Source organism: Pseudomonas sp. LBUM1664 (genome assembly GCF_059695895.1).
This window is the reverse complement of sequence record NZ_CP166791.1, coordinates 1,315,093-1,428,893: the sequence shown is the minus strand read 5'-3', so window position 1 is coordinate 1,428,893 and position 113,801 is coordinate 1,315,093. Positions and strand designations below refer to the sequence as shown.

Annotated in this window: 113 protein-coding genes and 1 pseudogene (2 of these 114 only partly in view); 34 read left to right on the top strand and 80 right to left on the bottom strand. The window is 60.1% G+C overall.

Annotated features, from left to right (window positions below):
- A protein-coding gene (locus tag ACA047_RS06735; RefSeq protein ID WP_497357812.1) for a virulence factor family protein crosses the window boundary here: on the top strand, positions 1–512 show its 3' portion. 778 nt of this gene lie to the left of the window's left edge; 512 of the gene's 1,290 nt are visible here — the last part of the coding sequence; its start codon lies beyond the left edge, outside the window; the stop codon is at positions 510–512.
- 202 nt (positions 513–714) lie between these two features.
- Here the strand turns inward: ACA047_RS06735 and ACA047_RS06730 are convergent, their stop codons facing one another.
- Positions 715–2,562: a potassium transporter Kup gene (locus ACA047_RS06730; protein WP_497360248.1), complete on the bottom strand. Its 1,848-nt coding sequence runs from the start codon at positions 2,560–2,562 to the stop codon at positions 715–717.
- Between the two features lie 327 nt (positions 2,563–2,889).
- Between ACA047_RS06730 and rimO the strand changes: the two genes are divergently transcribed.
- The 5 genes from rimO to tsaA all read left to right on the top strand — a co-directional run bounded on the left by rimO (position 2,890) and on the right by tsaA (position 6,949).
- Positions 2,890–4,230, top strand: a complete 1,341-nt coding sequence (gene rimO / locus ACA047_RS06725; RefSeq protein ID WP_497357810.1) for a 30S ribosomal protein S12 methylthiotransferase RimO — start codon at positions 2,890–2,892, stop codon at positions 4,228–4,230.
- 157 nt (positions 4,231–4,387) lie between these two features.
- The gene (locus tag ACA047_RS06720; protein ID WP_497357808.1) at positions 4,388–4,861 is read left to right on the top strand and encodes a GNAT family N-acetyltransferase; all 474 of its coding nucleotides are present in this window, start codon (positions 4,388–4,390) and stop codon (positions 4,859–4,861) included.
- Positions 4,862–4,934: 73 nt separating this feature from the next.
- The gene (locus ACA047_RS06715) at positions 4,935–5,645 is read left to right on the top strand and encodes an rRNA pseudouridine synthase (protein WP_497357806.1); all 711 of its coding nucleotides are present in this window, start codon (positions 4,935–4,937) and stop codon (positions 5,643–5,645) included.
- A 72-nt stretch (positions 5,646–5,717) separates the two neighbouring features.
- On the top strand, positions 5,718–6,179 hold the full coding sequence (locus ACA047_RS06710; protein WP_497357804.1) for a YehS family protein: 462 nt from the start codon (positions 5,718–5,720) through the stop codon (positions 6,177–6,179).
- A gap of 71 nt (positions 6,180–6,250) precedes the next feature.
- Positions 6,251–6,949 (top strand): tRNA (N6-threonylcarbamoyladenosine(37)-N6)-methyltransferase TrmO, encoded by a 699-nt coding sequence (gene tsaA, locus ACA047_RS06705; protein ID WP_497357802.1) that lies wholly within the window; start codon positions 6,251–6,253, stop codon positions 6,947–6,949.
- 210 nt (positions 6,950–7,159) lie between these two features.
- On the opposite strand, the gene fpr is transcribed toward tsaA, so the two are convergent.
- The gene (gene fpr, locus ACA047_RS06700) at positions 7,160–7,939 is read right to left on the bottom strand and encodes a ferredoxin-NADP reductase (RefSeq protein ID WP_003184787.1); all 780 of its coding nucleotides are present in this window, start codon (positions 7,937–7,939) and stop codon (positions 7,160–7,162) included.
- Positions 7,940–8,060: 121 nt separating this feature from the next.
- Here fpr and ACA047_RS06695 point away from each other — a divergent pair, with 121 nt between their 5' ends.
- Positions 8,061–8,987, top strand: coding sequence for a LysR family transcriptional regulator (locus tag ACA047_RS06695; RefSeq protein ID WP_497357800.1), 927 nt, complete (start codon positions 8,061–8,063; stop codon positions 8,985–8,987).
- A 4-nt stretch (positions 8,988–8,991) separates the two neighbouring features.
- Here ACA047_RS06695 and ACA047_RS06690 read toward each other — a convergent pair whose 3' ends face one another.
- From ACA047_RS06690 to ACA047_RS06680, 3 genes are all read right to left on the bottom strand, one after another.
- On the bottom strand, positions 8,992–9,354 hold the full coding sequence (locus ACA047_RS06690; RefSeq protein WP_497357798.1) for a diacylglycerol kinase: 363 nt from the start codon (positions 9,352–9,354) through the stop codon (positions 8,992–8,994).
- A 71-nt stretch (positions 9,355–9,425) separates the two neighbouring features.
- Positions 9,426–10,079 (bottom strand): response regulator transcription factor ErdR, encoded by a 654-nt coding sequence (erdR, locus tag ACA047_RS06685; protein WP_497357796.1) that lies wholly within the window; start codon positions 10,077–10,079, stop codon positions 9,426–9,428.
- 216 nt (positions 10,080–10,295) lie between these two features.
- Positions 10,296–11,039 carry a tRNA-uridine aminocarboxypropyltransferase gene (locus tag ACA047_RS06680; protein WP_497357794.1) on the bottom strand — a complete coding sequence of 248 codons (744 nt, stop codon included), beginning with the start codon at positions 11,037–11,039 and terminating at the stop codon, positions 10,296–10,298.
- A 184-nt stretch (positions 11,040–11,223) separates the two neighbouring features.
- On the opposite strand from ACA047_RS06680, the gene ACA047_RS06675 reads away from it, so the two are divergent.
- Positions 11,224–11,646 (top strand): quorum-sensing-regulated virulence factor family protein, encoded by a 423-nt coding sequence (locus ACA047_RS06675; RefSeq protein WP_497357792.1) that lies wholly within the window; start codon positions 11,224–11,226, stop codon positions 11,644–11,646.
- Here ACA047_RS06675 and ACA047_RS06670 read toward each other — a convergent pair whose 3' ends face one another.
- Positions 11,647–11,841 carry a hypothetical protein gene (locus ACA047_RS06670; RefSeq protein ID WP_497357790.1) on the bottom strand — a complete coding sequence of 65 codons (195 nt, stop codon included), beginning with the start codon at positions 11,839–11,841 and terminating at the stop codon, positions 11,647–11,649. It abuts the gene before it with no gap.
- A gap of 453 nt (positions 11,842–12,294) precedes the next feature.
- Between ACA047_RS06670 and ACA047_RS06665 the strand changes: the two genes are divergently transcribed.
- Complete coding sequence (locus ACA047_RS06665) at positions 12,295–13,413, top strand: LOG family protein (RefSeq protein WP_497357788.1); 1,119 nt, start codon at positions 12,295–12,297, stop codon at positions 13,411–13,413.
- 43 nt (positions 13,414–13,456) lie between these two features.
- Here the strand turns inward: ACA047_RS06665 and recX are convergent, their stop codons facing one another.
- The 5 genes from recX to ACA047_RS06640 form a co-directional block, all read right to left on the bottom strand.
- Positions 13,457–13,924 carry a recombination regulator RecX gene (recX, locus tag ACA047_RS06660; RefSeq protein ID WP_497357786.1) on the bottom strand — a complete coding sequence of 156 codons (468 nt, stop codon included), beginning with the start codon at positions 13,922–13,924 and terminating at the stop codon, positions 13,457–13,459.
- 8 nt (positions 13,925–13,932) lie between these two features.
- Positions 13,933–14,985: a recombinase RecA gene (recA, locus tag ACA047_RS06655; protein WP_497357784.1), complete on the bottom strand. Its 1,053-nt coding sequence runs from the start codon at positions 14,983–14,985 to the stop codon at positions 13,933–13,935.
- An 83-nt stretch (positions 14,986–15,068) separates the two neighbouring features.
- On the bottom strand, positions 15,069–15,569 hold the full coding sequence (locus tag ACA047_RS06650) for a CinA family protein (protein WP_497357782.1): 501 nt from the start codon (positions 15,567–15,569) through the stop codon (positions 15,069–15,071).
- Between the two features lie 72 nt (positions 15,570–15,641).
- Entirely contained in the window at positions 15,642–16,157 is a 516-nt protein-coding gene (locus ACA047_RS06645) for a lysis system i-spanin subunit Rz (protein WP_497357780.1), read from the bottom strand.
- Entirely contained in the window at positions 16,154–16,699 is a 546-nt protein-coding gene (locus ACA047_RS06640; protein WP_497357778.1) for a glycoside hydrolase family 19 protein, read from the bottom strand. The genes ACA047_RS06645 and ACA047_RS06640 overlap by 4 nt, the downstream gene beginning before the upstream one ends.
- A gap of 130 nt (positions 16,700–16,829) precedes the next feature.
- On the opposite strand from ACA047_RS06640, the gene ACA047_RS06635 reads away from it, so the two are divergent.
- The gene (locus tag ACA047_RS06635; protein WP_497357776.1) at positions 16,830–17,678 is read left to right on the top strand and encodes a WaaZ-like lipopolysaccharide core biosynthesis protein; all 849 of its coding nucleotides are present in this window, start codon (positions 16,830–16,832) and stop codon (positions 17,676–17,678) included.
- Between the two features lie 246 nt (positions 17,679–17,924).
- Here the strand turns inward: ACA047_RS06635 and ACA047_RS06630 are convergent, their stop codons facing one another.
- The 17 genes from ACA047_RS06630 to ACA047_RS06550 form a co-directional block, all read right to left on the bottom strand.
- Complete coding sequence (locus ACA047_RS06630) at positions 17,925–19,505, bottom strand: hypothetical protein (protein WP_497357774.1); 1,581 nt, start codon at positions 19,503–19,505, stop codon at positions 17,925–17,927.
- Positions 19,506–19,516: 11 nt separating this feature from the next.
- A complete protein-coding gene (locus ACA047_RS06625) occupies positions 19,517–20,116 on the bottom strand; it encodes a YmfQ family protein (protein ID WP_497357772.1) in 600 nt (199 codons plus the stop codon).
- Positions 20,104–21,144, bottom strand: a complete 1,041-nt coding sequence (locus ACA047_RS06620; protein ID WP_497357770.1) for a baseplate J/gp47 family protein — start codon at positions 21,142–21,144, stop codon at positions 20,104–20,106. The genes ACA047_RS06625 and ACA047_RS06620 overlap by 13 nt, the downstream gene beginning before the upstream one ends.
- The gene (locus ACA047_RS06615; RefSeq protein ID WP_497360246.1) at positions 21,134–21,532 is read right to left on the bottom strand and encodes a phage GP46 family protein; all 399 of its coding nucleotides are present in this window, start codon (positions 21,530–21,532) and stop codon (positions 21,134–21,136) included. The genes ACA047_RS06620 and ACA047_RS06615 overlap by 11 nt, the downstream gene beginning before the upstream one ends.
- Entirely contained in the window at positions 21,532–22,041 is a 510-nt protein-coding gene (locus ACA047_RS06610; protein WP_497357768.1) for a phage baseplate assembly protein V, read from the bottom strand. The genes ACA047_RS06615 and ACA047_RS06610 overlap by 1 nt, the downstream gene beginning before the upstream one ends.
- Before the next feature lie 101 nt (positions 22,042–22,142).
- Entirely contained in the window at positions 22,143–23,183 is a 1,041-nt protein-coding gene (locus tag ACA047_RS06605; protein ID WP_497357766.1) for a phage baseplate assembly protein, read from the bottom strand.
- 3 nt (positions 23,184–23,186) lie between these two features.
- Positions 23,187–24,425 (bottom strand): DNA circularization protein, encoded by a 1,239-nt coding sequence (locus ACA047_RS06600; RefSeq protein ID WP_497357764.1) that lies wholly within the window; start codon positions 24,423–24,425, stop codon positions 23,187–23,189.
- Complete coding sequence (locus ACA047_RS06595; protein ID WP_497357762.1) at positions 24,412–25,980, bottom strand: phage tail protein; 1,569 nt, start codon at positions 25,978–25,980, stop codon at positions 24,412–24,414. Before ACA047_RS06595 ends, ACA047_RS06600 begins: the two co-directional genes overlap by 14 nt.
- A 130-nt stretch (positions 25,981–26,110) precedes the next feature.
- Entirely contained in the window at positions 26,111–26,407 is a 297-nt protein-coding gene (locus ACA047_RS06590) for a phage tail assembly protein (protein WP_497357760.1), read from the bottom strand.
- On the bottom strand, positions 26,404–26,751 hold the full coding sequence (locus ACA047_RS06585) for a phage tail tube protein (protein WP_497357758.1): 348 nt from the start codon (positions 26,749–26,751) through the stop codon (positions 26,404–26,406). The genes ACA047_RS06590 and ACA047_RS06585 overlap by 4 nt, the downstream gene beginning before the upstream one ends.
- Before the next feature lie 67 nt (positions 26,752–26,818).
- Positions 26,819–28,315, bottom strand: coding sequence for a phage tail sheath subtilisin-like domain-containing protein (locus tag ACA047_RS06580; protein ID WP_497357756.1), 1,497 nt, complete (start codon positions 28,313–28,315; stop codon positions 26,819–26,821).
- A complete protein-coding gene (locus ACA047_RS06575; RefSeq protein WP_497357754.1) occupies positions 28,315–28,497 on the bottom strand; it encodes a DUF2635 domain-containing protein in 183 nt (60 codons plus the stop codon). The genes ACA047_RS06580 and ACA047_RS06575 overlap by 1 nt, the downstream gene beginning before the upstream one ends.
- Positions 28,494–29,078 carry a phage tail terminator protein gene (locus tag ACA047_RS06570; protein ID WP_497357752.1) on the bottom strand — a complete coding sequence of 195 codons (585 nt, stop codon included), beginning with the start codon at positions 29,076–29,078 and terminating at the stop codon, positions 28,494–28,496. The genes ACA047_RS06575 and ACA047_RS06570 overlap by 4 nt, the downstream gene beginning before the upstream one ends.
- A gap of 146 nt (positions 29,079–29,224) precedes the next feature.
- Positions 29,225–29,572 carry a phage holin family protein gene (locus ACA047_RS06565; protein ID WP_497357750.1) on the bottom strand — a complete coding sequence of 116 codons (348 nt, stop codon included), beginning with the start codon at positions 29,570–29,572 and terminating at the stop codon, positions 29,225–29,227.
- Between the two features lie 49 nt (positions 29,573–29,621).
- Positions 29,622–30,266: a hypothetical protein gene (locus ACA047_RS06560; protein ID WP_497357748.1), complete on the bottom strand. Its 645-nt coding sequence runs from the start codon at positions 30,264–30,266 to the stop codon at positions 29,622–29,624.
- 19 nt (positions 30,267–30,285) lie between these two features.
- Positions 30,286–30,468: a Com family DNA-binding transcriptional regulator gene (locus ACA047_RS06555; RefSeq protein WP_497360244.1), complete on the bottom strand. Its 183-nt coding sequence runs from the start codon at positions 30,466–30,468 to the stop codon at positions 30,286–30,288.
- Between the two features lie 467 nt (positions 30,469–30,935).
- On the bottom strand, positions 30,936–31,670 hold the full coding sequence (locus ACA047_RS06550) for an XRE family transcriptional regulator (RefSeq protein WP_497360242.1): 735 nt from the start codon (positions 31,668–31,670) through the stop codon (positions 30,936–30,938).
- Positions 31,671–32,226: 556 nt separating this feature from the next.
- Here ACA047_RS06550 and mutS point away from each other — a divergent pair.
- A complete protein-coding gene (gene mutS, locus ACA047_RS06545; protein WP_497357746.1) occupies positions 32,227–34,794 on the top strand; it encodes a DNA mismatch repair protein MutS in 2,568 nt (855 codons plus the stop codon).
- A 142-nt stretch (positions 34,795–34,936) separates the two neighbouring features.
- The gene (gene fdxA, locus ACA047_RS06540; protein WP_030139464.1) at positions 34,937–35,260 is read left to right on the top strand and encodes a ferredoxin FdxA; all 324 of its coding nucleotides are present in this window, start codon (positions 34,937–34,939) and stop codon (positions 35,258–35,260) included.
- 479 nt (positions 35,261–35,739) lie between these two features.
- Here fdxA and rpoS read toward each other — a convergent pair whose 3' ends face one another.
- The 8 genes from rpoS to ACA047_RS06500 form a co-directional block, all read right to left on the bottom strand.
- A complete protein-coding gene (gene rpoS, locus ACA047_RS06535; protein ID WP_058542184.1) occupies positions 35,740–36,747 on the bottom strand; it encodes an RNA polymerase sigma factor RpoS in 1,008 nt (335 codons plus the stop codon).
- 105 nt (positions 36,748–36,852) lie between these two features.
- Positions 36,853–37,698 (bottom strand): peptidoglycan DD-metalloendopeptidase family protein, encoded by an 846-nt coding sequence (locus tag ACA047_RS06530; protein WP_497357744.1) that lies wholly within the window; start codon positions 37,696–37,698, stop codon positions 36,853–36,855.
- A gap of 226 nt (positions 37,699–37,924) precedes the next feature.
- On the bottom strand, positions 37,925–38,560 hold the full coding sequence (locus ACA047_RS06525; protein WP_161796107.1) for a protein-L-isoaspartate(D-aspartate) O-methyltransferase: 636 nt from the start codon (positions 38,558–38,560) through the stop codon (positions 37,925–37,927).
- 41 nt (positions 38,561–38,601) lie between these two features.
- Positions 38,602–39,351 carry a 5'/3'-nucleotidase SurE gene (surE, locus tag ACA047_RS06520; protein WP_497357742.1) on the bottom strand — a complete coding sequence of 250 codons (750 nt, stop codon included), beginning with the start codon at positions 39,349–39,351 and terminating at the stop codon, positions 38,602–38,604.
- Entirely contained in the window at positions 39,339–40,397 is a 1,059-nt protein-coding gene (truD, locus tag ACA047_RS06515) for a tRNA pseudouridine(13) synthase TruD (protein WP_497357740.1), read from the bottom strand. The genes surE and truD overlap by 13 nt, the downstream gene beginning before the upstream one ends.
- Positions 40,394–40,867, bottom strand: a complete 474-nt coding sequence (gene ispF / locus ACA047_RS06510) for a 2-C-methyl-D-erythritol 2,4-cyclodiphosphate synthase (protein ID WP_497357738.1) — start codon at positions 40,865–40,867, stop codon at positions 40,394–40,396. The genes truD and ispF overlap by 4 nt, the downstream gene beginning before the upstream one ends.
- A gap of 43 nt (positions 40,868–40,910) precedes the next feature.
- A complete protein-coding gene (fghA, locus tag ACA047_RS06505) occupies positions 40,911–41,756 on the bottom strand; it encodes an S-formylglutathione hydrolase (protein WP_497357736.1) in 846 nt (281 codons plus the stop codon).
- A gap of 89 nt (positions 41,757–41,845) precedes the next feature.
- Complete coding sequence (locus ACA047_RS06500) at positions 41,846–42,958, bottom strand: S-(hydroxymethyl)glutathione dehydrogenase/class III alcohol dehydrogenase (protein ID WP_497357734.1); 1,113 nt, start codon at positions 42,956–42,958, stop codon at positions 41,846–41,848.
- A 107-nt stretch (positions 42,959–43,065) separates the two neighbouring features.
- Here ACA047_RS06500 and ACA047_RS06495 point away from each other — a divergent pair, with 107 nt between their 5' ends.
- Positions 43,066–43,962 (top strand): LysR substrate-binding domain-containing protein, encoded by an 897-nt coding sequence (locus ACA047_RS06495; RefSeq protein WP_497357732.1) that lies wholly within the window; start codon positions 43,066–43,068, stop codon positions 43,960–43,962.
- A 118-nt stretch (positions 43,963–44,080) separates the two neighbouring features.
- On the opposite strand, the gene ispD is transcribed toward ACA047_RS06495, so the two are convergent.
- From ispD to rpsB, 23 genes are all read right to left on the bottom strand, one after another.
- The gene (ispD, locus tag ACA047_RS06490) at positions 44,081–44,788 is read right to left on the bottom strand and encodes a 2-C-methyl-D-erythritol 4-phosphate cytidylyltransferase (protein ID WP_497357730.1); all 708 of its coding nucleotides are present in this window, start codon (positions 44,786–44,788) and stop codon (positions 44,081–44,083) included.
- Positions 44,785–45,063: a cell division protein FtsB gene (gene ftsB, locus ACA047_RS06485; protein ID WP_024779031.1), complete on the bottom strand. Its 279-nt coding sequence runs from the start codon at positions 45,061–45,063 to the stop codon at positions 44,785–44,787. Before ftsB ends, ispD begins: the two co-directional genes overlap by 4 nt.
- Positions 45,064–45,234: 171 nt before the next feature.
- On the bottom strand, positions 45,235–46,524 hold the full coding sequence (eno, locus tag ACA047_RS06480; RefSeq protein ID WP_497357728.1) for a phosphopyruvate hydratase: 1,290 nt from the start codon (positions 46,522–46,524) through the stop codon (positions 45,235–45,237).
- 161 nt (positions 46,525–46,685) lie between these two features.
- Positions 46,686–47,531: a 3-deoxy-8-phosphooctulonate synthase gene (kdsA, locus tag ACA047_RS06475; RefSeq protein ID WP_497357726.1), complete on the bottom strand. Its 846-nt coding sequence runs from the start codon at positions 47,529–47,531 to the stop codon at positions 46,686–46,688.
- Between the two features lie 4 nt (positions 47,532–47,535).
- Entirely contained in the window at positions 47,536–49,167 is a 1,632-nt protein-coding gene (gene pyrG / locus ACA047_RS06470) for a CTP synthase (RefSeq protein ID WP_497357724.1), read from the bottom strand.
- Positions 49,168–49,441: 274 nt separating this feature from the next.
- Positions 49,442–50,770: a tRNA lysidine(34) synthetase TilS gene (tilS, locus tag ACA047_RS06465; RefSeq protein WP_497357722.1), complete on the bottom strand. Its 1,329-nt coding sequence runs from the start codon at positions 50,768–50,770 to the stop codon at positions 49,442–49,444.
- A 133-nt stretch (positions 50,771–50,903) separates the two neighbouring features.
- Positions 50,904–51,851, bottom strand: a complete 948-nt coding sequence (locus ACA047_RS06460) for an acetyl-CoA carboxylase carboxyltransferase subunit alpha (protein ID WP_497357720.1) — start codon at positions 51,849–51,851, stop codon at positions 50,904–50,906.
- Between the two features lie 151 nt (positions 51,852–52,002).
- The gene (dnaE, locus tag ACA047_RS06455) at positions 52,003–55,524 is read right to left on the bottom strand and encodes a DNA polymerase III subunit alpha (RefSeq protein WP_497357718.1); all 3,522 of its coding nucleotides are present in this window, start codon (positions 55,522–55,524) and stop codon (positions 52,003–52,005) included.
- A 105-nt stretch (positions 55,525–55,629) separates the two neighbouring features.
- Complete coding sequence (gene rnhB / locus ACA047_RS06450; protein WP_497357716.1) at positions 55,630–56,289, bottom strand: ribonuclease HII; 660 nt, start codon at positions 56,287–56,289, stop codon at positions 55,630–55,632.
- Entirely contained in the window at positions 56,286–57,416 is a 1,131-nt protein-coding gene (gene lpxB / locus ACA047_RS06445; RefSeq protein WP_497357714.1) for a lipid-A-disaccharide synthase, read from the bottom strand. Before lpxB ends, rnhB begins: the two co-directional genes overlap by 4 nt.
- Positions 57,417–57,418: 2 nt before the next feature.
- Entirely contained in the window at positions 57,419–58,195 is a 777-nt protein-coding gene (gene lpxA / locus ACA047_RS06440; protein WP_497357712.1) for an acyl-ACP--UDP-N-acetylglucosamine O-acyltransferase, read from the bottom strand.
- Positions 58,192–58,632, bottom strand: a complete 441-nt coding sequence (gene fabZ / locus ACA047_RS06435; protein ID WP_003184897.1) for a 3-hydroxyacyl-ACP dehydratase FabZ — start codon at positions 58,630–58,632, stop codon at positions 58,192–58,194. The genes lpxA and fabZ overlap by 4 nt, the downstream gene beginning before the upstream one ends.
- Before the next feature lie 106 nt (positions 58,633–58,738).
- Positions 58,739–59,794, bottom strand: a complete 1,056-nt coding sequence (lpxD, locus tag ACA047_RS06430; RefSeq protein ID WP_497357710.1) for a UDP-3-O-(3-hydroxymyristoyl)glucosamine N-acyltransferase — start codon at positions 59,792–59,794, stop codon at positions 58,739–58,741.
- Between the two features lie 3 nt (positions 59,795–59,797).
- Positions 59,798–60,301 carry an OmpH/Skp family outer membrane protein gene (locus ACA047_RS06425; RefSeq protein WP_497357708.1) on the bottom strand — a complete coding sequence of 168 codons (504 nt, stop codon included), beginning with the start codon at positions 60,299–60,301 and terminating at the stop codon, positions 59,798–59,800.
- Positions 60,302–60,346: 45 nt separating this feature from the next.
- Positions 60,347–62,722 carry an outer membrane protein assembly factor BamA gene (gene bamA, locus ACA047_RS06420; protein ID WP_497357706.1) on the bottom strand — a complete coding sequence of 792 codons (2,376 nt, stop codon included), beginning with the start codon at positions 62,720–62,722 and terminating at the stop codon, positions 60,347–60,349.
- 73 nt (positions 62,723–62,795) lie between these two features.
- The gene (gene rseP, locus ACA047_RS06415) at positions 62,796–64,148 is read right to left on the bottom strand and encodes a sigma E protease regulator RseP (RefSeq protein ID WP_497357704.1); all 1,353 of its coding nucleotides are present in this window, start codon (positions 64,146–64,148) and stop codon (positions 62,796–62,798) included.
- 52 nt (positions 64,149–64,200) lie between these two features.
- On the bottom strand, positions 64,201–65,391 hold the full coding sequence (ispC, locus tag ACA047_RS06410) for a 1-deoxy-D-xylulose-5-phosphate reductoisomerase (protein ID WP_497357702.1): 1,191 nt from the start codon (positions 65,389–65,391) through the stop codon (positions 64,201–64,203).
- Positions 65,388–66,194, bottom strand: coding sequence for a phosphatidate cytidylyltransferase (locus tag ACA047_RS06405; RefSeq protein WP_497357700.1), 807 nt, complete (start codon positions 66,192–66,194; stop codon positions 65,388–65,390). The genes ispC and ACA047_RS06405 overlap by 4 nt, the downstream gene beginning before the upstream one ends.
- Positions 66,194–66,949 carry a polyprenyl diphosphate synthase gene (gene uppS, locus ACA047_RS06400; protein ID WP_497357698.1) on the bottom strand — a complete coding sequence of 252 codons (756 nt, stop codon included), beginning with the start codon at positions 66,947–66,949 and terminating at the stop codon, positions 66,194–66,196. The genes ACA047_RS06405 and uppS overlap by 1 nt, the downstream gene beginning before the upstream one ends.
- Before the next feature lie 13 nt (positions 66,950–66,962).
- Positions 66,963–67,520 (bottom strand): ribosome recycling factor, encoded by a 558-nt coding sequence (frr, locus tag ACA047_RS06395; RefSeq protein ID WP_497357696.1) that lies wholly within the window; start codon positions 67,518–67,520, stop codon positions 66,963–66,965.
- A complete protein-coding gene (pyrH, locus tag ACA047_RS06390; protein ID WP_497357694.1) occupies positions 67,520–68,260 on the bottom strand; it encodes a UMP kinase in 741 nt (246 codons plus the stop codon). The genes frr and pyrH overlap by 1 nt, the downstream gene beginning before the upstream one ends.
- Before the next feature lie 255 nt (positions 68,261–68,515).
- Complete coding sequence (gene tsf, locus ACA047_RS06385; RefSeq protein ID WP_497357692.1) at positions 68,516–69,379, bottom strand: translation elongation factor Ts; 864 nt, start codon at positions 69,377–69,379, stop codon at positions 68,516–68,518.
- A gap of 191 nt (positions 69,380–69,570) precedes the next feature.
- Entirely contained in the window at positions 69,571–70,308 is a 738-nt protein-coding gene (gene rpsB / locus ACA047_RS06380) for a 30S ribosomal protein S2 (protein WP_497357690.1), read from the bottom strand.
- 446 nt (positions 70,309–70,754) lie between these two features.
- Here rpsB and map point away from each other — a divergent pair, with 446 nt between their 5' ends.
- The 5 genes and pseudogenes from map to ACA047_RS06355 all read left to right on the top strand — a co-directional run bounded on the left by map (position 70,755) and on the right by ACA047_RS06355 (position 76,446).
- The gene (map, locus tag ACA047_RS06375; protein WP_497357688.1) at positions 70,755–71,537 is read left to right on the top strand and encodes a type I methionyl aminopeptidase; all 783 of its coding nucleotides are present in this window, start codon (positions 70,755–70,757) and stop codon (positions 71,535–71,537) included.
- A gap of 44 nt (positions 71,538–71,581) precedes the next feature.
- On the top strand, positions 71,582–74,284 hold the full coding sequence (locus ACA047_RS06370; RefSeq protein WP_497357686.1) for a [protein-PII] uridylyltransferase: 2,703 nt from the start codon (positions 71,582–71,584) through the stop codon (positions 74,282–74,284).
- 138 nt (positions 74,285–74,422) lie between these two features.
- A complete protein-coding gene (gene dapC / locus ACA047_RS06365) occupies positions 74,423–75,622 on the top strand; it encodes a succinyldiaminopimelate transaminase (RefSeq protein ID WP_497357684.1) in 1,200 nt (399 codons plus the stop codon).
- A gap of 142 nt (positions 75,623–75,764) precedes the next feature.
- Positions 75,765–76,133, top strand: a pseudogene (locus ACA047_RS06360) (type II toxin-antitoxin system RelE/ParE family toxin).
- Positions 76,134–76,143: 10 nt separating this feature from the next.
- The gene (locus ACA047_RS06355; RefSeq protein ID WP_497357682.1) at positions 76,144–76,446 is read left to right on the top strand and encodes a Fis family transcriptional regulator; all 303 of its coding nucleotides are present in this window, start codon (positions 76,144–76,146) and stop codon (positions 76,444–76,446) included.
- Positions 76,447–76,672: 226 nt separating this feature from the next.
- Here ACA047_RS06355 and ACA047_RS06350 read toward each other — a convergent pair whose 3' ends face one another.
- Together ACA047_RS06350 and ACA047_RS06345 are read right to left on the bottom strand one after the other, a co-directional pair.
- Positions 76,673–77,032, bottom strand: a complete 360-nt coding sequence (locus ACA047_RS06350; RefSeq protein WP_497357680.1) for a DUF6124 family protein — start codon at positions 77,030–77,032, stop codon at positions 76,673–76,675.
- Between the two features lie 219 nt (positions 77,033–77,251).
- Positions 77,252–78,898, bottom strand: a complete 1,647-nt coding sequence (locus ACA047_RS06345; protein WP_497357678.1) for a Na+/H+ antiporter — start codon at positions 78,896–78,898, stop codon at positions 77,252–77,254.
- Positions 78,899–79,108: 210 nt separating this feature from the next.
- Here ACA047_RS06345 and ACA047_RS06340 point away from each other — a divergent pair, with 210 nt between their 5' ends.
- The 4 genes from ACA047_RS06340 to ACA047_RS06325 all read left to right on the top strand — a co-directional run bounded on the left by ACA047_RS06340 (position 79,109) and on the right by ACA047_RS06325 (position 82,215).
- Entirely contained in the window at positions 79,109–79,471 is a 363-nt protein-coding gene (locus ACA047_RS06340) for an ArsC family reductase (protein ID WP_135843912.1), read from the top strand.
- Positions 79,472–79,503: 32 nt separating this feature from the next.
- A complete protein-coding gene (dapD, locus tag ACA047_RS06335) occupies positions 79,504–80,538 on the top strand; it encodes a 2,3,4,5-tetrahydropyridine-2,6-dicarboxylate N-succinyltransferase (protein WP_497357676.1) in 1,035 nt (344 codons plus the stop codon).
- Positions 80,539–80,608: 70 nt separating this feature from the next.
- Positions 80,609–81,814, top strand: a complete 1,206-nt coding sequence (locus ACA047_RS06330) for a cysteine desulfurase (protein ID WP_497357674.1) — start codon at positions 80,609–80,611, stop codon at positions 81,812–81,814.
- On the top strand, positions 81,811–82,215 hold the full coding sequence (locus ACA047_RS06325) for a SufE family protein (RefSeq protein ID WP_497357672.1): 405 nt from the start codon (positions 81,811–81,813) through the stop codon (positions 82,213–82,215). The genes ACA047_RS06330 and ACA047_RS06325 overlap by 4 nt, the downstream gene beginning before the upstream one ends.
- Before the next feature lie 117 nt (positions 82,216–82,332).
- Here the strand turns inward: ACA047_RS06325 and tcdA are convergent, their stop codons facing one another.
- Positions 82,333–83,151: a tRNA cyclic N6-threonylcarbamoyladenosine(37) synthase TcdA gene (gene tcdA, locus ACA047_RS06320; RefSeq protein ID WP_030139502.1), complete on the bottom strand. Its 819-nt coding sequence runs from the start codon at positions 83,149–83,151 to the stop codon at positions 82,333–82,335.
- A 319-nt stretch (positions 83,152–83,470) separates the two neighbouring features.
- Between tcdA and dapE the strand changes: the two genes are divergently transcribed.
- The 3 genes from dapE to ACA047_RS06305 all read left to right on the top strand — a co-directional run bounded on the left by dapE (position 83,471) and on the right by ACA047_RS06305 (position 85,893).
- A complete protein-coding gene (dapE, locus tag ACA047_RS06315) occupies positions 83,471–84,622 on the top strand; it encodes a succinyl-diaminopimelate desuccinylase (protein WP_497357670.1) in 1,152 nt (383 codons plus the stop codon).
- Positions 84,622–85,431: a putative RNA methyltransferase gene (locus ACA047_RS06310; protein ID WP_497357668.1), complete on the top strand. Its 810-nt coding sequence runs from the start codon at positions 84,622–84,624 to the stop codon at positions 85,429–85,431. Before dapE ends, ACA047_RS06310 begins: the two co-directional genes overlap by 1 nt.
- An 84-nt stretch (positions 85,432–85,515) precedes the next feature.
- Positions 85,516–85,893: a hypothetical protein gene (locus tag ACA047_RS06305; protein WP_497357666.1), complete on the top strand. Its 378-nt coding sequence runs from the start codon at positions 85,516–85,518 to the stop codon at positions 85,891–85,893.
- A 101-nt stretch (positions 85,894–85,994) separates the two neighbouring features.
- Here ACA047_RS06305 and ACA047_RS06300 read toward each other — a convergent pair whose 3' ends face one another.
- A complete protein-coding gene (locus ACA047_RS06300) occupies positions 85,995–86,204 on the bottom strand; it encodes a cold shock domain-containing protein (protein ID WP_497357665.1) in 210 nt (69 codons plus the stop codon).
- 235 nt (positions 86,205–86,439) lie between these two features.
- Between ACA047_RS06300 and plsB the strand changes: the two genes are divergently transcribed.
- The 4 genes from plsB to ACA047_RS06280 all read left to right on the top strand — a co-directional run bounded on the left by plsB (position 86,440) and on the right by ACA047_RS06280 (position 90,951).
- A complete protein-coding gene (plsB, locus tag ACA047_RS06295; protein ID WP_497357664.1) occupies positions 86,440–88,938 on the top strand; it encodes a glycerol-3-phosphate 1-O-acyltransferase PlsB in 2,499 nt (832 codons plus the stop codon).
- A 99-nt stretch (positions 88,939–89,037) separates the two neighbouring features.
- The gene (locus ACA047_RS06290; RefSeq protein WP_497357663.1) at positions 89,038–89,631 is read left to right on the top strand and encodes a hypothetical protein; all 594 of its coding nucleotides are present in this window, start codon (positions 89,038–89,040) and stop codon (positions 89,629–89,631) included.
- A gap of 200 nt (positions 89,632–89,831) precedes the next feature.
- Complete coding sequence (locus ACA047_RS06285; RefSeq protein ID WP_497357661.1) at positions 89,832–90,230, top strand: YbaY family lipoprotein; 399 nt, start codon at positions 89,832–89,834, stop codon at positions 90,228–90,230.
- A gap of 31 nt (positions 90,231–90,261) precedes the next feature.
- Positions 90,262–90,951, top strand: a complete 690-nt coding sequence (locus ACA047_RS06280; protein WP_497357659.1) for a DUF4197 domain-containing protein — start codon at positions 90,262–90,264, stop codon at positions 90,949–90,951.
- A gap of 76 nt (positions 90,952–91,027) precedes the next feature.
- On the opposite strand, the gene ACA047_RS06275 is transcribed toward ACA047_RS06280, so the two are convergent.
- Positions 91,028–94,093 carry an efflux RND transporter permease subunit gene (locus ACA047_RS06275; protein ID WP_497357657.1) on the bottom strand — a complete coding sequence of 1,022 codons (3,066 nt, stop codon included), beginning with the start codon at positions 94,091–94,093 and terminating at the stop codon, positions 91,028–91,030.
- A gap of 6 nt (positions 94,094–94,099) precedes the next feature.
- Complete coding sequence (locus ACA047_RS06270; RefSeq protein WP_497357656.1) at positions 94,100–95,200, bottom strand: efflux RND transporter periplasmic adaptor subunit; 1,101 nt, start codon at positions 95,198–95,200, stop codon at positions 94,100–94,102.
- Between the two features lie 94 nt (positions 95,201–95,294).
- Here ACA047_RS06270 and ACA047_RS06265 point away from each other — a divergent pair, with 94 nt between their 5' ends.
- Entirely contained in the window at positions 95,295–95,930 is a 636-nt protein-coding gene (locus ACA047_RS06265; RefSeq protein WP_497357655.1) for a TetR/AcrR family transcriptional regulator, read from the top strand.
- A gap of 60 nt (positions 95,931–95,990) precedes the next feature.
- Here ACA047_RS06265 and ACA047_RS06260 read toward each other — a convergent pair whose 3' ends face one another.
- Positions 95,991–96,773 carry a class I SAM-dependent methyltransferase gene (locus ACA047_RS06260; RefSeq protein ID WP_497357654.1) on the bottom strand — a complete coding sequence of 261 codons (783 nt, stop codon included), beginning with the start codon at positions 96,771–96,773 and terminating at the stop codon, positions 95,991–95,993.
- 92 nt (positions 96,774–96,865) lie between these two features.
- Between ACA047_RS06260 and ACA047_RS06255 the strand changes: the two genes are divergently transcribed.
- The gene (locus ACA047_RS06255; RefSeq protein WP_497357652.1) at positions 96,866–97,486 is read left to right on the top strand and encodes an energy transducer TonB; all 621 of its coding nucleotides are present in this window, start codon (positions 96,866–96,868) and stop codon (positions 97,484–97,486) included.
- A gap of 3 nt (positions 97,487–97,489) precedes the next feature.
- Here ACA047_RS06255 and ACA047_RS06250 read toward each other — a convergent pair whose 3' ends face one another.
- From ACA047_RS06250 to ppc, 7 genes are all read right to left on the bottom strand, one after another.
- Complete coding sequence (locus tag ACA047_RS06250; RefSeq protein ID WP_497357650.1) at positions 97,490–98,194, bottom strand: extensin-like domain-containing protein; 705 nt, start codon at positions 98,192–98,194, stop codon at positions 97,490–97,492.
- A 10-nt stretch (positions 98,195–98,204) separates the two neighbouring features.
- A complete protein-coding gene (locus ACA047_RS06245) occupies positions 98,205–99,026 on the bottom strand; it encodes an isocitrate lyase/PEP mutase family protein (RefSeq protein ID WP_497357648.1) in 822 nt (273 codons plus the stop codon).
- Positions 99,027–99,059: 33 nt separating this feature from the next.
- Positions 99,060–99,920: a DUF72 domain-containing protein gene (locus ACA047_RS06240; RefSeq protein ID WP_497357646.1), complete on the bottom strand. Its 861-nt coding sequence runs from the start codon at positions 99,918–99,920 to the stop codon at positions 99,060–99,062.
- Complete coding sequence (locus ACA047_RS06235; RefSeq protein ID WP_497357644.1) at positions 99,920–100,228, bottom strand: hypothetical protein; 309 nt, start codon at positions 100,226–100,228, stop codon at positions 99,920–99,922. Before ACA047_RS06235 ends, ACA047_RS06240 begins: the two co-directional genes overlap by 1 nt.
- Positions 100,229–100,394: 166 nt before the next feature.
- The gene (tsaB, locus tag ACA047_RS06230) at positions 100,395–101,072 is read right to left on the bottom strand and encodes a tRNA (adenosine(37)-N6)-threonylcarbamoyltransferase complex dimerization subunit type 1 TsaB (RefSeq protein WP_497357642.1); all 678 of its coding nucleotides are present in this window, start codon (positions 101,070–101,072) and stop codon (positions 100,395–100,397) included.
- Positions 101,073–101,165: 93 nt separating this feature from the next.
- On the bottom strand, positions 101,166–101,813 hold the full coding sequence (adk, locus tag ACA047_RS06225) for an adenylate kinase (RefSeq protein WP_497357640.1): 648 nt from the start codon (positions 101,811–101,813) through the stop codon (positions 101,166–101,168).
- A 289-nt stretch (positions 101,814–102,102) separates the two neighbouring features.
- Positions 102,103–104,733 (bottom strand): phosphoenolpyruvate carboxylase, encoded by a 2,631-nt coding sequence (gene ppc, locus ACA047_RS06220; RefSeq protein ID WP_497357638.1) that lies wholly within the window; start codon positions 104,731–104,733, stop codon positions 102,103–102,105.
- Between the two features lie 206 nt (positions 104,734–104,939).
- Between ppc and ACA047_RS06215 the strand changes: the two genes are divergently transcribed.
- The 3 genes from ACA047_RS06215 to lptF all read left to right on the top strand — a co-directional run bounded on the left by ACA047_RS06215 (position 104,940) and on the right by lptF (position 106,901).
- Entirely contained in the window at positions 104,940–105,284 is a 345-nt protein-coding gene (locus tag ACA047_RS06215; protein ID WP_497357636.1) for a pilin assembly protein, read from the top strand.
- 363 nt (positions 105,285–105,647) lie between these two features.
- Positions 105,648–106,061, top strand: a complete 414-nt coding sequence (locus tag ACA047_RS06210) for a DUF4398 domain-containing protein (RefSeq protein WP_497357634.1) — start codon at positions 105,648–105,650, stop codon at positions 106,059–106,061.
- 51 nt (positions 106,062–106,112) lie between these two features.
- Positions 106,113–106,901: a lipotoxin F family OmpA-related lipoprotein LptF gene (gene lptF, locus ACA047_RS06205; protein ID WP_497360240.1), complete on the top strand. Its 789-nt coding sequence runs from the start codon at positions 106,113–106,115 to the stop codon at positions 106,899–106,901.
- A 76-nt stretch (positions 106,902–106,977) separates the two neighbouring features.
- On the opposite strand, the gene ACA047_RS06200 is transcribed toward lptF, so the two are convergent.
- The 7 genes from ACA047_RS06200 to prfB form a co-directional block, all read right to left on the bottom strand.
- Positions 106,978–107,307, bottom strand: a complete 330-nt coding sequence (locus ACA047_RS06200; protein WP_497357632.1) for a PA3694 family proteiin — start codon at positions 107,305–107,307, stop codon at positions 106,978–106,980.
- Positions 107,304–108,206 (bottom strand): alpha/beta hydrolase, encoded by a 903-nt coding sequence (locus ACA047_RS06195; protein WP_497357630.1) that lies wholly within the window; start codon positions 108,204–108,206, stop codon positions 107,304–107,306. Before ACA047_RS06195 ends, ACA047_RS06200 begins: the two co-directional genes overlap by 4 nt.
- Before the next feature lie 69 nt (positions 108,207–108,275).
- Complete coding sequence (locus ACA047_RS06190; RefSeq protein ID WP_497357628.1) at positions 108,276–109,553, bottom strand: flavohemoglobin expression-modulating QEGLA motif protein; 1,278 nt, start codon at positions 109,551–109,553, stop codon at positions 108,276–108,278.
- Between the two features lie 35 nt (positions 109,554–109,588).
- The gene (locus ACA047_RS06185; RefSeq protein ID WP_497357626.1) at positions 109,589–110,143 is read right to left on the bottom strand and encodes a hypothetical protein; all 555 of its coding nucleotides are present in this window, start codon (positions 110,141–110,143) and stop codon (positions 109,589–109,591) included.
- A 150-nt stretch (positions 110,144–110,293) separates the two neighbouring features.
- Positions 110,294–111,010, bottom strand: a complete 717-nt coding sequence (locus ACA047_RS06180) for a TetR/AcrR family transcriptional regulator (RefSeq protein ID WP_497357624.1) — start codon at positions 111,008–111,010, stop codon at positions 110,294–110,296.
- A gap of 100 nt (positions 111,011–111,110) precedes the next feature.
- Positions 111,111–112,613, bottom strand: coding sequence for a lysine--tRNA ligase (gene lysS / locus ACA047_RS06175; RefSeq protein WP_497357622.1), 1,503 nt, complete (start codon positions 112,611–112,613; stop codon positions 111,111–111,113).
- 104 nt (positions 112,614–112,717) lie between these two features.
- Positions 112,718–113,801, bottom strand: a protein-coding gene (gene prfB / locus ACA047_RS06170; protein ID WP_497357620.1) for a peptide chain release factor 2 whose coding sequence is annotated in 2 segments (ribosomal slippage) — positions 112,718–113,740 and positions 113,742–113,801 — 1,095 coding nt in all (it continues 12 nt past the right edge of the window). Because the reading frame shifts where the segments join, the coding sequence is not laid out codon by codon here.

The following is a 113,801-nucleotide window of genomic DNA, read 5'->3' as shown; positions in this document are numbered from 1 at the left end:
TCGGCTACCCAGTGGTCGGCATCGACACCCTGCGCTACTACTGGCAGCACAAGAGCCCGGAACAAAGTGCACTGGACCTGGCCGAACTGATGCAGCATTACCGCCAGATCTGGGGCACCAAGCACTTCATCCTGACCGGTTACTCCTTCGGAGCCGACGTACTGCCGGCCATCTACAACCGCTTGCCAGCCACCGAACAGCAGCGGATCGATGCAATCATCCTGCTGGCCTTCGCTCGCACCGGCAGTTTCGAGATCGAAGTCGAAGGCTGGCTCGGCAACGCCGGCACCGAAGCCGCCACCGGCCCGGAAATGGCCAAGCTGCCGGCCGATAAAGTGGTGTGCATTTACGGCGCAGAAGAAGCCGATGAAAGCGGCTGCACCGACAAGACCGCTGTGGGCGAAGCCGTCAAGCTGCCTGGTGGCCACCACTTCGACGAAAACTACCCGGCGCTGGCCAAGCGCCTGGTGGACGAGATCAACGAGCGCCAGAACAAGGTAGCCGAGCAGTGATCTGATGCTCGCATGACAAAAAGCCCCTGCAACCTCACGATTGCAGGGGCTTTTTTGTGAACGCTGCGAACCCATTGTGGCGAGGGGATTTATCCCTGCTCGAGTGCCAAGCACTCGCACAGCTCATGACCCCAGGAAAATCCAGAGGGTTGCTTCGCAACCCAACGGGGATAAATCCCCTCGCCACAAGTTTTGTCGTGGCTTACATCTCGACCTGCGTTCCCAACTCAATCACCCGGTTCAGCGGCAGATTGAAGAAGCGCAAATTGCCGTTGGCGTTCTTCAGCATGAAGGCGAACAACAATTCGCGCCAGCGGGCCATGCCTTCGAGCTTCGAGGCGATGACCGTTTCGCGGCTGAGGAAGTAGGTGGTACGCATCGGGCTGAAGTCCAGGTCATCCAGATGGCAGAGCTTGAGCGCCTGCGGGACGTCCGGCTCGTCGGTGAAGCCAAAATGCAGGATGACCCGGAAGAAGCCTTCGCCGTAGGCATCGACCTCGAAACGCCGTTGTAGCGGCACCCGGGGGATGTCTTCGTACACGACCGTCAGCAGCACCACTTGCTCATGCAGCACCTGATTGTGCAGCAGGTTGTGCAACAGCGCGTGAGGCACGGCGTCCGAGCGCGCGGTCAGAAACACAGCCGTGCCCTGCACGCGATGGGGCGGCTGCACGCGGATGCTGCTGATGAAGATCGGCAGCGGCAACGCGCCTTCGTCCAGACGTTCCACCAGCAATTGCTTGCCGCGCTTCCAAGTGGTCATCAGCACGAACAAGGCGATGCCGGCGATGACCGGGAACGCGCCGCCCTGAATGATCTTCGGCACGTTGGCGGCGAAGTACAGGCCATCCACCAGCAGAAACCCGATCAACACCGGCACCGCCAGCAGCGGCGGCCATTTCCACAACAGCAGCATTACCGCCGAGACCAGGATCGTGGTCATCAGCATCGTGCCGGTCACCGCCACGCCGTAGGCCGACGCCAGTGCGCCCGAGGATTCGAAACCCAGCACCAACAGCACAACACCGACCATCAGCGACCAATTCACCGCACCGATGTAGATCTGGCCCTGTTCGGCACTGGACGTGTGCTGAATGTACATGCGCGGGATATAACCGAGTTGGATCGCTTGACGCGTCAGGGAGAACGCGCCGGAGATCACCGCTTGCGAGGCGATCACCGTGGCCAGGGTCGACAGGCCCACCAACGGAATCAGCGCCCAGCTCGGCGCCAGCAGATAGAACGGGTTGCGCGCCGCTTCCGGGTCACCGAGCAGCAAAGCGCCCTGGCCGAAATAGTTGAGCACCAGTGCCGGCAACACCAGGATGAACCAGGCGCGAGCGATCGGTTTGCGGCCAAAGTGGCCCATGTCGGCGTACAGCGCTTCGGCGCCGGTCAGCGCCAGCACCACGGCACCGAGGATCGCCACGCCCATGCCCGTATGGACAACGAAGAAACGCACGGCCCAGGCCGGGTTCATCGCCTGCAACACTTCAGGATGCTGGCTGATGCCATACACACCGAGGGCGCCGAGCACCAGGAACCAGGCGACCATGATCGGACCGAACAGAATGCCGATCCGTGCAGTGCCACGACTCTGGATCAGAAACAGCCCCACCAGCACTACCAATGACAGCGGCACCACCCAATGGTCGATGCCGTCAAACGCCAGGCCGAGGCCTTCGATCGCAGAGAGCACGGAAATCGCCGGCGTAATCATGCTGTCGCCATAGAACAGCGCCGCACCGATCAAGCCACAGACCACCAGTAACGAACGCAGCCGCGCCCGCCCCGCAGCCGCCCGCCGCGCAAGCGCTGTAAGTGCCATGATCCCGCCCTCGCCCTGGTTGTCGGCGCGCAGGACGAACAGCATGTACTTGATCGACACGACCCAGATCAGCGACCAGAAGATCAGCGACAGAATCCCCAGCACCCCGTCGTGATTGACGGGCACACCATAGCCGCCAGAAAACACTTCCTTAAGGGTGTACAACGGGCTGGTGCCGATGTCGCCATAAACCACTCCGACTGCCGCGACCAGCATGCTCATCGGTTTTGCTGCCGAATGCTCGGCGCCCGCCGCATGACTACTTGCCTGCCCCATCCAACACTCCTGATTCTCAAACCTGTCTTCTTGAACGAAGCACGATGCTTTGTGATACAGCATGCGCTGTTTTACATATCGTTACAGGTGTTTAGTTGACTGTAAAAATCGGTAAAGCGCAAAGGCGCGAAGCATAGCGCAGCACTCGTCGTATTTCCCTGTATAAAGCTGGTCAAGTGCGTCGACCATGGATAGAATTGCGCACTTTTTGATCAGAGGCGCGTCAGGTGCCCTGTCTCCGCAAGAGACGATCCCCCTACACCGAGGTTAGACATGTCCACCACTACCGCGCCAGCCAACCCGAAGGTCGGCTTCGTATCCCTGGGTTGCCCAAAGGCTCTGGTCGACTCCGAGCGCATCCTGACCCAGCTGCGCATGGAGGGCTATGACGTCGTTTCCACGTACCAGGACGCCGACGTGGTAGTGGTCAACACCTGCGGCTTCATCGACTCGGCCAAGGCCGAATCCCTGGAAGTGATCGGCGAAGCCATCAAGGAAAACGGCAAGGTCATCGTCACCGGCTGCATGGGTGTGGAAGAGGGCAACATCCGCAACGTGCACCCCAGCGTGCTGGCCGTGACCGGTCCGCAGCAGTACGAGCAAGTGGTCAACGCCGTGCACGACGTGGTGCCGCCGCGTCAGGACCACAACCCACTGATTGACCTGGTGCCGCCACAAGGCATCAAGCTGACCCCGCGCCATTACGCTTACCTGAAGATTTCCGAAGGCTGCAACCACAGCTGCAGCTTCTGCATCATTCCGTCGATGCGCGGCAAACTGGTGAGCCGCCCGGTGGGCGATGTGCTCGACGAGGCCCAGCGCCTGGTCAAGGCGGGCGTCAAAGAGCTGCTGGTGATTTCCCAGGACACCAGCGCCTACGGCGTCGATGTGAAATACCGCACTGGCTTCTGGAACGGCGCACCGGTGAAAACCCGCATGACCGAACTGTGCCAAGCCCTCAGCTCCCTCGGCGTCTGGGTCCGTCTGCACTACGTCTACCCGTATCCGCATGTCGACGAACTGATCCCGCTGATGGCTGCCGGCAAGATCCTGCCGTACCTGGACATTCCGTTCCAGCACGCCAGCCCGAAAGTCCTCAAGGCCATGAAGCGTCCAGCTTTCGAAGACAAGACCCTGGCCCGTATCAAGAACTGGCGCGAAATCTGCCCGGACCTGATCATCCGTTCGACCTTCATCGTGGGCTTCCCCGGCGAAACCGAAGAAGACTTCCAGTACCTGCTGAACTGGCTGACCGAAGCCCAACTCGACCGCGTCGGCTGCTTCCAGTACTCGCCCGTCGAAGGTGCACCGGCCAACGACCTGGACCTGGACGTGGTGCCGGACGACGTCAAGCAGGACCGTTGGGAGCGTTTCATGGCGCACCAGCAGGCCATCAGCTCGGCGCGCCTGCAAATGCGCATCGGCCGTGAAATCGAAGTGCTGGTGGATGAAGTGGACGAACAAGGCGCCGTGGGCCGCTGCTTCTTCGATGCCCCGGAAATCGACGGCAACGTATTCATCGACAACGGCAGCCACCTCAAGCCGGGCGACAAGGTCTGGTGCAAGGTTACCGACGCCGATGAGTACGACTTGTGGGCCGAACAGATCAATTGATCAGTATCCAAGGCCACAGGTTCTGCGGGGCATTGCTTAACTGACTGACACTGGCCCCGCCCTGCATAAAAAAACTAAAAGCCCCGCATTCTTGATGAGATGCGGGGCTTTTTTGCGACTATCGTATGGAGACATCCAGCACAAGGAACAGGCGGGCATGCGTCAGCATTCGGTCATCCACACACCGAAACCGAGCGATTACCAGGAACTCACCCGGCTCTGGGAGGCTTCGGTGCGGGCCACCCATGATTTTCTGCCGGACAGCTACATCGAGCTGCTGAAAAACCTGGTGCTCACTCGTTACCTGGACGCGGTGATGCTCATTTGCACCCGGGACGCTCGCCAGCGGATCACCGGTTTCGCCGGCGTCGCGGCCGGCAAGATCGAGATGCTTTTCATCGATCCGCAGTACCGAGGCCAGGGCCTGGGCAAGCAATTGCTGCGCTATGCCATGGAACACCTCAACGCTGACCAACTGGACGTCAACGAACAGAACCCGCAAGCCTTGGGTTTTTATCTCAAGCAAGGGTTCGAAGTGGTTGGCCGTTCGGCCCGGGACGGCATGAACCAGCCTTACCCGCTGCTGCACATGCGCTACAAACAGCCCGACCTCAAGGCCCGACGCGGCTAAAACGCAAATGGACCCGCGATTAACCGGCGCCAGGCAGGTACAATGCCCACCCTCTTTTTGTTACGGCCCTGTCATGACTGACCCGATTCGTCTCTCCAAACGCCTCATCGAACTCGTCGGCTGTTCCCGTCGGGAGGCTGAGCTGTTCATTGAGGGCGGCTGGGTCACCGTGGATGGCGACGTGGTCGATGAGCCGCAATTCAAGGTCACCACCCAGAAAGTCGAACTCGACCCCGAGGCCAAGGCCACTGCGCCGGAACCGGTGACCATCCTGCTAAACATCCCGGTGGGCATGGATGTGGACACGGCAATGGCCTCCCTTGGCCCACAGACCCTGAGCGAAGAACACCGCTTCGGCAAACGCCCCCTCAAGGGCCACTTCCTGCGCCTGACCGCCAGCGCCGACCTGCAGGCCAACGCCAGCGGGCTGCTGGTGTTCACCCAGGATTGGAAGATTTTGCGCAAGCTCACCGCCGACGTCGCCAAGATCGAGCAGGAATACGTGGTGGAAGTCGAAGGCGAGATGGTTGCCCATGGCCTCAATCGCCTGAACCATGGCCTGACCTACAAGGGCAAGGAGCTGCCGGCGGTCAAGGCCAGTTGGCAGAACGAGAACCGCTTGCGCTTTGCCATGAAAAACCCGCAACCGGGCGTGATCGCGCTGTTTTGCCAGGCGGTCGGCCTCAAGGTGGTTGCCATTCGCCGCATCCGCATCGGCGGCGTGTCCATCGGCAAGGTGCCGCTGGGCCAGTGGCGCTACCTGTCTGCCAAAGAGAAATTCTGAGGCCTGCATTTTCTTTTTTCCGGCGCCGCACCGAGCTGGGGCGCCCACTGCCGATTGATCAGGATTGCACACATGATTCACAACGACGTACTGCGTAGCGTGCGCTACATGCTCGACATCAGCGACAAGAAAGTCATCGAGATCATCAAGCTTGGTGGCCTGGAAGTGTCCCTGACGGATCTGGCGGGCTACCTCAAGAAAGACGAGGAAGAAGGCTTCGTGTTCTGCCCTGACGACGTCATGGCGCATTTTCTCGATGGCCTGGTGATCTTCAAGCGTGGCAAGGACGAAAGCCGTCCGCCGCAACCGATCGAAGTACCGGTGACCAACAACATCATCCTCAAGAAACTGCGGGTGGCCTTCGAGCTGAAGGAAGACGACATGCACGCCATCCTCAAGGCCGCCGAGTTCCCGGTGTCCAAACCGGAACTGAGCGCGCTGTTCCGCAAATTCGGCCACACCAACTACCGCCCATGTGGCGACCAATTGCTGCGCAACTTCCTCAAGGGGCTGACGCTGCGCGTCAGAGCCTAAACAACAGCCATAAGCTTCAAGCGACAAGTTCAAAGCTTGCAGCTTGCAGCTTGCAACTCGAAGCTCCCAAAATGGCCTACAACGTCTCCCCCATCGGCTTCGTCCGTTCCTGTTTCAAGGAGAAGTTCGCCATCCCCCGCCAGCCGCAGCTAGCCCCGGCCGCGCGCGGCGTGCTGGAGCTGGTGGCGCCGTTCGATCAGGGCGATGCGGTGCAGGGCCTGGAGCAGGTCAGTCATGTCTGGCTGCTGTTCCTGTTCCACCAGGCCCTGGAAGACAAACCGCGGTTGAAGGTCCGCCCGCCACGCCTGGGCGGCAACAAGTCCATGGGGGTATTCGCCACCCGCGCTACCCATCGCCCCAACGGCATCGGCCAGTCGGTGGTGAAGCTGGAGCGGGTCGAAGCCGGTCGGCTGTGGATCTCGGGCATCGACTTGCTAGACGGCACGCCGGTGCTGGACATCAAGCCCTACGTGCCTTACGCCGACATCATCGGCTCGGCGTCCAACAACATCGCCAACGCGGCGCCTGAGCTGATTCCGGTGCAATGGTCGGAGTCAGCCCTGCTACAAGCCCGGGACCATGCCACGCGCCTGGAGGAGCCTTTGGTGGAACTGATCGAACAGTGCCTGGCCCAAGACCCACGTCCGGCGTACCAGGTTCCTACAGCCGAACGGGAATATGGCGCGCAGTTCTGGGATCTGGACGTCCGTTGGCATTACCCACAGCCGGGGTTGATCCGGGTGCTGGAAGTCATTCCTGCGATCAGATAAACGCCCGGAAACGAAAAAGCCCGCGTTGCCTTCATCAGGCAACACGGGCTTTTTTTTGTGGGGTAACTGTTGAGACCGAGTCGCTGCTATCGCGAGCAGGCTCGCTCCCACATTTGATCTGTGTTGTTCGCCAGATATGACTCAACACAAAACCCTGTGGGAGCGAGCCTGCTCGCGATGGCGATCCATCAGCCACCGCAACTGTGTGGCTTATTTCTCTACAAACGCCCGCTCGATCAGGTAATCCCCCGGCTCGCGCATGCGCGGCGAAACGGTCAGGCCGAAGCTGTTGAGCACTTCGCTGGTCTCGTCGAGCATGCTCGGGCTGCCGCACAACATGGCGCGGTCGTCCTGCGGGTTGATCGGTGGCAGGCCGATGTCGCGGAACAGCTTGCCGCTGCGCATCAGGTCGGTCAGACGGCCTTCGTTCTCGAACGGCTCGCGGGTCACGGTCGGGTAGTAGATCAGCTTGTCACGCAGTGCTTCGCCGAAGAACTCGTTCTGCGGCAGGTGCTCGGTGATGAACTCGCGGTAGGCGACTTCATTGACGTAACGCACGCCGTGGCACAGGATCACTTTTTCGAAACGCTCGTAGGTTTCCGGATCCTGGATGACGCTCATGAACGGCGCCAGACCGGTGCCGGTGCTGAGCAGGTACAAATGCTTGCCAGGCTTGAGATCATCCAGCACCAGGGTGCCGGTGGGCTTCTTGCTGATGATGATTTCGTCGCCTTCCTTCAGGTGCTGCAACTGGGAAGTCAGCGGACCATCAGGAACCTTGATGCTGAAAAATTCGAGATGCTCTTCCCAATTCGGGCTGGCAATCGAGTAAGCGCGCATAAGCGGACGGCCGTTGGGCTGCTGCAGGCCGATCATCACGAACTGACCGTTCTCGAAGCGCAGGCCCGGATCGCGGGTGCACTTGAAGCTGAACAGAGTGTCGTTCCAGTGATGAACACTGAGGACACGCTCGTGGTTCATGTTGCTCATGTACGGGGACTCCTGGGAATGATGCCTGCGTCGTTAATTTGCGCAATTGCATCGCATTCTAATGGCGGCGACAATATCTGTTAAATGGATTATTAAGATAAGGGTTATCGGTTATATAGATATGCGATTTACTCTACGTCAACTTCAAGTCTTCGTCGCCGTCGCCCAGCAAGAGAGCGTGTCCCGTGCTGCGGGCCTGCTCAATCTTTCACAGTCGGCCGCCAGCACCTCCATCACCGAACTGGAGCGCCAATCCAGCTGCCAATTGTTCGACCGCGCCGGCAAACGCCTGAGCCTCAATGCCCTGGGCAAACAGCTGTTGCCTCAGGCGGTGGCGCTGCTGGACCAGGCCAAGGAGATCGAAGACCTGCTCAATGGCAAGTCCGGTTTCGGCTCACTGGCGGTCGGCGCCACCCTGACCATCGGCAATTACCTGGCAACCCTGTTGATCGGCGGCTTCATGCAGCGCCATCCAGAAAGCCAGGTAAAGCTTCATGTGCAGAACACTGCCAATATCGTGCACCAGGTTGCCCATTATGAAATTGATCTGGGTCTAATCGAAGGCGATTGCAACCATCCGGACATCGAAGTCCAGAGCTGGGTCGAGGACGAACTGGTGGTGTTCTGCGCACCTCAACACCCGCTGGCCAAACGCGGCCAGGCGACCATGGAGGAGTTGACCCAGGAGGCGTGGATTCTGCGCGAACAGGGTTCTGGTACTCGACTGACCTTCGACCAAGCCATGCGCCACCACCGCAGCTCGCTGAACATCCGCCTGGAGCTGGAACACACCGAAGCGATCAAGCGAGCCGTGGAGTCCGGCCTGGGAATTGGCTGTATTTCGCGCCTGGCCCTGCGCGACGCCTTCCGCCGCGGCAGCCTCGTAGCGGTGGAAACCCCGGACATGGACCTGGCGCGGCAGTTTTATTTCATCTGGCATAAACAGAAATATCAGACGTCGGCCATGCGTGAATTCCTCGAACTGTGCCGAGCCTTCACCGCCGGAGTGCAGCGCAGCGACGAAATCGTCCTGCCGGCCATTGCCTGATGGATTAAAGCAGCACCAGGCCCCACACCAACGCGATCATCGCCAGGGCGACGAACTGGGCAGCGCTGCCCATGTCCTTGGCGTTTTTTGACAACGGGTGCAGCTCCAGGGAGATGCGGTCAATGGCCGCCTCCACCGCCGAATTGAGCAACTCCACGATCAATGCCAGCAGGCAGACCGCAATCAGCAGCGCCTGCTCGACACGGCTGACATTCAGAAAAAACGACAGCGGAATCAGAACGACGTTGAGCAAGACCAACTGACGGAACGCCGCTTCGCCGACAAACGCCGCACGCAGCCCGTCCAGGGAATAGCCGGAGGCGTTGAGGATACGTTTCAGGCCGGTTTGGCCTTTAAAAGGTGACATAGAGTAGGCAACTGATCGAAAGGAGGTGGAGAAGCTAATTCAAACACGGTCAAAAAAGCGTGAATAAAACACTATGGTTGCGGTGAAATTGACTCAAGTTGTTGCAGCAGCAAGGCCGCCTGGGTCCGTGTACGCACGTTCAACTTACGGAAGATCGCGGTGACGTGGGCCTTGATGGTGGCCTCCGACACGCTCAGCTCATAGGCAATCTGCTTGTTCAGCAGGCCTTCGCAGACCATGGTCAACACACGAAACTGCTGCGGCGTGAGGCTGGCCAGGCCTTCACTGGCCGCCTTGGCTTCGGCTGACACGCTTACCGCTTCGAACGCCTGGGGCGGCCAGGACACATCGCCATCCAGCACTGCCTTCACGGCCTTCTGAATCATCTCAAGCGAACTGGATTTGGGTATGAAGCCACTGGCGCCGAATTCACGGGCCTTGACCATCACCGAAGCTTCTTCCTGAGCCGACACCATCACCACGGGGATCTGCGGGTACTGGCCGCGCAACAGCACCAGCCCGGAAAAACCATACGCACCCGGCATGTTCAGATCCAACAGCACCAGATCCCAGTCGGACTTTTCAGTCAGCCGGGCCTCCAGTTCCGCGATACTGGCCACCTCCGTCAACCGGACATCCGAGCCAAGGCCCAGGGTCACTGCCTGATGCAACGCGCTGCGAAAGAGCGGGTGGTCATCGGCAATCAGGATTTCGTATGTGGCCATTTTTCAAATGATCCTGTTTTTAACGGCAGGCCCGATGCATTCGCGCCTCGCCAACACAACTCAAGACACCGCCATGCAGCGGCATCCACAGGGGCACGTTCAACGCCAATCACAGCGTTTAAAACTGCGGCCGCACCCTGGTCGGCGCCAAGCATGCCCAGCGAAGCCAGGGTGGTCAAGCAGCACGGCCGCTGCTGTGTTGAGTATGGGCCACTATTAGGCCAACACCGTTTGCACGGCACGGACGAAGGGCTGCAATTGAGCGTGGGCCGGCGTCGACACATTCACCGATTGCTGGCGTTTGGCGCCCAGGTAATGTTGGCTGAATACATCAAAATAGGCATCCAGGGCCGATGCCGCGTCATTGTCCCCTGCCAGTTCCAGACACATCGCCGCCACTTCGGCAGTGCATAGATGCTCGCTACGCGTCGAACGGCGCAAGTGGTAGCGCGACAGCTTGTCGGGCAGCAGGCTCAGGATCGGCAGCCGGTCAAAATACGGGCTTTTGCGGAAAATCTTGCGCGCCTCTGTCCAGGTGGCGTCCAACAGAATGAACAGCGGACGCTTGGAATGATCGAGATCAACCGTGTGGGTGACCCGCGATGGCTCGACGTACTCACCGGGAAACACCAGATACGGTTGCCATTGCGGGTCGTTGAGCAGCGCCAGCAATTGCTCGTCGACTTCGGTGCGCGACCAGATGAACGCGTGATTGTCGCGCACAACGTCGGCAATCAGCCAACCGGTGTTGCTCGGCTTGAACACTTCCTTGTTGGTCATGATCAGGCAAACCCCGGACCGGGTCTCGACGCTCGGACGCCAGGCGCACAGGCAATGGCTCTCGATCACCCGACAGGCGTTGCAACGGGGCGCGCGCCAGCCACGGGCCTGAATCGGCTTGATGCCCTCATCGATGCGCTGGTCGCGCAGGCGGGCTACGGCGTTAGGGGCATGATTCATCGTGGGCAACGCCGGCAGACAGGAAAACTCGACACGAACAACACTCGGCAAGGCAATAAAGGCCGGCAGTCTACCAGAGCGCACAAGCCTGTACCGTCCACCCGGGCTCCCCTATAATTCCCGGCCACTGAACGCACAGTCATGTGATCGGTCGAACCACCAGTCACTGAACCAGGAGAGTTTCATGCTGCGCCTTATCGTCCCTACCGTTGCCGTTCTGCTGGCAACGTCCTTCAGCGCTCAGGCCGCTTCGCTGAAAGAACTCGAACTGAACAAGATGCTACAGAACGTGGCCGCGCAAAGTAGCGTCGGCACGCCGCGGGCGATCAACGAAGACATTCTCGACCAGGGCTATACCGTCGAAGGCACCGAGCTGATCAATCACCTCAGCGTGCAAAGCAGCCATGCCGAGAAAATGCGCGCAGACCCCAAGGCCGTATATTTCCAGTTGGGCTCCACGGTGTGTACCAATCCAGGTTTCCGCAAGCTGATGGCCAAGGGCGCAACCATGCGCTACGAGTTCACCGAGGTTAAAACCAATCGCCCGGTGGCCACCGAACGCTTCCAGGAATCGGACTGCCCAAAACCGGCCAAGACGAAGAAGTAATCAATCCGAGCGTGCGCGCCGCTGCTCATCGTCGGCGCGCAGTTCCGCCACCAGCGCCTGCAAATAGCACGAGCGCCAAGCTCGACCTTCCAGCCGGCGGCAGCACTCCTCCTCAAGGCTCACCCGATTGGCCTGAGCCGCGTCCAACAGCGTCAGGTACAACTGCCTGTCGAGTTCCAGCGTCACTCTGGTCATCTCTTGCGCCTCCCTGCCCGATCCGCCTCAATCCATCGCGTGGCACCCAGCCATGAGCGTGGAACTTGCTATTGAGTAAATCAGAGCGGCACGCACCCGACCGGCAATCTGACGAGCGGCGTGGGACTTCAGCGCTTGTATCCAGCGGTTGCCAACGGTCACTTTTGAGCGCCATGATCAGGGCAGCCAAGATCAGCGTGAGGGTCTAGATTCAGAAGTATCTCTATTAGCTTTGGGCAGAACGAGGCTGCCCCGCCAGCGCCTTGCCGTGTGATTGCTTTTTCATCCAAGGGAAAAGCAGAACCCGCTGGATGGCTTGATCGCTTTGCTGCAGACCGCGTCGAGCCAGGTCGAACGTCCAGGCACAGGCCTGGGCTGACAACGACACACGGAGTGTCGTGGTCCTGACGAATCTCTCGTTCGGGCCGGGTTCTGTTAAAAAGGAGAAGTTGAATGCCTTATAAACCGAATGACCTGCTTAGTCGTCATTTTGAGAACCACGGCCACGACCTCACCCGCAAGGTCGAAGAGCAACTCAACCTGGTCTCACCCAACAGTCCGAACCTCCCTATCTACCGCGACATGATCCTGACCGTGCTGCGCATGGCCCAGGAAGATCACAACCGCTGGAATGCCAAGATCACTCTGCAGGCGCTGCGGGAACTGGAACATGCGTTCCGCACACTCGAACAGTTCAAGGGGCGACGCAAGGTCACGGTCTTCGGCTCGGCCCGAACGCCCATTGAACATCCGCTCTACGGCCTGGCCCGGGAGCTGGGGGCGGCGCTGGCCCGCTCGGACATGATGGTCATCACGGGTGCAGGCGGTGGCATCATGGCTGCCGCCCATGAAGGCGCGGGCCGGGAGCACAGCCTGGGATTCAACATCACCCTGCCTTTCGAACAGCATGCAAATCCGACCGTTGAAGGCACGCCGAATCTGCTGCCGTTCCATTTTTTCTTCACCCGCAAACTGTTCTTCGTCAAGGAAGCCGACGCACTGGTGCTATGCCCGGGCGGTTTCGGCACCCTGGATGAAGCACTGGAAGTCTTGACGCTGGTGCAGACCGGCAAAAGTCCACTGGTGCCGGTGGTGCTGCTGGACGTTCCAGGGGGCAAGTTCTGGCAGGGCGCCCTGAACTTCATCCGCGAGCAATTGGAGGAAAATCGCTACATCCTGCCGACCGACATGAAGCTGATGCACCTGGTGTACAACGCCGAAGAAGCCGTAGAAGAGATCAATCAGTTCTACCGCAACTTCCACTCCAGCCGCTGGCTCAAGCATCAATTCGTGATCCGCATGAATCACAAACTCAACGAGCAGGCACTGGAGCAGATGCAGGTGGAGTTTGCCGACCTGTGCCTCAACGACTGTTTTCATCAGCATGACTACAGCGGCGAAGAGCACGACGAGACACGGTTCAGTCATTTGACGCGACTGGCGTTTACCTTCAACGCCCGAGATCACGGACGTCTAAGGGAACTGGTGAATTACATCAACTTGCCGGAAAACTGGGCCCAGCCCGCCACCCAGGCCCACCCCCTCACCTGGGAGCCGATCAAGGAGACCTGAGCAAAAAAAACGGCCCGCTATCGAAATAGCGGGCCGTTTTTGTTTAATCATCCATTGCGCGACCGCTGAACAAGCGGTTGATCATTTCCATGGAATACCCTCGGTACGCCAGGAAGCGCCCTTGCTTGGCTCGTTCTCGTGCATCGATGGGCAAATGCCCTGAGAACTTGCGGCGCCAAGTGTCCGTTAGCTGCTCCTGCCAATCAATACCACTTTCGCGCAGGGCGAGTTCAACATCCGGGCGTTGCAAGCCGCGCTGGCCCAGTTCCTCACGAATTCGTAACGGACCATAGCCGGAGCGAGCGCGATAAGAGACAAAGCTTTCGAGATAGCGAGACTCCGACAACAGGCCCTCTTCCGTCAAACGGTCGAGGGCTGTGTCAATCATCTCATCGGGAGCACCGCGCTGACGCAGCTTACGCGTCAGCTCGACTCGACCGTGCTCGCGTCTAGCGAGCAGGTCCATCGCGGTTCGCCGCACCGCGACGAGGGTATCGAGTACGACGGTCATCGAATCGATCAGATATCAGCGTCGGCCAGGTCGGCAGCGGTCTCGCGGTTAGCCACAGCCTTAACGTCCGCAACTGGGCTGAGCAGTTTGTCACGCAGCTGCTTCTCGAGGGCTGCTGCAACTTCCGGGTTGTCCGCCAGGAACTTGGCCGAGTTGGCCTTGCCCTGACCGATCTTGGTGCCATTGTAGGCATACCAGGCGCCAGATTTTTCGACGAAACCGTGCAGCACACCCAGGTCGATCATCTCACCGTTGAGGTAGATGCCCTTGCCGTAAAGAATTTGGAACTCAGCCTGACGGAACGGCGAAGCCACTTTGTTCTTCACAACCTTGACGCGGGTTTCGCTGCCAACAACCTCATCACCTTCTTTCACCGCGCCAGTACGACGGATGTCCAAGCGAACCGAGGCGTAGAACTTCAGTGCGTTACCACCGGTGGTAGTTTCCGGGCTGCCGAACATCACGCCGATCTTCATACGGATCTGGTTGATGAAGATCACCAGGCAGTTGGCGTTCTTGATGTTACCGGTGATTTTGCGCAAGGCCTGGGACATCAGGCGAGCCTGGAGGCCCACGTGCATATCGCCCATTTCACCTTCGATTTCAGCTTTCGGTACCAGTGCTGCCACGGAGTCGACAATAATTACGTCGACCGCGTTGGAACGTACCAGCATGTCGGTGATTTCCAGGGCCTGCTCACCGGTGTCCGGCTGGGAAACCAGCAGGTCATCGACGTTGACGCCCAGTTTGCCAGCGTATTCCGGGTCCAGGGCGTGTTCGGCGTCGACGAAGGCGCAGGTCGCGCCGGCTTTTTGAGCCTGGGCGATCACGGACAGGGTCAGCGTGGTTTTACCGGAAGATTCAGGACCGTAGATTTCAACGATACGGCCTTTTGGCAGACCGCCGATGCCAAGCGCAATGTCCAGGCCCAGGGAGCCGGTGGAGATGGAAGGAATAGCCTGACGGTCCTGATCGCCCATACGCATTACGGCACCCTTGCCGAATTGACGTTCGATCTGACCCAAGGCCGCAGCCAAGGCTTTCTTCTTGTTGTCGTCCATTAAAGTCCTCACGTAATCAATAAGGCCTGACGGCCAACACCTGTATAAGTAGCCAGTATTATTCCACAGCGATTGAGGATCGCCTACCCCTGATTTGAGATTTCTGCGGCGGCATGTTGCAGCAGCCCCTCTAGCGCGGCCTTCACCGTTTGTCGGCGGACCTCGTCGCGGTTGCCTGGAAAGAATCGCTGCTCACTGAACACCGTTTCGCCGACGCCCCAGGCAAGCCATACGGTGCCCACCGGTTTGCTCGGCGAACCACCGTCCGGCCCGGCCACGCCGCTGACTGCTACGGCGAAACGCGCCAGGCTCTTGTGCTGGGCACCGCGCGCCATGGCCTCGACCACCTCGCGGCTGACCGCCCCCACCGTCCCGAACACATCCGCCGGCACATTCAACTGCTGGGTCTTCTGGCGATTGGAATAGGTGACATAGCCGGCCTCAAACCACGCCGAACTCCCGGGAATCCTGGTGATCGCCTCGGCAATCCCGCCACCGGTGCAGGACTCGGCCGTGGTGACATGGGCATTGAGCACCTGCAAGCGCCTGCCCAGTTCAGCGGCCAGTTCGGTAATGTCGTCCACGGTGCTCTCCTGAATTCGACGCAAGTGAGGTCTACCGTACACGAGCATTCGAAGCTTGCAAGGCTCGGCAGACTACTGACCCAGCGCTCTGACGTAGGCCTGGCACGCCTGCAAGGCGATCAATGCGCGATCACCTTCGTCGGTGATGGCGATAATTCGTTGAGCATGCGCCGGGTCAAGTCGGGCGCGTGGGGCGCCATGATCCACGCGGCCGGCGCCGGGGGCGGCAGGCACTGCACAACCGGCGGCAACATCGTCGGCGTCAAGGAGGACTGACAACCGGACATCGGCAGTAGCAAGGCGATCGCGCAGGCGATCCTGATCACGTTGGGCATCGCTCAAGGCTCGATAGTGGGTTTGTTCGCTGGCGGACAACTGCTGCTCCAGACCCATGCGTTTATCTATTTCGTTCTGCTGCGAAGTGGCAGCCGCCATGGTCAGCTGACTCAGGCTCTCGGCCTGTAGCCTGGCCTGCTCGGCCAATGCCTTGCCGTAGCGCCAGTCCTGAACTTTCCACGTCACACCGACTGTCAGCAGCAAAAGCGCCAGCACGACCGCCAGGGCGAACTTCAATCCGGCCGGGCTCATTCCAGCACCTTCAGCGCCAGCGCATACAAGGCCCGCCGATCCGCCGCGCCGTTCTGCCCACCGTTGATCCGCTGCGTGATCTTGTCGAAGTGTCCGGCATCAGCCAGGGTATTGAGCCCATGGGTCGCCCAGAACCAGGCCGCCGACTGCGAGGCCCACTGGGGCTGTTCCAGCAACCCGGGTTCATTAAGCAGGTCCAGGCCCAGCGCTTCGCCGCAGGCTTGATAATTAGCCCGGCCGGTAATCTGGATCAGCCCCCGGCCCCGATACTTCTGGCCGTCACCATCCGCGTCGAACGTATTACCCAGACGCAAGGCCAACTGGCCGGTATCATATTTCGATAGGTAGGCATCATTGCCCAGCTCTCGCACGTAACGTAGCTGACCGGACTCATGACCGATCTGGGCAATGAACGCTGCGACACGCTTCGGGCCGACGATCTGGTAACGGCCCATGGCGGTGTTCAGGGCAGGTGCAAAAACGCCGGCATTGGCACCGGCGTTCGGGAGGATACACAGTAGTTGAGCTTGTGTGATTGGCACGGCGTTCTCCTTAACGCAGTTAAAAGGACAGTTATTGAAAAAATCGGAAATGGGCTATCTTTTACTGAATAGCAGATTTAAAAATTGCACGCTGGCATAACAACGCAAACGCGATCATCTGACCGATGAAATGGAACCGCAAATGGGCACGTCGAAAATTTTAGAACAATCGTTCACTGAAGAACCATCTAGCGCCCCCCTCAAGCCAATGAGCTTCAGTGAATGCAAGAACATAAAAAGCGGCCCGGCTTTTATTATCGCCTCAGGTCAATCAGCAAAAGATTTCCCCATCCATGAGTTTTCAACCATTCCGATGATCACCATGAACGGGGCCATCTCCATGTTCACTGACACCGATATAAAACCTTTCTTTTATATCTGTTCAGACAATGAGTTCCCACGCCAACAACCGGATTTATTTGCAACCGCCATGCGGCTCAGTGAAAACGTTGCCCTGCGGGAAGATCAGTTTGAACTTATTGAATCCAAGCCAAGCGGGCGGGCCTTCAGCCTGAAAAAAGCGCCAAGAGCCTCAATCTTCACGAGCTTATTCAACCGAGAAAACGCCCTCATTAGAAAAACATCTCTGTTGAGTAAGCGAAGCAAAGATATCGGTTTCAGCAAAGACCTGGCCATTGGCTGCTTCGATGCTCGGACCGTCATGTATTTAGCATTACAGGCCGCCTACCACCTTGGATTCAACAAAGTTTTCCTTGTGGGTTTCGACTTGAACCAGACGGCAGGCCGGTTCTATGAAACGCCCCAAAGCAACCGATCGCCCTGCGGCCTGGATCAGCACTATCACACCCGAATCCTGCCGTCGTTGAAACTAATGTCCAAGCACGTCGTTGATGATAATTTTCAGGTTTATAACTTATCTGCCTCCTCTAGGGTTCCCGCTAATGTTATTAAGAAAATAGGTCTTGATGAAGTGAGGCACATGCTTGTGACTGAACAAGTAAGTTGTCACACCCAGTAGCGCCACGTTCCCGTGCATGGTTCACCAAAAACCACGACGGACATGTAATTGCAGGGAGCTACGGTTTAACCCGACGATCCCTGAGGTAGTGTGAGCGCCAATGACTTAGTTATTAAATCTACCTAGCCAGGTAGCGCGACCAGCGCGCCGCCCTGTCCTCGGGCAAAGTCAGGATTACATAGCCATCAACCTTTAATAGTTTCCGGATAATTTGAAAAATGATAAGCAGACGCTATCACCCACCACTCATACAACAAATTCAGAATCCAGAGATATTACAGAAAACGAGTAACTAGACAGCCCCGAGGTGACGGATGTCGCCTGTTGCGTAAGCCCAGTCTGGGTAACACTCAACGTGCCAATAGCGACATTTACACCCGCGCCAGTGCTAGTTGTTGCTATGGGGGTGGAGATCATTGAGGGATAAAAAAACACTCCATCCGAAATTCGCTGTGACGCAGCGGTGGCATTGCCAGAAACAAGCCAAACAGTATTCGGGCGAAAATAATATTTCTGACATATAAGCTCCTCTTGCTCGTCATTCGGAAAGTCAAATGACGTCGCAAAAGTCCCAAGCTCAAGCTGCGGACTGCTAAAAGTACCACTCGAAAAGCGAAGCGCAGCAATGGTATTGGCCGGCAGTGTGACTGTTGCACCATTGGCCACAGTTGTACCATTAACCGTCGCCACAGCAGTGCCGGTGTATGACAGCACGTACGATCCGCCAAACACATTTTGCGCCCGAATAGATTGCTCGACACCACCGGCAGGTGCCGTGAAAGTCCTTACACCGCCTGAGTCGGACCAACTGACGCTTTGACCAGAAGTAATGACATACCATCTATCAACACAGAACTGCTTCGCTCCAGTTGTAGCAGTCCCGCTTACATATGCACGTTTGTTAATCGTGCCGCGAGCGTTAATCAAGATATTACGACGCCCAGAATGACGGATGGTTTTCATCGTATATGAAGCCGTGTACCAGCTAATCCCATTACTCACGAGCGTTATTTGTTCGCCAGGGTTAATCTGGAGAGCATTGTTCGAGGCGCCTGTATCGTTGGCAATTTGCTCTGAACCACTCCCCTTTACTGTGCACGGCGCCCAAGCAGCAATCGTGATTGCCGTGCCCGGAACAAATCCAGAAACCGGCGGCAACGTTTGAGTGGTACCCGCAGCAGTGACAACAACAAGCTGACCCGTATTGTTGGCGCCAAGCGTTGTACTTGTGGCCGTCCCTAAAAGGTTGCTGAAGCTACCCAGCTGGGACAGGTTGACCGCCTGATTGATTTTGGTGCCCTTGGGAATTTGCAAGGCGCCGCCCAACGACGTAATGACGATCCAGGCCCCATTACCACCATTGATCCCAGCCTGTACCAAGTACATCAGAACGGCCACGCCAGCAGGCAATTCACCTCCCTGCAGCGGTTGCAGACCAAGCCCGTAAATGGGCTTTGCCGCGAGACCATCTGGCGCATAGGTCGCAGGGCCGGTGTTCGGGGTAGCGATTACGATTCGCTGCAAAAAGCCTTTCACCGGGAACGCCTTTAACGGCGGAGTGTTTGCAGCGGCATACGTGTTGGCGGCACCCGTGGAAGTCAGCAGCCCTGGCTGTTGGTTGATAAGGCGAATCGCGACTTCAAGCTGAGTATTGTCCAGCTCATCCGGTGAAAGACCAGCCGCAGAAAGGACATTCAACATTTCTTCGGTCACTGCGTTCCCCCACTGCGCGGGGATCAAAGAACCCGGTGTTCCCAGTAAGAGATCTTCGTCTACAAACTTGCCATCTACCAAGCCGATGCTCGGCACACTAATCGGATAATCCACGTTCTTACTCCTCAGTCATAATTGATATGTACAACGGTGTGCGCCGGCGCTAGCCGATGCATCAGGCATTCGATCGGGCTGCCCGGATTAACACCGAAGCGTTCCCCCCAATAACTGACGCCAAAGCGCCGGCCCTTGCGCTGACGACCACCGGTGTTGAGCGTCCATATGAACTGCGCATACCAGGTACCGAAATGCGCAGAACCAAAACGAGAACGCCCCATCCGAGGAGCGCGATGTTCGGTGATGGTCGCGTTCGGGTAGCCTTGGTTGATGGCCAGTTCGATGAAGTAAGCCCGGTCCTGGCCCCCCATCTCGATCAAGCGTCGACGCACGGCCAAGCGCCTGTCTTCAAAAAGAGGATTTAAACCAAGGCAAGGATCTGGCAGCCCCATGACTCGCTCCCAATCCGGCACCAGTTCGCTCACGCCAGACGGGTCCATTTCGTAGAGCAAGTCGACGGTGCGGGCGTCGAGGCGAGCCAGTTCCTGGGCGATGCCTTCGAGCACTGGCTCCAGCTCCGGCACTCGCTCCAGGTCCCATGCCGGGCCACTGGGTAGAAGACTGCGCAGTTGGGCGTGGTATTGCTCGGCGGTTCTTATTCCAGCCATACGCAACCTCCGAAGGTGAGCAGTTGATTGCTGGCGGCGACCACATCGGCGCTCGGCGCGGTGAGTTTGTGGTCGGTTTCACCGGTGGTGCTGCTGATGGCTTCGGCGATGTGGGTCAGCAACAAGGTTTCCCCAAGGCCGGCTTCACGGTTATGCAGGTCGCGCAACTGGGCCTCGATGGCGGCGCGTACGGCGCTGGTGTCCGGGGTAATGCGCAGCCTGTAGGTCACCGGCATCTGCATCGGTGCCATCACATGCACCTCGGCGGTTACCGGGCGCAGCGGCTCGATATAGGCCCGGACTACCTCCAGTTGCTCGGCATTGGGAATCGGCTGTAGATCGTCGTCACGCATGACGAACACGCCAACGGTGCCAGGCCCCAAGTAACTGCCGCGACACCAGGCGCGGGTGATGCCGGGGCACTCCAGCGCCCAGGTCTCATAATCCTGGGCCGAGCCGCCGTGGGGGATGATGCGGTAAGAGCGGATCACCCTCGCACGCAGGGATTCGAGGCTTTCCCGGGCGACACCGCCGGTCAGCCCCGGCGCCAGCACGGTGAAGCTGCTGCCGATACCGAGAACCGGCTGCACCGGCGTCAGCACGAGGCCGGCATCGGCATTCCCCAGGCTACCGGCGTCGAGTGCAGCAATAGTGGTGCTGTTCAGGCCATTGCTCGTGGTGCGGGCGGTAGTCACTTTGTAGGTGCGACCATCGGTGGATTGCAGCAGCGTGTCGATATCCAGCACCGCGCCAGAGGTGGCCGTGAAGCTGACGCTGCCGCTGGCCACCTGGGCTGCTTTGCGCGCCTGGTTCAGGCGCAGGGCGGCGATACGCTCCAGAGTGGATTCGTCGGCCTTGTCCGGCAGGATCTGCTCGGCGATCCAGTCCAGGTAGCCATACAGGCCATAGGCCGCGCCGCCGAGGGTGCGGGCCAGTACTTGGGCATCGGACTGGCGCAGCGAATCGCTGGCCAGGTCGCTTTGGGCGCGCTTGATCAGCACCGGCAGCGAAGGGGTTTCAAACGGCATAGGTCACCTGCCAACTGTTATCGGGGTTGATGTCCAGGCGCTCGCCGTCGGCCAGGGTCAGGACCGTGCGCAGGTTCAGGCGCTGGGCGTCGAGGCGTTCGCTGATGATGTCGATGGCGCTGCAATGGCCGTCGTCGATCAGCCATTGCAGGGCTTCGCGGGCATAGAACTCGGCGTCGAGTTGGGTCTGTCGGGTCAGCTTGACCCGCCGCAACAACCACAGCCGCGAGCCGATGCGGTCGTCGGCGACGGTAGGAAATGTGTCGCCCCACCAGCCGAAACGTTCCTCGTCATCGACGGCATCGTCGTCAGCAGCGCGGCGCCAGGAGAACAGGCTGATCAGGACCGAGCGGGTCAGCGCGGCGTTCATGTTCTGGCTGATGAACATCATTGGCCTCCCGCCGGCACGCCGGTCTGATCGTTGCCGGCCTGTACGCCGACATGCACATGCTTGATCTGGCTGATGCCGCCGGCGATCTGGTCGCCCTCGGAAACGATCTTGCCGGTGTGGTTAATGACGGGGCTGTCGACGTTCACCGCGTTGCTGGCGCGGATATTCAGGGTCGCGGTTTCGATGTCGATGACACGGCCGCGCTTGAAATGGATTTTGTCGCCCTCGTCGGTGTAGATCGCCACTTCGCCGGGGGCCAGGGCCGTGAGTCGAAAGCGACGATCGGCGACCACCAGCACCACAGCATGGGAGCGGTCGCCCCCCAGGAACGTGGCGATGCCCTCGGCGCCAGCGAGCGGATTGCTGGTGAAGCCGTAAGGTTCGAAGTGCTCCATGTCGTCGTTCACTTCGCCGGCGGTAAGGCGCATTTGCAACGATTGCAACTTGGTGGCCGAGTTGGCGAGCACGACAGTGCCGCGCGCCAGAAGGCGGGTCAGTAGGCTCATTGGGGGTTCCTTCGGAATCGGGTTGAACAGTAATTTGGCGACTCCCACAGGAATTCGGAGTGATGATCGTTCCCACGCTCTGCGTGGTAACGATCATGTGCTCAGGATTTTGGGGCCGTCGGATTCGCGTCGAAGGTATGGGGCGGGGCGACTTGCAGGGTAGTGACGGAGCCTTGTCCGGACAGCGAGTAGGTCACTTTGGAAATCAGCATGTCGCCGTCAAACCCCAGGATCGGGTCGATCACCCGCACCAAGGTGTTATGCCGCCACAAGTTGCCATTGGCCTGGCGCCAGCCTTGCACGCGATAGGTAGTGGTCAGGGCTTTGCCGGTGCGAATGGCGCTTTCCCAATCGGCCCGTTGCTGGGCCAGCTCGAAGGTCAGTTGGGTGCTTTCGCTGATCACCGTCACCCGTTTGCGTTTGAAGCTCAGGTCGGTGGCGGTGCCCGACACTTCACTCACCGCCGCCCCGCTCTGCTGATCATTGCCCTTATGCTGGCCGATGACCCGGTATTCGGAGAACACCTGGCTGTAGTCCATCGGCGCGTTGCCCGAGAGAATGTTCTTACCCAGCTCCAGTACATCCGTGGCCCGCCCGCCGCTGCCGGGCTTGGCCAGCAGAACGCGCCCTTCGGCGTCATCGGTGGAAAACACCCGGAACAACGTCAGCAAACGGTCGATGGATTGAAAAACTGTTTCACCCGGCACGATGCTGTGTTCGCTCAAACGAGCGGTTTCAGAGATTTCACTGACCACCCCCACGCTGTATTGCGACGCCAGGGCCTGGACAATGCTCAGCACCGTTTGCCCGCGCCATTGGGTCGGGCGATTAATCGCCGCGCAGTCCACCAAGTCCTGTGTCTTGGAACCACCCTCGATGCTCAGGCTGATCTGGCGACCGTCATAGTTGACCGGAGCCTTGAACACGTAGCCGCTGAGCACGAGGTCTGAACCAATGCGAACCTGGCATTCATCGCCCGGGCGGATCGGCACCGATTGAGTCTGCCCCGGCCATTGCCAAGTAATGTCGAGTTTGAAAGTGCGAAACTGGCGCTCCAGGTCCGCACTGATTTCCACACTTTTCCAGCCGCCGTAATCCAGCCCGCCGACAGTGAGCGTGACAGCGTTATCGAGTTCGTTCATGGCTTACTCCCCCGACACTTTCAAGTCATTGGGCGGCAGGAAACCAGGATGAGCCACGCCATTGCGCTGGGTCACTTCGGTCACTCGGGTGGCATCGGCAAATTGCTGATACGCCACCACCAGCGCCGGCAGACTTTGCTTGAACGACAGGTTGATCAGTCTTACACCGGACGACGCCACCGCCGTCAGATGCGCGGCCATTTGCTGACGCAGGTTGTTCATCGCCTGGTAATGATCCGGATCGGCCTTGAGGGAGGCCTGCCAGACGGCTTCGTTGAGGGCATCGCGCAGGGCCAGTACGTCGTCGGCCACCGGCACATCCCGACGCTGGATCGGTTGCACCGCCTGCTGCGCCACCGACGGAATGGCGCCCAACTTGATCACCGGCGTAGCCACTGGCATCGCCGCAATCCATTGCGCGGCCTGCACCAGCAGCGTGTCCTGCACCAGATCGGTCACAGCCTGAGCCGCCGCAGTGGTGTCTTTACCGGTGGTGAGCTTGGGGGCGTCTGCCTTGCGAATGGCTTCCACCTGTTGCGACACGCTGGCAATCACGCCGCGATAGCCGTCACGGGCAAAGTCCTTTAATTCCTGGATGTCACCCAGCAGTCCCTTGAACTCGACCGCCACTTCCTTGGGCAGCTCTTTCACCGCTTTGACCAGGTCGCTGAGTTGCCTATAGGTCTCGATCAACGGCTTGAGTTCCTGTTCGATGACGCCGTACACATCCTTGAGGCTGTTGCGCAGGTCAGCGACGCCGATCCGCGCGGCCTTGATCAACGTCATGGCGTCTTCGAAGCGCTGCACCGCCGAGCCCAGCATACTGTCGGCCGACACCAGCAGCAGTTTCTGGCTGTTGATCGTGGTCGAGGGGAATTGCAGTGGCTGGTCGGGGTAGAACTTCAGGGCAAACGTCACCAGCCCGCCGTCTTGGCGAGTATGGGTCATGTCGCACTCGCCCACCTTCACCTGCATGCGCCCCAGCCACGGATGCACCAGCTCACCGCTGCCTTGCTCCAGCGCCTTGAGCAACTTGTCGCGCTGTTCCAGGCAATCGGGCCCGACGATGAACGCGGTCAGCTCATGGAGCTTCGCCTGCTGGCCCAGCCCTTCGAAAAACGGCTGGTCACGCTGTGGATATTCGTGCAGCTGGCCTTTGTGACCGACCGGGGTTTTTGCCTGATCGACCCAGAATCCGACGCCACGAAACGACGCCGGCAACAAACGATCACGCCAGCTCATTGGAACCTCCTGCAGAAAGTGAGCGATAACCAATACGCGAACTCACCGCCAAGGCCGGTTGGTTGGTCTGTAGCGGATCAGCGCGTAACCCGGCCGGCGCGTTTTCGAAGCGCACGGTCAGGCCGCCTTCAAGCTGCGTTCGATTGTTTGCGGCGCTTTGTTGCACCAGGGCACTGGAGGTTTGCGGCAACGCGCCCGATAAAGTGCTCGCCGGCAGGTTGCCGGGTGCAGGCGCAAGGTTGGAAGACAGGTCCGGGCGCGATTCGCTGGCCCCGCCAAAAAACGCCGGTGCCAACTCGCCCTGGCCTTCGGCATTGGTCTTTTGTTGCGCCTCGGTCAGTCCTTCGACCTTGCCGGTGAACGTGGCGATGACATCGCCGAAGCCGCCGTTGAAGAACGCCTTGATCGGCGCAATGACGCCCTGCAGTTCGTCCCACCATTGGGTGAACCACTCGCCCACCGGCCCCCATTGTTTGGTGAGCCCCTCGATGGGCGACCAGTCGAACAAGCCGCTGAACACCGCCAGCATGATCGACACCTGGTTGCGGATGCCTTCCCAGATTCCGGCGAAGACATCACCTATCGTGCCCCAGTTGGCCATGATCAGACCCAGCGGCGTCCAGTCGAACAGCCCTTTCAAGGCGTCCATCACTGGCGCAGTCAGAGCCTTGAGCAAATCCCAGATCGCCGAGAACAACCCAGTCAAGGGCGTCCAGTTAGCCATGACCTGCCCCAAGGGTGACCACGCAAACAACGTCTGCATGAAACCAACGACAGGCATCGCCGCCGCCACGATCACATTCCAGATCGCGCTAAAAAAACTGCTGATCGGCTCCCAGTTGCTGATCACCTGTCCCATCGGGGTGAAGGCAAACATTGTCTTGAAGAACTCGACCATCGGCAGAACGATCGGAGAAAGCTTCTGCCACAGCCCGGCGAAAAACGCCGAGATCGGTTCCCAATTGGCGATGATCAACCCTGCCGCCAAGGCGATGCCCATGGCGATCAAGCCGATGGGGTTCATCTTCAAGGCCAGGTTGACCACTTCGAGCGCCTGGCTCGCACCACTGACCGCCGTCTGTATCGCGCTGAACGCCACGACGCCAGCGGCCAGGCCCTGCACCAGTTGCGGGTTGTCTTGCAGCATCTGGGCCACGCCGTTGACCATCGGCTGCAAACCGATTGCCACTGCGTTGACCGCTGGTACCAGCGCCGAACCGAACTGCACCGATACATTGCTGATGGAAGTCTTCAATCCATCCAGGTTTTGCGCCGCCACAAGGGTCGCCTCAGGTGCCTGGACAGTGCTGGCCGCCGCGTTCACCGCGCCGACTTCACCCTTGAATGCCACCGCCGACTTGATCCCTTCGACGAAGGGTCGAGCCAGGCCACCGCCCTGGAGCAGTCCGGAAATATCCAGGCTGCCCAGCCCGGTAGCGTCGAGGTTCTGTTTGAAGCTCTCGACCTTCGCACGAAGGCCGGCGAGCTTGGGTGACAGCTCATCGATACCGGTCAGCAGCACCGCTTTTTTCTCTACCTTTTGTGTGTCTGCCATCACTGCACCTGCTGCATCGCATTGATCCGTTGCGCGTGCTCCAGGGATTCGCGGAGCACATCCAGTGGCCTGGCCATCATCTGTTCGGGGTCAACCTTCCAGAACCAGGCCAGGTCATAGGCGGCTGCGATCAGGTCGCCGATGGCTGCGACGCCGCACTCATGAAAAAACTCGCGACGGCCCAGCTCAGCGCGTTGAGGTCAGCCAGGTCCAACTGGTTGACCGACGACGGCGGGATGCCGGCGCAGACCGCGATATATTTGGCCGCGACGTCCATGTCCAGGCTCACCTCCTCGCTCTTGTCGATCTTGTACGGCAGCGCCTTGATCACCCGGACCTCCTGCACCGTCGGACGGCGCAAGGTCAGTTCGCTCAGCGGCTCGCCATGGGCCTCGATGGCCACCCGCAACGTCACGACATCAGTCATTGCCAGGTCCCCTTGATGCCTTCGAATTTCAGCTCGATGCTGGCGTCGTCGCCCTTGGATGCCGGCTCTTCCACCAGGTAGGCGCCAGCCAGCACGTAGACCTTGCCGTTGTTGAATTCGCAGGTAACAGTCATGTCGGTGCCAGCGATCAGTTGTTTAAGCGGGAAGTCCGCAGTGTGCAGCGCCGTCACCTTGAAAGACGGGGCAATGTCGGTTTCCTTGTAAAAACCCGGCACGACGGTTTCGCGTTTTGTGGACATCAGCGGCGCTTCGCAGCCACCGTTGATGGTCAGTTGAGCGCCGTCCACTTTGACGTAGCAGGTGCCCGCAATCAGTTGACCCATGGTGTTTCTCCCTTCAAATAAAAAGCCCACACGGGGTGGGCTGAATTCATACGTTCAAACGCGACTTTCAGGCGGCGTCGTCGTATTGCAGGCGGAATTGGTTGAGCAGCGCGAACACTCGCAGACCGTTGATGTAATCCGGCGGGAACAACACATTGACCCGGCTCGGGTCCTGGCTGTCGCGCTCGACGACCAGGTGTTCGGCGAACAGCTCGGCGTTTTCCACATGGCCTTCCAACTCGAGCTTGGCGTACTGAGCGATCAGTTCGCCGCGAATGGTGCTCGGAGTCACGATGGGCTGGCCGGCGCCGAAACGGGTGCCGTCGGAGGCCAATTTGTGGCGACCGTACTTGCTGGTGATCACGCTTTGCAGACGACGCACGATGAACGCCGACTGATGCATGGTTTCGCTGTCCAGGTAGGAATTGTCAGCCTGGCCGAAGGCATTTTTCTGATAAGTGGTGATCGAACGCTGGATGCGTACGTAGCCACCTTCGTAATAAGCGGTCGCAATGCCGTAGTTGAGCAACGACTGACGCTCGGTCAGGGTGAACCGTTCGCTGGCCGGTGCCGGGTCCAGGCCTGGCAGACTACCGCTTTGGGTCGGACGGCTGGCGTCGGCTGAAATAAACACCGCAGTGCGTGCGGCCAGTGCCGCCGCCTGGACCCAGAACGGTTGCGGAACACTCGGCTCCAGGGCCTGGATGGTCATGTGCTGGTCGTTGCGCGCCTGACCAGCCGCCACCAGGGTGCCGATGGTGCCGCGCTTGGCGCTGTAGACATGGCCAAACAACTGCTTGGCCCAGGACCAGCGACCGGTGCTGTCATCCATGACCGCTTGCCAGGTGTTGAGACTCGACAAGTCGGACCACGGCATGGCGATGAACTCGAACGGCTCGTCGCCCAGGGCCGCAAGCGCAGCGGTCTGATCCGGTACACCGGCACCGCCGTTCATGGCAGTGATCGCGGTGGTCAGGCCGGCCGGGGTGTCTTCGCCGTTGCTTTTGCCCAGGCGATTGAACTGCAGGCTGATGTCGTTGCCGCTGGCACCGGTCCATTTGGCACTGAGCGTCACGACGCCTTCGACGGCCGTAGCGGCCACCGGCAAGTCAGCGGCCGCGTTGATTTTCAAGGCCAATGCAGTGGCTGCCTGAGCCGCTGTCGTGCCGGTAACGATGGCCCCCTGAACACGCACGCCGCCAACGTACAAGTTGAGCACGCCGCTTTCAGTGGCGGTGCCGGTGAGGGTCAGCACGCCCTGAGCAATGGCGCCGTCGACATTGTGCAGCGGCAAACACCAGATTTCTCCGAGCGGGTCGGTCTTGCGCCAGGTTTCGTACATGGACGCGAGCATCGAGCCCTGGCCGCCGATGCTCTTGGCCAAGGCTACGCTGGACACCAGCTCCAGTTTGCCAACTTCGGCCGCAGCGACGTTGTCGTTGACCTGGGCCACGATCAACCGGCGCATGGCCGACGACGCGCTATTGGCGGCCGAATTGTCCATTTCGGCGTAGAACAGCGGAACACGAATGTCCGCGGGAATGTTGCTAAATCCGATCGCCATTATTTGGCTCCCTGTGGTTTTTCCGCTTTCACGGCGTTGGTAGTGATATCGCCATCAGCCAGACGTCGACGCCACCAGGCGTTGTCCGGCACTTCACGGCCCTCGAGGGGCAACAGATCGCCCGCCTCCGGGTCCGGTACGGCACGGCCCGGGGCCGGCAGCACGGTGATGCGTTTGCTCATGGGGTTACGTCTCCAGAGAAAGTCAGTTCCAGGCGCCCGTCGGGGCCGGGACGTTTCAGGTTGGGGTCCGCCGGGTCGATGGCATCGACCCGCACAGTGGCCCCGGTAAAGGACGACAAGCCGTCCAATTCACGCTCGTGCCAACTTTCGGCAGGCTCGCTCGCCAGGTTGCGACCCAGCTGGAATTCGGCAAAAAAACGCAGCCGGAACAACACGCGGCTGCTGTTGATGGAAACCAGTTCGCTGCCGTCGTACTCGATACCGGTGTAGTCGCTTGCGGGCTTGAACCCCACCAGCGCCCGCCACAACTCGGCGCGCAGGTCGTGCAACAGATCCAGCGCTTCTGTCGCGTCAGTGGCGTCGAGCACCAGCACTGCGTCGAAACGGTCACGCACGGCTTGCAGCGTGGCATTCTGTGCGGCGTTTTTGCTTGCCACATCGGCAGCCGACAGGACATAGGCGCAGGGGGGTTGCAGTGGGGTGTCGGCTTGCAGAGCCGCCAGATCGAAACCCGACGCGACGCGATTGGCGAAGGTTGGGCAATACGTGCGTATCTGGGTTAACAAAGGGGTGATCTTCATGGGTTCACCGGGCAATAAAAAACCCGCTCGGGCGCGGGTTGGGAATAACTGGTTTCGAGACTATGGCCAGGAAGCCTGCTCCCGCTTGAGTACGAAGCACTCTTTGAGGGCTGCGCTAGCCACAAATCGCTAAACAAGGGGCCGGGTTATTGATCCGGGTCGGAATTACCTGTTCTTTCTGCGCAAACACCAATCCGCTTGGCGACCCAGCGCTCATAAAGACCAATGGCCACATCGGCACCCGCCATGGCGGTCAGGCAACCCAGGGCGCAGGCACTCCAGATCGACATGCCGAGGGCGTACAGCAGCATGATTGCCGAGACGCCGCAGATAATGCAGGCGCCGGAGCGCAAGGCCAGGCGACGCAGCAGCGACCAACCACGGGCGCCCTCCTTGTCGGCGCGCCACATCTCGCCGGACACCCCGCCCACCAGGGCGAGCACGATGACCAGCCAGATCGGCATGTCCAGCAACGCCTGTTGCTCGTTTGTCATGTCACGCCTCCTGGGGGTGATAGATTGAGGTTGAGGGGCCCAACCGCGCTTATCGGGTAATGAGCATGTCGAGACTGGTCGCGTCGCAGGAGTTGTTGGCTTTCCTATCGATAACCAGATAGAGCGAAGACGTCGGCGTGACCGCGATGTTGTTCAGCATGAACGTAGTGCTGCCGCCGTTTGCCAAGCTCCCGGACTGGAGCACGGTGTCGCCCAGGTTCAGCGACCAGCCAATACCATCTCCGCAGGCGTTATGCAGGTCATTGACCCGACCCAGCACGTTGATGTTGCCGGTAACAGGGCTCGCCCAGCGGAAGATGCTCTGACTGTTGGTCCCAGGGTGCGTGGCAACGTCGCCCTGCTTAAACACGAAGCTGGTGCCCGAGCCGGTGAAGGTGAAGCTTGCATTGGGAATGGAGATCCAGGCAGCCGTGGCATCGTCCCGCCAGCAGGTGGTTGGCTTGCCATTGCACTCCCCGGCGTGGAACGTCGGGAAGAGCGTGTAGTTGGCCGAGGCGTTCACCCCCGATTTGTTTTGCATGAAGGACCAGGGCGAACCGGCCGGCGCGGCTTCGGTCATCAGATACATGTCCCTGGCCAGGTTCCACGACATGGCCGTATCAGCCCTGGCGCCCAGGGACAGGAAGGACGACACGAAGGCAGTCGCCAGCAAAAGCTTTTTGAGTAGTTTCATTTTCTTACCTCGATGGATGTCATTGAGCACTGGGTGCGCGGCTTATTCCGCACGCTGTTCGCTCGACGGCGATCACTCGAGGCTCAAAGGCCTTCACATGATTCAACGTCCCGCACCGGGAACATTTGATCTGGAGTTCGGTGTTCTCGCCCATACGGGCCAGAAGTCGTTTGCAACTACCGCATCTGAAATCCTTCAGCATTGAAAGCCCTCCCATTGGCGGCGGCGGTGGTTTGAAGCGCCTCACGGCACAGGCATTCCAAAAAGCCCGGTCGCCCAGGCTTTTCAGTAATGCGCTTGATCTTTCGGCGCGACTGGCGCGGTACGGATCCATTCAAATTGTTTTTCCGACCGCGGTCCCTGCCCGCCGGATAACTGCTTCTGGTGCTTTACGCTGCACACCCGGGTCAGTTGCCAACCCTCTGAACCGTTAAGGCCGGTTCATCGCTGCCTGTTGATGGAACTAAAGAGCTTTGTTGCCAGCCGCTTTGTCGAGCGGCTTGGACACAGATTATGCATGTATGCATATACAGTCAATGCATAAATGCATTTATTTATGCGTTGCGTATGCATGAATGCACCGATGATCAGTGAACACAGGGGTTCGACGATTTTCTAGGGGCGAAAAAAAACCCGCACGGTGGCGGGTTTTATCTGACAACGCAGGGGTTAGCGGGCGTACATGCCCCACCAAAAGACGTGGCCGAGGATGACGATCTGCTCATCCTGCATTTCCTGGAAGGTGTAGTCCTCGTCCGGATGTTCGTCACGGTTGAAGCTGCGCAGGCGGATACCGGTGGGCAGGCGGTAAAGCTGCTTCACCCGCAACTGACCGTTGTGATTGATGGCATAGAGGTCACCGTCGACAATGTCGCCGATTCCGCATTTACCCGCATTCACCCCGACCGTGGCGCCGTCGCGCAGCACCGGCAACATGCTGTTGCCGCGCACCGTCACGCATTTGGCTTGGTCGAACTGCACGCCGTTATGGCGCAGGCTGCGCTTGCCGAAGCGCAGGCTGGAGCGCTCGCTTTCCTCGATGACGAATCTTCCTGATCCAGCAGCCAATTCAACCTCACGCAGAAAAGGGACCGACACCTCGTCTTCTTCGACAGGCGTATCGTCGTCCCACAGGCTTATGTCCTTGAGCTCGGAATGCGGCTCGTCACGGCGGCTCGTCGCGACAGGCGCAACGTCCGCGCGCCCGCGCAACTGGTCGGTGCTCACGGCAAAGTATTCGGCGATCTTCGAGATGTGTTTATCCGAAGGATCGACGATCTTGCCGCTGAGGATCCGCGAGAGGGTGGATTGAGGCACGCCGGTACGACGGTGAAGCTCCGTGGGGGAGATCCCGTGCTGATCGAGCAATGCCCTTAATACGGTCGAAACGTTGCGTTTTTGCATAACGCGCATGATGCTTGTTCTTTTTGCAGAAGACAAATGCTGATTTGCATAAACGTGCATATCGATGATGAAGTGCTTCCATCCAACATCAACGCAAGCTGACCCACCGCTTTCGCGAGCAAGCCCGCTCCCACAGGATGAACACCCTCGCCAAAAAACAGGCCGGCTGTCAGGCCGCCTCGCGGTGGACGTTGATCTCGGCGCCCCGTTAACCACGCTGGCTGAACGAAGGTATTGCGCAGTGGGCAACCCGGCATGGATACCGAGCCTAGGCGAGGCGCCGAGTGGTGGGGCAAAAGCGCTTTGCTTACTTTCGCCTGGGCCGGCATTCCGGCTCTTCGAAAGTGAGCCGCCGTAAGAGCGGAACCGTCAGCAGCCGTTACCGCAGCAACGGATATGCATACGATCCCATACACACAATCCCAAAAACCACTCACGTATGGGTCGCCCCCGACCGCCCATGTTAACCTTGCGCCCATCGCGCAAAAGCCAGGCCGCCGCCCTCCTTTTGCCCTACACCTTTCAACGAGTTTGTCTGACACCGATGAATACAGCCGTGAACGATCTGTCCTCCCACACGCCCATGATGCAGCAGTACTGGCGCCTGAAGAATCAGCACCCCGATCAGCTGATGTTCTATCGCATGGGCGACTTCTACGAGATCTTCTATGAGGATGCGAAGAAGGCCGCCAAGTTGTTGGACATCACCCTGACGGCTCGTGGGCAATCGGCTGGCATGGCGATTCCTATGTGTGGGATTCCTTACCACGCGGCGGAAGGTTACCTGGCGAAACTGGTCAAGCTTGGCGAGTCGGTGGTGATTTGCGAGCAGGTCGGCGACCCGGCCACCAGCAAAGGGCCGGTGGATCGCCAGGTGGTGCGGATCATCACGCCGGGTACGGTCAGCGATGAAGCATTGCTGGATGAGCGCCGGGACAACCTGATCGCCGCGGTGCTGGGCGATGAACGCCTGTTCGGCCTGGCCGTGCTGGACATCACCAGCGGCAACTTCTCGGTGCTGGAAATCAAGGGCTGGGAAAACCTGTTGGCGGAGTTGGAACGGGTCAACCCGGTAGAACTGCTGATTCCAGACGACTGGCCCAAAGACCTGCCGGCAGAAAAACGCCGTGGCGTGCGTCGTCGTGCGCCGTGGGATTTTGAGCGTGACTCGGCGCTGAAAAGTCTCTGCCAACAGTTTTCCACTCAGGACCTCAAAGGCTTCGGCTGCGAAAACCTGACCCTGGCCATCGGCGCTGCCGGCTGCCTGCTGGCCTACGCCAAGGAAACCCAACGCACCGCCCTGCCCCACTTGCGCAGCCTGCGTCATGAACGCCTGGATGATACGGTGGTGCTGGATGGCGCGAGCCGCCGCAACCTGGAGCTGGACACCAACCTGGCCGGCGGCCGCGACAATACCCTGCAATCGGTAGTCGATCGCTGCCAGACCGCCATGGGCAGCCGCCTGCTGACCCGTTGGCTGAACCGTCCATTGCGAGATTTGACGGTGCTGCTGGCCCGCCAGACCTCCATTACCTGCCTGCTGGATCGTTATCGCTTCGAGCCGTTGCAACCGCAGCTCAAGGAAATCGGGGACATCGAGCGGATCCTGGCGCGTATCGGCCTGCGCAACGCCCGTCCTCGCGACCTGGCGCGTCTGCGTGATGCCCTCGGCGCCTTGCCCGCCCTTCAGATGGCGATGACCGACCTCGAAGCGCCGCACCTGCAGCAACTGGCGCGCATCACCAACACCTACCCGGACCTGGCCGCGTTGCTGGAAAAAGCCATCATCGATAACCCACCGGCGGTCATCCGTGACGGCGGCGTGCTGAAAACCGGCTACGACGCCGAACTCGACGAGTTGCAATCGCTGAGCGAGAACGCCGGTCAGTTCCTGATCGATCTCGAAGCGCGGGAAAAAGCCCGTACCGGCCTGGCCAACCTCAAGGTCGGCTACAACCGTATTCATGGCTATTTCATCGAGCTGCCGAGTAAGCAGGCCGAACAAGCCCCGGCCGACTACATTCGCCGCCAGACCCTCAAGGGCGCCGAGCGTTTCATCACCCCGGAACTCAAGGCTTTCGAAGACAAGGCGCTGTCGGCCAAGAGCCGTGCCCTGGCCCGGGAAAAGATGCTCTACGAAGCGCTGCTCGAAGACTTGATCAGCCAACTGCCGCCCCTGCAGGACACCGCTGGCGCCCTGGCGGAACTGGACGTGCTGAGCAACCTGGCCGAACGCGCGCTGAACCTGGATCTCAACTGCCCGCGCTTCGTCAGTGAGCCGTGCATGCGCATCAGCCAGGGTCGTCACCCGGTGGTCGAGCAAGTATTGACCACGCCGTTCGTGGCCAACGACCTGAGCCTGGACGACAACACCCGCATGCTGGTGATCACCGGTCCGAACATGGGCGGTAAATCCACCTACATGCGCCAGACCGCCCTGATTGTGCTGCTGGCCCACATCGGTAGTTTCGTGCCAGCGGCCAGTTGCGAGTTGTCACTGGTGGACCGCATCTTCACCCGGATCGGTTCCAGCGATGACTTGGCCGGTGGGCGCTCGACCTTCATGGTGGAAATGAGCGAAACCGCGAACATCCTGCACAACGCCACCGAACGCAGCCTGGTGCTGATGGACGAAGTCGGACGCGGCACCAGTACCTTCGACGGCCTGTCCCTGGCGTGGGCGGCCGCCGAACGGCTGGCGCACCTGCGAGCCTACACACTGTTCGCCACCCACTATTTCGAGCTGACCGTATTGCCGGAAAACCAACCGCTGGTAGCCAACGTTCACCTCAATGCCACCGAGCACAACGAGCGCATCGTGTTCCTGCACCATGTGCTGCCCGGCCCGGCCAGCCAGAGCTATGGCCTGGCGGTGGCGCAACTGGCCGGCGTGCCAAGCGAAGTGATCAGCCGTGCCCGCGAGCACCTCAGCCGCCTGGAAACCGCCAGCCTGCCCCACGAAGCGCCGCGCCCGACCAAAGGCAAACTGGCCGCTCCGCAGCAAAGCGACCTGTTCGCCAGTCTGCCGCATCCGGTGCTCGATGAACTGGCCAAAGTGGATCTGGATGACCTGACACCACGACGGGCACTTGAATTGCTTTATACATTGAAGACACGGATCTAACGCACGAGCTTTCAAGCTGTTAGAATCTCGCGCGGTTTGGGATGCTGCGGGCTATTAGCCTGGTTCGCAGACTATCGCTCCCGAACCTGGCGACCCCACCGTGAAGGGGCTTCGCTGCCGCCGCCTGAGGAGAGAATTAGAAATGACCTTCGTCGTCACCGACAACTGCATCAAGTGCAAGTACACCGATTGCGTAGAAGTCTGTCCGGTGGACTGCTTTTACGAAGGGCCGAATTTCCTGGTCATTCACCCGGATGAGTGCATCGATTGCGCCCTGTGTGAACCGGAATGCCCGGCGAACGCCATTTTCTCGGAAGACGAAGTGCCGGCCGGCATGGAAAACTTCATCGAGCTGAACGCCGAACTGGCGGACATCTGGCCGAACATCACCGAAAAGAAAGATGCTTTGCCCGACGCCGAAGAGTGGGATGGCAAAACCGGCAAGATCGCAGACCTCGAACGCTGATCATTTCTGCGCTCGTAGAAAAGGCCCCTTGCGGGCCTTTTTGCTTTTCTCAAGGCAAAAAAAGGGGCGGTTTGACCCGCCCACATTTTTTTCCCTAATCCCTTTGATCCTTTTCATCGTCCTGATGAATCGCCTCCTGCGATGTCCTTCCTTCCCCATCATCCGTGACAGGTGTGTCTGTCCGTCGACACAGGACTGATACTAGTATCTTCCCAGGCAAGTGCAATTCAGCTGGCGCCGTCGACTTGCCTTGTCATGGTAAGTTCATCAAATAAAATTTATTTATAAATCAAAAAGTTAAGAAAATACGACAACCTTCATAGCCTTCTATCCCTTCGGCAGCAAACCAAACACTTACGCAACACTAGGCAAAGGCTTACAAGTCGAAACTACAAATAGAATGGGACTGGAAACAGCCACCGCACAAACGAAAAAGCCCCGAACCAGTCGGGGCTTCTCTCGCAGCACTTGCGTTCGTGTTATTGGAACAGCGACTCGCTCGACAGGCCGTTCTTCTCCAGGATTTCCCGGAGACGCTTAAGGCCCTCGACCTGAATCTGCCTGACCCGCTCACGGGTCAAACCAATCTCCAAGCCTACATCTTCCAGGGTGCTGCTTTCGTGACCGCGCAAGCCGAAGCGGCGAATGACCACTTCCCGTTGCTTGTCTGTGAGTTCCGAGAGCCACTGGTCGATGCTCTGGGACAGATCATCATCCTGGAGCAACTCGCACGGGTCGGTGGGGCGATCATCGGTGAGGGTGTCCAGCAAGGTTTTATCCGAGTCTGGCCCCAGCGAAACGTCCACCGAAGAAACCCGCTCGTTGAGCCCAAGCATGCGCTTGACCTCTCCTACCGGTTTTTCCAGCAGGTTGGCGATTTCTTCCGGTGAAGGTTCATGGTCGAGTTTTTGGGTCAACTCACGGGCAGCCCGCAGGTAGACATTCAGCTCCTTGACCACATGAATCGGCAACCGGATGGTCCGGGTCTGATTCATGATCGCCCGTTCAATGGTCTGACGAATCCACCAGGTGGCGTAGGTTGAAAAACGGAAGCCTCGCTCAGGGTCGAATTTCTCGACAGCGCGAATCAAGCCCAAGTTGCCCTCCTCGATCAGATCCAGCAGCGAAAGCCCGCGATTGACGTAGCGTCGGGCGATTTTCACCACCAGGCGCAAGTTGCTTTCAATCATGCGTTTTCGACCGGCCGGGTCGCCACTTTGCGACAGACGCGCAAAATGAACTTCTTCCTCGGGGGAGAGTAACGGCGAGAAACCGATTTCGTTGAGGTACAGCTGAGTGGCGTCCAGCGCCCGGGTGTAATCGATGTACTTATGTTGTTTAAGTGAAGCGGAGTGTCTGGATTTGGCACGAACGGAAGGTGGAGTCGCCCCTTCATCATTCGACATCGAATCCGTAGCGATGCCGGTCTCCATCAGGAGAACCTCATCGTCGATGTCAAACTCCGGCACTTCTTTACTGAGAGCCATTGTTATAGTCCTTTGGTGAGTTCGACCTCAAGCTCAAGCGACGCCTTTATCCTTGGCAACGCTGGAGCCTGTTCCCTCTACGTGACGGAACAGGCTGACAACCAATCAACGACGTGGCAGGAATTGCAGCGGATCTACAGGCTTACCTTGTCGGCGAATCTCAAAATGCAGTTTCACCCGGTCTGTTCCCGTTGATCCCATTTCGGCAATTGTCTGTCCGACCTTGACCTGCTGCCCCTCCCGAACCAACAGCCTGCGGTTGTGACCGTAGGCACTGACGTAGGTATCGCTGTGTTTGATGATGACGAGTTCGCCGTAGCCCCTCAAACCACTTCCGGCGTACACAACCGTGCCATCAGACGCAGCTAAAACAGGCTGTCCCAATTCTCCGGCGATATCAATTCCTTTATTCAAACTACCGTTTGAAGAGAATTTTCCAATGAGAACGCCATTAGAAGGCCATCCCCAGCCCGTCGGGGCGGGGCCTGCAGGAGGCATCGGCGCGGGTGCCGATTTGCCCGCGACGGACGGTACGGTCGCCGTTTCTGCCCCCGCCGGCCGGCGAATGACCGTGGTTTTACTCGACGACGAAGCCGTCGAACCCGACTGCGTGACGACTGCGGTAGGCGTTGAACCGTTGCGACCGTCAAAGCGAATCGTCTGACCTGGATGGATCGTATAGGGCGCAGGAATATTGTTGCGCGCCGCGAGGGCCTTGTAGTCCCAGCCGTAGCGAAAAGCGATGGAAAACAGCGTATCGCCGCGACGGACTACATACTGACCGGTCGTTACTGTAGGACGTTGGGGCGCTGCACTGTTGCGATCGACAACCCGGGCACTGCCCGACGGCGTACTGGAACAACCGACCAGCAAGGTACTCAAGACAAGGCCAGTCAACAGGCGCTGAAAGCTCGTGATACCCATACGCTGCGCAATGACTGTGAGACTCACCCGCCGCTCCCTTTGTGGTGGCTGAAAAATTGGAAACTGCCCGAGCAGGCAGAGGTATTGCAAATATAGCTGGCCATGACCGCACTTCTATTAATGAAGCGCGAAGGGCTGTCGCACACGTTTGCTCGACGCCGTTGAACGCTGTTTAACAAACCTGCGTTTAACGAATCAGTGCCGCTGTAAGACACAACCAACGCGACGGAATTCAGCGTCTGTTTATAAATGCTCAGGCCAACGGCCCATTGAGCAACGGCACAAACCGCACCGCCCCCAGGACGTGTCGCGAAAAACCGTGTTCTTCACGCACGATCAGCATCAACTGTTGGACTTCGCCTGCGCCCACCGGAATCACCAGTCGCCCGCCGGGAGCGAGCTGATCCAGCAAGGCCTGGGGTACATCGGTGGCCACGGCAGTCACAATGATGCCGTTATAAGGTGCCAGGGCCGGCCAGCCTTCCCAGCCATCGCCCCAGCGAAACACCACGTTGCGCAGGTTCAACTCCACCAGGCGTTCCTTGGCGCGATCCTGCAGTACCTTGATCCGCTCGACGGAAAACACCCGTTCCACCAGTTGCGACAACACTGCCGTCTGGTAACCCGAGCCGGTGCCGATCTCCAGCACCTTGTCCAGCGGCCCCGCCTCTAGCAGCAACTCGCTCATGCGGGCCACCATATAAGGCTGGGAAATGGTCTGGTTGTGGCCGATTGGCAACGCCGTGTCTTCATAGGCGCGATGGGCCAAGGCTTCATCGACGAATAAATGCCGCGGCGTGCGGCGAATCACTTCCAGCACCTGGGCGTTGGACAGGCCTTCTTCGTAAAGCCGCTGAATCAGTCGCTCGCGGGTACGCTGGGAGGTCATGCCGATCCCGCGGCGCAGCATATCGTCTTGCTCACGAGCCATTAGCGAAGCCCCTCCAGCCAGCCATCGAGACTTCGAAAGGCATCGTTGAAGGTGCGATCGAGCTGCAAGGGCGTGATCGAAACATAACCTTGCATCACCGCATGGAAATCAGTGCCCGGCCCGCCATCCTCAGCATCACCGGCGGCGGCGATCCAGTAACCGGCCTTGCCCCGCGGGTCAACTACCTGCATGGGCCTCGCGGCACGGGAACGATGGCCCAGGCGAGTGAGCTGGATGCCGCGGATATGATCGAGCGGCAGATTCGGGATGTTCACGTTCAGCACCGTGCGCGGCGGCAGGTCCAGCTCGCCATGGGCTTGTACCAATTTACGGGCGAAGTAGGCGGCGGTTGGCAAGTTATCAACCTGGCGTGAAACAAACGAAAAAGCGAATGACGGCAGCTCCAGGAAGCGACCTTCCAAAGCGGCCGCAACAGTGCCGGAATACAACACGTCATCGCCCAGGTTCGCGCCCAGGTTGATACCCGACACCACCATGTCCGGCGCGCGTTCCAGCAACCCGTTGATACCCAGGTGCACGCAGTCGGTTGGTGTCCCGTTGAGGCTGATGAAACCGTTTTCCAGATAGCAAGGGTGCAATGGACGGTCGAGCGTCAGCGAGCTGCTGGCGCCGCTTTTGTCTTGGTCCGGCGCGATTACCACGCACTCGGCAAAATCCGCCAGCGCAGCATAAAGCGCGGCAAGACCGGGGGCTGTTACCCCGTCATCATTAGAAATCAGAATACGCATGAGCTGTCCGTCTGCCCCACCGGCACTAGATCGACGAGTTCGCGCACCAAGACAGTGGCGAAACATCCAGCCGGCAAGACGAATTCCAGTTGCAGAATGTCAGACTCGGGATAATGCCACGACAGCCCGCCAATGGGCAGTCGCAGGATGCGACGTTCGTGACTCATTCCCGCGTTTATCAACCAGTCGCGCAAATCGGCTTCGCTCTCGGCGATGGCCTGTTCCAGCTCAAGGGTCGCGCCGGCGGCGGGCGAAGGTCCTTCGCCCCACTGCGGCCCGGTCGGGTGCAGATCGAGGATCGCCAGGCGTGGATCGCTGCATTCAGCTTCGCCAGCCGGGAAAAAGCTGCGGCTGTCGGTGAAGGCCAGCAAGTCGCCCACCTGCGCCTGTTGCCAGGTACCGTCGGCCACCCGGGCCGCCAACACTTGGTTGAACAGAAAACTGCGGGCCGTGGATAGCAGGCGCGAACGCACATTGCGCTGTTCCGGCAAGGCCTTGCGCGCCGCCCAGGCCCGGGCATCGACGACATTGCCACCGTCATGGCCAAACCGCTGGGCACCGAAGTAATTGGGGATACCCTGGCGGGCAATCAGTTGCAGGCGCGCATCAATAGCCGCCGTGTCGCCCTTGAACTGAGTCAGGCGCAAGGTGAAACCATTGGCCGAGTGCGCACCACGTTGCAGCTTGCGCTTGTGACGGCCGGTCTTGAGGATCTTCAGCGTGTCGTTCTCTGCCGCCGACAGGTCCGGATCGGCCTTGCCAGGCAACTGGACGCTGAACCATTGGCGAGTCAAGGCCTGACGGTCCTTGAGCCCGGCGTAGCTAACAGTGCGCAACGGTACGCCAGCGGCCTTGGCAATTCGCCGGGCAGCCTCTTCGGTGTTCAAGCCACGTTTTTCAACCCAGATCCACAAATGCTCGCCATCGCCAGTCAACGGGATATCAAGCACTTCATCGACCTGGAAATCTTCAGCGATAGCCTTGAGTACCGCCGTGCCGAGCGGCTCACCGTAGGCGCGCGGCCCCAACAGTTCCAGTTCAGTCATGAGCGCAGCAACAAGGCAACGCTGTGGACGGCAATGCCTTCTTCGCGGCCGACAAAGCCAAGCTTCTCGGTGGTGGTGGCTTTCACGTTCACTTGGTCCAACTCAACTTGAAGATCCTCGGCAATCAACTGGCGCATCGATTCGATGTGCGGCGCCATTTTGGGCGCCTGGGCGACAATGGTGTTATCGACATTGCCGACTTTCCAGCCCTTGGCGTGGATCAGCGAAACCACATGACGAAGCAGCACGCGGCTGTCGGCGCCCTTGAATTGCGGGTCGGTGTCCGGGAAATGTTTGCCGATGTCACCCAGGGCAGCCGCGCCGAGCAATGCATCGCTCAAGGCGTGCAGCAGGACATCACCGTCAGAATGCGCGAGCAGCCCGAAGCCGTGTGCAATACGCACGCCGCCCAGAGTAATGAAGTCGCCTTCAGCGAAACGGTGAACATCGTAGCCGTGGCCAATACGCATAAAAAAACGCCCCGATTTTTGTCAGGGCGTGATTCTACCTGCATTAAACGTTTAGAGCGCGCGCATGATGTTGCAAGTGATCATCAATGAAGCTGGCAATGAAAAAGTAGCTGTGGTCATAGCCCGGTTGCAGGCGCAACTCCAAGGGATGAGCCGCGGTTTTCGCCGCTTGCTGCAAGGCTTCGGGCTTGAGCTGGTTGGCCAGGAAATCATCGCGATCGCCCTGGTCCACCAGCAATGGCAGCTTTTCGTCAGCCTCGGCGATCAACGCACAGGCGTCCCACTCGCGCCATTTCGAGCGGTCTTCCCCCAGGTAACGAGAAAAGGCTTTTTGTCCCCATGGGCAATCCATCGGATTGTTGATCGGCGAAAATGCCGACACAGAACGGTAACGCCCCGGGTTGCGCAAGGCGCAGACCAATGCGCCGTGGCCGCCCATGGAATGACCACTGATGCCACGTTTATCCGAGGCCGGGAAATGAGCTTCGACGAGCGCCGGCAATTCCTGCACCACGTAGTCGTGCATCCGATAATGCCGCGCCCAAGGATCCTGCGTGGCGTTCAGATAAAAACCCGCACCCAGGCCAAAGTCCCAGGCGCCGTCCGGATCGCCCGGTACGTCGGCGCCACGGGGACTGGTGTCCGGCGCGATTATGATCAGTCCCAGCTCGGCGGCCATGCGCTGGGCGCCGGCCTTCTGCATGAAGTTTTCGTCGGTGCAGGTCAGCCCGGACAGCCAATACAGCACAGGCAACTTGCCGCCCTGCTCGGCTTGCGGCGGCAGGTACACGGCAAACACCATGTCACAACCGAGCACTTCGGAACGGTGCCGGTAACGCTTGTGCCAACCGCCGAAGCTTTTCTGGCAGGAAATGTTTTCAAGACTCATGGGCGTTTCAGCTGCAAGCGGCAAGCTTCAAGCTGCAAGTGGGCGGTGAACCGACTTGCAGCTTATGGCTTGAGGCTTATGGCTGCTCCTTAGAAATGAATGACGGTGCGGATGCTTTTGCCTTCATGCATCAGGTCGAACGCCTTGTTGATGTCTTCCAGCCCCATGGTGTGGGTGATGAAAGTATCCAGCGGAATTTCGCCCTTCTCGGCCATTTCCACGTAGCTGGGCAACTCGCTGCGACCGCGCACCCCGCCAAACGCCGAACCGCGCCAGACGCGACCCGTCACCAACTGGAACGGACGGGTGGCTATTTCCTGGCCGGCCCCGGCCACGCCGATGATCACCGACTCGCCCCAACCCTTGTGGCAGCACTCCAGCGCGGCACGCATCAGCTGGACATTGCCGATGCACTCGAAGGAAAAGTCCACGCCACCGTCCGTCATATCGACGATGACTTCCTGGATCGGACGGTCGAAGTCTTTCGGGTTGACGCAATCGGTGGCGCCCAGTTGCTTGGCGATTTCGAACTTGGCGGGGTTGATGTCGATGGCGATGATGCGCGACGCCTTGGCCTTCACGGCACCAATCACCGCCGACAGGCCAATGCCACCCAGGCCGAAAATTGCCACGGTGTCACCTGGCTGGACCTTGGCCGTGTTGATCACCGCGCCGATACCGGTAGTGACGCCACAACCCAGCAGGCAGACTTTTTCCAGTGGGGCTTCTTTCGGGATTTTTGCGACGGAAATTTCCGGCAACACCGTGTATTCGGAGAAAGTCGAGGTTCCCATATAGTGGAAAATCGTCTCGCCCTTGTAGGAAAAGCGTGAAGTACCATCCGGCATCAGGCCTTTGCCCTGGGTAGCGCGAATCGCCTGACACAGGTTGGTCTTGCCCGACTTACAGAATTTGCACTGGCCGCACTCCGGCGTATACAGCGGAATCACATGGTCGCCCACCGCAACGGATGTCACGCCTTCGCCGATGGCTTCGACAATGGCGCCGCCTTCATGGCCGAGGATCGACGGGAAGATCCCTTCCGGGTCGGCGCCCGACAAGGTGTAGGCATCGGTGTGGCAGACACCGGAAGCCACCACGCGCAACAGCACTTCGCCCGCCTTGGGCATGGCCACGTCGACTTCAACGATTTCCAGGGGTTTCTTGGCCTCGAAGGCAACGGCAGCGCGTGACTTGGTCATCCGGTCTCTCCAACAAATAAAAACAAGACCGGAAGTGTAATCCGCCACCGGACGATGAATAATCCAGCCAAAAGCAAAACATTATTGCTGTATAGGGATAATCGCTCATGTCCGATAACCGCTGGGAAGGGATCGACGAGTTCGTTGCCGTGGCCGAATGCAGCCAATTCACCGCCGCCGCCGAACGTCTCGGGGTTTCGTCTTCCCATATCAGTCGACAAATCGTACGGCTTGAGGAGCGTCTACAGACACGACTGCTGTATCGCAGTACCCGCCGTGTCACCCTGACCGAGGCCGGCCAGACCTTTTTGCAGCATTGCCAACGCCTGCAAGACGGACGCGAGGAAGCGCTGCGAGCGGTGGGCGACCTCACCAGCGAACCCAAGGGCATGTTGCGAATGACCTGTGCCGTGGCCTATGGCGAGCGGTTCATCGTGCCGCTGGTGACACGGTTCATGGGGCTCTATCCGCAACTGCGGGTGGACATTGAACTGAGCAACCGCCCCCTCGACCTGGTTCACGAAGGACTGGACCTGGCGATTCGCCTGGGCCGTTTGCAGGACTCACGCCTGGTTGCCACTCGCCTCGCACCGCGGCGCATGTACCTGTGCGCCTCACCGTCCTACCTTGAACGGTACGGTCGACCCCATAGCTTGTCGGAACTGAGCCGCCACAATTGCCTGATCGGCAGTTCTGACATCTGGCAACTGGAGCAAAACGGGCGGGAATTTTCCCAACGAGTACAGGGAAACTGGCGCTGCAACAGTGGGCAAGCGGTGCTGGACGCGGCGCTGCAAGGCGTGGGGTTGTGTCAGTTGCCGGATTATTACGTGCTGGAGCATTTGCACAGCGGCGCGTTGATATCGTTGCTGGAAGCTCATCAGCCACCCAATACGGCGGTGTGGGCGTTGTACCCACAGCAGCGGCATCTGTCGCCGAAGGTGCGTAAGTTGGTGGATTATTTGAAGGAAGGGTTGGCTGGGCGGCCGGAGTATCGGGGATGACACCCGTGTTTTAGGTTGTCTGAACGATTGCTATCGCGAGCAGGCTCGCTCCCACATTGGGTCTTCGGTGGACCAAAATCCCTTGTGGGAGCGAGCCTGCTCGCGATGGCGATTTCACTTAATGGCGATGCGCCCAGCGCTGGCGCAACCACTCCAGGTCTTCCGGCCGGGTGATCTTGATGTTATCCGACCGCCCTTCGATCAGTCGTGGCGCCTGTCCCGCCCATTCCATGGCGGACGCTTCATCGGTAATCACCGCATCCGCGACCAGGCTGTCGGCCAGGGCTCGGTGCAAGGCGCCGAGGCGGAACATCTGCGGGGTGTAGGCTTGCCAGATCACGCTGCGATCGATGGTTTCCAGCACGCGGCCATGCTTGTTGACTCGCTTGAGGGTATCGCGTGCCGGGACGGCCAGCAGGCCACCGACCGGATCGTTCGCCAACTCGCTAAGCAGTGTGTCCAGATCATCCCGGGCCAGGTTCGGTCGAGCGGCGTCGTGCACCAACACCCAATCGTGATCATCTGCGCCCTGCCCGTGCAGATGCAGCAAGGCATTGAGCACCGAATCCGAACGCTGTTCGCCACCGTCCACGCGCTGAATGCGTGCGTCGCTGGCGCAGGCCAGGGTCGGCCAGTAAGGATCATCGTGCGCGATGCAGACCACCACGCCTTTGGCAGTCGGATGATCGAGGAAACAGCCAAGGCTGTGTTCAAGAATTGTGCGCCCGCCCAGTTGCAGGTATTGCTTGGGACGGTCCGCGGCCATTCGGGCTCCGACGCCCGCGGCAGGAATCACGGCCCAGAAGGCCGGCAAACGAATACTCATTGGGCCAACTGGTAGAGGGTTTCACCCTCCTTCACCATGCCCAATTCATGGCGAGCCCGCTCTTCAACGGTCTCCATGCCCTTTTTCAATTCCATCACTTCGGCGTCCATTACCCGATTGCGCTCCAGCAACGCCTCGTTTTCGGCGTGCTGGTCGGCAATTTGCTGAGTCAGGTCGGCCACTTGCGCCAGGCTGCCATTACCCACCCACAGGCGGTACTGCAGGCCAGCCAGCAAGAGGAGTAAGACAAGAAACAACCAATTGGGACTGCGCATCGAATATCAGGTATCCAGTGAAAAAAGACCGCCATGCCAAACTTTGAAGCGTCTGATAGCACGAAGCCTGGAAAAACCAGGCTTGTGCTTGATAAGGCATCGGATTAGAGGCAAAACCGCCGCTACGGCGACTTTTCCCACACAACCCGCTGTCTTTTTACCACTTACTGCTTAACCGCGAAACTCGGCACGACCGTTGTACTTGGCCTTGCCGTTCAACTGCTCTTCGATACGCAGCAGTTGGTTGTACTTGGAAACACGGTCGGAGCGGCACAACGAGCCGGTCTTGATCTGGCCTGCTGCAGTGCCCACGGCCAGGTCGGCAATGGTCGAATCTTCGGTTTCGCCGGAGCGATGGGAGATCACGGCAGTGTAGCCGGCGGCCTTGGCCATCTGGATGGCTTCCAGGGTTTCGGTCAGGGTGCCGATCTGGTTGAACTTGATCAGGATCGAGTTGGCGATCTTCTTGTCGATGCCTTCTTTCAGGATCTTGGTGTTGGTCACGAACAGATCGTCGCCCACCAGCTGGGTTTTCTCGCCGATCTTGTCGGTGAGGATTTTCCAGCCGGCCCAGTCGGACTCGTCCAGACCGTCTTCGATGGAGATGATCGGGTAACGCTCGGTCAGGCCCTTGAGGTAGTCGGCGAAACCTTCGGCGGTGAACACCTGGCCTTCGCCGGACAGGTTGTACTTGCCGTCTTCGTAGAACTCACTGGCAGCGCAGTCCAGGGCCAGGGTCACGTCGGTGCCCAGCTTGTAACCGGCGTTGGCCACCGCTTCGGAGATCACTTTCAGCGCGTCTTCGTTGGAAGCCAGGTTCGGTGCGAAACCGCCTTCGTCGCCAACAGCAGTGCTCAGACCGCGGGCCTTCAGCACAGCCTTGAGGTGATGGAAAATCTCGGTGCCCATGCGCAGGCCTTCGGAAAAGCTCTTGGCGCCAACCGGCTGCACCATGAATTCCTGGATGTCGACGTTGTTATCGGCATGTTCGCCGCCGTTGATGATGTTCATCATCGGTACCGGCATCGAGTAGACACCCGGGGTACCGTTGAGGTTGGCGATGTGTGCGTACAGCGGCAGATCCTGGTCCTGGGCAGCAGCCTTGGCGGCGGCCAGGGAAACGGCGAGGATGGCGTTGGCGCCCAGGGTGGCTTTGTTTTCGGTACCGTCGAGCTTGATCATCGCGTGATCGAGGGCTTTCTGGTCGGCAGGATCCTTGCCCAGCAACAGGTCGCGGATCGGACCGTTGATGTTGGAGACGGCTTTCAGCACGCCTTTGCCCAGGTAACGGCTCTTGTCGCCATCACGCAGCTCCAGCGCTTCGCGCGAGCCAGTGGAAGCACCGGACGGCGCGCAGGCGCTGCCGATGATGCCGTTGTCGAGAAGCACGTCCGCTTCAACAGTGGGGTTGCCACGGGAGTCGAGAACTTCACGACCTTTGATGTCGACGATTTTTGCCATTGTTGTAAACACTCCAAAGTTGACGAAACGCTGTAGTAGCAAGACACGCAGACGATGGGCCCCGAAAGGGCGTCATCGCAGGCAGGCCATGCTCCCACGAGAGCAGTGCGGCCAGCGGGCCAGAGCGATAATCGAGCGGTACTTTACCGGAGAAAACCGCTTTACGCGGTTTCTATCGTCGGAAAACTCTTGACCAGTTCGTCCAACGCCTTGAGCTGAGACAGGAACGGCTCCAGCTTGTTCAAGCGCAAGGCACAAGGGCCGTCGCACTTGGCGTTGTCCGGGTCCGGGTGAGCCTCGAGGAACAGACCCGCCAGGGACTGGCTCATGCCAGCCTTGGCCAGGTCGGTTACCTGGGCGCGACGACCGCCGGCGGAGTCGGAACGACCGCCAGGCATTTGCAGCGCGTGCGTCACGTCGAAGAACACCGGGTATTCGAACTGCTTCATGATGCCGAAGCCGAGCATGTCCACCACCAGGTTGTTGTAGCCGAAGCTCGAACCACGCTCGCAGAGGATCAACTGGTCATTCCCAGCCTCTTGGCACTTGCTCAGGATGTGTTTCATTTCCTGGGGCGCGAGGAACTGGGCTTTCTTGATATTGATCACCGCGCCAGTCTTGGCCATCGCGACCACCAGGTCGGTTTGGCGCGACAGAAAGGCCGGCAACTGGATGATGTCGCAGACCTCGGCGACGACCGCAGCCTGGGCAGGCTCGTGGACGTCGGTGATGATCGGCACGCCGAAGGCTTGCTTGATGTCCTGGAAGATCCGCATGCCCTCTTCCAGGCCCGGGCCACGGTATGAGGTCACGGACGAGCGGTTGGCCTTGTCGAAGCTGGCCTTGAAGACGTAAGGGATACCCAGTTTCTGGGTGACCTTCACGTACTCCTCGCAGACCTGCATCGCCATGTCGCGGCTTTCCAGCACGTTCATGCCGCCGAACAGCACCATGGGCTTGTCGTTGGCAATCTCGATGTCGCCGACGCGGATGATCTTCTGGGCCATCGTTTTATGCCTTTTTCTGGTGTTGAGCCAAAGCGGCTTTCACGAAACCGCTGAACAGCGGGTGACCGTCCCGTGGCGTCGAGGTGAACTCGGGGTGGAACTGGCAGGCGACGAACCATGGGTGATCCGGAGCCTCGACCACTTCCACCAGCGCGCCGTCACCGGAACGACCGGAGATTTTCAGGCCGGCCTCGATCAGTTGCGGCAGCAGGTTGTTGTTCACTTCGTAGCGATGGCGGTGACGCTCGACGATCACGTCCTTGGCGTAGCAGTCGTGCACCAGGGAGCCAGCTTCGAGCAGGCAATCCTGGGCGCCAAGGCGCATGGTGCCGCCCAGGTCGGAGGCTTCGGTGCGAATTTCCACGGCACCGGTGGCGTCTTCCCACTCGGTGATCAGGCCCACGACCGGATGGCCGCTGGCGCGATCGAATTCGGTGGAGTTGGCGTCTTTCCAGCCCAGCACGTTACGCGCGAACTCGATGACCGCCACTTGCATGCCCAGGCAGATACCCAGGTAAGGCACCTTGTTTTCACGAGCGTATTGAACCGCAGTGATCTTGCCTTCCACGCCCCGCAGGCCGAAACCGCCCGGCACGAGGATCGCATCGGCGCCTTCGAGCAGGCCGGTACCCTGGTTCTCGATGTCTTCGGAATCGATGTAGCGCAGGTTGACCTTGGTACGGTTGCTGATGCCGGCATGACTCATCGCCTCGATCAGCGACTTGTAGGCGTCCAGCAGTTCCATGTACTTGCCGACCATGGCAATGGTGACTTCGTGTTCCGGGTTGAGCTTGGCATCGACCACCGCTTCCCACTCGGACAGGTCGGCACTGGCACACTGCAGGCCAAAGCGCTCGACGACGAAATCGTCCAGGCCCTGGGAGTGCAGGATGCCCGGGATCTTGTAGATGGTGTCAGCGTCTTCCAGACCGATGACCGCACGCTCTTCAACGTTGGTGAACTGAGCGATCTTGCGACGCGAAGAGATGTCGATCGGGTGATCGGAGCGGCAGATCAGCACGTCTGGCTGCAGGCCGATGGAACGCAGTTCCTTGACCGAGTGCTGGGTTGGCTTGGTCTTGGTTTCGCCGGCAGTGGCGATGTACGGGACCAGTGTCAGGTGCATCAGCATCGCGCGCTTGGCGCCGATTTCGAAACGCAACTGGCGGATGGCTTCGAGGAACGGCTGGGACTCGATGTCGCCCACGGTACCGCCGATTTCGACCATTGCCACGTCGGCATCGCCGGCACCCTTGATGATGCGGCGCTTGATTTCGTCGGTGATGTGCGGAATGACCTGGATGGTTGCGCCCAGGTAGTCACCACGGCGTTCCTTACGCAGCACGTGCTCGTAGACACGGCCGGTGGTGAAGTTGTTGTTCTGGGTCATGGTCGTGCGGATGAACCGCTCGTAGTGGCCCAGGTCCAGGTCGGTCTCGGCGCCGTCATGGGTGACGAATACTTCACCGTGCTGGAACGGGCTCATGGTGCCCGGGTCGACGTTGATGTACGGGTCCAGCTTGAGCATGGTGACCTTAAGTCCCCGCGCCTCCAGGATGGCCGCCAATGAAGCCGAGGCAATGCCTTTCCCCAATGAAGAAACAACACCGCCCGTGACGAATATGTAGCGCGTCATGAAAAACCCTAGAAGTCTGCGTTAAAGCGGTCCGAGCCGCCGGGGAAAGCGAAGGAAGGCCGAAGCCCCCGATCACCTGCATTAATCACAGTGCACCTTTCAAAAAAACCGCCGCGTTGGGACAGACCGGAGGTGAAATCACCGGTACGTTGCTCGCTACACATTTTTTGGAATCGCCCAGCAAAGACTGCTTGGTAATCGGCAACTCCTGCAATTCAGGTGAATCCACAGAAGTTGTATCAAGAAGGGAGCGTAGTCTACCGGAAAGCCCCTTTCAGCTCAAACCCCGTTCTTGCTCCGATGGCTGCCAGATCAATTGCCAGGGACTATCAATGCCCCCGCCGAGCCCGGGCAGACTGGCCGCTGCCAGCAATTGCTCGCCCCGATACAGCAGCGGCAATCGGCCGCGAACGAACGCCGGCACGCCACTTTCGTTGAGCAAACGCTTGAGATCCCGGTGACCGCGCCCCGGCAACTCCATCACTTCGCCTCCTTGACGATAGCGGACGCAGAGCGGCCCGGCAGGTATCTTGCCGCCGAGCAGGACCAAACCGTTGTCCGGCAAGCGTAACGGTACGGCGGGATCAGGCCATTGGACGGCGCCCGCAACCGGTCGCAACCAGTGGTCGGATAACCACCAGACTCGCCCACCGGCCCGGTGCAGCTCACCACCGGCCAGTCGCCAGATCGGCCGGGCATCGTTCCCCGCATCGCGCAGCGAGTCCCAGCCGGACCAGTGATCACTGTCGGGCAGCGTCGTCATCGAGGCCAGCCAGTGGCTCAATGCATTGCGCTGACGGGCCGCTGACAATGCCTGCAACGGCGCCAGCTCAAGAGATTGCAGCCCAAGCCAGTCGAACGTATCTGGGGTGGCGGCGCGGGCCAGATCGATCCGGGCCAGGTCATCGAGCAAGCCCTGGGCTTCACTCATGTGCGCAGCGCTGCGAGCCAGGGTCATGGAAGCCTGGGGCCACAGTTCGCTCAGCACCGGGAAAACCCGCTGGCGCAGGTAATTGCGAGCGTACCGGTGATCGTCGTTGGAAGGATCGTCGATCCAGCGCAAACCTTGCTGCGTTGCATAGGCTTGCAGCTCTGCACGGGACACATCGAGCAACGGCCGCAACAAATGCCCCTGGCCCAGCGGGCGCTGCCTAGGCATCGCCGAAAGCCCCCTCACCCCTGCTCCACGCAACAAACGAAACAACAGGGTTTCAGCCTGATCGTCGCGGTGCTGGGCGGTGAGCAGTACTTCATGACTCTGGATTACCGCGACAAAGGCGCCATACCGCGCCTCCCGGGCGGCACGCTCGATGCTGGCGCCGGGCTGGACCTGGACGTGAACCACCTGAAGCGGCACCCCAAGGGCCTCGCAGACCGCGCGACAATGATCCGGCCACGTGTCAGCCACAGGTTGCAGGCCATGGTGGACATGGATAGCGCTTAGCGCTGGCAAGGATTGGGTTTTTGAAAGGGACGCGAGCAGGTGCAGCAGAACGGTGGAATCGAGGCCACCGGAGAAGGCGATGCGCCAGGTGGCGGCGTTGCGCCAGGGGGACAGCTGTGTGAGGAGCCGGGTTGGCAGATCAATCTTGGGCTGATTCATAGGAACTGGCCTTCACACAAATCAAATGTGGGAGCGAGCCTGCTCGCGATAGCGGCGTATCAGTCAACTCATCCGTTGAATGTTAATCCGCTATCGCGAGCAGGCTCGCTCCCACATGGGGTATCGCAGTCAGTTACAGACCGTAGCTCATCAACCGCTCGTAGCGACGGGTCAGCAACGCGTCGTTGTCGAATTTCTTCAGCATCGACAGTTGCGAACTCAGCTCGGCGCGAATCAACGCCGCAGCCGCAGCCGGATCGCGGTGGGCGCCGCCCACTGGCTCGCTGATCACTTTATCCACAATACCCAGGCCTTTGAGACGCTCGGCAGTGATGCCCATGGCTTCAGCGGCATCCGGTGCTTTCTCGGCGGTTTTCCACAGAATCGAGGCACAGCCTTCCGGCGAGATCACCGCATAAGTGGAATATTGCAGCATGTTCAGCTGGTCGCAAACGCCAATGGCCAGTGCACCGCCGGAACCACCCTCACCGATCACGGTGGCGATGATCGGGGTTTTCAGCCGTGCCATCACCCGCAGGTTCCAGGCAATCGCTTCGCTCTGGTTACGCTCTTCAGCGTCGATGCCCGGGTAGGCCCCTGGGGTGTCGATGAAGGTCAGGATCGGCATCTTGAAGCGCTCGGCCATTTCCATCAGGCGGCACGCCTTGCGGTAGCCTTCCGGACGCGGCATGCCGAAGTTGCGTCGCACTTTCTCGCGCACTTCGCGGCCTTTCTGATGACCGATGATCATCACCGGCTGGTCGTCCAGACGGGCGACACCACCGACGATCGCGGCGTCGTCGGAGAAGTGACGATCGCCGTGCAGCTCATCGAACTCAGTGAAGATGTGTTCGATGTAGTCCAGGGTGTATGGACGACGCGGATGACGCGCCAGGCGTGCGATCTGCCAGCTGGTCAGCTTGCCGAAGATGTCTTCGGTCAGCGTGCGGCTTTTGTCCTGCAGACGAGAGATTTCATCGCCGATATTCAGCGAATTGTCATTACCGACCAAGCGCAACTCTTCGATCTTGGCTTGCAGGTCGGCGATCGGCTGTTCGAAATCTAGAAAATTCGGGTTCATAGGCGTCCGTCTTGGGTCGACGTCCAAGAGAGCTTGGGCCGGCCGGTTGTCTATTCGCGCCCTACCTTAAGGGAGAGGCGCGTTCAGGTCGAGATTAAAAATCCGAGTCGAGATCAGGGTCGCTCTATAGGTCAAGAGTGGCACCTGGCCGTCAACGGTATTGGAGGAAGACGTTGTCTTTGCCGAACTGGTCACGCAAGGCTTGAATCAACGCGTCCGCTGGATCGATCCGCCACCCTTCGCCGAACTGCAACACAGCCTTGGCGTCGGGGCGCACGTACTCCATGGTGATCGGGCAGGCACCGCGATGGCGCTTGAACAACTCGCCCAACCAGCGTAGCTGATCGCCTTTAAGATCCTGGGTCTGCAGCTTCAGCCGCAGGCTTTCAGCGAGGTTGGTACGGGCATCTTCCATGCTCATCACCCGCTTGACCCGCAGCCGCAGGCCACCGGAGAAGTCATCGTTGCTGACTTCGCCTTCCACCACCACCATCGCGTCGGTCTGCAACAATGACTGCGCCGAATGGAACGCCTCGGCAAACAAAGAGGCCTCGATGCGCCCGGAGCGATCGTCGAGGGTGATAAAGCCCATCTTGTCGCCCTTTTTGTTTTTCATCACCCGCAGGGCAATGATCATACCGGCGACGGTTTGCGTATCGCGAGCCGGCTTTAGATCGATAATGCGCTGGCGAGCGAACCGGCGAATTTCGCCTTCGTACTCGTCGATCGGGTGCCCGGTGAGGTACAGGCCCAAGGTGTCTTTCTCACCTTTGAGGCGCTCCTTGAGGGTCAACTCCTTGGCTTTGCGATGATTGCCGTAGACATCGGCATCTTCCTCGACGAACAGACCGCCGAACAGGTCGGCGTGGCCGCTGTCGTGGGTGCGGGCGGTCTGCTCGGCGGCCTTGATCGCTTCCTCCATCGCCGCCAGCAACACCGCGCGGTTGCGGTCGATGTTGGCCTGGTAGGCTTTGGGTTCGTCCTGGAAGTAAGGGCCCAGCCGGTCCAGGGCGCCGCTGCGGATCAAACCGTCGAGGGTGCGCTTATTGATGCGCTTGAGATCGACCCGGGCGCAGAAATCGAACAGGTCCTTGAACGGCCCGTCCTGACGCGCTTCGGTGATGGCCTCCACCGGCCCCTCACCCACGCCTTTGATGGCGCCCAGGCCGTAGATGATGCGGCCCTCGTCGTTCACCGTGAACTTGAACTCCGAAGCGTTCACGTCCGGTGCGTCGAGGCGCAGCTTCATGGTCCGCACTTCTTCGATCAAGGTCACGACCTTGTCGGTGTTGTGCATATCCGCCGACAGTACGGCGGCCATGAACGGCGCCGGGTAATGCGCCTTCAGCCACGCGGTCTGGTACGACACCAGGCCGTAGGCGGCAGAGTGGGATTTGTTGAAGCCGTAGCCGGCGAATTTTTCCACCAGGTCGAAAATGTTACCGGCCAGGTCAGGGTCGATGCCGTTGGTGGCGCAACCGTCAATGAAGCCGCCGCGCTGCTTGGCCATCTCCTCGGGCTTTTTCTTACCCATGGCCCGACGCAGCATGTCCGCGCCACCGAGGGTATAACCGGCCATGACCTGGGCAATCTGCATCACCTGTTCCTGATACAGGATGATGCCGTAGGTCGGTGCCAGCACCGGTTTCAAGCCTTCGTACTGATAATCCGAGTGCGGGTACGCCAGTTCGGCGCGCCCGTGCTTACGGTTGATGAAGTCGTCCACCATGCCCGATTGCAGCGGGCCCGGACGGAACAGGGCCACCAGTGCGATCAAGTCTTCGAGGCAGTCGGGCTTGAGCTTTTTGATCAGCTCTTTCATGCCCCGGGATTCAAGCTGGAACACCGCCGTGGTTTCGGCTTTTTGCAACAGGCTGTAGGTCGGCTTGTCGTCCAGCGGAATGAAAGCGATGTCCAGCGGCGCGTCGCCAACCTTGGCCCGCTCGCGATTGATGGTTTTCAGCGCCCAGTCGATGATGGTCAGGGTCCGCAGCCCCAGGAAGTCGAACTTCACCAGGCCCGCCGCCTCGACGTCGTCCTTGTCGAACTGGGTCACCAGGCCGTCGCCCTCTTCATCGCAATAGATCGGCGAGAAGTCAGTCAGCTTGGTCGGTGCGATCACCACACCACCGGCGTGTTTGCCGACGTTACGCACCACGCCTTCGAGCTTGCGGGCCATCTCCCAGATTTCGGCGGCCTCTTCATCGACCTTGATGAAGTCCCGCAGGATTTCTTCCTGCTCGTAGGCCTTTTCCAGGGTCATGCCGACTTCGAACGGAATCATCTTCGACAGACGATCCGCCAGGCCATAGGACTTGCCCTGCACCCGCGCCACGTCACGGACCACAGCCTTGGCGGCCATGGAACCGAAGGTGATGATCTGGCTCACGGCATTGCGACCGTACTTTTCGGCCACGTAGTCGATCACCCGGTCGCGGCCATCCATGCAGAAGTCGACGTCGAAGTCGGGCATGGAAACCCGTTCCGGGTTGAGGAAACGTTCGAACAGCAGGTCATATTCCAGCGGGTCGAGGTCGGTGATCTTCTGCACATAGGCCACCAGCGACCCGGCGCCCGACCCCCGGCCAGGGCCCACCGGCACACCGTTGCTCTTGGCCCACTGGATAAAGTCCATCACGATCAGGAAGTAACCGGGGAAGCCCATCTGGATGATGATATCCAGCTCGAAATTCAACCGGTCGACATAGACCTGGCGCTTGGCTTCGTAATCTTCGGTGGTGTCCTTGGGCAGCAGGACACTGAGGCGCTCGTCGAGGCCGTCGAAGGACACCTTGCGGAAATACTCGTCGATGGTCATGCCATCGGGGATCGGGAAGTTGGGCAGGAAGTGCTTGCCCAACTTCACGTCAATATTGCAGCGCTTGGCGATCTCGACGGTGTTTTCCAGCGCCTCGGGCAGGTCGCTGAACAACTCGGCCATTTCCTCGGCGCTTTTGAGGTATTGCTGATCGCTGTAATTTTTCGAACGACGAGGATCGTCGAGGGCCCGGCCCTCACCGATGCAGACGCGGGTTTCGTGAGCTTCGAAGTCTTCCTGCTTGATAAAGCGCACATCGTTGGTCGCCACCAGCGGTGCACCGATCCGGTCGGCCAGGGCCACGGCGGCATGCAGGTGCTCTTCGTCGTTGGGACGGTTGGTGCGTTGCACCTCGATATAGAAGCGATCGGGAAACACCGCCATCCAGTCGCGGGCCAGTACCTCGGCCTCTTCGGCATTGTCACTGAGCAGGGCCAGGCCGATTTCGCCCTCCTTGGCCGCCGACAGCATGATCAGCCCTTCGCTGGCCTCAGCCACCCACTCGCGCTCGATGATGATCGAACCGTTGCGCTGGCCATCGATAAAGCCGCGGGAGATCAGCTCGGTGAGGTTGCGATAACCCACCGCGTTCATCACCAACAGGCTGATACGGCTCAACGGCGCGTCCGGGTCCTTGTTCGACAGCCACAGGTCGGCGCCGCAGATCGGCTTGATCCCGGCACCCATGGAGGCCTTGTAGAACTTGACCAGCGAACACATGTTGTTCTGGTCGGTGACCGCCACGGCAGGCATGTTCATGCCCACCAGGGTCTTGACCAGGGGCTTGATCCGCACCAGACCGTCGACCAGGGAATATTCAGTGTGCAGGCGTAGATGAACGAATGAAGCCGGCATAGTGATCCTGCGTTAAGTCATGAAAACAACAAGGCCCGGATTGTACCGAGCCTTGGGTAAAACATCAGCCATGATTGCCTTGCCTGGCAAAGGCAGCGTTGATCTTTAAGAAACAGGGCTCTGACTGCTTATGATCAAGCCTTCGCGGGCTTCATAGGCCAGCCGTACCGGCGCGAACGAGCGCCGGTGGATCGGCGTTGGCCCAAGGCGCGCCAGGGCTTCCAGATGAACGGGCGTCGGGTAGCCCTTGTGGCCACCGATGCCGTAACCCGGGTAGATCAATTCGAAGGCGCTCATTTCCCGGTCACGGCTGACCTTGGCCAGGATCGATGCCGCCGCAATGGCCGGCACCTTGCCATCACCCTGGACGACCGCTTCGGCGCGCATCGACAGTTTCGGGCAACGATTGCCGTCGATCATCGCCAGTTTCGGCGTGATGTGCAGGCCCTCGACGGCACGCTGCATGGCAAGCATGGTGGCGTGCAGAATATTCAGTTCGTCGATCTCTTCGACTTCGGCCCGGGCGATGCACCAGCTCAGGGCCTTCTCGCAGATTTCGTCGTAGAGCTTTTCGCGACGGGCTTCGGTGAGTTTCTTGGAATCGTTGAGACCAAGGATCGGCCGGTTCGGGTCAAGGATCACCGCCGCCGTCACCACGGCACCGCACAATGGGCCGCGACCCACCTCGTCGACACCGGCTACCAGTTCTTCCACTTCGGCGACCAGGTTGAAATCCAGGCCCATTTGTAGCTTCACGTTACTCATTGTTTTGCGCCAATCAGGGTCAGCACCGCGTCTGCGGCCTGATTGGAGGCATCGCGACGCAAGGTACGGTGGATTTCGTCAAAGCCCCGGGTCTGTTCCTGGCCGCCGTCGATCAAGGGCGAAAGGGTTTTTGCCAGTGCATCGGCCGTCGCCTCGTCCTGCAGCAACTCAGGCACCAGCAAACGCTGGGCCAACAAGTTCGGCAAGGAGATGTAAGGGCTCTTGACCATACGCTTGAGAATCCAGAACGTCAGCGGCGCCAGGCGATAGGCGACCACCATCGGGCGCTTGTACAGCAACGCCTCAAGGGTAGCAGTGCCGGACGCAATCAACACCGCATCACACGCAGCCAGCGCCTGATGGGAGCGACCGTCAAGCAGGGTGACCGGCAAATCGCGACCGATCAAAAGCGCTTCAAGCTGTGCCCGGCGCTCTGGACTGGCACACGGCAGGACAAAACGCACACCAGGACGAAGCGCCCGAAGACGTTCGGCGGCATCGAAGAACAAGCCACCCAGACGACTCACTTCGCCACCTCGGCTGCCAGGCATCAACGCCACCAGCGGTCCATCAGGCAGGCCCAACGCCTGGCGAGCGCCATCGCGGTCGGCTTCCAGGGGGATGGTATCGGCCAGGGTATGCCCGACAAACCGCACCGGCACGCCCTTCTCTTCGTAGAATCTGGCTTCGAACGGCAGCAGCGTCAGCATGAGGTCGCAGCCTTCGCGGATCTTCAGCACGCGCTTCTGCCGCCAGGCCCAGACCGATGGGCTGACATAGTGCACCGTCTTGATACCAGCCTGGCGCAACTTGAGTTCGATATTGAGGGTGAAATCCGGTGCATCGATGCCGATGAACACATCCGGCTTTTCGTCGATCAGGGTCTGGATCAGCTTCTTGCGGCGGGCCAGCAACTCCCGCAGGCGACCGAGCACTTCCACCAGCCCCATCACCGACAGGCGTTCCATCGGAAAATAAGACGTCAGCCCTTCGGCTTGCATCAACGGCCCGCCGACCCCCATGAATTCGACCGCCGGATGCTGCGCCCTGAGCGCCCGCATCAGACCGGCGCCCAGAATGTCACCGGAAGCCTCTCCCGCCACCAGCGCGATGCGCAAATTAGCCATGGTTAGCGAGTGATGCCGCGGGTCGAAGACTGGATGGAATCACGGAATGTCGCGACTTCCGGGAACTGCACCGACGCTTCGGCCAGCTCGGCGAGCGCCTGCTCGACCGTCAGGCCCTGGCGGTACACAACCTTGTAGGCGCGACGCAACGCAGTAATCGCCTCTTCGCTGAAACCACGACGGCGCATGCCTTCGAAGTTCATGCTGCGGGCTTCGGCCGGGTTGCCAAACACCGTGACATAGGCCGGGACGTCCTTGCCGATGGCGGTGCCCATGCCAGAGAAGCTGTGGGCGCCGATATGGCAATACTGGTGGACCAGGGTGAAACCGGACAGGATCGCCCAGTCGTCAACGTGGACATGGCCAGCCAGCGCCGTGTTGTTGACCAGGATGCAATGGTTACCGATAACGCTGTCATGGCCGATGTGGGCGTAGGCCATGACCAGGTTGTGGTCGCCCAGGGTCGTTTCGCAACGATCCTGAACGGTGCCGCGGTGAATCGTCACGCCTTCGCGGATCACGTTGTGATCGCCAATGACCAGGCGGGTTTCTTCACCTTTGTACTTGAGATCGGGCGTGTCCTCGCCTACCGAAGAAAACTGGTAGATGCGATTGTGCCGGCCGATCCGGGTCGGCCCCTTGAGAATTACGTGGGGGCCGATCACCGTACCCTCGCCGATTTCCACACCTGCGCCGATGATCGACCACGGGCCGACCTCGACATCGGCGGCCAGGACGGCCGTCGGATCGATGATTGCGCGAGGGTCAATCAAACTCATAGTTTGCGTTCCGCACAGATGATTTCAGCGGAGCAGACCGGCTTGCCGTCGACCGAAGCCTGGCATTCGAACTTCCAGATCTGGCGCTTGCAACTGATGAACTTGGCTTCGAGGATCAACTGATCGCCCGGAGTGACCGGCTGGCGGAAACGCAGCTTGTCGGAGCCAACGAAGTAGTAAAGCGTGCCATCGGCAGGCTTCACGTCGAGCATTTTGAAACCAAGGATCCCGGCAGCCTGAGCCATCGCTTCGATGATCAGTACGCCTGGCATGATTGGATGCGCGGGGAAGTGACCATTGAAGAACGGCTCATTGATGCTGACATTCTTGTAGGCGCGAATGCGCTTGCCTTCAACGTCCAGGTCCACCACCCGATCCACCAGCAGGAACGGGTAGCGGTGAGGCAGGTATTCGCGAATCTCGTTGATGTCCATCATTTCGGGGGGAAGCCTATGTAAAGATTGGGAGCGCACGAGTGACGCGCACTCCGCTAGCAAATCAAGGATGCCCTAACGGCTGTGCACACTTGATATGGAAATGGTATCAGCCATCTGATGAAGCATTACCGTCAGGGGTCACGTCCCCTACACGCTTTTCCAACTGCCGCAGGCGTCGCGCGATGTCATCGAGCTGACGGAGACGGGCCGCACTCTTGCGCCATTCGGCTGCCGGCTGCATCGCCGTACCGGAAGAATAGGCACCGGGCTCGGTAATCGAGTGGGTCACCATGGTCATCCCGGTCAGGAATACGTTGTCACAGATATCGATATGTCCCACCAGCCCCACGCCACCGGCGAGCATGCAGTGCTTGCCAATCTTGGTGCTGCCGGAGATGCCCACGCACGCGGCCATGGCGGTGTGGTCACCGACCTGGACGTTGTGGGCGATCTGGATCTGGTTGTCGAGCTTGACGCCATTGCCAATGACCGTATCGGCCAGCGCACCCCGGTCAATCGCAGTGTTGACGCCGATCTCGACGTCGTCGCCGATGGTGACGCCGCCGATCTGAGCGATCTTTTGCCAGATGCCCTTCTCGTTGGCGAAACCGAACCCTTCACCGCCCAGCACCGCGCCAGACTGAATCACCACCCGCTTACCGATACGCACGTCGTGATACAGCGTGACCCGCGGCGCCAGCCAGCCCCCTTCACCGATCTCACTGCGCGCGCCGATGAAGCAATGGGCGCCCAACGTGACACCGGCGCCAATTCGGGCCGCGCTTTCGATGACAACAAAAGGACCGATGCTTGCCGAGGGATCAACCACGGCATCCGCCGCGATCACCGCGCTGGGGTGAATGCCAGCGGTTGATTTAGGCTTGGGGTCAAACAGATGGGAGATGCGCGCATACGCCAGGTACGGATCCGGCACGACCAGCGCATCGCCAGCAAACCCTTCGGCATCAGCAGCCTTGAGCAACAACGCGGCGGCCCGGCTATCGGCCAGGTACTTGCGGTATTGAGGATTTGCCAGAAAGCTCAACTGAGCTGGGCCAGCCTCTTGCAAAGTGGCTAGCCCAGTAATTGCCTTCTCCGGGTCGCCACGCAGGGTGGCGCCGAGGAACTCGGCCAACTGGCCGAGCTTGATAGTCGCTGTCATGGATTACTTCAGCTGATTCATGCGCTCGATGACCTGACGCGTGATGTCGTACTGAGGCTTGACATCAATCACTGCGCCACGCTCGAAGACCAGGTCAAAAGCACCTTTCTTGATGACTTCTTCCACTGCGCTGTCGAGTTTTGGCTTGAGCTGCTTGAGCATTTCACGGTCAGCAACGGCTTTCGCTTCGTTCAGCTCCTTGGACTGGAACTGGAAGTCACGGGCCTTTTGCTTGAACTCAAGCTCCAGACGCTCGCGCTCGCCCTGAGCCATCTTGTCGCCACCGGCTACCAGACGATCCTGAATACCCTTGGCGCTGCTTTCCAGGCTCTTGAGCTTGGTCAGTTGCGGACCAAATTTTTTCTCGGCATCCACGGCGTATTTCTTCGCCGCATCGGATTCCAGCAGGGCCATCTGATAGTTCAGCACGGCGATTTTCATGTCGGCAAAAGCCGGACCTGCGACCAGTACGGTCGCCAGGAGAACCAATTGAGTCAACTTACGCACGATGCACTCCTACAAAATCCATTGTCGTTATCTTGGGTCAGACGCTTAGAACGTCTGGCCGAGGGAAAATTGGAACACTTGAGTTTCAGCGTCATCCGGTTTCTTGATCGGCATCGCCAGCGCGAAGCTCAAAGGACCCAGCGCGGTGACCCAGGTCACGCCTACACCCACGGAACTGGCCAAGTTGCTCAGGCTGATGTCGTTGCACTGAGTGTTGGACTTGGTGCCGTTGGCGTTGGTGGTGTTTTCACACTTGGAATCGAAGACGTTACCCACGTCCCAGAATACCGAGGTACGCAGCGAGCGTTGATCCTTGACGAACGGCATCGGGAACAGGACTTCAACACCACCCTGAATCAGCACGTTACCACCGAACGGCAGTGGGTCCTGATCCGGGTCTTCCACAGTACCCGGATTGTTGCCTTTACTCGGGGTGCTGCGTGGACCAAGAGTACTGTCCTTGAAACCACGAACCGAGTTGAAACCACCGGCGTAGTAGTTCTCGTAGAACGGTAGGCCATCGGTCGACCCGTAGCCGTCACCATAGCCCAGTTCGGTGTGCAGGCGCATGGTGTAGGTGTCGGTCAACGGCTGGAACAGCTGACCGCGATAGTCGAGTTTGAAGAACGACAAGTCACTACCAGGCGTCGTAGTTTCCAAAACCAGGCTCTGGGAATGACCACGGGTCGCCAACACGCCTTTGTTCAGGGTCGACTCGGACCAGCCGGCAGACGCCTTGAAGTTCAGGTAGCTGTCGCCTTCTTTGTTAACGAAGTCAAAGATCTCGTCAACGGTGTACTTACCAGTGTTGATCTTGTCGTGCTGAGCGGTAATACCGAACGTCAGCCGCGAGGTCTCGCTGATCGGGTAACCCACGTTGGCACCGACACCGTAGCTGTCCACCGCATAGCTGGAAATGTCGGAATCGAGCTCGTCATAGTCAGTGGTGCGGTAGAAGGCGTTATAGCCCAGGCTCACGCCGTCAGCGGTCCAGTAGGGGTCCACGAAACCGAAGTTGTAGCGGGTCTGGTATTCGCTGCGGGTCAAGCCGATGCTGACCTTGTTACCGCTACCCAGGAAGTTGTTCTGGGTGATCGAGCCACCCAGGATCAGGCCGGCGCTCTGGGCGAAACCGACACTGGCGGTGATCGAGCCGGAAGCCTGCTCTTCAACGCTGTAGTTCACATCGACCTGGTCATCGACGCCCGGCACTGCCGGAGTCTCGACGTTGACTTCCTTGAAGAAGCCCAGGCGTTCCAGACGGGTCTTGGACTGGTCGATCAGGTAGGTCGAAGCCCAGCCACCTTCCATCTGGCGCATTTCACGACGCAGCACTTCGTCCTCGGACTTGGTGTTGCCACGGAAGTTGACACGGTTGACGTAGGCACGCTTGCCTGGGTCCACGGCGAAGGTGATGTCGACGGTATGGTCTTCATCATGCGGCTGCGGCACGCCATTGACGTTGGCGAAGGTATAACCCTCGTTACCCAGGCGACGGGTGATCAGCTCGGAGGTGGTGGTCATCAGCTTGCGCGAGAACACCTGGCCCTTCTGCACCAACAACAGCGACTTGACCTGGTCTTCAGGGACCTTCAGGTCACCGCTGAGCTTGACGTCACGAACGGTGTACTTCTCGCCTTCGTTGACGTTGACGGTGATGTAGACGTGCTTCTTGTCCGGGGTGATGGACACCTGGGTCGAAGCGATGTCCATGTTGATATAACCACGGTCCAGGTAATAGGAACGCAGGCGCTCCAGGTCACCGGAGAGTTTTTCACGGGCGTACTTGTCGTCGTTCTTGAAGAACGACAGCCAGTTGGTGGTCTTGAGTTCAAACAGGTCGATCAGGTCTTCATCAGGGAAAACCGAGTTGCCCACCACATTGATGTGCTGGATGGCCGCTACGGTGCCCTCGTTGATGTTGACCTTGAGACCTACGCGGTTACGCGGCTGCGGCACCACTTCGGTGTCGACGGTGGCCGAGTAGCGACCTTGCGCAACGTACTGGCGCTGCAGCTCGTTACGGACGCCCTCGAGGGTAGCGCGCTGAAAGATTTCGCCTTCGGCCAGACCGGACTGCTTGAGGCCTTTCATCAGGTCTTCAGTGGAGATCGCCTTGTTGCCTTCGATCTCGATACTGGCGACCGACGGGCGCTCGACAACAGTGATGACCAGGACATTGCCGTCACGACCCAGCTGGATATCTTGAAAGAAGCCGGTTTTGAACAGCGCACGAGTGGATTCCACCAGGCGCCGATCATCCGCCTGCTCGCCGACGTTTAACGGCAAGGCACCAAAGACGCTACCCGCGGAGACCCGCTGGAGGCCATTGACGCGAATATCAGAGATAGTGAAGGACTCGGCGTGAACTTCGGCGATCATCAATACGGTGAGAACCGCAGTTAGCAGCAGACGTTTCATGAAGTCCTTTCTTATTCCAACTGGCAATAAACAAACTGCCGCAAAATGCGGCAGATTCGCGATTCAGCGAGCGTTACAGACGACCCAGATCGTTGACCAGAGCAAGTAACATGACCCCGACCACCAAGCTGATACCGATCTGTATCCCCCAACCTTGCACCCGATCCGACAAGGGACGACCACGCGCCCACTCGATCAGATAGAACAACAAATGCCCTCCATCCAGTACCGGGATGGGCAGCAAATTCAAAACTCCCAGGCTAATGCTCAGATAAGCAAGGAAATTCAGGAAATCAGCGACGCCCGACTGGGCAGAAGCGCCCGCCACTTTAGCAATGGTTATCGGTCCACTCAAGTTTTTTACCGAGAGCTCGCCGAACAACATTTTCTTGAGCGAGTCGAGGGTCAGGACACTCATGGTCCAGGTACGACGCGCACCCTCGCCAATTGCCGCCACAGGGCCGAAGCTGATCTTGCGAATCATCTCCGGCGGCCACTCGACAGCCTTGACACCTGCCCCCAGGTAACCGGTCGGTGCCTTGCTCTCGCCACGGGCGGCCAGGGTTACCGGGACATCGATTGAAACACCATCGCGCTCGACGCGCAGGACAATTTTGGCATCAGGATGTAAACGAACCGAATCGACCACCTGCTGCCAGTCGCTGACCGGCTGGCCATCAAGCGCCAGCAACCGGTCGCCAGTCTTCAGGCCTGCGGTCTGGGCCGGGCCCTTCGGATCAAGCTCGGCGAGCACGGGTGGCAACGCGGGACGCCATGGACGGATACCCAGGGAGCGGATCGGGTCAGGCTCGTCGGCACCCTTGAGCCAGTTATCCAGCATCAGCTCCCGGGGCGAATCCGCGGTGGAGCCCTGCTCACGCACCATCAACTGCAACGAACCGCTCTCGCCCAGACGTCGAACCAACTGCAGGTTGACCGCCGCCCAGCCCGACGTCGGCTCGCCATCGATCGCGACGATTTCCTCACCTGCGCCCAGCCCGGCCCGAGCGGCAATGCTCCCGGCCTCGACCGCGCCAATGACAGGACGTACCTGCTCGCTGCCCAGCATGGCCAGCGCCCAGAAAAAAAACATGGCCAACAGAAAGTTGGCGATCGGCCCCGCCGCTACGATAGCGATACGCTGACGGACGGTTTTGCGATTGAAGGATTGGTCGAGCTGATCGGCAGGCACTTCACCTTCGCGCTCGTCGAGCATCTTCACGTAGCCGCCCAGGGGAATGGCCGCCACGACGAACTCAGTGCCTTTCTTGTCGTGCCAACGCAACAGAGGCATGCCGAAGCCCACAGAAAAACGCAGCACTTTGACGCCACAGCGACGCGCGACCCAGAAATGACCGAATTCGTGAAATGTGACCAACACCCCTAACGCAACCAGGGTGCCGACAACCATATAGAGCGCGCTCATCTGTTTTCTCCGCAATCCTGTCCAGGGTAACCCTGGCTAACGTACCGCAGCCTCAACGCCCGTGGCGCTTCAACCATTGGCTCGCCAGCCCGCGAGCCCTGGCGTCCGCCGTGAATACCGCGTCGAGATCGTCGACCGCAACCACAGCCTCGAGATTCAAGACCTCCTCGATGATACTCGCGATCTCGAGGTAACGGACACGTCCATCGAGAAACGCTGCCACCGCCACTTCGTTGGCGGCATTGAGCATGGCTGGGGCACTGTTGCCCGCCTCGGCCGCCTGCCGCGCCAGACGCAGGCACGGGAAGCGCTGCTCATCGGGCGCCTGGAAATCCAGGCGAGCGATGGTGAATAAGTCGAGCGGCGCTACACCCGAATCGATCCGCTCCGGCCAGGCCAGCGCATTGGCAATCGGCGTGCGCATGTCCGGATTGCCCAACTGGGCCAGCACCGAACCGTCTATATAGTCCACCAGGGAGTGAATCACGCTCTGCGGGTGGATCACCACCTCGACCTGGGACGGCTTGGCATCGAACAGCCAGCAGGCCTCGATCAGCTCCAACCCCTTGTTCATCATGCTGGCCGAATCCACGGAAATCTTGCGCCCCATGGACCAGTTCGGGTGAGCACAGGCCTGTTCAGGTGAAACATGCACCAATTCTTCCATTGGTGTCTGCAGGAACGGACCACCGGACGCTGTCAGCAAAATCCGCCGGACGCCCACCGCACCCAACCCACGGGAAAAATCCTGCGGCATGCATTGAAAAATCGCATTGTGCTCGCTGTCGATGGGCAGCAGTACCGAGCCGCTTTTGCGCACAGCCTGCATAAACAGCGCGCCGGACATCACTAGCGCTTCTTTATTGGCCAGCAAGATCTTCTTGCCGGCCTCCACCGCCGCCAGCGTCGGCCGCAAGCCCGCCGCACCAACGATAGCCGCCATCACCGCGTCGACTTCCGGGGCGGAGGCCACCTGACACAGGCCCTCCTCGCCCACCAATACGCGCGTAGGTAAACCGGCCGCTCGCAGGTCGTCCTGCAATGCCCGCGCCGCGCCGGCCTCAGGCACCACGGCAAATCGCGGCGTGTGGCGTATGCACAACGCCAGCAACTCACTCAGGCGCGTGAAGCCGCTGAGCGCGAACACTTGGTAGCGGTCCGGATGCCGACCGATAACGTCAAGCGTACTCAGCCCGATCGAACCGGTAGCCCCCAGGACGGTGATCTGTTGAGCACGACTCACGATGCCGCCATCCACAGGAGCACGGCGAAGATCGGGATCGCGGCAGTAAGGCTGTCGATGCGATCCAGCACGCCGCCGTGACCAGGCAACAGATTACTGCTGTCCTTGATCCCGGACTGACGCTTGAACATGCTCTCGGTCAGGTCCCCGACCACCGACACAAACACAATGAGGGCTGCGCCAAACAGGCTCACCAGCATTTGCCCGACAGTCCAGTCACGCACGAAGCCGACCACAGCCGTGATCACCAGGCTCAGGACCAGGCCACCATAGACGCCTTCCCAGCTCTTGCCGGGGCTGACTTTCGGTGCGAGCTTGCGCTTGCCGAAGGCCCGACCGGAGAAATAAGCCCCGATGTCGGCACCCCAGACCAGCACCATCACGGCCAAGATCTGCCAGTTACCCAGCTCGCCTTGCTTGATCCAGATCAGCCCTTGCCAGGCAGGCAACAGGATTAACAGGCCAATCATCAATTTGGTCGCTGCGTTGGCCCAATGATGTGCGGTCTGTGGATAGGTCAATACCAGGAAAGTCGCCGCCGCCCACCACAGCACCGACGCCCCCAACACCCAAGGCGCAATGCCCGGCACCAGATACATGACGAACAACATGGCGGCTACGGCCACGGCAAAGGCTACGCGCGCCGACTGCGCAGCAAAACCTGCCAGACGCGCCCACTCCCACGCCCCCAAGGTCACGACCAGCCCGATGAACAGCGCAAAGCCTGCACCGTCGAGCAAGAAAAACCCGCCCAGGGCAATAGGCAACAGGATGAGGGCTGTGATGATTCGTTGTTTTAGCATTAAAGCCGGGCTCCAGCTTCGATCTGCTCGCTCGTTTTACCGAAACGACGTTGACGGGAAGCGAAATCGGCCAGCGCAGTGCGCATGGCTTCGTGTTTGAAGTCCGGCCAGAACAGGTCGGAGAAGTACAGCTCGGCGTAGGCCAGCTGCCAGAGCAGGAAATTACTGATGCGGTGCTCGCCACCGGTGCGGATGCACAGGTCCGGCAACGGCAGGTCGCCGGTAGCCAGACAGGTCTGCAACAGCTCTGGCGTGATGTCTTCGGGCCGCAGATGCCCGGCCTGGACTTCCCGCGCCAGCCGCTGGGCAGCCTGGGCAATGTCCCACTGACCGCCATAGTTGGCGGCAATTTGCAGGACAAATCGATCAGGACCAGCCGTCGCGGTCTCGGCCTCTCGCATCGCGGCCTGCAACTCTGGATGAAAGCGCGAGCGATCTCCAATGATGCGCAGACTGATGCGGTTCTCGTTGAGCCGCTTGGCCTCACGCCGCAGAGCCTTGAGGAACAGATCCATCAAGGCGCTAACCTCATCGGCCGGACGCTGCCAGTTCTCGCTGGAGAACGCGAACAGGGTCAGCACCTCAACGCCCGCCTCGGCGCACACCTCGATGACCGCGCGAACCGCATCGACCCCCGCCTTATGCCCGGCAACACCAGGCATAAAGCGCTTCTTGGCCCAGCGGTTATTGCCATCCATGATGATCGCCACGTGGCGCGGCACCGCGAACGACATGGCCTGCTTGGTCTTATCCATAAAAACGAGACCCTTATACGGCCATCAGGTCTTTTTCTTTCTGTGCCAAATCCGCGTCAATTTTAGCCACGTACTTCTTGGTCAGATCATCAATCTCGCCAGTGGCGCGACGCTCTTCGTCTTCGCTGATTTCCTTTTCCTTGACCAGGTCCTTGAGCGAACTGTTGGCATCACGGCGAATGTTGCGCACCGCAACGCGGGCGTCTTCAGCCACATCACGAGCCTGCTTGGTGAAGCCCTTACGGGTTTCTTCGGTCAGGGCCGGCATGGAAATCAACAGCAACTCACCCAGGTTGGTCGGGTTCAGGTTCAGGCCGGCGCTGCCGATGGCCTTGTCGACCGCACCCAGCATGTTGCGCTCAAAGGCAACGACCTGCAGGGTACGAGCATCTTTGACAGTGATGTTGGCCACTTGCTTGATTGGGGTGTCGGAACCGTAGTACGGCACCATCACGCCTTCAAGGATGCTTGGGTGCGCCTGGCCGGTACGAATACGACCGAAGTTGTGCGCCAGGGACTCCAGGGACTTCTGCATGCGCTGTTCAGCGTCTTTCTTGATTTCGTTGATCATTATTGAGCTTCCTCGATCAGTGTTCCTTCGGCGCCGCCATGCACGATATTCAGCAGGGCGCCGGGCTTGTTCATGTTAAAGACGCGCAGCGGCATCTTGTGGTCGCGGCACAGGCAGATAGCCGTCAGATCCATTACACCCAGCTTGCGATCCAGCACTTCATCGTAGGTCAGATGATCGAACTTCTCGGCATGCGGGTCTTTGAACGGGTCGGCAGTGTAGACACCATCGACCTTGGTTGCCTTGAGCACGACATCGGCATCGATCTCGATCCCCCGCAGGCAAGCGGCCGAATCCGTGGTGAAGAACGGATTACCGGTACCGGCGGCAAAAATCACCACTTCCTTGGCATTGAGGTGGCGCATGGCTTTGCGACGGTCGTAGTGATCGGTCACGCCGACCATGGAAATGGCCGACATCACGATGGCCGAGATATTGGCACGCTCCAGCGCGTCGCGCATAGCCAGGGCGTTCATCACAGTGGCCAGCATGCCCATGTGGTCGCCCGTGACCCGATCCATGCCGGCCGCGCTCAGCGCTGCACCGCGGAACAGGTTGCCGCCGCCGATGACCAGGCCTACTTGCACGCCGATCCCGACCAACTGGCCGACTTCCAGCGCCATGCGATCCAGGACTTTCGGATCGATCCCGAACTCTTCCGAGCCCATCAGGGCCTCGCCGCTAAGCTTGAGTAGAATGCGTTTATAGCGAGCCTGATAACCACTGCCCTGCTGAGCCATTGCGAATCTCTCCTGCGGCGTATTTTCGAAAATTCTTTGCAAGCTGTTTACAGCCTGCGTTCACTCTAGCCTTTGCACGAAAGTGCCTGCGCGACTTTTCGTACAAAGCCAAGCTTGACGCTGACACAGCGCCATCGGAACACGGCTTTGTAAGCCAGTTCCGACAGGAAACCAATAAAAATCGGCATCCCCATCCGAAAAGAGGCTGCGCGCGTAAGCGGGCAGCCTCTTCAGGGCGACAGTTGAAAAACTGTCTTATTGCTTGCTGGCAGCCAGCTGAGCAGCAACTTCTTCAGCGAAGTTGTCTACTGGCTTCTCGATGCCTTCGCCCACTTTGAAGTAGGTGAAGGAAACGATTTCAGCGCAGGCTTTCTTAGCCAGTTCACCAACCTTGACTTCAGGGTTCTTGACGAACGCCTGCTCAACCAGGCTGGCTTCAGCCAGGAACTTGGTGATACGACCGGAAACCATTTTTTCAACGATTTCGGCTGGCTTGCCTTTGATCTTGTCTTCGTTGAGCTGCATGAACACGGCTTTTTCGCGCTCGATGGCATCAGCGGAAACTTCCGACGGCAGCAGGAACTCAGGGTTGCTGGCAGCGACGTGCATCGCGATGTCTTTGGCCAGTTCCACGTTGCCGCCTTTGAGAGCTACAACTACGCCGATCTTGTTGCCGTGCAGGTAAGAACCGACAACATCGCCTTCGATACGAACCAGACGACGGATATTGACGTTTTCGCCTACTTTGGCAACCAGTGCTTCACGAGCCGATTCCTGAGCGGCGATCAGCGGAGCTGCGTCGGTCAGTTTGTCGGCGAATGCTTTTTCTACGCTGGCAGCAACGAATGCTTTGAAGTCGTCTTGCAGAGCCAGAAAGTCAGTCTGCGAGTTGACTTCAATGATAACGGCAGCTTTACCGTCTTCCTTGATGCCAATCGCGCCTTCAGCGGCAATGTTGCCAGCTTTCTTGGCAGCCTTGATAGCGCCCGAAGCACGCATATCATCAATGGCTTTCTCGATGTCGCCGCCAGCCTTGGTCAAGGCTTTCTTGCAGTCCATCATGCCTTCGCCGGTACGCTCGCGCAGTTCTTTGACCAACGCTGCAGTAATCTCTGCCATTTCAAAATCCTCTTGGATAGGTTTTCAACCATTCCACCCGATTGAACGGGCGTTCAATTCTTCCCGAACCACCCTTGTTAGCCGCTGCACGTTACAGATGCTGTAGCTGCGCTGCTTACAAATGGTTTTCGAGGTGGCAAAAAGGGGGCCAAGCCCCCTTTTTGCTTACTGAGTCAACGCCAGGGCGTCAATTACTCAGCGGCTGCTGCCGGAGCTTCTTCAGCGAAAACTTCGGTGCCGCCATTAACATTGTTGCGACCACGGATAACAGCGTCAGCCATCGAACCCATGTACAGCTGGATGGCGCGGATGGCGTCATCGTTGCCTGGGATGATGTAGTCAACGCCTTCCGGGCTGCTGTTGGTATCGACAACGCCGATGACCGGGATACCCAGCTTGTTGGCTTCGGTGATCGCGATGCGCTCGTGGTCAACGTCGATCACGAACAGTGCGTCAGGCAGACCGCCCATGTCCTTGATACCGCCCAGGGAGCGGTCCAGCTTCTCAAGATCGCGAGTGCGCATCAGCGCTTCTTTCTTGGTGAGCTTGGCGAAAGTACCGTCTTCGGACTGGACTTCAAGGTCACGCAGACGCTTGATGGAAGCACGAATGGTCTTGAAGTTGGTCAGCATGCCGCCCAACCAGCGGTGATCGACGTACGGCGAACCGCAACGTGCTGCTTCTTCAGCAACGATCTTGCCAGCGGAACGCTTGGTGCCGACGAACAGAATCTTGTTTTTGCCCTGGGACAGGCGCTCTACGAAGGTCAGTGCTTCGTTGAACATCGGCAGGGTTTTTTCAAGGTTGATAATGTGGATCTTGTTACGCGCGCCGAAAATGTACTTGCCCATTTTCGGGTTCCAGTAACGGGTCTGGTGACCGAAGTGCACACCGGCCTTCAGCATATCGCGCATATTGACTTGGGACATGATAGTTCCTTGATAAGTCGGGTTTGGCCTCCACGTATCCCAATGACCAACCAGCGACTATAAAGCCGAAGGCACCCAGGTCATCGTGTCGACACGTGTGTGGATTTAAGCTTACGGGGTCATCCCCGGAAAGCGGCGCATTTTATACCACAGCAAGGGCGAAAACGGAACACGGATTCTGAAAACCTCTGCGGCGAGGGGATTTATCCCCGCAGGGCTGCATGCAGCCCCACACCAGACGACTCAATCGACCTGATACACCGCGCCGCCTGGTCTGGGGGCCGCTACGCGCCCCAGCGGGGATAAATCCCCTCGCCACAGAGTTCCAGGCTGGAGAGTTCTTTGTACTGATCGTCTGTTAGAATCGCGTCTTTCAGGGCTGCCCGGATCATCATCCGCTGCCCATTTCGTTTTGAACAGCGCCGCCGGGCGCAGAGAGAGCCTGTATGACCGTCACCCTCAAGACCCCCGAGGACATCGCAAAAATGCGTGTCGCGGGCAAACTCGCCGCCGACGTGCTGGAAATGATTGCCGAGCACGTCAAGCCGGGCGTTACCACCGAAGAGCTGGACCGCATCTGCCACGACTATATTGTCAACGAGCAGAAAGCCATCCCGGCTCCGCTCAACTACAAAGGCTTCCCGAAGTCGATCTGCACCTCGATCAACCACGTGGTCTGCCACGGCATCCCCAACGAAAAACCATTGAAGGATGGCGACACCGTGAATATCGACGTCACCGTCATCAAGGACGGCTACCACGGCGACACCAGCCGCATGTTCCATGTCGGCAACGTGCCGGAGTGGGCCCAGCGCCTGTCGAAAGTCACCCAGGAATGCATGTACATGGCCATTGAACTGGTGAAACCGGGCTGCCGCCTGGGGGACATCGGCGAAGTGATCCAGAAGCACGCGCAGAAGAACGGCTTCTCGGTGGTCCGCGAATTCTGCGGACACGGCATCGGCAAGGTCTTCCACGAAGAACCACAGATCCTGCACTACGGCCGTGCCGGCACCGGCATGGAGCTTCAGGCGGGCATGACCTTCACCATCGAACCGATGATCAACCAGGGTCGCGCCGACACCAAGGTACTGGGCGATGGCTGGACGGCCATCACCAAGGACCGCAAGCTATCGGCCCAGTGGGAACATACCTTGCTGGTCACCGAGACCGGGTACGAAATCTTTACCCTGCGCAACGACGACACTATCCCTCGCGTTTCCGCCTGACCCGAACTCAGCCTATAGCTATAGATAGAAAGGAAAGTCATTCGATGCCGCAGGTGGATCCCGAACTCTTCGACCGCGGCCAGTTCCAGGCTGAACTGGCCCTGAAGGCAAGCCCTATCGCGGCCTTCAAGAAGGCGATCCGCCAGGCCCACGAAGTGCTCGACCAGCGCTTTCGCAGCGGCCGGGATATTCGTCGGCTGATTGAGGATCGAGCCTGGTTCATCGACAACATCCTGCAAAAGGCCTGGGAGCAGTTCAACTGGAGCGAAGATGCCGACATCGCCCTGGTGGCGGTGGGTGGCTACGGGCGTGGTGAACTGCACCCCTACTCCGACATCGATCTGCTGATTCTGCTGGACAGCGCCGATCATGAGGTTTTCCGCGACTCCATCGAGCGTTTCCTGACGCTGCTGTGGGACATCGGCCTGGAAGTCGGCCAGAGCGTGCGCTCGGTACAGGAGTGCGCCGACGAGGCACGCGCCGACCTGACAGTGATCACCAACCTGATGGAAAGCCGCACCATCGCCGGCCCCGAGCGCCTGCGCCTGCGCATGCTCGACGTCACCAGCACGGCGCACATGTGGCCAAGCAAGGACTTTTTCCTGGCCAAGCACGCCGAGCAGAAGGCCCGCCATCACAAGTACAACGACACTGAATACAACCTGGAACCCAACGTCAAAGGCTCGCCCGGCGGGCTGCGGGACATCCAGACGATCCTGTGGGTTGCCCGTCGCCAGTACGGCACGCTGAACCTGCGGGCCTTGGCCGGTGAAGGCTTCCTGGTGGAAAGCGAAAACGCCCTGCTGGCCTCGTCCCAGGAATTCCTGTGGAAGGTCCGCTACGCCCTGCACATGCTGGCCGGGCGCTCCGAAGACCGCTTGTTGTTCGACCACCAGCGCTCCATTGCTGGCCTGCTGGGTTTCGAAGGGCAGGATGCCAAGCAGTCCATCGAAAACTTCATGCAGCAGTACTACCGGGTGGTGATGAGCATCGCCCAGCTCAGTGAATTGATCATCCAGCACTTCGAGGAAGTCATCCTGGCGCCCGAAGACGAAGCGCCGCCGCAACCGATCAACTCCCGATTCCAGCTGCACGACGGGTATATCGAAGCGCGCAACGCCAACGTATTCCGCCGCACGCCCTTCGCCATGCTCGAGATTTTCGTGCTCATGGCCCAGCAGCCGGAAATCAAGGGTGTTCGCGCCGACACCATTCGCCTGCTACGGGAAAACCGTCACCTGATCGATGACGATTTCCGCCACGACATCCGCAATACAAGCCTGTTTATTGAGCTGTTCAAGTGCAGGATCGGCGTGCACCGCAACCTGCGGCGCATGAACCGCTACGGGATTCTCGGGCGCTATCTGCCGGAATTCGGCTTCATCGTCGGGCAAATGCAGCACGACCTGTTCCACATCTATACGGTCGATGCTCACACCCTGAACCTGATCAAGCACCTGCGTAAGCTGCAATACACCCAGGTATCGGAAAAATTCCCGCTGGCCAGCAAGCTCATGGGCAAGCTGCCCAAGTCCGAACTGATCTACATCGCGGGGCTGTACCACGACATCGGCAAAGGCCGCCAAGGCGATCATTCCGAGATCGGTGCGGTGGACGCCGAGGCGTTCTGTCAGCGACACCAACTGCCCGTATGGGACAGCCGGCTGATCGTCTGGCTGGTGCAAAACCACTTGGTGATGTCGACCACCGCCCAGCGCAAGGACTTGTCCGATCCGCAGGTAATCCATGACTTCGCCCAGATCGTCGGTGATGAAACGCGCCTGGATTACCTCTACGTGCTGACCGTGGCCGATATCAACGCCACCAACCCGAGCCTGTGGAATTCCTGGCGCGCCAGCCTGCTGCGCCAGCTCTACACCGAGACCAAGCGCGCCTTGCGCCGCGGCCTGGAAAACCCGGTGGACCGCGAAGAGCAGATCCGCCGGACCCAAAGCGCCGCCCTGGACATCCTGGTGCGCGGCGGCACCGACCCGGACGATGTCGAGCAGCTCTGGTCGCAATTGGGCGATGACTATTTCCTGCGGCATACCGCTGGCGACGTGGCCTGGCACAGCGAGGCGATCCTGCAGCAGCCGGCTGATGGCGGGCCGCTGGTGTTGATCAAGGAAACCACCCAGCGCGAATTCGAGGGCGGCACGCAGATCTTCATCTATGCCCCGGACCAGCACGACTTCTTCGCCGTGACCGTGGCCGCGATGGACCAGCTCAACCTCAACATTCACGACGCCCGAGTCATTACGTCCAGCAGCCAGTTCACCCTCGACACCTACATCGTGCTCGACACCGACGGCGACTCGATTGGCGACAACCCGGCGCGGGTCAAGCAGATCCGCGACGGCCTCACCGAGGCCCTGCGCAACCCGGCGGACTACCCCACCATCATCCAGCGGCGGGTGCCTCGCCAGCTCAAACACTTCGCGTTCGCCCCCCAGGTCACGATCCACAACGACGCCCAACGCCAGGTCACGGTGTTGGAACTCAGCGCCCCGGACCGCCCGGGCCTGCTGGCGCGGGTCGGGCATATTTTCCTGGAGTTCGACCTGTCGTTGCAAAACGCCAAGATCGCCACCCTCGGCGAGCGGGTGGAAGACGTGTTTTTCATCACCGACGCTCACAACCAGCCGTTGTCCGATCCGCAGCTGTGCAGCCGCCTGCAGGAGGAAATGGAGCGGCACTTGAGCGTGAACCAGGAGCCCGATGCCAACCTGACGCGTATCAATATCTGAATCAACGAACTTCCCCTAATGTGGGAGCGAGCCTGCTCGCGATGGCGGCGCAACATCCAGCATTGATGTTGCCTGACCCACCGCTATCGCGAGCAGGCTCGCTCCCACAAGGACCGCGCCCACATTGACGAGGCCCCGATGAACAACGCCCTGAACCAGTTGCAGCCCTACCCGTTCGAAAAGCTCCGCGCCCTGCTGGGCAGCGTCACGCCAAACCCGGACAAGCGCCCGATTGCCCTGTCCATCGGCGAGCCCAAACACCGTTCGCCGAGCTTCGTGGCCGACGCCCTGTCCAGCAACCTGGACCAGATGGCTGTCTACCCGACCACACTGGGCATTGCGGCGCTACGCGAAGCCATCACCGGTTGGTGCGAGCGACGTTTCAACGTGCCGGCCGGCTGGCTTGACCCGGCGCGCCACGTGCTGCCGGTCAATGGCACCCGTGAAGCCCTGTTCGCCTTCACCCAGACCGTGGTCAACCGTGGCGACGATGCCCTGGTGGTCAGCCCGAACCCGTTCTATCAAATTTATGAAGGCGCGGCGTTCCTGGCCGGGGCCAAGCCGCATTACCTGCCCTGCCTGGACGAGAATGGCTTCAATCCGGATTTCGATGCCGTCTCGCCGGACATCTGGAAACGCTGCCAGATCCTGTTCCTGTGTTCCCCTGGCAACCCGACCGGCGCATTGATTCCGGTGGATGTGCTGAAGAAACTCATCGCCCTGGCCGATGAGCACGACTTCGTGATCGCCGCAGACGAGTGCTACAGCGAACTGTACTTCGACGAACAAACCCCGCCGCCGGGGCTGCTCAACGCCTGCGTCGAACTGGGGCGCAAGGATTTCAAGCGCTGCGTGGTGTTCCACAGCCTGTCCAAGCGCTCCAACCTGCCCGGCCTGCGTTCCGGTTTTGTGGCCGGCGATGCGGACATCCTCAAGGGCTTCTTGCTGTATCGCACCTACCACGGCTGCGCGATGCCGGTTCAGACCCAACTGGCGAGCATCGCTGCATGGAGCGACGAAGTGCATGTACGGGCCAACCGGGCGCTGTACCGGGAGAAATTCGACGCGGTGCTGGAGATCCTCAGCCCGGTGCTGGACGTGCAGCGCCCAGACGGCAGCTTCTATTTGTGGCCAAACGTGGCGGGCGACGATGCGGCGTTCTGTCGTGACCTGTTCGAACAGGAACACGTGACCGTGGTTCCGGGTTCCTACCTGTCCCGGGAAGTGGATGGCGTCAATCCGGGGGCCGGGCGTGTGCGCATGGCCCTGGTCGCGCCGTTGGCTGAATGCGTCGAAGCGGCGGAGCGGATCCGCGCATTCATTCAGCGTCGGGGTTGATGGCTGCACCAGGATTTGAGCGAACTGCTGTTGTGGCGAGGGGATTTATCCCCGCTGGGCTGCGCAGCAGCCCCAAGCAGTGCTCTGACACACCGCAATCTTGGGGCCCTGTACAAATTCTCAGTGACTCCTGGGTTGCGCAATGCACCTATTTCGGTACACTTCATTCATGATTGATATCGCCCCCATACTGAACGTACGTTTCTTCCGCACAGACGCCGGGAATGAACCCGTTCGCGAATGGCTGACTGACTTGCCTCGCGACCACAGACGGATGATCGGGACTGACATCAAAACCGTTCAGATTGGTTGGCCGATAGGTATGCCGGTGGTTCGCAAGCTGGACACTGGGCTATGGGAGGTCAGGATTGACCTCTGAGATACCATCGCCCGCGTTCTCTTCACCGTGGTGGGCTCTGACATGGTTCTACTCCACGCTTTCATAAAGAAAAGTCAAAAAACGCCAACCACCGACATGGCAACCGCCAAGCAGCGCAAAGCAAGACTATGAGGCACAGCAAATGAACAAGCACATCGGATCTGATTTTGACGACTTCCTCGCCGAGCAAGGTATCGCCGAAGAAGTTTCCGCAGCTGCGCTCAAACGCGTTATTGCCTGGCAGATTGCCGAAGCAATGAAGCTTCAGAAAGTGACCAAAAAAGCCTTGGCCCAGCGGATGCACACCAGTCGCACTGCTGTTGATCGCGCACTGGATCAGGACGATGCGGGAATGACGCTGGCAACGCTTGCCAGCGCAGCTCGTGCGTTGGGTCAGAGGGTAGAAGTGCGGCTGATTCCTGAGCAGGAAGAGGCCCACGCATAAGCGGTGTTGTGGCGAGGGAGCTTGCTCCCGCGGGGCTGCGTAGCAGCCCCAAAGCAGTCAACTCAATCTGCCTGATGTTCCGCGTTGTCCGGTTTTAGGGCCGCTTCGCGCCCCAGCGGGAGCAAGCTCCCTCGCCACAGGGTCTGGTGTCGATCACAAGCTTTACAAGCAACACAAATCCACTGTGGGAGCGAGCCTGCTCGCGATGAGGCCGGCACTTATTGCATCAAGTCCGAAGCTCTACCCGGTCCAAGGCCTTGTTCGCCAACAACGCCCCCAACTCAATCATCTGCGCCACCCCCAACGCCACATGCCGCCGCGAGCCATCCAGATCGAAGGCAAGGTCGCTGAGCATCGCATTGGCCGAGGCCAGGGTTTCGCTGAGGTTGGCTAGCAGGACTTCGGTATCGACAGTGTCCACCACGGTGAACAGCTGTGCCGGAGGTTTGGGTTCTGACTCGCTGTCGTCAGGCTTGAGGTAGAAATCCAGCGCACGATCAGCGGCCTCTTGCAGCTTTTCGGGGGCGTAGTCGCCGTAAGGGAAAGAGGACGCGGATTTTGGTGCGTTTGGGGATTCTTTGACCATCGAATTGCTCCCTAGAGCTGAAGTATGTAAAGCCCTGCGCCCAATGGTACAGAAGCCTGTGCTCCTAGAGGTTGTTCGGATTCTCACATCCGATCGCTGAATTGGCAGCGACACCCAGAGGCTAGAGCGCTCGCTTCCGACGGACAACCTTAAAAACTTGTCGGAAGCTTCGGCGCGTCTGTCAGACCGAAACCCCTGTGGCCTTGTGTCGGTTATATCCTACTTCGCCAACCTCAGATTCGCCTCAGCCAAATCCAGTTCCCCCAGCACTTCGCGCAGCACGTCGTCACCGATCTGGTGGTGACGGCTGAGGCGATACAACTCCAGACGCTGCGCCCGAAAGGCCTTCAAGCGCAGCCGTCGCTCCAGCAGGTCCATCTCGAATGCCAGTGCCTGGGCTTCGGCGGAATCGTTGAACACGTCCAGTTGATGACGGTATTCGGACATCAACCGAGCCTTGACCTCCGTTGCCAATGCCGCCTGCGCCGCATCCGGCGCGGTGACCGCTTCGGCCGGTTCTTCTACCTCCAAGGCATGAATCGCCGCTTCAGCGGTTTTGCGCCAGGCCTCGCGCACTTCGTTGCGACGTTTGTCGTCGGGGCTCTTCTCGATACCGCGCAGCAGCAGCGGCAACGCGATGCAGGCCGCGATCAACGACAGCAGAATCACCCCGGCGGCAATAAAGATCAGCAAGTCTCGCTCGGGAAACTCAGCACCCGCCCCCAACAGCAACGGCACCGACATCACACCCGCCAATGTCACCGCACCGCGTACCCCACCGAAGGTCAACAGCCAGCAAGAACGTGCGGTCGGCACCAGGGTCAGTTCGCCCTCGCCGCGCCAGTGGCGTAACAGCCCGGACAGGCGCCAGATGCTTTGCACCCAGATAAACCGCAGCATCAGCAGCACAAGGAAAATCACCATCACATCCAGGCATCTGTAAAACAGTGTCGGCCACAGCGTGGCTTCGTGGCGGGTCACAGCCTTGATGATGTCCGGCAATTGCAGGCCCAGCAGCAGGAAGATCAAGCCGTTGAAGGCAAACTCCAGCAGTGACCAGACACTGCGATTGAGCAGCCGCGTGCCGGTCTGGCGTGGCAGCAGGTCGAGCCAGCTTTGCATCATCCCCGCCGCCACCGCCGAGAGGATCCCTGATGCACCCAATCGCTCAGCCAGCACATAGGCGGCGAAGGGCAGCAGCAACATGAACACCACATGAGTGGCCGGGTCGTCCCAACCCCGGGCGATCATCCAGGCCCGCAGACGGCCCATCAGCCAACTCAGGAGCACACCGACCAACAGGCCGCCGACCGCCACCAGTACGAAGGTCAAGCTGGCATTGGCCAGGGAAAAGACCCCGGTGATGGCCGCCGCCAGGGCAAATTTGAAGGTCACCAGGCCCGTGGCATCATTCATCAGCGCTTCGCCCTGGAGCATATGCATCAGGGGAGCGGGCAAGCGGTCCCGGGCTATCGCCGACACCGCCACGGCGTCGGTCGGCGACAGGACCGCCGCCAGGGCGAAGGCCACCGGCAGTGGGATACTCGGCAACAGCCAGTGAATGAAATAACCGGCGCCCACCACCGTGAACAGCACCAGCCCCACCGCCAGCGTCAGGATCGGCCCGCGCAGGCGCCACAACTCGCGCTTGGGCATGCGCCAGCCGTCGGAGAACAGCAGCGGCGGCAGAAACAGAAACAGGAACAGTTCGGGATCAAGGGTGACGTGCAGCCCCAGGGACGGCCAGGCCAGCAAGGCACCTGCGCCGATTTGCACCAAGGGCAAGGGCAGAGGGATCAGCCGTCCGATCAGGCGCGAAACGCCCACCAACATCAACAGGATCAGGACGGTATAAGCGCTTTGCATAACGAGTTTCCAATGACAGCGACACACACATCCGGCAACAGCTTGCCGTTGAAGTGCCATATTAGCCGTTTAAGCTGTGCTGCTACCGTTACCCATTGGTCGCAGCGGGCGGTATCCGAACGCAACGGTTCCCCCACCGCAGCCGAAACCGCTCGGTCATGGCATAATCCTCTACCTTTTATTTCCAGTACCTGCAAAGGGGGCAGTTCCTTGACCGATTCAAGCAAAACGTTGCACCTTTTCGGCATCAAAGCCTGCGACACCATGAAAAAGGCGCGCACCTGGCTCGATGAACACGCTGTGCGCTACGACTTTCACGATTACAAAACCGTCGGCATCGACCGTGAGCACCTGACCCAATGGTGCAACGAGCATGGCTGGCAAGTGGTGTTGAACCGCGCAGGTACGACCTTTCGCAAACTCGACGACGAACGTAAAGCCGATCTCGACCAGACGAAAGCCATCGAACTGATGCTCGCCCAACCCTCGATGATCAAGCGCCCGGTGCTCGATCTCGGTGACCGAACCCTGATTGGCTTCAAGCCAGATATTTATGCGGCAGAGATCAAATAAGCCTGCCCAGTCCATTTTGTAGAGGTAATTTCATGTCCACTACCCTGTTCAGCCTGGCCTTCGGTGTCGGCACACAAAACCGTCAAGGCGCCTGGCTGGAAGTGTTCTACGCCCAGCCGTTGCTCAACCCCGCAGCCGACATCGTCGCTGCCATCGCGCCGGTTCTTGGCTACAGCGAAGGCAACCAGGCCATCACTTTCACCACCGCCCAGGCCTCGCAACTGGCTGAAGCGCTCAAGGGCGTCGATGCCGCACAAGCCGCGCTGCTGACTCGCCTGGCCGAAAGCCACAAACCACTGGTCGCCACGCTGCTGGCCGAAGACGCCCAGCTGACTTCCACGCCTGAGGCTTACCTCAAGCTGCATCTGCTGTCCCATCGCCTGGTCAAGCCCCACGGCCTGAACCTGGCCGGCATTTTCCCACTGCTGCCGAACGTCGCCTGGACGAGCCAGGGCGCGATCGACCTGAGCGAACTGGCCGAACACCAGCTCGAAGCCCGCCTGCGCGGCGAGTGGCTGGAAGTGTTCTCGGTGGACAAGTTCCCGAAAATGACTGACTACGTGGTCCCGGCCGGCGTGCGTATCGCCGATGCCGCGCGGATCCGCCTGGGCGCCTACGTGGGCGAAGGCACCACCGTCATGCACGAAGGTTTCGTCAACTTCAACGCCGGCACCGAAGGCCCGGGCATGATCGAAGGCCGTGTATCGGCCGGTGTGTTCGTCGGCAAGGGCTCGGACCTGGGCGGCGGTTGCTCCACCATGGGCACCCTGTCGGGTGGCGGCAACATCGTGATCAAGGTCGGCGAAGGCTGCCTGATCGGCGCCAACGCCGGCGTCGGTATTCCGCTGGGCGACCGCAACACCGTGGAGTCGGGCCTGTACGTGACCGCCGGCACCAAAGTGGCGTTGCTGGATGAGAACAACCAACTGGTCAAAGTGGTCAAGGCCCGCGACGTGGCCGGCCAGCCCGACCTGCTGTTCCGCCGCAACTCCGAGACTGGCGCTGTGGAATGCAAAACCCATAAATCGGCCATCGAGCTGAACGAAGCACTGCACGCACACAACTAAGCGGCGTGCCAATGGAGCGGCCGGGCGCGTATCATCGACGCCCGGCCCGCCCAAACGAGTCTTGACCACCATGCTTTTGCCCTCTCCCTGGCGCGCCGACTTCCCGGCCATCGCCGCCCTGCAACGGCAAGGCCAGACCTACCTGGACAACGCCGCCACCACGCAAAAACCCCAAGTCCTGCTGGATGCCCTGGCGCATTACTACGCCAATGGCGCCGCCAACGTGCACCGTGCGCAACATTTGCCGGGCGCTCACGCCACCCAGGCGTTCGAGGACAGCCGACTCAAGGTGTCGCAATGGCTCAACGCAGGAGATTGCGGGCAGATCGTCTTCACCCATGGCGCCACTTCTGCGTTGAACCTGTTGGCCTACGGGCTGGAACACCAGTTCAACCCGGGCGATGAAATCGTCATCAGCGCCCTGGAGCACCACGCCAACCTGTTGCCCTGGCAACAACTGGCCGAGCGCCGCTCGTTGACGCTGGTGGTGTTGCCGTTGGATGGCGACGGGGTGATCGATCCTGGCGCCGCCGCCGAACTGATCGGCCCGCGTACGTGCTTGCTGGCGGTGAGCCAGTTGTCCAACGTGCTGGGCGCCTGGCAGCCATTGCCGGCGCTGCTGGCGCTGGCCAAGGCCCAGGGTGCGCTGACGGTAATCGACGGCGCCCAGGGTGTGGTTCACGGCCGCCACGATGTGGAGGCGCTGGGCTGCGACTTCTACGTATTTTCCAGCCACAAGCTCTACGGCCCCGACGGGCTGGGCGTGCTGTTCGGCCGCACTGAAGCGCTTCGCGAACTGCGCCATTGGCAGTTCGGCGGTGAAATGGTGCAACAGGCCGACTACCACAGCGCCACGTTCCGCCCGGCGCCGCTGGGCTTTGAGGCCGGCACGCCGCCGATTGCCAGCGTGATCGGCCTGGGAGCGACCCTGGATTACCTGTCCGGCCTTGATGCGCAAGCCGTTATCGACCATGAAGCGGCGTTGCATGACTATCTGCTTCACGGGCTACTGGCGCGCAACGGTGTGCGCCTGGTGGGCAACCCGCGCTTGGCGCTGGTGAGCTTCGTGGTCGACGGCGTGCACAACGCCGACCTGGCCCACCTGCTCACCGAGCAAGGCATCGCCGTACGCGCCGGGCATCACTGCGCCATGCCGCTGTTCAAGCATCTGAAGCTTTCGGGGGCTATTCGGGTGTCGCTGTCGCTGTACAACGATTCCGCCGATATCGAGCGCTTCTTCGAAGCGTTGGACCAGGCCCTGGAGATGCTCCGATGAGCCTGCCGGCCGATGCCGCTGCGGCGCTGCACATTTTCCAGGACGCATCGGGCTGGGAACAGCGCGCCCGACTGCTGATGCAATGGGGCGAGCGCCTACCGCCGCTGAGCGATGCGGATAAATGCGACACCAACCTCGTCAATGGCTGTGAAAGTCAGGTGTGGTTGGTGGGACGGCTGGATGAGGGGCACTGGCAATTTTCCGCCAGCAGCGATGCGCGGTTGATCCGCGGGTTAGTGGCGTTGTTGCTGGCGAGGGTCAATGGGTTGTCCGCCACCGAGCTGCAACAGGTGGACTTGCCGGACTGGTTCAATCAGCTGGGATTGTCGCGACAGCTGTCGCCGTCGCGCAGTAATGGCTTGAATGCGGTGTTAAAGCGGATGTTTGAGCTGACACAATGACCGTGGCGAGGGAGCTTGCTCCCGCTCGGTTGCGAAGCAGCCGCCTTGTGTCGCGCCGCCAATGAGGGGCCTTGTGTCGCGCCCCAGCGGGAGCAAGCTCCCTCGCCACAAGAGCGATCACTGTCCGGGCTTAACCCTGTCAGCCGGCCGCCGCACACCCGCCACAATTTTATCCACAGCCTTGGTCGCTGCAACCATGCCGAACGTTGCCGTCACCATCATCACCGCGCCGAACCCGCCGGCGCAGTCGAGCTTCACGCCATCGCCGACAAAACTTTTCTGCAAGCAAATACTGCCGTCCGGTTTCGGGTAGCGCAGCTGTTCGGTGGAGAACACGCAAGGCACGCTGTAGTGGCGAGTCACGGTGCGGGAAAAGCCGTAATCGCGGCGCAGGGTAGAACGCACCTTCGAGGCCAACGGATCGTTGAAGGTGCGGTTCAGGTCGCAGACCTGGATCAGCGTCGGGTCGATCTGCCCGCCCGCGCCACCGGTGGTGATGATCTGGATCTTACGGCGCTTGCACCAGGCGATCAGCGCAGCCTTGGCGTTGACGCTGTCGATGCAGTCGATCACGCAGTCGATGTTCGGCGTGATGTATTCGGCCATGGTGTCGCGGGTGACGAAATCGGCTACGGCATGCACCGTGCAGTCGGGGTTAATCCCACGCAAGCGCTCGGCCATCACCTCGACCTTGGGCTTGCCGACGGTGCTGTCCAGGGCATGTAACTGCCGGTTGGCATTACTGACGCAGACATCGTCCAGGTCAAACAGCGAAATCTCACCCACGCCGCAACGGGCAATGGCTTCCGCCGCCCAGGAACCCACGCCGCCCACCCCGACAATCGCCACATGGGCCGCCCGCAGGCGCTCCAGGCCTTCGATACCATATAGACGGGCGATGCCGGCAAACCGTGGATCTTCTGTACTCATGACCATTACCCCAAAAACCGGCGCGCATTATAGGGCTTTGTCGTGGTAATTCGAGCATCGGGCGACCGGTCGCGACCAGAGTCGCACCAATGAGCCCGCGGCTGCGCTAAACGGAGGCCAAAGAGAATCGTTTTGCTATAAGATAACCGCCATTTTGTGAGCCTTGGCCAAGCATAATCCAACGGCCGAACTCAGGACCTGTGGGAGCGGGCTTGCTCGCGAAGGCGGTGTGTCAGTAGCGAAAGTATTGCCTGACACACCGCCTTCGCGAGCAAGCCCGCTCCCACACGAGTCTCGCCTTTATTCCATGTTTTCGGAGTTTTCCATGACGGCCCACGCCGACCTCTCGCCGACCCTGCAACTCGCCTGCGACCTGATCCGCCGTCCGTCCGTGACGCCGGTGGATGCCGATTGCCAGAAATTGATGATGCAGCGCCTGGGTAACGCGGGCTTCAAGCTCGAGCCAATGCGCATCGAGGATGTGGATAACTTCTGGGCCAGCCACGGCAAGCATGACGGCCCGGTGCTGTGCTTCGCCGGACACACCGACGTGGTGCCTACCGGCCCGGTGCAGGCTTGGCAGCTCGACCCGTTCGATGCGGTCATCGATGAACACGGCATGCTCTGTGGCCGTGGCGCAGCGGACATGAAAGGCAGCCTGGCGGCGATGGTGGTGGCGGCAGAACGGTTCGTCGCCGACTACCCGGACCACAAGGGCTCGGTGACCTTCCTGATCACCAGCGATGAAGAAGGCCCGGCCCACCACGGCACCAAAGCGGTGGTCGAGCGCCTCAAGGCCCGTCAGGAGCGGCTGGACTGGTGCATCGTCGGCGAGCCGTCGAGCACCACCCTGGTGGGTGACGTGGTCAAGAACGGCCGTCGCGGCTCCCTCGGCGCGAAACTCACTGTGCGAGGCAAGCAAGGCCACGTGGCCTATCCGCACCTGGCGAAGAACCCGATTCACCTGGCTGCTCCAGCCTTGGCAGAGCTGGCCGCCGAACATTGGGATCACGGCAACGACTTCTTCCCGCCCACCAGTTTCCAGATCTCCAACCTCAACTCCGGCACCGGCGCGACCAACGTGATCCCCGGTGACCTGGTGGCGGTGTTCAACTTCCGCTTCTCCACCGAGTCCACCGTCGAAGGCCTGCAACAGCGCGTCGCCGACATCCTCGACAAGCATCAGCTGGACTGGCACATCGATTGGGCGCTGTCCGGCCTGCCGTTCCTGACCGAGCCAGGTGCGCTGCTGGACGCCGTGTCTTCGAGCATCAAAGACATCACCGGTCGCCAAACCAAGGCATCCACCAGCGGTGGCACTTCCGATGGTCGTTTCATTGCCACCATGGGCACGCAAGTGGTGGAACTGGGGCCGGTCAACGCGACCATCCACCAGGTCAACGAACGCGTGCTGGCAGCCGATCTCGACGTGCTGACCGAGATCTACTACAAGACGCTGATCAAGTTGCTCGCCTGATGCTCGCCTGTCCAATCTGCAGTGAACCGCTGAACGCGGTGGACAACGGCGTGGTGTGCCCCGCCGGGCACCGTTTTGACCGCGCGCGGCAGGGTTACCTGAACCTCCTACCGGTGCAGCACAAGAACAGCCGCGACCCCGGCGACAACCTGGCCATGGTCGAAGCCCGTCGCGATTTTCTCAACGCAGGGCATTACGCCCCCGTCGCCCGTCGCCTGGCCGAACTTGCCGCCGAACGCGCGCCCGGGCGCTGGTTGGACATCGGCTGTGGCGAAGGCTATTACACCGCACAGATCGCCGACGCCCTGCCCGATGCCGATGGCTATGCCCTGGACATCTCCCGCGAGGCGGTCAAACGCGCCTGCAAACGCAACCCACAGCTGACCTGGTTGATCGCCAGCATGGCTCGGGTGCCGCTGGCGGACGGCTGCTGCCAGTTCCTGGCCAGCGTGTTCAGCCCGCTGGACTGGCAGGAGGCCAAACGCCTGCTCAGCCCCGGTGGCGGCCTGATGAAGGTCGGCCCGACCAGCGGCCATCTGATGGAATTGCGCGAACGCCTATACGACGAAGTACGCGAGTACACCGATGACAAGCACCTGGCCCTGGTGCCGTCAGGCATGACGCTGGATCACAGCGAAACCCTCGAGTTCAAGCTGACGCTGGTCAGCGGCCAGGACCGCGCCAATCTGCTGGCAATGACGCCTCACGGCTGGCGCGCCAGTGCCGAACACCGCACCAGCGTGATCGAGCAGGCCGAGCCATTCGAGGTCACCGTGTCGATGCGCTACGATTATTTCGTTCTTCAATAACCTTTTGATCCCGAGCCCCGGGCAACCGCCCGGGGCCCGTTAAATCCGCGAATGGATTTTTTAAAGACCGCAGTGAGGACATCCATGCGCCAACCCGATATCGAGATTTATCTCAAAGACACCGACGTCGACCACAAGGCCATCGCCGCCTGGCTCGGCCAGGCCCTCGGCCCGTGCAGCGAATGGGTCCAGAGAGGCCAGACCTACAAGTGCAAGGCCGGCGACATCCCAGTGACCTGGCTGCCCAAGGCCGTGGGCAAATGGAACAGCCTATACCTGGAAAGCGACCAGACCCCATGGGAAGACGACATCGCCTGCGCCCGCGCAGCCTTCACCGCGCTGAATGTCGAAGTGCGCTGCGCGCCGGGATCGTGGGTGGAAGAAGAAGGTGAGGAATTGGCCGATCGCTGGATGCGCATCAGCGCCGATGGGGAAGAAGAGATTACCTGGAAGACGGCGTGACATCTGAGGGCCTGCCGCAGATATAAAGGTAAAAGCAGAATCCATGTGGGAGCGAGCCTGCTCGCTCCCACACTGGTTTTTGTGTAGCCAGTGAATGCAGGTTACAACCCCACCACATCCTCAGCCTGCAAGCCCTTCTGCCCTTCCACGACCGCGTATTCGACCTTCTGGCCTTCGGTCAGCGAACGGTGGCCATCACCGCGGATCGCGCGATAGTGCACGAATACATCCGCCCCGCCTTCACGCTGTATAAAACCGTAGCCTTTGGCGTCGTTGAACCACTTCACATTGCCGGTTTCCCGTGCAGCCATGATGCTCACTCCCATTCTTGTTTTTAAGTCGGCTTTTCGATGGAAAGCCGTACGAGCTTTCGCCACCGTCCGGCCGTCCATAGGGAGGCTGGGGGCAGCAACAGGCCGAGTATATGACACACGGAAAAACTCTCAACTGACTTTACTTCGGCGCTTTTTTGCCGATTTTCGATGAATCCGGCACACTAGCGAACTCGAGCAACCGCTCGGTTTTATCCACTCATGCAGAAGCCGTATGACCCGCTCCCCGTTCCGCCGTCTTGTGTTTGGCACCCTGCGCCGACTGTTGTACCTCTGGGTTCGCTCCGAGACGATCAACCAGTCGTCCTTCACCCTCAACCTCGACCGCAGTCGTCCGGTGTTCTACGTTCTGCAAGATCCTTCGCTCACCGACCTGGCCGTGCTCGATACCGAGTGCACCAAAGCCGGCCTACCCCGTCCGATACTGCCGGTCTCGGTGGGCAACCTGCTGGAACCGGCGGCGTTTTTCTACCTGACACCGGCGCCGGACTGGCTCGGACGCCAGGACAAACGCGGTGCGCCGCCCGCCCTGACACGGCTGGTCAGCGCCCTGACCCAGAACGCCGCCGAAGACGCGCAGATCATTCCGGTCAGCGTGTTCTGGGGGCAGTCGCCCGACAGCGAATCCAGCCCGTGGAAGCTCTTGTTCGCCGACAGCTGGGCCGTCACCGGGCGCCTGCGCCGCTTGCTGAGCATCATGATCCTGGGGCGCAAGACCCGCGTGCAGTTCTCCGCGCCGATTCATCTACGCGAACTGATCGAGCACAACAAGGGTCACGAACGCACCGTGCGCATGGCCCAGCGGATCCTTCGGGTGCACTTCCGCAATCTGAAAGCGGCAGTCATCGGCCCCGACATTTCACACCGACGCAACCTGGTCAAGGGTCTGCTGAACCAGCCGCTGGTCAAGCAGGCAATTGCCGACGAAGCCGAGCGGGAAAAGATCTCCCCGGAAAAAGCCAAGGCCCAGGCCCTGCGCTATGGCAACGAAATCGCCTCGGACTACACCTACACCGCGATCCGCTTTCTGGAAGTGGTGCTGAGCTGGTTCTGGAACAAAATCTACGACGGCATCAAGGTCAACCACATCGAAGGCGTGCAGAACGTCGCCCAGGGCCACGAAGTCATCTACGTGCCGTGCCATCGCAGCCATATCGACTACCTGCTGCTGTCGTACCTGCTGTTTCGCAACGGCCTGACCCCACCGCACATCGCCGCCGGCATCAACCTCAACATGCCGGTGATCGGCGGCCTGTTGCGGCGCGGCGGGGCGTTCTTCATGCGCCGCACCTTCAAGGGCAACCCGCTCTACAGCGCCGTGTTCAACGAATACCTGCACACGCTGTTTACCAAAGGCTTCCCGGTGGAGTACTTCGTCGAGGGCGGACGCTCGCGCACCGGGCGCATGCTGCAACCCAAGACCGGCATGCTCGCCATCACCCTGCGCAGCTTCCTGCGCTCATCGCGCATGCCCATCGTGTTCGTGCCGGTCTACATCGGCTATGAGCGGGTGCTGGAAGGTCGCACTTACCTGGGCGAGTTGCGCGGGGCCAGCAAGAAGAAAGAGTCGATCTTCGACATCTTCAAGGTCATCGGCGCCCTCAAGCAGCGCTTCGGCCAAGTAGCGGTGAATTTCGGCGAGCCGATCAAGCTGGCGGAGTTCCTCGACAGCGAACAGCCTGGCTGGCGCCAGCAGGAACTGGGCCCGCAATTCAAACCGGCCTGGCTCAACGCGACCACCAACCGCCTCGGCGAACGTGTGGCCCGGCACCTGAACGAAGCCGCCGCCATCAACCCGGTCAACCTCGTGGCCCTGGCGCTGCTGTCCACCAGCCGCCTGGCCCTGGACGACCAAGCGATGGCCCGGGTGCTGGACCTGTACCTGGCGTTGCTGCGCAAAGTGCCATACTCGCCCCACACCACGCTGCCCGAAGGCGATGGCCGAGCGCTGATTGAGCACGTAAAAGGCATGGACCTGTTGTCTGAACAGAGCGATGCCCTGGGCAAGATTCTGTATCTGGATGAGCAGAATGCGGTGCTGATGACCTACTACCGCAACAATGTGCTGCACATCTTCGCCCTGCCGGCGTTGCTGGCGAGCTTCTTCCAAAGCACCTCGCGCATGAGCCGCGAGCAGATCCTGCGCTACACCCGCGCCCTCTACCCGTATCTGCAATCGGAGCTGTTCATCCGCTGGTCACTGGAAGAACTGGACGCGGTGGTCGACCAGTGGCTCGAAGCGTTCGTCGAACAGGGCCTGCTGCGTTTCGAAAATGACCTGTACCTGCGCCCGGCCCCAAGCTCTCGGCACTTCGTGCTGTTGACCCTGCTGTCCAAGAGCATCGCCCAGACCTTGCAGCGCTTCTACATGACCGTCTCGCTGCTGCTCAACAGCGGCCAGAACAGCATCAGCGCCGAAGAACTGGAAGACCTCTGCACCGTCATGGCCCAGCGCCTGTCGATCCTGCATGGCTTGAACGCCCCGGAGTTCTTCGACAAGAGCCTGTTCCGCCACTTCATCCAGACCCTGCTGGACCTGGACGTCTTGCGCCGCGACGACGCCGGCAAGCTAAGCTATCACGAGCTGCTGGGCGAACTGGCCGAAGGCGCGGCCAAGCGAGTGCTGCCGGCGGAGATTCGCCTGTCGATCCGCCAGGTGGCATTGCATCGCAGTGAAGATGCAGAGGACACTGCGCTCAGCCCTGAAGTTTGAAACTTTTCGATAACTAACCGTAAAACAAGGACCTTTTTCGGTTAGTTGATTCATGAATTAATAGGCATTCACTCAAACATTAACGATAGGGATATCGGAATGCACCTGTTAAACGAATCCACCCCAAGAGTCACTGTTACGTTCAGTTTACCGCCCGACTTTATCGCGCCAGCTGGGGGTAAGAATGAAACCGTTATCGACGTCCAGATCGTCAACACTCGGCAACCGATCACCGTCAAAGAATGGCGGCACCCTTCGGTCGTCGATGGCCGATGGAGTTTTTCATTCCCGCACCACTACAACGATGTCGGCGTGAAGTACCGGGTCCGCATCCAGCTGTTCCATAACCAGGAGCCGTTGCTGCTGAAACAGGATTACTTCGTCATCGTGAATCAGGCGCCTTACCACCAGACCGTGCATTTGAGCCCGATCGGGCAGCTATATGTTGAAGTCCAAGAGCCATTTTCCATCCCGACAGAACAAGCCGTGACCGTCAGCCTGCATGAAACCGGGCAGCCTGAAGTTGAACTCGTACGCGTTGACCACGATGAACAGACCGCCACATCGTTTTATCTGAAATATGATCCGGACAAAGTCCTGCCTGGCAAACGCTATTCATTGACCGGCATTGAAAACAGATACCGTCAACACCTTGTTGTTTCACCTGGGCATGTTCAACTTCTGCCGACATGACCTCTCTTTTTCAGATTTGAACCTGTGGGAGCAAGGCTTGCCCGTGATGAAGATAACGCGGTCTCTCTGGAACCGAGGCGTCTGTATAGTGGGCAATCCTCGCTCCCACACCCTTGCTCCCACGCTGACGTCACCGCAAAAATCCGCTAGATTTCACTAAGCGCCAGGCTTCATCCGGCGCTCAAGTTTCAGAGGTTCCGATGAAAAAAATAACTTTCTTGGCCGCAGCCGCCCTGTTAAGCGCTTGCCAGTCGACTTCAGCGCCCACCCAGACCAGCCTCGACGGCGAAGTGTTTTACCTGCAGCGCATCGCCCTGCCACCTGCCGCCACCTTGAACGTGAGCCTGCTGGACGTTTCCCTGGCCGATGCCCCGGCGGTGGTGCTCAATGAGCAGAGTGGCCCGGTCAAAGGCCAGGTCCCGCTGCCGTTCCACCTCAGTTATGATCCGGCCCAGATCAAGCCCGGCCATCGTTATGCCGTGAGCGCCCGCATCGAAGTGGACGGACAGTTGATGTTCATCACCACCGAGCAACACATCGTGCAACTCGATGGCAAAGATCCGCAGCCGTTGAAGATCCGCGTCAACGCCGCACACTGATTCCCTTCAAACTCTCTTCAAGGAAGCTGCCATGCTCCGCTCCACCCTTCGTTTTTCCGGCCTGTGCGCGGGCCTGTTGATCTGCGCCAATGCCATGGCCCTGTCTCTGAGTGACCTCTCGCAAAAGGATGCCACTGGCGGCCTCAAGGACGCACTGACCCAAGGCGCCCAGGTCGCGGTCAAGCAATTGGGCACACCCGGCGGTTTCAGCAACAACCCGGACGTGAAGATCGAGCTGCCGGGCAAGCTCGGTAAAGTCGCCAGCAAGATGAAAGCCTTCGGCATGGGCGACCAGGTCGATCAGCTGGAAACCAGCATGAACCAGGCCGCGGAAGCCGCCGTGGTCCAGGCCCAGCCAATTTTGGTCAATGCCGTGAAGAACATGAGCGTGGACGACGCCAAGGGCATCCTGAGCGGCGGTAACGATTCGGCGACGCAATACCTGAACAAGAGCAGCCGCGAGCAGATTCGCGCCAAGTTCCTGCCCATCGTCAAGCAAGCCACCGACAAGGTCGGCCTGGCCCAGAAATACAATGCCTTCGCCGGCCAGGCCGCGACCTTCGGCGTGCTGGACGCCAAAAGCGCCAACATCGAAAACTACGTGACCGAGCAGGCGCTGGACGGTTTGTTCGAAATGATCGGCAAGCAGGAAGCCACCATTCGCCAGAACCCGGCAGCTGCAGCCACCAGCCTGGCGAAGAAGGTCTTCGGAACCCTCTAAGTCAAGCGCAAAAAAACACTGTGGGAGCGAGCCTGCTCGCTCCCACATTAGGTCTGTGCTGGTCTCTGGATCGGGTTCAGGTCTTCTTGACCCCGAACCACGCCGCATACAACGCCGGCAGGAACAACAGCGTCAACGCCGTCGCCACGATTAGCCCGCCCATGATCGCTACCGCCATCGGGCCGAAGAACAGGCTGCGCGACAGCGGGATCATCGCCAGCACCGCCGCCAGCGCCGTGAGCACAATCGGACGGAAGCGCCGCACCGTCGCTTCGATAATCGCCTGCCAGGGCGCAAGCCCGGCCTTGATGTCCTGTTCGATCTGGTCCACTAGGATCACCGAGTTGCGCATGATCATCCCCGACAAGGCGATGGTGCCCAGCATGGCGACAAAACCGAACGGCTGGCGGAATACCAGCAGAAACAGCGTGACACCGATCAGCCCCAAGGGCGCCGTGAGAAACACCATGGCGGTGCGCGAGAAGCTGCGCAATTGCAGCATCAGCAACGTCAGCACCACCACGATAAACAACGGCACACCCGCAATCACTGATTTCTGGCCGCGGGCCGAGTCTTCTACCGTGCCGCCCACTTCCAGCAAATAATTGTCCGGCAGTTCTGCGCGAATCGGGTCCAGGGTCGGGAGAATCTGCTTCACCAGGGTCGCCGGTTGTTCCTTGCCGTAGATATCGGCCCGTACGGTCACACTCGGCTGGCGATTGCGGTGCCAGATCACGCCCTCTTCGAAGCCATACTCCAGCGTCGCGATCTGCGACAGCGCAACGCTTTTACCATTATCGGTGGGCACCGCCAGGCTCGGCAGCAACGACAGTTCGGTGCGCTCATGCACCGTGCCCCGAAGCAGAATCTCGATCAGTTCGTCGTCCTCCCGATATTGACTGACGCTGGACCCAGTGAGGGAGCTTTGCAGGAAGCTCGACAGGTTGGCCGTACTCACGCCCAAGGCCCGGGCCCGCTCCTGATCGACATTCAGGTACACCACCTTGCTGGGTTCTTCCCAATCCAGATGCACGTTGACCACGTAGGGATTTTCACGAACTTTCGTCGCCACTTTCCGCGCCAGGGCCCGGACCTCTTCGATGTGCTCACCGGTTACGCGAAACTGCACCGGATAGCCAACCGGCGGACCGTTTTCCAGGCGAGTGACCCGCGAGCGCAAGGCCGGGAATTGCTCGTCCAGGGTCGCGATCAGCCAATTGCGCAAGGGCTCGCGGTCTTCGATGGTCTTGGCCAACACCACGAACTGGGCGAAACTTGGCGCCGGCAGTTGTTGATCCAGCGGCAGGTAAAAGCGCGGTGAACCGGTGCCGACGTAAGCCACATAGTTGTCGATGCCCTCGTGGCCCTTGAGCAGCGCCTCAAGGCGCTCGACCTGCTCGGCGGTGTTACTCAGCGAGGCGCCTTCGGCCAGCTTCAGGTCGACCATCAGCTCCAGCCGCCCCGACGCCGGGAAAAACTGCTGCGGTACAAAACGGAACAGCATCAGCGAGCCCACAAACAGCAACACGGTCAGCACGATGACGGTTTTGCGCCAACGCACACACCACTCCACCAACCGCCGGACACGCTGATAAAACGGCGTGCCGTAAGGATCAGGCTGGCCGTCACCGGTGCCGTGTTTGGCCGCATGAATTTTCGCCAGGTCCGGCAGGAGTTTTTCCCCCAGGTACGGCACGAACACCACGGCAGCCACCCAGGACGCCAACAACGCCAGGGTCACGACCTGGAAAATCGAACGGGTGTATTCGCCGGTGCCCGACTGCGCAGTGGCGATCGGCAGGAACCCGGCCGCCGTGATCAACGTACCGGTGAGCATCGGGAACGCGGTGCTGGTCCAGGCATAACTGGCCGCCTTGATCCGGTCGAAGCCCTGTTCCATTTTGATCGCCATCATCTCCACCGCGATGATCGCGTCATCCACCAGCAACCCCAGCGCCAACACCAACGCGCCGAGGGAAATCTTGTGCAAGCCGATCCCCAGGTAATACATCGCGGCAAAGGTTATCGCCAGCACCAGCGGAATCGCCAGGGCCACCACCATCCCGGTCCGTAGCCCCAGGGAGAAAAAGCTCACCAGCAACACAATCGTCAGCGCTTCCACCAGCACCTGAACGAACTCACCGACGCCAGTCTTCACAGCCGCTGGCTGGTCCGAAACCTTGCGCAATTGCATGCCGGCCGGAAGGTTGTTCTGCAGACGGGCAAACTCGGTTTCCAGAGCCTTGCCCAGGATCAGGATGTCACCGCCCTGCTTCATTGCCACCGCCAGGCCGATGGCGTCTTCGCCCATGAAGCGCATGCGTGGCGACGGCGGATCGTTGAAACCGCGACGCACATCCGCCACATCGCTGATGCGGAAAGTGCGATCGGCGACGCGGATCGGAAAATTGCGGATTTCTTCTACTGTCTGAAAATTCCCTGAAACCCGTAGCTGCAACCGCTCGCTGGCGGTTTCGAAGAAGCCTGCGGTCGATACCGCATTCTGCTCTTCCAGGGCCTGCTGGACCGCCGCCAAGGGCAGGCCGAGGGTGGCCAGCTTCACATTCGACAGCTCGATCCAGATCTTCTCGTCCTGCAAACCGAGCAGCTCGACCTTGCCCACATCCTTGACCCGTTGCAGTTGGATCTGGATACGATCGGCGTAGTCCTTAAGCACGGCGTAGTCGAACCCGTCGCCGGTCAGCGCATAGATATTACCGAAGGTGGTGCCGAACTCATCGTTGAAGAACGGCCCCTGGATGCCCGGTGGCAGAGTGTGGCGGATATCACTGACCTTCTTGCGGATCTGGTACCACAGCTCGGGAATCTGCTCCGAATGCATGGAGTCGCGAGCGATGAAGGTCACCTGGGACTCACCCGGGCGGGAGAACGAGACGATTCTTTCGTAATCGCCGGTTTCCATCAGCTTCTTTTCAATGCGTTCAGTGACCTGGCGCGAAACCTCCTCGGCCGTGGCGCCCGGCCAATTGGTGCGAATGACCATGGCCTTGAAGGTGAACGGCGGGTCTTCGCTCTGGCCGAGCTTGGTGTAGGAAAGCGCGCCGACGATGGCCAGCAATAGCATCAGGAACAGTACGATCTGGCGGTTACGCAGCGCCCATTCGGAAAGATTGAAACCCATCGGGGATTACTCCTTGACCGCCAAGTTGACCACGCGGTTGGAGCGGTCCACCGGCCGCACCTGCTGGCCGTCGAGGAGCACATGCACACCGGCTGCCACGACCCAGTCATCGGGGCTCAGGCCCTCAAGCACCGGAACGGTTTTTTCGCCGAAGGCGCCGACGCGCACCGGGACTTTTTTCAGGGTGCTGTTGCTGTTGACCACCCAGACATACGTCGCGCCGTTCTCAGCAGCCAGGGCCGACAACGGCACCGACAGCGGCACCTTGTCGGCAACCTGGATAAACACCCGGGCACTCTGGCCCAGCTCAGCCGGGACGCTGCCGGCGGTGAAGGCGACACGAGCGGCGAAGGTGCGGGATTTGGGGTCGGCAGCCGGTGAGAGTTCGCGGATACGCCCACTGAAACGCTGATCGGGTTGGCTCCACAGTTCTACCGAGACCGGCTGGTCGATCTTGAACCGGCCGAAACTCTGTTCCGGCAGGCTGATCAGTACTTCACGCTCGCCGTCGGTGGCAAGGGTGAACACCGTTTGCCCGGCCGACACCACTTGCCCGACTTCCACCGAGCGCCGGGCAACCACGCCGTCCTGGGGTGCGCGTAACACTGAGTAGCTGGCCTGGTTGTTGGCGACGTCGAACTCGGCCTTGATCTGCTTGAGCCGCGCGGCGCCGGAGCGGTACAGGTTTTCGGCATTGTCGTACTGGGAGCGGCTGACCATCTGCCGTTCCATCAAGGTCTTGTAACGGTCACGCTCGGAGCGCACCAGGTTCAGGTTGGCCTCGGCCGCGGCGACCTGGGCATGGGAAGCCTCCAGTTGCAGGCGCACATCCTGAGGATCAAGTTCGGCCAACGGCTGATTGGCCTTGACCCGCTGGCCCTCTTCAACCAGCCGTCGGCTTACTTTGCCGCCAATGCGAAAGGCCAGGTCTGGCTCGAAACGGGCCCGCACTTCACCGGGGTAACTGTCCATCGCCTGGGTCGCTGGCTCTGGTTTCACCACCAGGGCGGGGCGCACGGCGACGGGTACCGGCTCGTCTTGACCACACGCAGACAATAAAAACGCCAGGCTGACTGGCACGGCGAGGGACAAGGCATAGCGGAACATGGCGAGTGACCTTTCGCTAATGGTGCTTGGAATAATTATACTAGCGAGTATGTTATTAATAGCAAACTCACCAGTCCAGTATTAAAAGCGAAAAATGTCGAACAATCTTTCACCTCCCAACGGCCCAGGTCGTCCGAAGGATCTGGCCAAACGCAAGGCCATTCTTGACGCGGCAAAGAGCCTGTTCGTGCGCCTTGGCTATGCCAGCACCAGCATGGACGCGGTCGCCACCGAAGCGGGCGTGTCGAAGCTGACGGTCTATAGCCATTTCAACGACAAGGAAACGCTGTTCTCCGCCGCTGTGAGCGCCAAGTGCGAAGAACAGCTGCCAACACTTTTTTTCGAATGGCCTGACGGCGTCCCGATCGAAAACGTGTTGTTGAACATTGCCCGCGGTTTTCATCAACTGATCAGCAGCGACGAATCGGTGAATTTGCACCGAGTGATCATGGCCCTGGGCAGCCAAGACCCAAAGCTCTCGAAAATTTTCTTCGAAGCCGGCCCGCAGCGGATGCTGTCAGGCATGGAGCGACTGTTGGCGAAGGTCAATCAGAGCGGCGCCCTGAACATCGACAAACCCCGCAACGCCGCTGAGCATTTTTTCTGCCTGATCAAGGGCGCGGCGAATTTCCGGTTGTTGTATGGCTGCGGCGCGCCGCTGGAACCCGAAGTAGCCGAGGCCCATGTGCAGGAAGTGGTGGGGTTGTTTATGCGGGCTTATCGGCCTTAAGCCAGCCATAGACGTTTCTGGCTGAGGTAGGCGAGTGGGAGCAAGGCTTGCTCCCACTGATCAGGGCTTGAGCGCTTTCTTGGGATAAATGTCGTACCGACTGGATTTGCCATCAAGCCCGTGGCTCGGCTTCGGCCCTTCGATGCACGGTGCCTTGCGCGGACGCTTGACCACCACCCGGTGAGTCGCCAGGGCCAGGGCCGCTGCCAGCAGCGCCGGGGCATCCGGGTCGTCGCCCACCAAAGGCCGGAACAGGCGCATTTCCTTCTTCACCAAGGCCGTTTTCTCACGATGGGGAAACATCGGGTCCAGGTAGATCACCTGGGGCGGCTCGCCTTCCCAATTGCGCATCACCTCGATGGAGTTGCCCTTGAGCAGGCGCATGCGGGCCACGATGGGCGCCACGTCAAAATCCTCCGCCCCACGGGCCAGGCCATCCTCCAGCAATGCGCCAATCAGTGGCTGGCGCTCGATCAGGCTCATGTCGCAGCCCAGGCTGGCCAACACGAACGCATCCTTGCCCAGGCCGGCCGTGGCATCGAGTACCCGCGGACGCACGCCTTGGGCGACACCCACAGCCTTGGCGATCATCTGACCGCTGCCGCCGCCGTACAACCGACGATGGGCCGCACCGCCCTCGACAAAGTCCACCCGCACCGGGCCCGGCGCATCCGGGCCCAGTTGCTGCAATTGCAGCCCCTGCTCGCCGACCTGCAAGGCAAACTCACCGCCGTCCACCAGCAAAGGCAGGCCAAGTCGCTCGGCCCAGCGTTCGGCCTGAGACTGGAAGGCCGGGGCCAGAGCCTCGACATGGATGCGGCAGGCCGCAGGTTGCTCACTCATGGGAAACACGCTCAAAAAATTAATGATCGGCAAAAACGGCCGATAACAACAGTGAACGGCATTTTGCCAGAGCTGAGCGTCGACCGAGAAAAATGTCAGACATTCAATCCACATCGATAGGCGTTATCTCCCCTTACGGCGATTACAGCCTGCGAAACACCCAAGCCCTGAGCGGCGTCAGTCACCTGTGGCAGGATTTTTTTGCCCGGGCCCTGGCCGATCAACTGGGTGATGCCGCACCGGCGCCTGGCAGCTACCAGCCAGTCGCCCTCGATGAAGCCGTTGAGCCGACCCTTGGCGCCGAACTGCTGGAGCACATCGTCAGCCAGCGTACCTGCGAAGTGAAAGAAACACCGGTCAAGCCGCCTGAGCCGTTGTTCCTGCCAATCGCCGAATTCGAACTCGACCTGCTGGACAAGCCTTTCCCACCCTTCCCGCCGGAAGAAATCGTCGCCCAGCAAAAACAGCAGAACTTCGAGAGCAACTGGGTCCGCCCGATCGTCCTCACCGCTGGCCAACCGCTGCCGGAACCCGGCCCGGCGCCGCAGCCGCGTCCATTGCACCTGCCGATTGCCGAGTTCGAACTCGACCTGTTGGACAAGCCCTTCCCGTCCTTCCCAGAGGAAGAGCTCGTGGCGCAGCAGAAACAACTGGACTTCGACACCCGTTGGGCACGTCCGATTGTGCTGCAGAACCTGCGCATCGCCGCCTGACCTCTAACGACAGATCCACCATGGCCCGACATCCAGATGGAAATGGTTGCGATGCGCCGCGTTGTAATCCGGGCTCAAGACCACATTGAACATGTCGCAGGCACCGTCGCGCACCTGCCGCAGGAATTGGCCGTCGGTGTTGTCCTTCGGCCAATCCTTGAGCACGCTGACCGTGCGGCCATCGGCCAAGCGAAACCCGGCGATGTCCAGCGCACTGGCCGTGGCGTGCTGACTGCGCGCTCCGCTTTCACGACCGTACATATTGCGACAGGCGAAACTGCCGAGGTGCTCAACCCGCGTCACTTTCTGCCCGTAGACCGCCGCTGCCACCGGCTGCAGCGCATGGCGTTCAAACAGCGCGAACGCCACCGCCAACGGGCAACTGGCGAGGAAACTGCTGCTCAGCGCCACCTCGCCGCCCTGCACCCTCAGCACATTGCTCAGCGGGCAGTTGGCGCTGGGGTTGCTGTCGGCCTGGCGAGCGACCCGTAGCCCCGAGGTGGCGAGGGCCTGATCGCACAGTTGCGGGTCATTGCGCAGGGCCATGAGCTTGTAGCGGGTCAGCAGGTTTGGCGGGACGTTGACGTCCAGGGGCGCCCAGGGATTCCATTGTGGCGGCAGCGTCAGCCAGCCGCGCCATACCGCCAGCAGGGCGGCACCAACGACCAGCACCAGTAACGTAAAACCTTTCAGAACCCGCACGCCCATGCCTCGGTCATCAACCCTTGAACAACTGGTTGGCCTGCTTGAACGGCATCGAGCGACGGGTAAAGGTGAACGTGCCCTGCTGCTGGATTTCCTCGGCGGCGCGCAAGAACTCGCCATACGCGGCCAGGGCCAGTGCCGAGCCGACACTGATGCGCTTGACGCCCAACTCGCTCAATTGCGTGAGCGTCAGGTCCAGTGCCCCGGACATCAGCACGTTCACCGGTTTCGGCGCCACGGCCTGCACCACCGCAAGCACTTGCTTGGCCGTGCTCAGCCCCGGGGCGTACAAGACGTCGGCACCGGCGTCGGCGAAGGCCTTCAGGCGACGAATCGTGTCATCCAGATCGGGATTGCCGTGCAGAAAATTTTCCGCCCGGGCGGTCAGCAGGAAGGGGTACGGCAAACCGCGCACCGCGTAAGCCGCGGCTTTGACCCGCGCCACGGCATGCTCGAAACAATAGATCGGGCTGTCTTCGCGCCCCGTGGCATCTTCGATAGAGCCACCCACCGCGCCGGCCTCTGCCGCACGGAGCAGGTTGCGGGCGCAATCCTCGGGGGCGTCGGCAAAACCGTTCTCCAGGTCCACCGCCACGGGCAGGTCAGTGGCAGCCACGATCGCCCGAACGTTGGCCAGGGTGTCATCCAACCCTAGCGCACCGTCGGGCCGCCCCAGAGAAAAAGCGTGACCGGCGCTGGTGGTCGCCAGCGCCTCGAAGCCGAGGCTGGCAAGCATCTTTGCGGAACCGGCATCCCACGGATTGGGAATGACAAAAGCCCCTTCGCGTTCATGCAGGGCCTTGAACGCCTGGGCTCGGCGGGTTTGCGCATCCATGAAATTCGCTCCTGAGCAGAGAAAGAGTTGGCCTCAGAGCAAACCCAGTTGCTCGGCGGCGGGCTCTCTGTATAGCTCAGGCAGGGCCGGCAAGCCAGGCAATCGGCTCATCAATCGGCTGTGAAAGTGCTGCGCGAGCTTTGCCGCCAGCAGGTTGTCGGCGGTGTGCAGGAAAATATAAGGCGTGCGCCCTTCTTCGATCCACCCGGCGATTTTCTCCACCCAGGGCGTCAGGAACCGCTCGTTGGCCTCCAGCACCGGATGGCCGATGAAGCGCACCTGCGGGCATTGGGTGAACGCCGTCGGCCGGGGCGGCACCCGGGGCTTTTTCGATTGCGCATGGAGCACGGCAGGATCGGTCGAGGTGCAACTGAACAATGCCCGAGGGTCGAGACAAATGCGTTCGACGCCACGGTCGAGCAGCAGGCGATTCAAGCGCCGTTCGGCATCGCCCTTGGCGAAGAACTCATCGTGACGAACTTCCACGGCCAATGGGCGTTCAAAGGCGTCGATGAAACCCGTCAGTTCTTGCAATCGATTGGGGGTGAAGGCCTTGGATAACTGCAGCCAGAATGGCGAAACCCGCTGGCCCAAGGGGCTGAGCAACTGCACAAAGGTTTCGGTGGCCGTCAGGTACTCACGCAAGTCGCCATTGTGGCTGATGTCACCGGGAAACTTGGCGGTGAAGCGAAAGTGCTCGGGCATGGTCTCGGCCCAGCGCTGCACGATGGCCGCAGACGGGCTGGCGTAGAAGGTCGTATTGCCCTCCACGGCATTGAACACTTGAGAATAGAGATTCAGGAAGTCGGAGCTTTTGGCGTCCTGGGGATAAAGGTAATCGCGCCAGGCGTTTTCGCTCCAGGACGGGCAGCCCAGGTAGTAAGGCAGCACCATCAGATGTAGAGGTCGAGTCCCAGCACTTCCATATCCCAATCGACGAAGCCGGCGGTGCTCAGGTAGCTGGCCAGGGCCATGGCAACACTGCGGCTCATGGATCGGTGATACAGCATGTCTTGCTGACGGGCGGGAAGGTTGCTCAGGCGTTGTGCGCTAGCTTTGGCGGCGCGGGCGGCCAGTTGCTCTTCAGACGGGAATTCCAGCTCGCCATCGATATCATCGAAGGACTCATCCGCAGCGACTTTGCCTGCACGAGGCCTGCGCTTGATGGGATAGGACTGGGATGAAACGCCGTCTATACGCATAACAGAATGCTCGGTATCGATAATGGCAATTTAGCGGCACTTTCACAACCGCGCAAACGCGCAAGTGATAACTAGAACACATAAAGCCAAAAAGGTTTAAAAACACCCCGGAAAAGTGACGACTGGCACCACGTAGGAGCTGCCGAGTGCAACGCTCTTACGGGTTTTACCGCTCTGCCTTGGGTGTCGCAACTTTGTCCCGCAGATACACCGGCTGCGCATTGTCGGCCGGGATGGCTTCGCCGCGTTCCCAGGCAAAGCGTGCCAGGGCGAGCAGGTCTTCGGCGTGAGGCAGCATCGTGGCGTCCTGGCCGCTGAGGTTGACGGCAATTCGCTCGCCGTATCCCCAACCGGTACCCGCGCCAAACCAATCGCCGTCGGCCCCGTCTGGCAAAGCCGCGACTTCGGGTGGCAGTACCGCTTCGGCCCCCTCCAGGCGCATCTCGCCGTCGATTTCACAGTAGCAGCCCCAATACACCTCGTCCATGCGTGCATCGATGGCCGCCGCGACCTGACGGGCACCGTGCTCACGCAACGCGCGCTGGGCCAGCACCGCCAGGTTGGAAACCGGCAACACCGGGCGCTCCAGTGCAAACGCCAGCCCCTGCACCACCCCAACGGCGATGCGCACCCCGGTGAACGCCCCTGGCCCGCGTCCAAAGGCAATCGCATCCACCGCCTGCAAGGTGGTTCCGGCATCGCTCAGCAACTGCTGGATCATCGGCAACAGCTTCTGGGCATGCAGGCGCGGAATCACCTCGTAATGGCTCGTGACCTTGCCGTCGTGCAGCAAGGCAACGGAGCAAGCTTCAGTCGCGGTGTCCAGGGCCAGCAAGGTGCTCATCGATGTATCCGTAAATCAGGTGGGAAAAAAGTGCGCCAGTATAAACAACTACGGCCCGCAAGCGGGCCGTAGTTGATACAGCGATCAGACTTTTCAGCTCAGCGCTTCGAGCACTTTGCCAGTGATCGAATCGACCGAGCCGACGCCCGGGATGTGGCTGTATTTTGGCTTGCCCTTGTCGGCGGACAGATTCTGGTAGAACGCCACCAGCGGCTTGGTCTGGGAATGGTAGACCGACAGGCGATGACGCACGGTTTCTTCGGTATCGTCCTTGCGCTGCACCAGCTCTTCACCGGTGATGTCGTCCTTTCCGGCGAGTTTCGGCGGATTGTAGACGGTGTGGTAGACACGGCCAGACGGCTCATGGACGCGACGACCGGCAATGCGCTGGACGATCTCTTCGTCGTCGACAGCGATTTCGACGACGTGATCGAGCTCAACGCCCGCTGTCACCAGGGCTTCGGCCTGAGGAATGGTGCGCGGGAAACCGTCGAACAGGAAGCCGTTGGCGCAGTCGGGTTGAGCGATGCGATCCTTGACCAGGGCGATGATCAAGTCATCCGACACCAGGCCGCCGGCATCCATGATGCTCTTGGCCTTGACGCCCAGCTCGGTGCCAGCCTTGACCGCGGCACGCAGCATGTCGCCGGTGGAGATTTGCGGGATACCGAATTTTTCGGTGATGAACTTTGCCTGAGTACCTTTACCGGCCCCGGGAGCTCCCAGCAGAATGACGCGCATCGATGTGCTCCTCAATTTTTTTATGTAAACGCTCGGATTCGCCTCGTGGGGCCAATCTCGGAAAACAGGATCGTGACCGCCCAAACGGCCAAAGGTTGATCAAGATACACAGCAGGCCCGACCCACACAAGCCGCCGAAAGTCGAAGAAACCCGCACCCGACGCGACCTTTGGACAAGGTGGCGAGAGTCGCAACCGGGCAACAAACTGTCGCCTGGCCGACCTCCTCCCTTGCCTCCAAGCGCCCGCCCGGGGACACCGGGCGAGCCGTTTCGAGGCGCTGGTTAACCTTAGCCGGTGTTGCGCAAACCGGCGGCAATTCCCGCTACAGACACCAGCAACGCTTGTTCCACGGGGCTACCCTGGGCGACATCCTGCTGCCGCGAGCGTGCCAGCAGTTCGGCTTGCAACAAATGCAACGGGTCAAGGTAAGTGTTGCGCAGCCGGATGAATTCCAGCGTGGCAGGGCTATGTGCCAGTAGCTGCGACTGACCGGTCAACCCCAGGACCACGGAACAGGCCTGCGACAATAGGTCGCGTAAATGCTCGCCCAAAGGTAGCAGCCCGGGCTCCACCAAACGCTCATCGTAGGAGCGCGCGATGTCGCTATCTGCCTTGGCCAGCACCATTTCCAGCATGTCGATGCGGGTACGGAAGAACGGCCACTGCTCGCGCATCTGTGCCAGCAGTTCGCCTTCACCCCGTTCCAGGGCCTTGACCAGGGCGGTTTCCCAGCCGAGCCAGGCCGGCAGCATTAAGCGGGTCTGGGTCCAGCCGAAGATCCACGGGATCGCCCGCAAGCTTTCGATACCGCCAGCCCGGCGCTTGGCTGGCCGGCTGCCCAAGGGCAGACGCCCCAGTTCCTGCTCCGGTGTGGACTGACGGAAATACTCGACGAACTGCGGGTTTTCCCGCACCACGGCGCGGTAGGCGCTGACGCCGTCGGCGGCCAGTTCGTCCATCAAGTGCCGCCATTGAGGCGTGGGCGGCGGCGGTGGCAATAAGGTCGCTTCGAGCACCGCCGCGAGGTACAGATTGAGGTTTTGTTCGGCGATGTCCGGCAGGCCGAATTTGAAACGAATCATTTCACCCTGTTCAGTGGTGCGGAAACGCCCGGCCACCGAGCCCGGCGGTTGAGACAGGATCGCCGCGTGAGCCGGGCCACCGCCACGGCCCACGGTGCCACCGCGGCCATGGAACAGCAGCAGTTCGACTTGCTGTTCGCGGCAGATGTCCACCAGCCGTTCCTGGGCCCGATACTGCGCCCAGGCCGCCGCCGTGGTCCCGGCATCCTTGGCCGAATCGGAATAGCCGATCATCACTTCCTGGGGCCCTTGCAGACGGGAGCGATAGCCCGGCAACAGCAACAGCTGCTCGATCACCGGGCCGGCGTTGTCCAGGTCGGCCAGGGTTTCGAACAGCGGCACCACCCGCATCGGTCGCAACACGCCGGCTTCTTTCAACAGCAGCTGCACGGCCAGCACATCGGAAGCCGCGCCAGCCATGGAGATCACGTACGAGCCCAGGGACGCCGCCGGCGCGGCAGCAACTTCCCGGCAAGTGGCCAGGACTTCCGCCGTGTCGGCCGACGGTTTGAAGTGGGCTGGCAGCAGCGGACGACGGTTATTCAATTCGCCCAGCAAAAAGCTGATGCGCTGCTCTTCGCTCCAGTCCTCGTAGCGACCCAGGCCCAGGTAATCGGTGATTTCGGTCATGGCGGCGGTATGGCGCGTCGAGTCCTGGCGCACATCGAGTCGCACCAGGAACAACCCGAAGGTCACGGCTCGGCGCAGGCAATCGAGCAGCGGCCCATCAGCGATCACCCCCATGCCACACTCGTGCAGGGACTGATAGCACAGCTCCAGGGGGTCCAGCAGTTCGCGGTTACTCTGCAACACATCGGCCGGAGCCGGCGTGGTGGTCTTCAAGGATGCCTGGGCCCAGTTGCGGGTGGCGCGCAGGCGTTCACGCAGTTGCTTGAGCACCGCGCGATAGGGCTCAGCGCTGTCGTCGGCCTGGGCGCGCAACGCAGCGCTGGCCTGCTGCATGGACAACTCGGCGGCCAGGTGATCGACGTCGCGCAGGTACAGATCCGCCGCCATCCAGCGTGCCAGCAACAGCACTTCGCGGGTCACTGCGGCGGTGACATTGGGGTTGCCGTCACGGTCACCGCCCATCCACGAAGCAAAGCGGATCGGCGCCGCTTCCAAGGGCAGGTGCAGCCCGGTGGCAGCATGCAGGGCCTGGTCGGCCTTGCGCAGGTAATTGGGAATGGCTTGCCACAGTGAATGCTCGATCACCGCAAAGCCCCACTTGGCCTCGTCCACCGGCGTCGGCCGGGTGCGGCGGATTTCTTCGGTGTGCCAGGCCTCGGCGATCAATCGTTGCAGGCGCTCCTGGATCTGCGCGCGCTCGGCACTGGTCAGGTCGCGGTGATCCTGGGCGGCCAGTTGCGCGGCGATGGCGTCGTATTTCTGGATCAGCGTGCGGCGGGCCACTTCCGTGGGGTGGGCCGTGAGAACCAGCTCAATCTCCAGCCGTCCCAACTGCCGCGCCAGAGACTCGGCGCCATGGCCCTCGGCCCGCAACCGGGCGAGCAACTCGGGCAACACGCGCGCCTCGAAGGGGGCCGGCTGCGCTTCCTCGCGGCGGTGGATAAGTTGGTACTGCTCGGCGATGTTGGCCAGGTTGAGGAACTGGTTGAACGCCCGCGCCACGGGCAGCAGTTCGTCCTCGCTCAACTGGTTGAGGCTGGCGCTGAGCTCAGCGTCCACGGACCCACGACGGTCGGCCTTGGCGCCCTTGCGGATCTGCTCGATCTTGTCGAGAAACGCATCCCCGTACTGTTCGCGGATGGTATTGCCCAGCAGCTCGCCGAGCAGGTGAACATCCTCGCGCAAGCGTGCATCGATATCGGTCATCAGAAGTTCTCCAGCAAAAAGGTCCGGACAGCGCTTGGCAGCTCTTGGGGAATAAGACGCGTGAGATAGAGAGTGCCGCTGCAAGTCGCTTATGACAAGCGACGAAGGGACTTTAAACCTTGTAGGACAAAGCTAGTCTCAACAGTAAGCCACACAACGGCTTGTCACTCACCACGCCTGCCACGAGCAGTCTTATCGAGGCCATCATGAAAATCCGTGAGCTTGTCCAGCATTGGGAAGAAAACGCCAAGGGTCGCCTGACCCAGACTGGCTACACGATTCATTTGGACGTGGAGGCGGCCGCGCGGCTGGCGGCGATCTGCGACATGTACCCCAAGCGCCACCCCGAAGAACTGCTGGGTGAACTGATTGGGGCGGCGTTGGAAGAGCTGGAAGCAAGCTTCCCGTATGTCAAGGGTGCGCAAGTGGTCGCCACCGATGAAGAAGGTGACCCGCTGTACGAAGACGTCGGGCCGACCCCGCGCTTTCTCGCTTTGTCCCGTCGCCATTTGCAGCAACTCTCCTCCCAGAGCGACAAGTCCAAGCACTGATTCCCTGTAGGAGCTGCCGAGCGAAGCGAGGCTGCGATCTTTCCCCTGACACTTGAGTCCCAAGCGAAAGATCAAAAGATCGCAGCCTTCGGCAGCGCCTACACGCGCCAAAAAAAAGCACGCCCCTACGTCTGGCATACCGCCGCACGCCTCGAAAGTTCATCTTTTTTCCGCTGACCGATCAGTCAGTAATTCTTTTGGCGATTGGCCATCCTCGCTGAACTTTTGAAAAACGCCTTGGGTCACACCGAGTAACCATACTGGAACAGTCGTTTAAATAAACGCGCCCTGGCGCCAGCGCCAAAACAGACGTCACGGCTTCGGTCCCAGCATGGATTTGTAGTTTTTTTCAGGAGTTTTCCAATGGAGTTGAAGCCTATGAATACCTGCACTGCCAAACCCTCATCCAGTGGCCTGCGAGGCCTGAAGTTGGCTGCCCTGGCTATCGGTAGCAGCTTCATTCTGGCCGGCTGCGCCGGCAATCCACCTTCCGAGCAATACGCGGTGACGCAATCGGCGGTCAACAGCGCCGTCAGCGCCGGCGGTACCGAATTCGCCGCGGTGGAAATGAAATCGGCCCAGGACAAGCTCAAGCAGGCCGAGATCGCCATGCACGACAAGAAGTACGACGAAGCCAAGCGTCTGGCTGAACAGGCCGAGTGGGATGCCCGCGTCGCCGAGCGTAAGGCCCAGGCCGCCAAGGTCGAACAAGCACTCAAGGATTCTCAGAAAGGGGTTCAGGAACTGCGTCAGGAAGGCATGAACAAGGTCCAGTAAACCGTTCACGCCACGACGTACTTCTCATTGATAAAAGGACGACAGACTATGATGCACAAACACTTGATGATGCCCGCCCTGCTTGCCGCCTGCGTAGCGCTGGCCGCTTGCTCCACCGACCCGAACGCCAACCTGGAACAGGCTCGCACCAACTACAACGGTCTGCAGGCTGACCCAGCCGCCAGCAAAGTCGCCGCCCTGGAGACCAAGGACGCTGCTGACTTCCTGGCCAAGGCCGACAAGGCCTACCAAGATAAGGAAGACGAAGCCAAAGTCGACCAACTGGCCTATCTGACCAACCAGCGCGTTGAAGTGGCCAAGCAAACCATCGCCCTGCGCAATGCCGAAGCCGAACTGAAAAACGCCGGCGACGAACGTGCGCGTGCCCTGCTCGATGCCCGCAATGCGCAGATCAAGCAACTGCAGGACAGCCTGAACGCCAAGCAGACTGAACGCGGTACGCTGGTGACCTTCGGCGACGTGCTGTTTGCCACCAACAAGTCCGACCTGCGCTCCGGCGGCTTGGTCAACGTCAACAAACTGGCCCAGTTCCTTCAGGAAAACCCCGACCGTAAGGTGATCATCGAAGGCTACACCGACAGCACCGGTTCGGATTCCTACAACCAATCGCTGTCCGAGCGCCGCGCCGGTTCCGTGCAACTCGCGCTGGTGAAAATGGGCGTCGACCCAGCCCGTATCGTAACCCAGGGTTACGGCAAGGAATTCCCGGTGGCTGACAACACCAGCGTCTCGGGCCGCGCCATGAACCGTCGGGTGGAAGTGACCATTTCCAACGACAACCAGCCAGTGGCCCCGCGTTCGAGCATGAGCGCCAACTGATCGGCTGACTGCAACGCAAAAGCCCCGCCTGATTTCGTCAGGCGGGGCTTTTTCATGCTGAACACATTAGGTTGAGTTACGGCTGAAGCTTCTGCGGCGTCTCCTGCGCCATGCACCGCACTGCGCGCTTCTTCTCGTTGATCAGCACGCCGGTCAGGCCTTTCTGTTCGGTGTCGAACAGCACCAGCACGCCGTCGATGCACTGGGCCACTTGAGGGGCCGGCTCCAGGGCGACTTTGTAGTCTTCGCCCGGCACGGTCTTGAGCATGGTGAATTCGCTGAGCAGCAACGCGTCCTCAGGCTTGGCGAAGTGCAGGTAGCCGTAGTACCACAGCGCCGCGACGGTGCCGAGGATGCTGCAGATACCGGTGATGATCAGGGGGATGGCGTTACGTTCTTCGCTCATTGCAGGCTCTCTGAAGATTCAACAGGTTTTGGATAATTCGGGACCTCGCCCAGGCGCCGCAGGCCGTCAAAGTGCTGCGGGTCGTCGAGGTAGCGCAGCATCACGGTTCGCCAGACCGGGTCGGCGAATGTCTGCACGTGCCCGCCGCGAGTCAATTGCAGGACCCGCGGCGGCGGCGCAGCTTGATACAGACGGATGCCATTGGAAAGGGGCACGATGGGGTCGTCCAGGCTGTGGTAGATCAATTTCGGCACGCCGGTCAATTGCGCCACGGAGGCGATTGCGCTGTCACCGTCGGGCACCAGCCACGACAGCGGGACTTGCAGCGGCCAGGTCAGCCAGGAAGTACTCAGGGCGAAACGCCCGACGTCGCGATAACTGGCGGGCACGCCATCGAGCACCAGGGCCTTGAGCTGCTGCTGGCGCTGCGGATGTTCCATCAGGTAATGCACCGCCAGCGCGCCACCCAAACTCTGGCCGAGCAACACCAGGGGTTTGCCCTGAACCTCGGGCGCCTCGTCGAGCCATTTGAACGCCGCGTCGATGTCCCGGTAGATCGCCGGCAGGCTTGGCTCACCTTCGGACAAGCCATAACCGCGGTAGTCGACCATCAACACCTGATACCCCTGCTCCGGCAACCACCAGCTTGCGCCCAGATGCCAGGCCAGGTTGCCGCCGTTGCCGTGCAAGTGCAGCACCGTGCCCTTGACCTCGACACCTGGTTTAACGGGCAACCACCAGCCGTGTAGTCTGAGCCCGTCGGACGTGGTCAGGGTAACGTCGCGGTAGTCGATCTTGGCCCGTTCCGGGGTGAAGGGCTGGCCGCGTTCGGGGTAGAACAGCAGGGAACTGCAGCCGCTCAGGGCCAGCAGCAGGCAAAAAATGCCGAGGGTTCGCATCCGGTGAAGCCTCGCAAAAATCAGAGTTGGAACACGGCTCGCTCCCACATTTTTTTGACCGTGTTGTTCTTAAAGGATATTGGAGTAATCCGCTTCGATCCGGTCCAGGCTCAGATGGTTCAGGAAGTTGGAGAAACACATCCAGGCCGACAGCGCGTTCATGTCGCGAAACTGCTCGGGCAGGTACTTGGGCGGCACGACCAGGCCTTCGTCCACCAGTTGCCGCAGGGTACGCATATCCTCAAGGGTGGTCTTGCCGCAGAACAGCAGCGGCACTTGCTCCAGCTTGCCTTTGCGCACGGCCAGCTGAATGTAGTTGTAAACCATGATGAAGCCCTTGAGGTAGGACAAGTCTTTGGTGAATGGCAGCCCGGTCGGCACCGAGCCACGGAAAACACGACTGGCGTTGCCGTAGCTTTCGCCCATCTCAAAGCCTTGCTCGCGGAAGAACTCGAATACCTGCAGGAAATCGGCCCCCTCCTCCACCATATGAATGGCGCGGGTGCGGTTGGTGAGTTTGCGCAGGCGACTCGGGTAGGAGGCGAAGGTGATGATCTCCATCAGGATCGCCAGGCCTTCCTGGGTTACGGTGGACGATGGTGGCCCCTTGGACAGAAAGGTGCAGATCGGCTGGTTCAACCCGTTGAGGGTGGTGCCAACGTGCACCAGCCCTTCATGGACTTCCAGGGCCCGCACGTCACGGTCGTTAAACATCGCATCGGTACGGATCTTGATGTAATCGGCACCTGCCGCTGCGTCAGCCACGATCCCGTCGGACTCGAACACCCGGATGGTTTCCTCGGCCTCACCGAAGACCCGGTTGAGACGATGTTGCAGCAAGCTGACGGCGTCCTTGGCGGTCAGAATCTTCGGCTCGTCCTTCAGGTCTCCACGGCCATCGATGTTGTTCAGGTAATCGGACAACATCAGGCCCAGGTCCGCCAGGGTCGGGTCACCGGCATGGAAAGCGTCGGAAGCGGCGCCATACAGTTCCTGGGAGATCAGCCCGAAATCCTCGGTGCCGCGCGCTTCGAGCATGCGCACCACCATGCGGTATTCCTTGCACATGCGACGCATGATCTGCCCGACCGGGTTGAACTGGCCGAGCTGGCGGGTGATGTCGCGCTCGATGTTCTGGAACTCCAGCTTCACCTTGCTGGAATCGAAGGACAACGGCCGATTGAGGTAATAGTCGCGGTCCACGGCGGGCATTTCCTTGCCCTTGGCCTTGAGAAACTCCTTGCGGATGCTCTCATCCCACTTCACCGCGTCGAGAATGCGGATCGGCGTCTGCGCCAGCACAATGCGATCGGACAAGGTGCGTATCGTCTGCTGGTAATCGTCCACCCGGAACTCCTGTGAAAAACATCCGCCTGCGGCGGTTATTGGGATTTGTCCAGCCGCTGGTACCGCACGGCCTCCGAGAACACATCGGAGTTGGCCGGGTCGTCGAGGTAACTGAAAACCTTGCTCATGTCGCTGTCCACCAGCACACCGTCACCTTCCTCGCTCTGGCTCGGCTGGCCGCTGAGGATCTTCTGGCCGATGGCCTGGTTGATCTGCTCCAGATCCAGGTTGTAGACCACCAATTCCTGCTTGTCGGTCAGTTCGAAACCGGCGATCACGAAATGTCCGCCATACCGGGCCGGCACCTTGGCCGACAGGTACCAGCGGCTGCCGTGGCGGGAAACGGTAAGAGGGATGGCTTCGCGCTCCTGAGGCCTGGCCTTGAAGTAGCTGATGGCCTGATAGCGGTGCTTGCCAATCTTGGTCAGCTCCAGGTTCAGTGGCTCGCCCCAGGCATTGGTGCTGGTCCAGTGGCCGAGCAGGCCCTTGGGCGCGACTTCGCTGTCAGGCAACGGTGCCTTGAAGGACACCAGACAACCACTGAGCAGCAGCAACGACACGGCCATTACAACGGCACGCCAGGCTTTCATTGGAACTCCCTATGGCACACAGCGCCTGGTCTTTTGTGGCGAGGGAGCTTGCTCCCGCTGGGCTGCGTAGCGGCCCTTTTTTGTGAGTGCTGCGCACTCAAGCGGGAGCAAGCTCCCTCGCCACAAGGACTGTGGTGGCCCCCAAAGGGATCACACCGACGCCAGTACCAGATGCATGTAGCGGGTCAGGATGCCGAGCATTTCTTCTGCAGCTACCGGCTCGGCGCCATTGAGCAAGCCCTGATATTCCATCCGTCCGATAATCGCCGTCAACACTTTGGCATCCTGTTGAGGCTCGCGCGAGCCTAATACCTGGAAAAACTGACAGGTGCCTTGCAACAAGATTTGCTGGTGGGAGCGTACCAGTTCCGCCAGGCGCGGGTTGAGCAACGCTTCCTGGCGAAATGCCTGTTCGGCCATCAGGTACTCGCGACGGCTGTGCAATTGACGCAGCACGTAGTCGGCGGTCAGTCGGGCAATATCGTCCGCCAGTTGTGAACGGGACTCGGTGCTGCCGTCCACGTAGGCGACCATTTCGCGCAGCAGCCCTTCATTGTTGGTCCACAGTTTGGCCATGAATGCCGCGCTGCGTTCCACGTACTGGGCGAAGGTATCGGTGAGCAGGTCATCGATGTCCTTGAAATAATAAGTGGTGGCTGACAGTGGCACGCTCGCCTCGGCAGCCACGGCGCGGTGCCGCACGGCCCGTACGCCATCGCGCACCACAATGCGCATGGCCGCGTCGAGAATATCCTGACGACGCTGCTCACTTCCCTGTCGGCTGGCCTTGCGGCCCTGGTACTGAACACTCTCAGCAACAGCAGTGGCGATACCCGCTGCACCTTCTGAAGCCATTGCACGATTCACGGCAGGTCCTTCCTCGCTATTTCAAAGTAACCAATTGATACGTTTGTACCAGACGGGCAATAAAAAGCCGCCCTTCCAGGCGGCTTTTTATTTGAAACACTTACGCTTGGGGCCGCATGTGCGGGAAGAGGATCACATCCCGGATCGACGGTGAGTTGGTCAACAACATCACCAGGCGATCGATACCGATGCCTTCGCCCGCAGTCGGTGGCATGCCGTACTCAAGTGCACGAACGAAGTCGGCATCGTAGTGCATGGCTTCGTCGTCACCCGCGTCCTTGTCGGCCACTTGGGCCATGAAACGCTCGGCCTGATCTTCGGCATCATTGAGCTCGGAGTAGGCGTTGGCGATTTCGCGACCACCGATGAACAGCTCGAAGCGGTCGGTGACACTGGGGTTCTCGTCGTTGCGACGGGCCAGCGGCGACACTTCGAACGGGTACTGAGTGATGAAGTGCGGCTGCTCCAGCTTGTGCTCGACCAGCTCTTCGAAAATCATCACTTGCAGCTTGCCCAGGCCTTCGAAGCCGAGCACCTTGGCGCCGGCCTTCTTGGCGATGGCGCGGGCCTTGTCGATGTCCTGCAGGTCGGCCGCGGTGAGGTCCGGGTTGTACTTGAGGATCGAGTCGAACACCGACAGACGCACGAACGGCTCGCCGAAATGGAACACTTTGTCGCCGTACGGCACGTCGGTACTGCCCAACACCAGCTGCGCCAGCTCGCGGAACAGTTCCTCGGTCAGGTCCATGTTGTCTTCGTAGTCGGCGTAGGCCTGGTAGAACTCGAGCATGGTGAACTCGGGGTTGTGCCGGGTCGAAACGCCTTCGTTACGGAAGTTTCGGTTGATCTCGAACACCTTTTCAAACCCACCAACAACAAGCCGCTTGAGGTACAGCTCCGGCGCAATGCGCAAGAACATTTCCATGTCCAGGGCATTGTGATGGGTTTCGAACGGCTTGGCCGCCGCACCACCGGGGATGGTCTGCAGCATCGGCGTTTCGACTTCCAGGAAGTCACGCTTCATCAGGAAGCTGCGGATGTGGGCAATGACTTGCGAGCGCACGCGGAACGTCTGGCGCACGTCTTCGTTGACGATCAGGTCGACGTAGCGCTGGCGATAACGCTGCTCGGTGTCGGTCAGGCCGTGGTGCTTGTCCGGCAGCGGGCGCAGGGATTTGGTCAGCAGGCGCACGCTGGTCATTTCGACGTACAGGTCGCCCTTGCCGGAACGGGCCAGGGTACCTTCGGTGGCGATGATGTCGCCCAAGTCCCAGGTCTTGACGGCGGCCAGGGTCTCTTCCGACAGCGTCTTGCGGTTGACGTAGACCTGGATGCGACCGGTCATGTCCTGGATCACCATGAACGAACCACGGTTGAGCATGATACGACCGGCAACCTTGACTGGAATCGCCGCCTCGGCCAGCTCTTCCTTGGTCTTGTCCGCATACTTCTTCTGCAGGGCGTCGCAGTAGGCGTCGCGGCGGAAGTCGTTGGGGAAGGCCTGGCCCTTGGCACGCTCGGCAGCAAGCTTGTCCTTGCGCAGGGCGATCAGGGAGTTTTCTTCCTGTTGCAGGGCTTGCGGGTCGAGTTCTAGGTCGCTCATGTCTTTAAGGATTCCATCACAGGTTCGTTGCCCCCGGCCCCAGGGCCGAAGTTTGCCGGCGAGCCGCGCTTTAAAGCGTGCCCTCCGGCCACATGGGTGTCGCGTTACAGCCCTTGTTTGAGGCTCGCAACCAGGTATTCGTCGATGTCGCCGTCAAGCACCTTGTCGCAGTCGCTGCGTTCGATGTTGGTGCGCAGGTCCTTGATTCGCGACGCGTCGAGCACGTACGAACGGATCTGGTGACCCCAGCCGATGTCCGACTTGGTGTCTTCCAGGGCCTGGGACGCCGCGTTGCGCTTCTGCACTTCCTGCTCGTACAAGCGGGCCCGCAGCATTTTCATCGCGGTGTCTTTGTTCGCGTGCTGGGAGCGCTCGTTCTGGCAACTGACCACGGTGTTGGTCGGTACGTGGGTAATCCGTACAGCCGAGTCGGTGGTGTTAACGTGCTGACCACCAGCGCCCGAAGAACGGTAGGTGTCGATGCGCAGGTCCGCCGGGTTGATCTCGATCTGGATGTTGTCATCGATTTCCGGGGAAACGAACACCGCCGAGAACGAGGTGTGGCGGCGGTTGCCGGAGTCGAACGGGCTCTTGCGCACAAGGCGGTGCACGCCGATCTCGGTACGCAGCCAGCCAAAGGCATATTCGCCCTTGATGTGCACGGTGGCGCCTTTGATGCCGGCGACTTCACCGGCCGACAGTTCCATGATCGTCGCATCGAAGCCGCGTTTGTCGGCCCAGCGCAGGTACATGCGCAGCAGGATGTTGGCCCAATCCTGGGCTTCGGTGCCGCCGGAACCGGCCTGGATGTCCAGGTAGGCGTTGTTCATGTCCATTTCGCCGCTGAACATGCGACGAAATTCCAGTTTGGCCAAGGCCTCGTCGAGGCGTGTCAGCTCGGCGACCACATCGCCGACCGCACCTTCATCTTCTTCTTCGACGGCCATTTCCAGCAGGTCGCGGCAATCGCCCAGGCCGCTGGACAACTCGTCCAGGGTCTCGACGATCTGCGCCAGCGCAGAACGCTCGCGGCCCAGTTCCTGGGCGTATTCAGGCTTGTTCCAGACATTCGGATCTTCAAGCTCGCGATTGACTTCGGTCAGACGCTCATGCTTTTGATCGTAGTCAAAGATACCCCCGAATAGTTTCGGAGCGCTCGGACAGGTCCTTGATGGTGTTAAGGATCGG

Coding starts and splice junctions, on each gene's coding strand:
- ACA047_RS06330 (WP_497357674.1), top strand. CDS start 80,609: ATGCTTTTGCCCTCTCCCTGGCGCGCCGACTTCCCGGCCATCGCCGCC.
- ACA047_RS06570 (WP_497357752.1), bottom strand. CDS start 29,078: ATGAAGATCACCCCTTTGTTAACCCAGATACGCACGTATTGCCCAACC.
- ACA047_RS06710 (WP_497357804.1), top strand. CDS start 5,718: ATGATTCACAACGACGTACTGCGTAGCGTGCGCTACATGCTCGACATC.
- ACA047_RS06200 (WP_497357632.1), bottom strand. CDS start 107,307: ATGAGCGAAGAACGTAACGCCATCCCCCTGATCATCACCGGTATCTGC.
- dnaE (WP_497357718.1), bottom strand. CDS start 55,524: ATGCCGGCTTCATTCGTTCATCTACGCCTGCACACTGAATATTCCCTG.
- ACA047_RS06310 (WP_497357668.1), top strand. CDS start 84,622: ATGCTCGCCTGTCCAATCTGCAGTGAACCGCTGAACGCGGTGGACAAC.
- dapC (WP_497357684.1), top strand. CDS start 74,423: ATGAACAACGCCCTGAACCAGTTGCAGCCCTACCCGTTCGAAAAGCTC.
- truD (WP_497357740.1), bottom strand. CDS start 40,397: ATGACTGAACTGGAACTGTTGGGGCCGCGCGCCTACGGTGAGCCGCTC.
- tsaB (WP_497357642.1), bottom strand. CDS start 101,072: ATGAGCACCTTGCTGGCCCTGGACACCGCGACTGAAGCTTGCTCCGTT.
- ACA047_RS06720 (WP_497357808.1), top strand. CDS start 4,388: ATGCGTCAGCATTCGGTCATCCACACACCGAAACCGAGCGATTACCAG.
- ACA047_RS06355 (WP_497357682.1), top strand. CDS start 76,144: ATGAACAAGCACATCGGATCTGATTTTGACGACTTCCTCGCCGAGCAA.
- ACA047_RS06645 (WP_497357780.1), bottom strand. CDS start 16,157: ATGAGCCCGGCCGGATTGAAGTTCGCCCTGGCGGTCGTGCTGGCGCTT.
- ACA047_RS06215 (WP_497357636.1), top strand. CDS start 104,940: ATGAAAATCCGTGAGCTTGTCCAGCATTGGGAAGAAAACGCCAAGGGT.
- rpoS (WP_058542184.1), bottom strand. CDS start 36,747: ATGGCTCTCAGTAAAGAAGTGCCGGAGTTTGACATCGACGATGAGGTT.
- ACA047_RS06730 (WP_497360248.1), bottom strand. CDS start 2,562: ATGAGCATGCTGGTCGCGGCAGTCGGAGTGGTTTATGGCGACATCGGC.
- fpr (WP_003184787.1), bottom strand. CDS start 7,939: ATGAGCAACATGAACCACGAGCGTGTCCTCAGTGTTCATCACTGGAAC.
- dapE (WP_497357670.1), top strand. CDS start 83,471: ATGACGGCCCACGCCGACCTCTCGCCGACCCTGCAACTCGCCTGCGAC.
- ACA047_RS06595 (WP_497357762.1), bottom strand. CDS start 25,980: ATGGCAGACACACAAAAGGTAGAGAAAAAAGCGGTGCTGCTGACCGGT.
- ACA047_RS06290 (WP_497357663.1), top strand. CDS start 89,038: ATGCACCTGTTAAACGAATCCACCCCAAGAGTCACTGTTACGTTCAGT.
- ACA047_RS06550 (WP_497360242.1), bottom strand. CDS start 31,670: ATGCAAAAACGCAACGTTTCGACCGTATTAAGGGCATTGCTCGATCAG.
- ACA047_RS06325 (WP_497357672.1), top strand. CDS start 81,811: ATGAGCCTGCCGGCCGATGCCGCTGCGGCGCTGCACATTTTCCAGGAC.
- ACA047_RS06370 (WP_497357686.1), top strand. CDS start 71,582: ATGCCGCAGGTGGATCCCGAACTCTTCGACCGCGGCCAGTTCCAGGCT.
- adk (WP_497357640.1), bottom strand. CDS start 101,813: ATGCGCGTCATTCTGCTGGGAGCTCCCGGGGCCGGTAAAGGTACTCAG.
- ACA047_RS06270 (WP_497357656.1), bottom strand. CDS start 95,200: ATGTTCCGCTATGCCTTGTCCCTCGCCGTGCCAGTCAGCCTGGCGTTT.
- ACA047_RS06670 (WP_497357790.1), bottom strand. CDS start 11,841: ATGACCAGAGTGACGCTGGAACTCGACAGGCAGTTGTACCTGACGCTG.
- ACA047_RS06690 (WP_497357798.1), bottom strand. CDS start 9,354: ATGTCACCTTTTAAAGGCCAAACCGGCCTGAAACGTATCCTCAACGCC.
- ACA047_RS06240 (WP_497357646.1), bottom strand. CDS start 99,920: ATGGTGCTGCCTTACTACCTGGGCTGCCCGTCCTGGAGCGAAAACGCC.
- ACA047_RS06565 (WP_497357750.1), bottom strand. CDS start 29,572: ATGACAAACGAGCAACAGGCGTTGCTGGACATGCCGATCTGGCTGGTC.
- ACA047_RS06305 (WP_497357666.1), top strand. CDS start 85,516: ATGCGCCAACCCGATATCGAGATTTATCTCAAAGACACCGACGTCGAC.
- ACA047_RS06635 (WP_497357776.1), top strand. CDS start 16,830: ATGGAACCGCAAATGGGCACGTCGAAAATTTTAGAACAATCGTTCACT.
- ACA047_RS06245 (WP_497357648.1), bottom strand. CDS start 99,026: ATGGATGCGCAAACCCGCCGAGCCCAGGCGTTCAAGGCCCTGCATGAA.
- eno (WP_497357728.1), bottom strand. CDS start 46,524: ATGGCAAAAATCGTCGACATCAAAGGTCGTGAAGTTCTCGACTCCCGT.
- ACA047_RS06610 (WP_497357768.1), bottom strand. CDS start 22,041: ATGAGCCTACTGACCCGCCTTCTGGCGCGCGGCACTGTCGTGCTCGCC.
- ACA047_RS06265 (WP_497357655.1), top strand. CDS start 95,295: ATGTCGAACAATCTTTCACCTCCCAACGGCCCAGGTCGTCCGAAGGAT.
- lysS (WP_497357622.1), bottom strand. CDS start 112,613: ATGAGCGACCTAGAACTCGACCCGCAAGCCCTGCAACAGGAAGAAAAC.
- ACA047_RS06585 (WP_497357758.1), bottom strand. CDS start 26,751: ATGGGTCAACTGATTGCGGGCACCTGCTACGTCAAAGTGGACGGCGCT.
- lpxB (WP_497357714.1), bottom strand. CDS start 57,416: ATGGCTAATTTGCGCATCGCGCTGGTGGCGGGAGAGGCTTCCGGTGAC.
- ACA047_RS06285 (WP_497357661.1), top strand. CDS start 89,832: ATGAAAAAAATAACTTTCTTGGCCGCAGCCGCCCTGTTAAGCGCTTGC.
- lpxD (WP_497357710.1), bottom strand. CDS start 59,794: ATGACAGCGACTATCAAGCTCGGCCAGTTGGCCGAGTTCCTCGGCGCC.
- ACA047_RS06605 (WP_497357766.1), bottom strand. CDS start 23,183: ATGAACGAACTCGATAACGCTGTCACGCTCACTGTCGGCGGGCTGGAT.
- ispF (WP_497357738.1), bottom strand. CDS start 40,867: ATGCGTATTGGCCACGGCTACGATGTTCACCGTTTCGCTGAAGGCGAC.
- tsf (WP_497357692.1), bottom strand. CDS start 69,379: ATGGCAGAGATTACTGCAGCGTTGGTCAAAGAACTGCGCGAGCGTACC.
- ACA047_RS06300 (WP_497357665.1), bottom strand. CDS start 86,204: ATGGCTGCACGGGAAACCGGCAATGTGAAGTGGTTCAACGACGCCAAA.
- ACA047_RS06620 (WP_497357770.1), bottom strand. CDS start 21,144: ATGCCGTTTGAAACCCCTTCGCTGCCGGTGCTGATCAAGCGCGCCCAA.
- bamA (WP_497357706.1), bottom strand. CDS start 62,722: ATGAAACGTCTGCTGCTAACTGCGGTTCTCACCGTATTGATGATCGCC.
- pyrG (WP_497357724.1), bottom strand. CDS start 49,167: ATGACGCGCTACATATTCGTCACGGGCGGTGTTGTTTCTTCATTGGGG.
- ppc (WP_497357638.1), bottom strand. CDS start 104,733: ATGACCGATATCGATGCACGCTTGCGCGAGGATGTTCACCTGCTCGGC.
- ACA047_RS06580 (WP_497357756.1), bottom strand. CDS start 28,315: ATGGCGATCGGATTTAGCAACATTCCCGCGGACATTCGTGTTCCGCTG.
- ACA047_RS06500 (WP_497357734.1), bottom strand. CDS start 42,958: ATGACCAAGTCACGCGCTGCCGTTGCCTTCGAGGCCAAGAAACCCCTG.
- ftsB (WP_024779031.1), bottom strand. CDS start 45,063: ATGCGCAGTCCCAATTGGTTGTTTCTTGTCTTACTCCTCTTGCTGGCT.
- fabZ (WP_003184897.1), bottom strand. CDS start 58,632: ATGATGGACATCAACGAGATTCGCGAATACCTGCCTCACCGCTACCCG.
- lpxA (WP_497357712.1), bottom strand. CDS start 58,195: ATGAGTTTGATTGACCCTCGCGCAATCATCGATCCGACGGCCGTCCTG.
- ACA047_RS06280 (WP_497357659.1), top strand. CDS start 90,262: ATGCTCCGCTCCACCCTTCGTTTTTCCGGCCTGTGCGCGGGCCTGTTG.
- tilS (WP_497357722.1), bottom strand. CDS start 50,770: ATGAATCAGCCCAAGATTGATCTGCCAACCCGGCTCCTCACACAGCTG.
- ACA047_RS06600 (WP_497357764.1), bottom strand. CDS start 24,425: ATGAGCTGGCGTGATCGTTTGTTGCCGGCGTCGTTTCGTGGCGTCGGA.
- ACA047_RS06715 (WP_497357806.1), top strand. CDS start 4,935: ATGACTGACCCGATTCGTCTCTCCAAACGCCTCATCGAACTCGTCGGC.
- rimO (WP_497357810.1), top strand. CDS start 2,890: ATGTCCACCACTACCGCGCCAGCCAACCCGAAGGTCGGCTTCGTATCC.
- ispD (WP_497357730.1), bottom strand. CDS start 44,788: ATGAGTATTCGTTTGCCGGCCTTCTGGGCCGTGATTCCTGCCGCGGGC.
- ACA047_RS06560 (WP_497357748.1), bottom strand. CDS start 30,266: ATGAAACTACTCAAAAAGCTTTTGCTGGCGACTGCCTTCGTGTCGTCC.
- ACA047_RS06665 (WP_497357788.1), top strand. CDS start 12,295: ATGCCTTATAAACCGAATGACCTGCTTAGTCGTCATTTTGAGAACCAC.
- ACA047_RS06460 (WP_497357720.1), bottom strand. CDS start 51,851: ATGAACCCGAATTTTCTAGATTTCGAACAGCCGATCGCCGACCTGCAA.
- map (WP_497357688.1), top strand. CDS start 70,755: ATGACCGTCACCCTCAAGACCCCCGAGGACATCGCAAAAATGCGTGTC.
- ACA047_RS06345 (WP_497357678.1), bottom strand. CDS start 78,898: ATGCAAAGCGCTTATACCGTCCTGATCCTGTTGATGTTGGTGGGCGTT.
- ACA047_RS06185 (WP_497357626.1), bottom strand. CDS start 110,143: ATGAAAGCCTGGCGTGCCGTTGTAATGGCCGTGTCGTTGCTGCTGCTC.
- ACA047_RS06250 (WP_497357650.1), bottom strand. CDS start 98,194: ATGGGCGTGCGGGTTCTGAAAGGTTTTACGTTACTGGTGCTGGTCGTT.
- ACA047_RS06555 (WP_497360244.1), bottom strand. CDS start 30,468: ATGCTGAAGGATTTCAGATGCGGTAGTTGCAAACGACTTCTGGCCCGT.
- rnhB (WP_497357716.1), bottom strand. CDS start 56,289: ATGAGTAACGTGAAGCTACAAATGGGCCTGGATTTCAACCTGGTCGCC.
- tcdA (WP_030139502.1), bottom strand. CDS start 83,151: ATGGTCATGAGTACAGAAGATCCACGGTTTGCCGGCATCGCCCGTCTA.
- fghA (WP_497357736.1), bottom strand. CDS start 41,756: ATGAGTCTTGAAAACATTTCCTGCCAGAAAAGCTTCGGCGGTTGGCAC.
- uppS (WP_497357698.1), bottom strand. CDS start 66,949: ATGGATAAGACCAAGCAGGCCATGTCGTTCGCGGTGCCGCGCCACGTG.
- lptF (WP_497360240.1), top strand. CDS start 106,113: ATGCACAAACACTTGATGATGCCCGCCCTGCTTGCCGCCTGCGTAGCG.
- ACA047_RS06210 (WP_497357634.1), top strand. CDS start 105,648: ATGGAGTTGAAGCCTATGAATACCTGCACTGCCAAACCCTCATCCAGT.
- ACA047_RS06695 (WP_497357800.1), top strand. CDS start 8,061: ATGCGATTTACTCTACGTCAACTTCAAGTCTTCGTCGCCGTCGCCCAG.
- ACA047_RS06255 (WP_497357652.1), top strand. CDS start 96,866: ATGTCAGACATTCAATCCACATCGATAGGCGTTATCTCCCCTTACGGC.
- recA (WP_497357784.1), bottom strand. CDS start 14,985: ATGGACGACAACAAGAAGAAAGCCTTGGCTGCGGCCTTGGGTCAGATC.
- ACA047_RS06275 (WP_497357657.1), bottom strand. CDS start 94,093: ATGGGTTTCAATCTTTCCGAATGGGCGCTGCGTAACCGCCAGATCGTA.
- rpsB (WP_497357690.1), bottom strand. CDS start 70,308: ATGTCCCAAGTCAATATGCGCGATATGCTGAAGGCCGGTGTGCACTTC.
- plsB (WP_497357664.1), top strand. CDS start 86,440: ATGACCCGCTCCCCGTTCCGCCGTCTTGTGTTTGGCACCCTGCGCCGA.
- surE (WP_497357742.1), bottom strand. CDS start 39,351: ATGCGTATTCTGATTTCTAATGATGACGGGGTAACAGCCCCCGGTCTT.
- ACA047_RS06405 (WP_497357700.1), bottom strand. CDS start 66,194: ATGCTAAAACAACGAATCATCACAGCCCTCATCCTGTTGCCTATTGCC.
- ACA047_RS06680 (WP_497357794.1), bottom strand. CDS start 11,039: ATGAATCATGCCCCTAACGCCGTAGCCCGCCTGCGCGACCAGCGCATC.
- ACA047_RS06590 (WP_497357760.1), bottom strand. CDS start 26,407: ATGACTGATGTCGTGACGTTGCGGGTGGCCATCGAGGCCCATGGCGAG.
- ACA047_RS06625 (WP_497357772.1), bottom strand. CDS start 20,116: ATGGCTGGAATAAGAACCGCCGAGCAATACCACGCCCAACTGCGCAGT.
- ACA047_RS06235 (WP_497357644.1), bottom strand. CDS start 100,228: ATGCGTATAGACGGCGTTTCATCCCAGTCCTATCCCATCAAGCGCAGG.
- ACA047_RS06350 (WP_497357680.1), bottom strand. CDS start 77,032: ATGGTCAAAGAATCCCCAAACGCACCAAAATCCGCGTCCTCTTTCCCT.
- kdsA (WP_497357726.1), bottom strand. CDS start 47,531: ATGGCCCAGAAGATCATCCGCGTCGGCGACATCGAGATTGCCAACGAC.
- ACA047_RS06615 (WP_497360246.1), bottom strand. CDS start 21,532: ATGTTCATCAGCCAGAACATGAACGCCGCGCTGACCCGCTCGGTCCTG.
- ACA047_RS06195 (WP_497357630.1), bottom strand. CDS start 108,206: ATGCGAACCCTCGGCATTTTTTGCCTGCTGCTGGCCCTGAGCGGCTGC.
- frr (WP_497357696.1), bottom strand. CDS start 67,520: ATGATCAACGAAATCAAGAAAGACGCTGAACAGCGCATGCAGAAGTCC.
- ACA047_RS06575 (WP_497357754.1), bottom strand. CDS start 28,497: ATGAGCAAACGCATCACCGTGCTGCCGGCCCCGGGCCGTGCCGTACCG.
- tsaA (WP_497357802.1), top strand. CDS start 6,251: ATGGCCTACAACGTCTCCCCCATCGGCTTCGTCCGTTCCTGTTTCAAG.
- recX (WP_497357786.1), bottom strand. CDS start 13,924: ATGACCGTCGTACTCGATACCCTCGTCGCGGTGCGGCGAACCGCGATG.
- pyrH (WP_497357694.1), bottom strand. CDS start 68,260: ATGGCTCAGCAGGGCAGTGGTTATCAGGCTCGCTATAAACGCATTCTA.
- fdxA (WP_030139464.1), top strand. CDS start 34,937: ATGACCTTCGTCGTCACCGACAACTGCATCAAGTGCAAGTACACCGAT.
- rseP (WP_497357704.1), bottom strand. CDS start 64,148: ATGAGCGCGCTCTATATGGTTGTCGGCACCCTGGTTGCGTTAGGGGTG.
- ACA047_RS06675 (WP_497357792.1), top strand. CDS start 11,224: ATGCTGCGCCTTATCGTCCCTACCGTTGCCGTTCTGCTGGCAACGTCC.
- ACA047_RS06525 (WP_161796107.1), bottom strand. CDS start 38,560: ATGACCTCCCAGCGTACCCGCGAGCGACTGATTCAGCGGCTTTACGAA.
- ACA047_RS06495 (WP_497357732.1), top strand. CDS start 43,066: ATGTCCGATAACCGCTGGGAAGGGATCGACGAGTTCGTTGCCGTGGCC.
- dapD (WP_497357676.1), top strand. CDS start 79,504: ATGTCCACTACCCTGTTCAGCCTGGCCTTCGGTGTCGGCACACAAAAC.
- ACA047_RS06260 (WP_497357654.1), bottom strand. CDS start 96,773: ATGAGTGAGCAACCTGCGGCCTGCCGCATCCATGTCGAGGCTCTGGCC.
- erdR (WP_497357796.1), bottom strand. CDS start 10,079: ATGGCCACATACGAAATCCTGATTGCCGATGACCACCCGCTCTTTCGC.